The organism is Peribacillus asahii, from assembly GCF_004006295.1.
Lineage (GTDB): Bacteria > Bacillota > Bacilli > Bacillales > DSM-1321 > Peribacillus > Peribacillus asahii_A.
This window is the reverse complement of the sequence record NZ_CP026095.1, coordinates 4,170,515-4,285,857: the sequence shown is the minus strand read 5'-3', so window position 1 is coordinate 4,285,857 and position 115,343 is coordinate 4,170,515. Positions and strand designations below refer to the sequence as shown.

General features: G+C 38.1%; 119 protein-coding genes, 2 pseudogenes and 4 riboswitches (2 of these 125 running past the window's edge). Of the genes and pseudogenes, 86 read left to right on the top strand and 35 right to left on the bottom strand.

All coding sequences use genetic code 11. From position 1 onward, the window contains the following. The 4 genes from BAOM_RS21155 to BAOM_RS21140 form a co-directional block, all read left to right on the top strand. A protein-coding gene (locus tag BAOM_RS21155; protein WP_127761979.1) for an ABC transporter ATP-binding protein crosses the window boundary here: on the top strand, positions 1-50 show its 3' end. It extends 736 nt beyond the left edge of the window; only the last 50 of its 786 coding nucleotides appear in the window; its start codon lies beyond the left edge, outside the window; it ends in the stop codon at positions 48-50. A 224-nt stretch (positions 51-274) separates the two neighbouring features. Further along, on the top strand, positions 275-1,300 hold the full coding sequence (locus BAOM_RS21150; protein ID WP_127761978.1) for a Delta(5) desaturase DesA: 1,026 nt from the start codon (positions 275-277) through the stop codon (positions 1,298-1,300). 78 nt (positions 1,301-1,378) lie between these two features. After that, a complete protein-coding gene (locus tag BAOM_RS21145; protein ID WP_127761977.1) occupies positions 1,379-2,518 on the top strand; it encodes a sensor histidine kinase in 1,140 nt (379 codons plus the stop codon). Next, on the top strand, positions 2,515-3,114 hold the full coding sequence (locus BAOM_RS21140; protein ID WP_127761976.1) for a response regulator transcription factor: 600 nt from the start codon (positions 2,515-2,517) through the stop codon (positions 3,112-3,114). Before BAOM_RS21145 ends, BAOM_RS21140 begins: the two co-directional genes overlap by 4 nt. Positions 3,115-3,243: 129 nt before the next feature. Here BAOM_RS21140 and BAOM_RS21135 read toward each other — a convergent pair whose 3' ends face one another. Genes BAOM_RS21135 through BAOM_RS21125 form a run of 3 tightly spaced genes read right to left on the bottom strand, consistent with a single transcriptional unit; the run spans position 3,244 to position 7,014 of the window. Beyond that, a complete protein-coding gene (locus tag BAOM_RS21135) occupies positions 3,244-4,416 on the bottom strand; it encodes a Ger(x)C family spore germination protein (RefSeq protein ID WP_127761975.1) in 1,173 nt (390 codons plus the stop codon). Then, positions 4,413-5,915: a spore germination protein gene (locus BAOM_RS21130; protein WP_127761974.1), complete on the bottom strand. Its 1,503-nt coding sequence runs from the start codon at positions 5,913-5,915 to the stop codon at positions 4,413-4,415. Before BAOM_RS21130 ends, BAOM_RS21135 begins: the two co-directional genes overlap by 4 nt. Then, a complete protein-coding gene (locus tag BAOM_RS21125; protein WP_257467473.1) occupies positions 5,905-7,014 on the bottom strand; it encodes an endospore germination permease in 1,110 nt (369 codons plus the stop codon). The genes BAOM_RS21130 and BAOM_RS21125 overlap by 11 nt, the downstream gene beginning before the upstream one ends. A 137-nt stretch (positions 7,015-7,151) precedes the next feature. Here BAOM_RS21125 and msrA point away from each other — a divergent pair, with 137 nt between their 5' ends. The 9 genes from msrA to BAOM_RS21080 all read left to right on the top strand — a co-directional run bounded on the left by msrA (position 7,152) and on the right by BAOM_RS21080 (position 14,655). Beyond that, positions 7,152-7,667 carry a peptide-methionine (S)-S-oxide reductase MsrA gene (msrA, locus tag BAOM_RS21120; protein ID WP_127761973.1) on the top strand — a complete coding sequence of 172 codons (516 nt, stop codon included), beginning with the start codon at positions 7,152-7,154 and terminating at the stop codon, positions 7,665-7,667. A gap of 113 nt (positions 7,668-7,780) precedes the next feature. Then, positions 7,781-8,476 (top strand): response regulator transcription factor, encoded by a 696-nt coding sequence (locus BAOM_RS21115; protein ID WP_127761972.1) that lies wholly within the window; start codon positions 7,781-7,783, stop codon positions 8,474-8,476. Further along, the gene (locus tag BAOM_RS21110; RefSeq protein WP_127761971.1) at positions 8,473-9,801 is read left to right on the top strand and encodes a sensor histidine kinase; all 1,329 of its coding nucleotides are present in this window, start codon (positions 8,473-8,475) and stop codon (positions 9,799-9,801) included. The genes BAOM_RS21115 and BAOM_RS21110 overlap by 4 nt, the downstream gene beginning before the upstream one ends. 66 nt (positions 9,802-9,867) lie before the next feature. Beyond that, on the top strand, positions 9,868-10,377 hold the full coding sequence (locus BAOM_RS21105; RefSeq protein WP_127761970.1) for a PepSY domain-containing protein: 510 nt from the start codon (positions 9,868-9,870) through the stop codon (positions 10,375-10,377). Between the two features lie 95 nt (positions 10,378-10,472). Beyond that, positions 10,473-11,840: a right-handed parallel beta-helix repeat-containing protein gene (locus tag BAOM_RS21100; RefSeq protein ID WP_127761969.1), complete on the top strand. Its 1,368-nt coding sequence runs from the start codon at positions 10,473-10,475 to the stop codon at positions 11,838-11,840. After that, entirely contained in the window at positions 11,837-12,391 is a 555-nt protein-coding gene (locus tag BAOM_RS21095; protein WP_127761968.1) for a nitrous oxide reductase accessory protein NosL, read from the top strand. Before BAOM_RS21100 ends, BAOM_RS21095 begins: the two co-directional genes overlap by 4 nt. Before the next feature lie 143 nt (positions 12,392-12,534). Further along, complete coding sequence (locus tag BAOM_RS21090) at positions 12,535-13,347, top strand: ABC transporter permease subunit (RefSeq protein WP_127761967.1); 813 nt, start codon at positions 12,535-12,537, stop codon at positions 13,345-13,347. Beyond that, the gene (locus tag BAOM_RS21085; protein WP_127761966.1) at positions 13,344-14,039 is read left to right on the top strand and encodes an ABC transporter ATP-binding protein; all 696 of its coding nucleotides are present in this window, start codon (positions 13,344-13,346) and stop codon (positions 14,037-14,039) included. The genes BAOM_RS21090 and BAOM_RS21085 overlap by 4 nt, the downstream gene beginning before the upstream one ends. A 13-nt stretch (positions 14,040-14,052) precedes the next feature. Next, positions 14,053-14,655 carry an SAM-dependent methyltransferase gene (locus BAOM_RS21080; RefSeq protein ID WP_127761965.1) on the top strand — a complete coding sequence of 201 codons (603 nt, stop codon included), beginning with the start codon at positions 14,053-14,055 and terminating at the stop codon, positions 14,653-14,655. A gap of 92 nt (positions 14,656-14,747) precedes the next feature. On the opposite strand, the gene shc is transcribed toward BAOM_RS21080, so the two are convergent. Both shc and BAOM_RS21070 read right to left on the bottom strand, forming a co-directional pair. Next, positions 14,748-16,628: a squalene--hopene cyclase gene (gene shc / locus BAOM_RS21075; protein ID WP_306821280.1), complete on the bottom strand. Its 1,881-nt coding sequence runs from the start codon at positions 16,626-16,628 to the stop codon at positions 14,748-14,750. Between the two features lie 69 nt (positions 16,629-16,697). Beyond that, positions 16,698-16,970 carry a DUF1450 domain-containing protein gene (locus BAOM_RS21070; RefSeq protein WP_127761964.1) on the bottom strand — a complete coding sequence of 91 codons (273 nt, stop codon included), beginning with the start codon at positions 16,968-16,970 and terminating at the stop codon, positions 16,698-16,700. A gap of 497 nt (positions 16,971-17,467) precedes the next feature. Between BAOM_RS21070 and BAOM_RS21065 the strand changes: the two genes are divergently transcribed. The 6 genes and pseudogenes from BAOM_RS21065 (at position 17,468) to BAOM_RS21045 (ending at position 24,763) form a co-directional block, all read left to right on the top strand. Further along, entirely contained in the window at positions 17,468-18,421 is a 954-nt protein-coding gene (locus BAOM_RS21065; protein ID WP_127761963.1) for an ABC transporter permease, read from the top strand. Next, a complete protein-coding gene (locus BAOM_RS21060; protein WP_127761962.1) occupies positions 18,411-19,367 on the top strand; it encodes an iron chelate uptake ABC transporter family permease subunit in 957 nt (318 codons plus the stop codon). The genes BAOM_RS21065 and BAOM_RS21060 overlap by 11 nt, the downstream gene beginning before the upstream one ends. Then, on the top strand, positions 19,364-20,131 hold the full coding sequence (locus tag BAOM_RS21055) for an iron ABC transporter ATP-binding protein (RefSeq protein WP_127761961.1): 768 nt from the start codon (positions 19,364-19,366) through the stop codon (positions 20,129-20,131). The genes BAOM_RS21060 and BAOM_RS21055 overlap by 4 nt, the downstream gene beginning before the upstream one ends. 707 nt (positions 20,132-20,838) lie before the next feature. Beyond that, a complete protein-coding gene (locus BAOM_RS21050; RefSeq protein WP_127761960.1) occupies positions 20,839-21,861 on the top strand; it encodes a siderophore ABC transporter substrate-binding protein in 1,023 nt (340 codons plus the stop codon). Between the two features lie 108 nt (positions 21,862-21,969). After that, a pseudogene (locus BAOM_RS25630) lies at positions 21,970-22,092 on the top strand (ABC transporter); the annotation flags it as partial. A gap of 697 nt (positions 22,093-22,789) precedes the next feature. Further along, the gene (locus BAOM_RS21045; RefSeq protein ID WP_127761959.1) at positions 22,790-24,763 is read left to right on the top strand and encodes a lipoteichoic acid synthase; all 1,974 of its coding nucleotides are present in this window, start codon (positions 22,790-22,792) and stop codon (positions 24,761-24,763) included. Between the two features lie 59 nt (positions 24,764-24,822). Here BAOM_RS21045 and BAOM_RS21040 read toward each other — a convergent pair whose 3' ends face one another. Further along, positions 24,823-25,440, bottom strand: a complete 618-nt coding sequence (locus BAOM_RS21040) for an RraA family protein (RefSeq protein ID WP_127761958.1) — start codon at positions 25,438-25,440, stop codon at positions 24,823-24,825. Positions 25,441-25,568: 128 nt separating this feature from the next. Beyond that, positions 25,569-25,670, top strand: a riboswitch (guanidine-I (ykkC/yxkD leader). Positions 25,671-25,724: 54 nt separating this feature from the next. Here BAOM_RS21040 and sugE point away from each other — a divergent pair. Together sugE and BAOM_RS21030 are read left to right on the top strand one after the other, a co-directional pair. Continuing rightward, positions 25,725-26,045 (top strand): quaternary ammonium compound efflux SMR transporter SugE, encoded by a 321-nt coding sequence (gene sugE, locus BAOM_RS21035; protein WP_127761957.1) that lies wholly within the window; start codon positions 25,725-25,727, stop codon positions 26,043-26,045. 82 nt (positions 26,046-26,127) lie between these two features. Next, on the top strand, positions 26,128-27,807 hold the full coding sequence (locus BAOM_RS21030; protein WP_127761956.1) for a glycoside hydrolase family 13 protein: 1,680 nt from the start codon (positions 26,128-26,130) through the stop codon (positions 27,805-27,807). A gap of 53 nt (positions 27,808-27,860) precedes the next feature. Here the strand turns inward: BAOM_RS21030 and BAOM_RS21025 are convergent, their stop codons facing one another. Beyond that, a complete protein-coding gene (locus BAOM_RS21025; protein ID WP_127761955.1) occupies positions 27,861-29,312 on the bottom strand; it encodes an amino acid permease in 1,452 nt (483 codons plus the stop codon). 177 nt (positions 29,313-29,489) lie between these two features. Beyond that, a riboswitch (Lysine riboswitch) is annotated at positions 29,490-29,673 on the bottom strand. A 383-nt stretch (positions 29,674-30,056) separates the two neighbouring features. Here BAOM_RS21025 and BAOM_RS21020 point away from each other — a divergent pair. From BAOM_RS21020 to rodA, 5 genes are all read left to right on the top strand, one after another. Further along, entirely contained in the window at positions 30,057-30,977 is a 921-nt protein-coding gene (locus BAOM_RS21020) for a metal ABC transporter solute-binding protein, Zn/Mn family (RefSeq protein WP_180319800.1), read from the top strand. Positions 30,978-30,989: 12 nt separating this feature from the next. Continuing rightward, positions 30,990-31,742 (top strand): metal ABC transporter ATP-binding protein, encoded by a 753-nt coding sequence (locus BAOM_RS21015; RefSeq protein ID WP_127761953.1) that lies wholly within the window; start codon positions 30,990-30,992, stop codon positions 31,740-31,742. 10 nt (positions 31,743-31,752) lie between these two features. Further along, positions 31,753-32,682 carry a metal ABC transporter permease gene (locus BAOM_RS21010; protein ID WP_127761952.1) on the top strand — a complete coding sequence of 310 codons (930 nt, stop codon included), beginning with the start codon at positions 31,753-31,755 and terminating at the stop codon, positions 32,680-32,682. Further along, on the top strand, positions 32,675-33,553 hold the full coding sequence (locus BAOM_RS21005) for a metal ABC transporter permease (RefSeq protein WP_127761951.1): 879 nt from the start codon (positions 32,675-32,677) through the stop codon (positions 33,551-33,553). The genes BAOM_RS21010 and BAOM_RS21005 overlap by 8 nt, the downstream gene beginning before the upstream one ends. Before the next feature lie 369 nt (positions 33,554-33,922). After that, complete coding sequence (rodA, locus tag BAOM_RS21000; protein ID WP_127761950.1) at positions 33,923-35,083, top strand: rod shape-determining protein RodA; 1,161 nt, start codon at positions 33,923-33,925, stop codon at positions 35,081-35,083. Positions 35,084-35,238: 155 nt separating this feature from the next. Here the strand turns inward: rodA and BAOM_RS20995 are convergent, their stop codons facing one another. Next, positions 35,239-35,373, bottom strand: a complete 135-nt coding sequence (locus tag BAOM_RS20995; RefSeq protein WP_252283586.1) for a YuzL family protein — start codon at positions 35,371-35,373, stop codon at positions 35,239-35,241. A 214-nt stretch (positions 35,374-35,587) separates the two neighbouring features. Between BAOM_RS20995 and BAOM_RS20990 the strand changes: the two genes are divergently transcribed. The 21 genes from BAOM_RS20990 (at position 35,588) to BAOM_RS20890 (ending at position 58,478) form a co-directional block, all read left to right on the top strand. Beyond that, on the top strand, positions 35,588-37,972 hold the full coding sequence (locus tag BAOM_RS20990) for a 3-hydroxyacyl-CoA dehydrogenase/enoyl-CoA hydratase family protein (RefSeq protein ID WP_127761948.1): 2,385 nt from the start codon (positions 35,588-35,590) through the stop codon (positions 37,970-37,972). Between the two features lie 57 nt (positions 37,973-38,029). After that, the gene (locus BAOM_RS20985; RefSeq protein WP_127761947.1) at positions 38,030-39,208 is read left to right on the top strand and encodes an acetyl-CoA C-acetyltransferase; all 1,179 of its coding nucleotides are present in this window, start codon (positions 38,030-38,032) and stop codon (positions 39,206-39,208) included. Between the two features lie 47 nt (positions 39,209-39,255). Further along, the gene (locus BAOM_RS20980) at positions 39,256-41,040 is read left to right on the top strand and encodes an acyl-CoA dehydrogenase family protein (protein WP_127761946.1); all 1,785 of its coding nucleotides are present in this window, start codon (positions 39,256-39,258) and stop codon (positions 41,038-41,040) included. A 121-nt stretch (positions 41,041-41,161) separates the two neighbouring features. Next, positions 41,162-41,518, top strand: coding sequence for an arsenate reductase family protein (locus BAOM_RS20975; RefSeq protein WP_127761945.1), 357 nt, complete (start codon positions 41,162-41,164; stop codon positions 41,516-41,518). Between the two features lie 98 nt (positions 41,519-41,616). Beyond that, the gene (gene gcvH, locus BAOM_RS20970) at positions 41,617-42,000 is read left to right on the top strand and encodes a glycine cleavage system protein GcvH (RefSeq protein ID WP_127761944.1); all 384 of its coding nucleotides are present in this window, start codon (positions 41,617-41,619) and stop codon (positions 41,998-42,000) included. 137 nt (positions 42,001-42,137) lie between these two features. Next, positions 42,138-42,512, top strand: a complete 375-nt coding sequence (locus BAOM_RS20965) for a toprim domain-containing protein (RefSeq protein WP_180319799.1) — start codon at positions 42,138-42,140, stop codon at positions 42,510-42,512. 3 nt (positions 42,513-42,515) lie between these two features. Then, positions 42,516-42,830: a thioredoxin family protein gene (locus BAOM_RS20960; protein ID WP_127761942.1), complete on the top strand. Its 315-nt coding sequence runs from the start codon at positions 42,516-42,518 to the stop codon at positions 42,828-42,830. An 83-nt stretch (positions 42,831-42,913) separates the two neighbouring features. After that, a riboswitch (SAM riboswitch) is annotated at positions 42,914-43,016 on the top strand. Between the two features lie 99 nt (positions 43,017-43,115). Further along, positions 43,116-44,420: an O-acetylhomoserine aminocarboxypropyltransferase/cysteine synthase family protein gene (locus tag BAOM_RS20955; protein WP_127761941.1), complete on the top strand. Its 1,305-nt coding sequence runs from the start codon at positions 43,116-43,118 to the stop codon at positions 44,418-44,420. A gap of 125 nt (positions 44,421-44,545) precedes the next feature. After that, a riboswitch (SAM riboswitch) is annotated at positions 44,546-44,658 on the top strand. A gap of 208 nt (positions 44,659-44,866) precedes the next feature. Next, positions 44,867-45,901, top strand: coding sequence for a methionine ABC transporter ATP-binding protein (locus tag BAOM_RS20950; RefSeq protein ID WP_127761940.1), 1,035 nt, complete (start codon positions 44,867-44,869; stop codon positions 45,899-45,901). Continuing rightward, positions 45,894-46,562 carry a methionine ABC transporter permease gene (locus tag BAOM_RS20945; RefSeq protein WP_127761939.1) on the top strand — a complete coding sequence of 223 codons (669 nt, stop codon included), beginning with the start codon at positions 45,894-45,896 and terminating at the stop codon, positions 46,560-46,562. The genes BAOM_RS20950 and BAOM_RS20945 overlap by 8 nt, the downstream gene beginning before the upstream one ends. A 15-nt stretch (positions 46,563-46,577) precedes the next feature. Next, positions 46,578-47,426: a MetQ/NlpA family ABC transporter substrate-binding protein gene (locus tag BAOM_RS20940; RefSeq protein WP_127761938.1), complete on the top strand. Its 849-nt coding sequence runs from the start codon at positions 46,578-46,580 to the stop codon at positions 47,424-47,426. 541 nt (positions 47,427-47,967) lie between these two features. Continuing rightward, complete coding sequence (gene sufC, locus BAOM_RS20935) at positions 47,968-48,753, top strand: Fe-S cluster assembly ATPase SufC (RefSeq protein WP_119118479.1); 786 nt, start codon at positions 47,968-47,970, stop codon at positions 48,751-48,753. 15 nt (positions 48,754-48,768) lie between these two features. Then, positions 48,769-50,076: a Fe-S cluster assembly protein SufD gene (gene sufD / locus BAOM_RS20930; protein WP_127761937.1), complete on the top strand. Its 1,308-nt coding sequence runs from the start codon at positions 48,769-48,771 to the stop codon at positions 50,074-50,076. Next, a complete protein-coding gene (locus BAOM_RS20925; RefSeq protein WP_127761936.1) occupies positions 50,076-51,305 on the top strand; it encodes a cysteine desulfurase in 1,230 nt (409 codons plus the stop codon). The genes sufD and BAOM_RS20925 overlap by 1 nt, the downstream gene beginning before the upstream one ends. Then, entirely contained in the window at positions 51,295-51,726 is a 432-nt protein-coding gene (sufU, locus tag BAOM_RS20920) for a Fe-S cluster assembly sulfur transfer protein SufU (RefSeq protein WP_127761935.1), read from the top strand. The genes BAOM_RS20925 and sufU overlap by 11 nt, the downstream gene beginning before the upstream one ends. A gap of 53 nt (positions 51,727-51,779) precedes the next feature. Continuing rightward, the gene (gene sufB, locus BAOM_RS20915; RefSeq protein WP_127761934.1) at positions 51,780-53,177 is read left to right on the top strand and encodes a Fe-S cluster assembly protein SufB; all 1,398 of its coding nucleotides are present in this window, start codon (positions 51,780-51,782) and stop codon (positions 53,175-53,177) included. 541 nt (positions 53,178-53,718) lie between these two features. Continuing rightward, positions 53,719-54,564: a DUF72 domain-containing protein gene (locus BAOM_RS20910; protein WP_127761933.1), complete on the top strand. Its 846-nt coding sequence runs from the start codon at positions 53,719-53,721 to the stop codon at positions 54,562-54,564. A 71-nt stretch (positions 54,565-54,635) separates the two neighbouring features. Further along, positions 54,636-55,466 (top strand): sulfite exporter TauE/SafE family protein, encoded by an 831-nt coding sequence (locus BAOM_RS20905; protein ID WP_127761932.1) that lies wholly within the window; start codon positions 54,636-54,638, stop codon positions 55,464-55,466. A gap of 9 nt (positions 55,467-55,475) precedes the next feature. Beyond that, the gene (locus tag BAOM_RS20900; RefSeq protein ID WP_306821279.1) at positions 55,476-56,864 is read left to right on the top strand and encodes a bifunctional metallophosphatase/5'-nucleotidase; all 1,389 of its coding nucleotides are present in this window, start codon (positions 55,476-55,478) and stop codon (positions 56,862-56,864) included. Positions 56,865-56,935: 71 nt separating this feature from the next. After that, positions 56,936-57,229: a YunC family protein gene (locus BAOM_RS20895; protein ID WP_373995349.1), complete on the top strand. Its 294-nt coding sequence runs from the start codon at positions 56,936-56,938 to the stop codon at positions 57,227-57,229. A 175-nt stretch (positions 57,230-57,404) separates the two neighbouring features. After that, the gene (locus BAOM_RS20890) at positions 57,405-58,478 is read left to right on the top strand and encodes an HD-GYP domain-containing protein (protein ID WP_127761930.1); all 1,074 of its coding nucleotides are present in this window, start codon (positions 57,405-57,407) and stop codon (positions 58,476-58,478) included. A gap of 73 nt (positions 58,479-58,551) precedes the next feature. Here the strand turns inward: BAOM_RS20890 and yunB are convergent, their stop codons facing one another. The 3 genes from yunB to BAOM_RS20875 all read right to left on the bottom strand — a co-directional run bounded on the left by yunB (position 58,552) and on the right by BAOM_RS20875 (position 61,310). Then, positions 58,552-59,304: a sporulation protein YunB gene (yunB, locus tag BAOM_RS20885; RefSeq protein WP_164853302.1), complete on the bottom strand. Its 753-nt coding sequence runs from the start codon at positions 59,302-59,304 to the stop codon at positions 58,552-58,554. Between the two features lie 234 nt (positions 59,305-59,538). After that, positions 59,539-60,531: a M23 family metallopeptidase gene (locus BAOM_RS20880; protein WP_373995311.1), complete on the bottom strand. Its 993-nt coding sequence runs from the start codon at positions 60,529-60,531 to the stop codon at positions 59,539-59,541. A gap of 125 nt (positions 60,532-60,656) precedes the next feature. Beyond that, on the bottom strand, positions 60,657-61,310 hold the full coding sequence (locus BAOM_RS20875) for a YhcN/YlaJ family sporulation lipoprotein (RefSeq protein WP_164853301.1): 654 nt from the start codon (positions 61,308-61,310) through the stop codon (positions 60,657-60,659). A 114-nt stretch (positions 61,311-61,424) separates the two neighbouring features. Between BAOM_RS20875 and BAOM_RS20870 the strand changes: the two genes are divergently transcribed. Further along, positions 61,425-61,700, top strand: coding sequence for a YutD family protein (locus BAOM_RS20870; protein ID WP_119117223.1), 276 nt, complete (start codon positions 61,425-61,427; stop codon positions 61,698-61,700). Between the two features lie 116 nt (positions 61,701-61,816). On the opposite strand, the gene BAOM_RS20865 is transcribed toward BAOM_RS20870, so the two are convergent. Together BAOM_RS20865 and BAOM_RS20860 are read right to left on the bottom strand one after the other, a co-directional pair. Next, positions 61,817-62,107, bottom strand: a complete 291-nt coding sequence (locus BAOM_RS20865) for a cytosolic protein (protein WP_127761927.1) — start codon at positions 62,105-62,107, stop codon at positions 61,817-61,819. A 68-nt stretch (positions 62,108-62,175) separates the two neighbouring features. After that, on the bottom strand, positions 62,176-62,442 hold the full coding sequence (locus BAOM_RS20860; RefSeq protein WP_119117225.1) for a DUF3055 domain-containing protein: 267 nt from the start codon (positions 62,440-62,442) through the stop codon (positions 62,176-62,178). A gap of 336 nt (positions 62,443-62,778) precedes the next feature. Here BAOM_RS20860 and BAOM_RS20855 point away from each other — a divergent pair, with 336 nt between their 5' ends. From BAOM_RS20855 to BAOM_RS20845, 3 genes are all read left to right on the top strand, one after another. Then, positions 62,779-63,972, top strand: coding sequence for an EAL domain-containing protein (locus tag BAOM_RS20855; protein WP_252282676.1), 1,194 nt, complete (start codon positions 62,779-62,781; stop codon positions 63,970-63,972). 21 nt (positions 63,973-63,993) lie between these two features. Beyond that, positions 63,994-64,431 carry a DUF86 domain-containing protein gene (locus BAOM_RS20850; RefSeq protein ID WP_119117227.1) on the top strand — a complete coding sequence of 146 codons (438 nt, stop codon included), beginning with the start codon at positions 63,994-63,996 and terminating at the stop codon, positions 64,429-64,431. 174 nt (positions 64,432-64,605) lie between these two features. Continuing rightward, positions 64,606-65,373 carry a TIGR01457 family HAD-type hydrolase gene (locus tag BAOM_RS20845; RefSeq protein WP_127761925.1) on the top strand — a complete coding sequence of 256 codons (768 nt, stop codon included), beginning with the start codon at positions 64,606-64,608 and terminating at the stop codon, positions 65,371-65,373. 118 nt (positions 65,374-65,491) lie between these two features. Here BAOM_RS20845 and BAOM_RS20840 read toward each other — a convergent pair whose 3' ends face one another. Beyond that, positions 65,492-65,989, bottom strand: a complete 498-nt coding sequence (locus BAOM_RS20840) for a phosphatidylglycerophosphatase A family protein (protein WP_127761924.1) — start codon at positions 65,987-65,989, stop codon at positions 65,492-65,494. Between the two features lie 190 nt (positions 65,990-66,179). On the opposite strand from BAOM_RS20840, the gene yutH reads away from it, so the two are divergent. The 5 genes from yutH to thrB all read left to right on the top strand — a co-directional run bounded on the left by yutH (position 66,180) and on the right by thrB (position 71,937). After that, positions 66,180-67,181 carry a spore coat putative kinase YutH gene (yutH, locus tag BAOM_RS20835; RefSeq protein WP_127761923.1) on the top strand — a complete coding sequence of 334 codons (1,002 nt, stop codon included), beginning with the start codon at positions 66,180-66,182 and terminating at the stop codon, positions 67,179-67,181. Positions 67,182-67,512: 331 nt separating this feature from the next. Beyond that, complete coding sequence (locus BAOM_RS25250; RefSeq protein ID WP_252282675.1) at positions 67,513-68,418, top strand: L,D-transpeptidase family protein; 906 nt, start codon at positions 67,513-67,515, stop codon at positions 68,416-68,418. Between the two features lie 227 nt (positions 68,419-68,645). After that, entirely contained in the window at positions 68,646-69,944 is a 1,299-nt protein-coding gene (locus BAOM_RS20825) for a homoserine dehydrogenase (RefSeq protein WP_127761922.1), read from the top strand. Continuing rightward, positions 69,941-71,002 carry a threonine synthase gene (gene thrC, locus BAOM_RS20820; RefSeq protein WP_127761921.1) on the top strand — a complete coding sequence of 354 codons (1,062 nt, stop codon included), beginning with the start codon at positions 69,941-69,943 and terminating at the stop codon, positions 71,000-71,002. The genes BAOM_RS20825 and thrC overlap by 4 nt, the downstream gene beginning before the upstream one ends. Next, entirely contained in the window at positions 70,999-71,937 is a 939-nt protein-coding gene (gene thrB / locus BAOM_RS20815; protein WP_257467472.1) for a homoserine kinase, read from the top strand. The genes thrC and thrB overlap by 4 nt, the downstream gene beginning before the upstream one ends. Before the next feature lie 135 nt (positions 71,938-72,072). Here thrB and BAOM_RS20810 read toward each other — a convergent pair whose 3' ends face one another. Then, a complete protein-coding gene (locus BAOM_RS20810; protein WP_252282673.1) occupies positions 72,073-72,315 on the bottom strand; it encodes a NifU family protein in 243 nt (80 codons plus the stop codon). A 136-nt stretch (positions 72,316-72,451) separates the two neighbouring features. Between BAOM_RS20810 and BAOM_RS20805 the strand changes: the two genes are divergently transcribed. Further along, positions 72,452-72,784 (top strand): YuzD family protein, encoded by a 333-nt coding sequence (locus BAOM_RS20805; protein ID WP_127761920.1) that lies wholly within the window; start codon positions 72,452-72,454, stop codon positions 72,782-72,784. Between the two features lie 60 nt (positions 72,785-72,844). Here BAOM_RS20805 and BAOM_RS20800 read toward each other — a convergent pair whose 3' ends face one another. Further along, the gene (locus BAOM_RS20800; protein ID WP_127761919.1) at positions 72,845-73,912 is read right to left on the bottom strand and encodes an NAD(P)/FAD-dependent oxidoreductase; all 1,068 of its coding nucleotides are present in this window, start codon (positions 73,910-73,912) and stop codon (positions 72,845-72,847) included. Between the two features lie 311 nt (positions 73,913-74,223). On the opposite strand from BAOM_RS20800, the gene BAOM_RS20795 reads away from it, so the two are divergent. Then, positions 74,224-74,460 carry a YuzB family protein gene (locus tag BAOM_RS20795; protein WP_127761918.1) on the top strand — a complete coding sequence of 79 codons (237 nt, stop codon included), beginning with the start codon at positions 74,224-74,226 and terminating at the stop codon, positions 74,458-74,460. A gap of 50 nt (positions 74,461-74,510) precedes the next feature. Here BAOM_RS20795 and BAOM_RS20790 read toward each other — a convergent pair whose 3' ends face one another. After that, positions 74,511-75,200 (bottom strand): DUF2225 domain-containing protein, encoded by a 690-nt coding sequence (locus BAOM_RS20790; protein ID WP_127761917.1) that lies wholly within the window; start codon positions 75,198-75,200, stop codon positions 74,511-74,513. 208 nt (positions 75,201-75,408) lie between these two features. On the opposite strand from BAOM_RS20790, the gene BAOM_RS20785 reads away from it, so the two are divergent. The 3 genes from BAOM_RS20785 to BAOM_RS20775 all read left to right on the top strand — a co-directional run bounded on the left by BAOM_RS20785 (position 75,409) and on the right by BAOM_RS20775 (position 76,806). Next, the gene (locus BAOM_RS20785) at positions 75,409-75,771 is read left to right on the top strand and encodes a HesB/IscA family protein (RefSeq protein WP_127761916.1); all 363 of its coding nucleotides are present in this window, start codon (positions 75,409-75,411) and stop codon (positions 75,769-75,771) included. 166 nt (positions 75,772-75,937) lie between these two features. Beyond that, entirely contained in the window at positions 75,938-76,366 is a 429-nt protein-coding gene (locus BAOM_RS20780; RefSeq protein ID WP_127761915.1) for a site-specific integrase, read from the top strand. A 194-nt stretch (positions 76,367-76,560) separates the two neighbouring features. Further along, entirely contained in the window at positions 76,561-76,806 is a 246-nt protein-coding gene (locus tag BAOM_RS20775) for a hypothetical protein (RefSeq protein WP_127761914.1), read from the top strand. Between the two features lie 838 nt (positions 76,807-77,644). Here BAOM_RS20775 and BAOM_RS25400 read toward each other — a convergent pair. After that, positions 77,645-78,073, bottom strand: a complete 429-nt coding sequence (locus BAOM_RS25400; protein ID WP_306821312.1) for a CBO0543 family protein — start codon at positions 78,071-78,073, stop codon at positions 77,645-77,647. Between the two features lie 509 nt (positions 78,074-78,582). Here BAOM_RS25400 and BAOM_RS25245 point away from each other — a divergent pair. Beyond that, a complete protein-coding gene (locus BAOM_RS25245) occupies positions 78,583-79,050 on the top strand; it encodes a hypothetical protein (RefSeq protein ID WP_127761913.1) in 468 nt (155 codons plus the stop codon). A gap of 422 nt (positions 79,051-79,472) precedes the next feature. Here BAOM_RS25245 and BAOM_RS20760 read toward each other — a convergent pair whose 3' ends face one another. Genes BAOM_RS20760 through BAOM_RS20750 form a run of 3 tightly spaced genes read right to left on the bottom strand, consistent with a single transcriptional unit; the run spans position 79,473 to position 83,446 of the window. After that, entirely contained in the window at positions 79,473-80,567 is a 1,095-nt protein-coding gene (locus tag BAOM_RS20760) for a GerAB/ArcD/ProY family transporter (RefSeq protein WP_127761912.1), read from the bottom strand. A 28-nt stretch (positions 80,568-80,595) separates the two neighbouring features. Next, entirely contained in the window at positions 80,596-81,819 is a 1,224-nt protein-coding gene (locus BAOM_RS20755; RefSeq protein WP_127761911.1) for a Ger(x)C family spore germination protein, read from the bottom strand. After that, on the bottom strand, positions 81,809-83,446 hold the full coding sequence (locus BAOM_RS20750) for a spore germination protein (protein ID WP_127761910.1): 1,638 nt from the start codon (positions 83,444-83,446) through the stop codon (positions 81,809-81,811). Before BAOM_RS20750 ends, BAOM_RS20755 begins: the two co-directional genes overlap by 11 nt. Before the next feature lie 148 nt (positions 83,447-83,594). Here BAOM_RS20750 and BAOM_RS20745 point away from each other — a divergent pair, with 148 nt between their 5' ends. Further along, a complete protein-coding gene (locus BAOM_RS20745; protein WP_127761909.1) occupies positions 83,595-83,840 on the top strand; it encodes a YczF family membrane protein in 246 nt (81 codons plus the stop codon). Positions 83,841-84,023: 183 nt separating this feature from the next. On the opposite strand, the gene BAOM_RS20740 is transcribed toward BAOM_RS20745, so the two are convergent. Continuing rightward, positions 84,024-85,016 carry an NAD(P)/FAD-dependent oxidoreductase gene (locus BAOM_RS20740; RefSeq protein ID WP_127761908.1) on the bottom strand — a complete coding sequence of 331 codons (993 nt, stop codon included), beginning with the start codon at positions 85,014-85,016 and terminating at the stop codon, positions 84,024-84,026. Positions 85,017-85,439: 423 nt separating this feature from the next. Between BAOM_RS20740 and BAOM_RS20735 the strand changes: the two genes are divergently transcribed. The 3 genes from BAOM_RS20735 to BAOM_RS20725 all read left to right on the top strand — a co-directional run bounded on the left by BAOM_RS20735 (position 85,440) and on the right by BAOM_RS20725 (position 87,411). Further along, complete coding sequence (locus BAOM_RS20735; RefSeq protein WP_127761907.1) at positions 85,440-85,922, top strand: NUDIX domain-containing protein; 483 nt, start codon at positions 85,440-85,442, stop codon at positions 85,920-85,922. Positions 85,923-85,955: 33 nt separating this feature from the next. Then, on the top strand, positions 85,956-86,273 hold the full coding sequence (locus BAOM_RS20730; protein WP_127761906.1) for a YuiB family protein: 318 nt from the start codon (positions 85,956-85,958) through the stop codon (positions 86,271-86,273). 514 nt (positions 86,274-86,787) lie between these two features. Next, on the top strand, positions 86,788-87,411 hold the full coding sequence (locus BAOM_RS20725; RefSeq protein ID WP_286676282.1) for a 3D domain-containing protein: 624 nt from the start codon (positions 86,788-86,790) through the stop codon (positions 87,409-87,411). 126 nt (positions 87,412-87,537) lie between these two features. On the opposite strand, the gene BAOM_RS20720 is transcribed toward BAOM_RS20725, so the two are convergent. Next, positions 87,538-88,335, bottom strand: a complete 798-nt coding sequence (locus BAOM_RS20720) for a cobalamin-binding protein (RefSeq protein ID WP_127761904.1) — start codon at positions 88,333-88,335, stop codon at positions 87,538-87,540. 10 nt (positions 88,336-88,345) lie between these two features. Continuing rightward, complete coding sequence (locus tag BAOM_RS20715) at positions 88,346-88,828, bottom strand: divergent PAP2 family protein (RefSeq protein WP_127761903.1); 483 nt, start codon at positions 88,826-88,828, stop codon at positions 88,346-88,348. Positions 88,829-89,061: 233 nt separating this feature from the next. Between BAOM_RS20715 and BAOM_RS20710 the strand changes: the two genes are divergently transcribed. Beyond that, positions 89,062-90,567 (top strand): leucyl aminopeptidase, encoded by a 1,506-nt coding sequence (locus BAOM_RS20710; protein WP_127761902.1) that lies wholly within the window; start codon positions 89,062-89,064, stop codon positions 90,565-90,567. Between the two features lie 109 nt (positions 90,568-90,676). On the opposite strand, the gene BAOM_RS20705 is transcribed toward BAOM_RS20710, so the two are convergent. After that, positions 90,677-91,066, bottom strand: a complete 390-nt coding sequence (locus tag BAOM_RS20705; RefSeq protein ID WP_127761901.1) for a YuzC family spore coat inner layer protein — start codon at positions 91,064-91,066, stop codon at positions 90,677-90,679. A gap of 220 nt (positions 91,067-91,286) precedes the next feature. Here BAOM_RS20705 and BAOM_RS20700 point away from each other — a divergent pair, with 220 nt between their 5' ends. From BAOM_RS20700 to BAOM_RS20675, 6 genes are all read left to right on the top strand, one after another. Next, a complete protein-coding gene (locus BAOM_RS20700; RefSeq protein ID WP_127761900.1) occupies positions 91,287-92,036 on the top strand; it encodes a GTP cyclohydrolase II in 750 nt (249 codons plus the stop codon). 15 nt (positions 92,037-92,051) lie between these two features. Next, positions 92,052-93,161 (top strand): bifunctional diaminohydroxyphosphoribosylaminopyrimidine deaminase/5-amino-6-(5-phosphoribosylamino)uracil reductase RibD, encoded by a 1,110-nt coding sequence (gene ribD, locus BAOM_RS20695; protein WP_127761899.1) that lies wholly within the window; start codon positions 92,052-92,054, stop codon positions 93,159-93,161. Further along, positions 93,158-94,240, top strand: coding sequence for an FAD-dependent monooxygenase (locus tag BAOM_RS20690; RefSeq protein ID WP_127761898.1), 1,083 nt, complete (start codon positions 93,158-93,160; stop codon positions 94,238-94,240). Before ribD ends, BAOM_RS20690 begins: the two co-directional genes overlap by 4 nt. A gap of 10 nt (positions 94,241-94,250) precedes the next feature. Further along, complete coding sequence (locus BAOM_RS20685; protein WP_127761897.1) at positions 94,251-94,814, top strand: 5' nucleotidase, NT5C type; 564 nt, start codon at positions 94,251-94,253, stop codon at positions 94,812-94,814. 124 nt (positions 94,815-94,938) lie between these two features. Further along, complete coding sequence (locus BAOM_RS20680) at positions 94,939-95,325, top strand: hotdog fold thioesterase (RefSeq protein ID WP_127761896.1); 387 nt, start codon at positions 94,939-94,941, stop codon at positions 95,323-95,325. Between the two features lie 98 nt (positions 95,326-95,423). Beyond that, a complete protein-coding gene (locus tag BAOM_RS20675) occupies positions 95,424-95,981 on the top strand; it encodes a DUF5366 family protein (RefSeq protein WP_127761895.1) in 558 nt (185 codons plus the stop codon). Between the two features lie 40 nt (positions 95,982-96,021). On the opposite strand, the gene BAOM_RS20670 is transcribed toward BAOM_RS20675, so the two are convergent. Then, positions 96,022-97,887: a transglycosylase domain-containing protein gene (locus tag BAOM_RS20670; RefSeq protein ID WP_127761894.1), complete on the bottom strand. Its 1,866-nt coding sequence runs from the start codon at positions 97,885-97,887 to the stop codon at positions 96,022-96,024. 200 nt (positions 97,888-98,087) lie between these two features. Between BAOM_RS20670 and kapD the strand changes: the two genes are divergently transcribed. Next, positions 98,088-98,711 carry a 3'-5' exonuclease KapD gene (kapD, locus tag BAOM_RS20665; protein ID WP_127761893.1) on the top strand — a complete coding sequence of 208 codons (624 nt, stop codon included), beginning with the start codon at positions 98,088-98,090 and terminating at the stop codon, positions 98,709-98,711. Between the two features lie 40 nt (positions 98,712-98,751). On the opposite strand, the gene BAOM_RS20660 is transcribed toward kapD, so the two are convergent. Further along, entirely contained in the window at positions 98,752-99,138 is a 387-nt protein-coding gene (locus tag BAOM_RS20660; RefSeq protein WP_127761892.1) for a kinase-associated lipoprotein KapB, read from the bottom strand. Positions 99,139-99,327: 189 nt separating this feature from the next. On the opposite strand from BAOM_RS20660, the gene BAOM_RS20655 reads away from it, so the two are divergent. The 4 genes and pseudogenes from BAOM_RS20655 to BAOM_RS25395 all read left to right on the top strand — a co-directional run. After that, positions 99,328-99,918, top strand: coding sequence for a peptidylprolyl isomerase (locus BAOM_RS20655; protein WP_127761891.1), 591 nt, complete (start codon positions 99,328-99,330; stop codon positions 99,916-99,918). Between the two features lie 154 nt (positions 99,919-100,072). Then, entirely contained in the window at positions 100,073-100,288 is a 216-nt protein-coding gene (locus tag BAOM_RS20650; protein WP_127761890.1) for a hypothetical protein, read from the top strand. Positions 100,289-100,452: 164 nt separating this feature from the next. Next, entirely contained in the window at positions 100,453-101,190 is a 738-nt protein-coding gene (locus BAOM_RS20645) for a yteA family sporulation protein (protein ID WP_127761889.1), read from the top strand. A 76-nt stretch (positions 101,191-101,266) separates the two neighbouring features. After that, positions 101,267-101,338, top strand: a pseudogene (locus BAOM_RS25395) (VWA domain-containing protein); the annotation flags it as partial. A gap of 67 nt (positions 101,339-101,405) precedes the next feature. Here the strand turns inward: BAOM_RS25395 and BAOM_RS20635 are convergent. Then, positions 101,406-102,578 carry a MalY/PatB family protein gene (locus BAOM_RS20635; RefSeq protein ID WP_127761888.1) on the bottom strand — a complete coding sequence of 391 codons (1,173 nt, stop codon included), beginning with the start codon at positions 102,576-102,578 and terminating at the stop codon, positions 101,406-101,408. A gap of 162 nt (positions 102,579-102,740) precedes the next feature. Between BAOM_RS20635 and BAOM_RS20630 the strand changes: the two genes are divergently transcribed. After that, positions 102,741-103,001, top strand: a complete 261-nt coding sequence (locus tag BAOM_RS20630) for a DUF1871 family protein (RefSeq protein ID WP_127761887.1) — start codon at positions 102,741-102,743, stop codon at positions 102,999-103,001. Positions 103,002-103,026: 25 nt separating this feature from the next. On the opposite strand, the gene BAOM_RS20625 is transcribed toward BAOM_RS20630, so the two are convergent. Then, complete coding sequence (locus tag BAOM_RS20625) at positions 103,027-103,854, bottom strand: alpha/beta fold hydrolase (protein WP_127761886.1); 828 nt, start codon at positions 103,852-103,854, stop codon at positions 103,027-103,029. A gap of 263 nt (positions 103,855-104,117) precedes the next feature. Here BAOM_RS20625 and BAOM_RS20620 point away from each other — a divergent pair, with 263 nt between their 5' ends. Both BAOM_RS20620 and BAOM_RS20615 read left to right on the top strand, forming a co-directional pair. Continuing rightward, the gene (locus BAOM_RS20620) at positions 104,118-104,618 is read left to right on the top strand and encodes an Lrp/AsnC family transcriptional regulator (protein ID WP_127761885.1); all 501 of its coding nucleotides are present in this window, start codon (positions 104,118-104,120) and stop codon (positions 104,616-104,618) included. Continuing rightward, positions 104,615-105,781: an aminotransferase gene (locus BAOM_RS20615; RefSeq protein WP_127761884.1), complete on the top strand. Its 1,167-nt coding sequence runs from the start codon at positions 104,615-104,617 to the stop codon at positions 105,779-105,781. Before BAOM_RS20620 ends, BAOM_RS20615 begins: the two co-directional genes overlap by 4 nt. Before the next feature lie 174 nt (positions 105,782-105,955). On the opposite strand, the gene BAOM_RS20610 is transcribed toward BAOM_RS20615, so the two are convergent. The 3 genes from BAOM_RS20610 to BAOM_RS20605 all read right to left on the bottom strand — a co-directional run bounded on the left by BAOM_RS20610 (position 105,956) and on the right by BAOM_RS20605 (position 107,918). Next, positions 105,956-106,183 carry a hypothetical protein gene (locus BAOM_RS20610; protein ID WP_257467467.1) on the bottom strand — a complete coding sequence of 76 codons (228 nt, stop codon included), beginning with the start codon at positions 106,181-106,183 and terminating at the stop codon, positions 105,956-105,958. Continuing rightward, positions 106,180-106,302, bottom strand: a complete 123-nt coding sequence (locus tag BAOM_RS25240) for a helix-turn-helix domain-containing protein (protein WP_257467466.1) — start codon at positions 106,300-106,302, stop codon at positions 106,180-106,182. Before BAOM_RS25240 ends, BAOM_RS20610 begins: the two co-directional genes overlap by 4 nt. A 269-nt stretch (positions 106,303-106,571) precedes the next feature. Next, on the bottom strand, positions 106,572-107,918 hold the full coding sequence (locus BAOM_RS20605) for a sodium-dependent transporter (RefSeq protein WP_127761883.1): 1,347 nt from the start codon (positions 107,916-107,918) through the stop codon (positions 106,572-106,574). 172 nt (positions 107,919-108,090) lie between these two features. Between BAOM_RS20605 and yugI the strand changes: the two genes are divergently transcribed. Then, positions 108,091-108,498: a S1 domain-containing post-transcriptional regulator GSP13 gene (gene yugI, locus BAOM_RS20600; RefSeq protein WP_127761882.1), complete on the top strand. Its 408-nt coding sequence runs from the start codon at positions 108,091-108,093 to the stop codon at positions 108,496-108,498. A gap of 221 nt (positions 108,499-108,719) precedes the next feature. Next, positions 108,720-109,925 (top strand): ornithine--oxo-acid transaminase, encoded by a 1,206-nt coding sequence (locus BAOM_RS20595; protein ID WP_127761881.1) that lies wholly within the window; start codon positions 108,720-108,722, stop codon positions 109,923-109,925. Between the two features lie 98 nt (positions 109,926-110,023). Here BAOM_RS20595 and BAOM_RS20590 read toward each other — a convergent pair whose 3' ends face one another. After that, on the bottom strand, positions 110,024-110,257 hold the full coding sequence (locus BAOM_RS20590; protein ID WP_127761880.1) for a DUF378 domain-containing protein: 234 nt from the start codon (positions 110,255-110,257) through the stop codon (positions 110,024-110,026). Positions 110,258-110,401: 144 nt separating this feature from the next. Here BAOM_RS20590 and BAOM_RS20585 point away from each other — a divergent pair, with 144 nt between their 5' ends. From BAOM_RS20585 to BAOM_RS20575, 3 genes are all read left to right on the top strand, one after another. After that, the gene (locus BAOM_RS20585) at positions 110,402-111,565 is read left to right on the top strand and encodes an iron-containing alcohol dehydrogenase (protein ID WP_127761879.1); all 1,164 of its coding nucleotides are present in this window, start codon (positions 110,402-110,404) and stop codon (positions 111,563-111,565) included. Positions 111,566-111,683: 118 nt separating this feature from the next. Next, positions 111,684-113,030, top strand: a complete 1,347-nt coding sequence (locus BAOM_RS20580) for a glucose-6-phosphate isomerase (protein WP_127761878.1) — start codon at positions 111,684-111,686, stop codon at positions 113,028-113,030. A gap of 105 nt (positions 113,031-113,135) precedes the next feature. Beyond that, a complete protein-coding gene (locus BAOM_RS20575) occupies positions 113,136-113,537 on the top strand; it encodes a YugN-like family protein (protein WP_127761877.1) in 402 nt (133 codons plus the stop codon). A 3-nt stretch (positions 113,538-113,540) separates the two neighbouring features. Here BAOM_RS20575 and BAOM_RS20570 read toward each other — a convergent pair whose 3' ends face one another. Together BAOM_RS20570 and BAOM_RS20565 are read right to left on the bottom strand one after the other, a co-directional pair. Beyond that, positions 113,541-114,533, bottom strand: coding sequence for a potassium channel family protein (locus tag BAOM_RS20570; protein WP_127761876.1), 993 nt, complete (start codon positions 114,531-114,533; stop codon positions 113,541-113,543). A 106-nt stretch (positions 114,534-114,639) separates the two neighbouring features. Further along, positions 114,640-115,343: the 3' portion of a glycosyl hydrolase family 18 protein gene (locus BAOM_RS20565; RefSeq protein WP_127761875.1), read on the bottom strand. 583 nt of this gene lie beyond the right edge of the window; the window shows 704 of its 1,287 coding nt (coding positions 584-1,287); its start codon lies off the right edge, out of view — the gene reads right to left on this strand; it ends in the stop codon at positions 114,640-114,642.

The window sequence follows — 115,343 nt, the reverse complement described above, 5'->3', positions numbered from 1 at the left end:
ATCCTTATTCCAATTTACTATTTCAAACGCTAGAAGATAACGAAAGATAAACGATTTGTTTCTATAAGAAATAGCGATAATAGCAACTGTCAAAAATCAATATATTGTTGTTATGTTATATTCAACATATAGAATTTGAATAAGTAGAGGATATGACATTTGTCATATTCTCTACCTGACGTTTATGACTATAACGATATTGTGTTCTTTTTTATTATAGAAGAGAAGTAAATTGTTCAAGATAAAAGAGAAGTGAACTGTTCAGGAGGCAGAAATGAGTAAACAAAATCAAGTCAATCTAAGAAAACAAATCGCTCCTTTTGAAAAGTCTAATGTAAAAACGAGTGTAAAGCAGTTAGTTAATACGATTCCACCGTTTATTTTGTTATGGGTTGCTGCGTATTATAGTTTGGAAATTTCTTATTGGTTAAGTTTAGCTCTTTCGATTATTGCGTCAGGGTTTGTGGTCCGAATTTTTATTATTTTTCATGATTGCTGCCATCAGTCTTTTTTCAAAAGTCGAAAAGCTAATGATATTTTAGGGACAATTACAGGTATTATTACGCTATTTCCATATGAAAAGTGGAAGCGCGACCATTCAATTCATCATGCGACAAGCAGTAATTTAAATAAGCGAGGGACAGGCGATATTTGGATTATGACGGTGGAGGAGTATGTAAATGCTTCGTTTTGGGTTCGGCTTCAGTATCGTTTATATCGAAATCCGCTTGTGATGTTTGGATTAGGGCCAGCGTATTTATTCTTAGTATCAAATCGTTTTAATCGAAAAGGAGCACGTAAGAAAGAAAGAGTCAATACGTATGTAACGAATGTTTCTGTTATTGTACTGTATACATTGTTATGTTTAGCAATTGGCTGGCAAGCGTTTCTTATGATTCAACTTCCAATCATGTTTGTGTCAGGGTTGCTTGGAATTTGGCTGTTCTACGTACAGCATCAGTTTGAGGATTCTTATTTTGAAGAGGAAGAAAACTGGAATTATGTGAAGGCTGCGATTGATGGAAGCTCATATTATAAGCTTCCAAAGCTATTGCAATGGGTGACAGGAAATATTGGTTTTCACCACGTACATCACCTCAGCCCGAAGGTTCCGAATTATCATCTTGAGAAAGCTCATGATTCTACACCACCTTTACAACAAGCTACAACGATTACAATTCGTTCTAGTTTAAAAGCTCTTCGATTCCGCTTATGGGATGAGTCAAGCAAAACGTTTGTAGGCTTCCATGAAGCGAAGATTTTGGTAGAAAAATCTCAACCAAGCTTTCAAGAAAAATAAAAAGCTAAAAAACCATTCTTGCTATGAATGGTTTTTTAGTCTTTGATTAGATTACAATGTACAGGAAAGGAGGCTGTTATGAAAAAAAATTGGTATCATATTTTCCCGAAGAATACGGGGCTGAGCCCTTATGTTTGGATTATTTTTTGTATTCTACCGTTTTATTTTATTTTTAAATCGTCCTCTAAGTTAGAAATTGCAGCTGGGATTGGGATGATTCTTTTATTTTTTGTCGCTTATGGATTATCCTTTGCTGCGAAGGGGTGGAGTGTCTATTTATGGACGTCCATTCAAATTATCACTTCAATTGCGATGACGAGTCTCTTTGGTTATATTTATTTTGCTTTATTTCTCGCTTTTTTTATTGGAAATATTCAAAATAAGATTGGTTTTTATACACTATATACCATCCATATCATCACTACGATATTGGGGGTAAATTTAGGGTTTCTCTATCAAAATAAAATTTTTCTTACGCAGTTCCCGTTCATTGTCATTTGTGTGATTGGTGTAGTTTTGATACCATTTAACACATACAATCGAAAGAAAAGGGAGCAGTTGGAAGAACAGTTAGAGGATGCAAATAAACGAATTTCGGAGCTTGTTAAAATAGAAGAGCGGCAGCGAATTGCTCGCGATCTGCATGATACGTTAGGGCAAAAGCTTTCTTTAATCGGTTTAAAAAGTGATTTGGCAGGCAAATTACTGACTCGTAGTCCAGAGGCAGCTAAAAATGAAATTAAAGATATTCAGCAGACAGCGCGCACGGCTCTAAAAGAAGTACGCGATTTAGTGTCTGAAATGCGCGGTACGCGTCTTGTCGAAGAAATGCTTCGAATTCGCCAAATCTTGAATGCGGCACAAATCAAGCTGGAGCTAGTAGGTTCTTCACAGCTTAAAGATACACCATTGTTAGTGGAAAATGTGTTAAGTATGTGCTTAAAAGAGGCAGTTAACAATATCGTTAAACATAGTCATGCTTCTTCTTGTAAGCTAGTGATTAAGCAGTTGCCGACGGAGTGGTATATAGAAATAGAAGATAACGGAGTCGGTTTTCAGCATAAAGGAGACTTTTTTAAAGGAAATGGACTTCAAGGGATGAAGGAACGATTAGAATTTGTTAATGGGAGTTTAGACATTCCAGCATCAAATGGAACGAAACTCGTTATTAGAGTGCCGAATGTGATTAAACAAGCGGAACGGGGGAAATCAATATGATTCGAATAGTCATTGCTGAAGATCAACGGATGCTGCTGGGAGCGCTGGGCTCTCTTTTAGATTTGGAAGAAGATATGGAAGTAGTCGGGAAAGCGAGCAATGGTGAAGAGGCGCTTGAGTTAGTGAATCGTTTGAAGCCGGATGTTTGCATTATGGATATCGAAATGCCAGTCAAAAGCGGGTTAGATGTGGCTGAGGAAATTCAAAATCAAGCTTGCAAAGTTATTATTTTAACGACGTTTGCGCGTACTGGTTATTTTGAACGAGCGCGAAAAGCCGGTGTGAGCGGATATTTATTAAAGGATAGTCCAAGTGAGGAACTGGCGAATTCAATTCGAATTATTATGGATGGTCGTCGGATTTATGCTCCTGAGCTTGTTGATATGGCGTTTCAAGAAGAAAATCCGTTAACTGAGCGAGAAAAACAAGTACTTGGTTTAATTGCTGATGGAAAAAATACGAAAGAAATTGCGAAAGAGCTTTATTTAACAACAGGAACCGTTCGTAATTATATTTCTATTATTCTTGATAAATTAGACGTAAGTAATCGAATTGAAGCCATCGTCCGTTTTAAAGAAAAGGGCTGGTTTAAATAAGATCGATAGAGAGGCAAGTTCGTTTTGGGGCGAACTTGCTTTTTTGCTTAGAGCAGGCTAGGCAGTTTTTTCGTAAGAAAAGGAGACAACCTAAGTTGGGGTTAGTGAGAAACTAGGTTGTCAGAGAGCTTATTTAATAGTAGAACGCTTTCGATTCTTTTCTCCATGAATTAAATGTACTTGGACATCCAGCTGCTGGATTGAATCCTCGGTCAATGGAACTTTCCCGTTTTGCTCTGCATTTTTCCAAGCTTGAACATTTTTTCTGTATAACATTTCTGATAAGCGGTATATATCTATATTGTTTTCAACTCCTTGTAAGTAGGTTCCCTTCACTTGCTGTTTAATTGTCTGTTCAGTAACTTGAATTATGTTTTTTAAACTCTTATCTTTAGGGTTCTCTCGTAATATGGCCTCCGCTTTAATAGAAATGGTAAATTGGATGTTGTTTTTTTTAACAATAGGTTTTATTTTAACTTTTACCTTATTAATAAGTAAACTAACATCTGAAAATTCTTTAGTAGTGAGAGTTAACTCCTCACGCTTTATATCTTTAGTCATCCACCTAAGGCCGTATATGTTTTGATTCTCTATTATTTTTTGCAGTTTCTTCTTTTTAATGGATGCAATGCCTTTTGTTTGAATGACCCGATGACTCTTTTTTTCTGTTTTCCATACATCTTCCTTTGTTAAATTGATATAAGGTATATTGGCTTCGTAAGGTGGTTCATTTAGTAAAATGAATAATTCACGCATATCAATTGGCTTAACAAACGAACTTTGTTTGTAGGTAGCAAGCGGATCGCTTACTCGAGATAGAGCTGTTGACATTTCCATAATGGGAACCGCTGTTAATACATCCATTAGTGGTTCATTTGTTGCATACATCCAAAGGCGGTATCGTGTTTCTCGATATCTGTCTAATAAATCGGTGGTTGCTTGAATCCCTTCCGCTTTTATTGCTTCCTCCGTGAATATAACAAAACCAAGGTGTCCCCAAAAAACCCTGCGCTGAGATGACTTATATAACTTAAACACTGCGTCATTGACTGTTTTTCCAGATGCGCGGCCGACCTCAATCTTTGTTCCAGAAGCACCGCCGGCTACTTCTGATTTAGCTAAAAGGCGAGGATTAATAATTTGTAAATAAACTGTATATTGTTGATCTTTATAATCAATGCCTAGTCCATGAACGTATACCATGCGCTCTGGTTCACTTGTATCCCAGCATCCTGCTAATGGAAGAGTCATAGCGAGAAAAAGAGCTAAATATATCCATTTTCTTTTTCCAGTTTGCCTCATGGCTCGCCCTCCTGAGTAGGGTCATGAGGCTTAAGGGTGGCGGGGCGTGTATCCTTTTTCTGAGCTGGTAAGCGGAAGATAGCTTTTAGAACATTCTTCATATTTAGCTGTGTCGCAAGTGATAAGTATGGTACTCCAAATGTGCGGATGTTAGCTACATATGTACCAACTAAAAAGATAGAGACGAAAAAGCCGACAAAGCCAAAAAGAGAAACAAGGAAAATGACGAAAAAGCGCATCAATGAAACAGTCCCTACAAGGGATTGATTGACTAAAGTAAATGTGGCAACGGTAGAACCGGCAATGACGACGAGCATAGCTGGACTCGTTAAGCCAGCTCTAATCGCCGCGTCGCCAATAATCAGCCCGCCGACCACACTTAATGTTTGTCCAACAGCCAAAGGGAGCCTCATGCCAGCCTCTCTAAATAATTCAAACAAAAGTAACATTAAGATCGCTTCCATAGCGGTAGGGAATGGGACCCCTCTTCGTGATTCAATGACTGTTGCTAATAATGTTAAGGGCAGTTGATTTTGATGAAAAGCCGTTAATGCGACCCAAAAGCCAGGCAAAAAAGCGGCAACGGAAATACCGACTATTCTAAGCAGCCTTTCAAAAGAGTTGTATAAATAATTATATTCTTTATCTTCAGCGCTTTTTAATAAATAAAATAGATTAACTGGTGTGATATAGGCATAGGAAATGCCATCAATTAATAGAACGAAGCGGCCGTTTAATAAGGACTCGACAGCAAAATCAGGTCTGCCTGTATAAGCATGACGAGGAAGGACCGAATAGGGACTATCATTGATTAGTTCTTCCAACTGTGTACCGCTTAACAGACCATCTATATAAATAGACTGAAGTTTTTGGCGAATTTGTTGGAGAAAATCTTGATCAGCAATATCCTCCATATATAAAAGTGATACTTTTGTTTTGGAACGTTTACCAATTTCAAAAGCTTCTCCGACAAGCGTTGTCGTACGCAACCTCTTCCGAATCAAGGCATAGTTCACTGTAATATTTTCAATAAAGTTATCACGTGGTCCCTTGACGCTCACTTCTGTTGCCGTTTCCTCCGGCTGGCGTTCAGGCCGATCGGCAATATCTACTGACATGATAAGGTTTTGCTCTTGTACAATGAAGAGCAGCTTGCCTTCAAAAATAGCGTCGGTAGCTTGTTCTTCCTCTTTTACTAGTTGAAGAGATGGAAGGGAAAGTTGCTGAAGGGAATCTAATGTAATCTCTCCCTTTAAGTGAGCGAAAAAATCTTCAAATCGCTTAGGAACAACCTGATATAACATGTCTGTATTCACCAAGCCCGTACAATAGACGAGGGTGATGGTGTGCTGATTATATTGTAACGATGAAAATTGAATATCAATACATTTAGTAAACAGCTTTCTTAAAGCTTCTTCATTTAGTGTTGTGCCTGTATTTTTCTTTTGAGGCCCTTCTTTTTCAGGAGGAATTAATTTTTTAGATGTTTTAAATTTCATAAATGGACCCCCGTTTTTTCCTTGAAGAAATCATCACCAGTACACTTATTAATAGAGAAAAACTAAAAAAGAACAAAAATGTCCCAGGTAAAATAATATTGGCTGTCAGGTAAGAAAATCTAAAGTCACTAATAGGAACCAATACTATTCCCGCAATAATAAGAGAGAAACCGAATAAATATTTATTTTTAAGCTTGTCTGCTTTAGCTGGCAGTATTTCTTTCATTAACAGAAGTAATAGAGCGAGGCGAATAAAGGCCCCAGCCAACCATTGGTAAATCGATAAAAAATCTACATGCTCTACAAAATTACCTAACGATACTAATCCCCATTCTTCGTAGGGGGGGAATCGTTGTATAGAGGCTTCTGTTGGTCCGAATTCTATAATCGCCCCAATGAGGGGACCTATTGTTAGAATCGTTAAGATAAGAACGATGCTGACAAAATGACGCCAATTGAGCGGGTTTTGCACTTTATGCTGTAATAAAAGAAAAAGGAAAATTTCTGCTATACCAGCTGCTTGATAGATGATGCCACTTAGCACAGGTTGATAGCCGTGTTCTAAAAGTGGAAGAAGCAGCATGAAATTTTTATACTGGATATTAGCGAAAGAGACAAAAAAGCCAAGTAACGTAATAAAAAATAATAGAAAAATATTAAGAATATTTAATGTGCGTAAACTAGTAATAGCAAGCTGCCAGCATGTAAAGATGAACAGAAAGGTTATTAAAAATACGGGTGTTTCTGGTAAGAATAAAATACTAACCCATGTAATTGTTTCTCTTAAAGTAAAGCCTGCCATCACTATAAGATAACTAATAAAAATAAAGGTTAAAATATTAGTTGCTTTTTTGCCAATAGATTCTTTAAGCCAGTCAAATAAAGGCTGTCTATTCGTTTTTTTATGAATGTACATTAATAATGGTATCCACAGCATCATGAGCAGCATCGTAATGATAACCGTTATCCAAGCATCCCGTCCTACTTCTCTAATCAAAGGAGAGATGGCAAACACATGATTATTTAAACCAATGGTTGTCGTAGCAATAAGGATTAATTGAAATGGAGTAATCGAATCCGTTTTATGAATAGAAACCACCTACTATAAATTCTTATTTAGTATCTTTTGTTATAATTTCCTTTTTATACATAGTGCTTATGGAGAGAGTGAATGCCGCTATTTAGTGCAATGTATGGTATATTTTTTTCATAATGGAGAGAGAGGAACTGATTTACATGCAAAAAGCAACATTTGCAGGCGGATGTTTTTGGTGTATGGTTTCGCCTTTTGAGGAACTGCCGGGAATTGAAGGAATTATTTCTGGTTATACAGGAGGACACGTTGAAAATCCGACGTATGAAGAGGTGAAAACTGGTACGACAGGTCATTATGAAGCGGTTGAAATTACATATGATCCAAAGCTGTTTTCTTATGAACGATTATTAAACTTATTTTGGCCGCAAATTGACCCGACCGATGCAGGAGGACAGTTCCAAGATAGAGGAAGCCAGTATCGGACAGCGATTTTTTATCATAACGAAGAACAGAAGCAATTAGCAGAGGCATCGAAGGAGAAGATTGCAACTAGTGGGACTTTTAAGAAACCGATTGTGACTGAAATCTTACGAGCGCAGACGTTTTATCCTGCTGAAGAATATCATCAAGATTTTCATAAGAAGAATCCAGCTCACTATAAAGATGATCGAAAAAGGTCAGGGCGCGATGCATTTATCGAAAAGCATTGGAAATAATGACGGAATTATGTTGGGTGTGAGTATTCACAGCCAACTTTTTTCTCTCTGTACTATTCTCATAATATTTTAATGTTGGTTCGCTACACTAATAACAGAAAGGTGGGAATAGAATGGGGAAGCGAATCTTAATTATTGAAGATGAACAAAGCATTGCTCGTGTTCTGACGCTTGAATTGCGTCATGAAGGATACGAAACAGATACCGCTTATACAGGAAAAACGGGATTAGCAAAAGCAGAACAGGAACAATGGGACTTAATTTTACTAGATGTTATGCTTCCAGAACTGAATGGGATTGAAGTTCTCCGTCGTTTTCGAAAAAACAATACACATACGCCCGTTATTCTCGTAACAGCTCGGGATGCCGTGCCGGATAAAGTAAGCGGCTTAGACCATGGTGCAAATGATTATGTGACGAAACCGTTTGAAATAGAAGAATTGCTGGCTCGAATACGGGTGTGCTTACGCCAATCCCATCACACAAATGTAGAAGAAGATAAGAACCTTTTAATGGTTGAAAATCTTCGTCTGCAGCTTGGAACGAGAGAGGTCAGAAGGGATAATCAGAACATTGAGCTAACGTCTAGAGAGTTCGATTTACTTGTCTATTTGATGCAAAATAAAAATCAAGTGCTGTCACGTGAACAGATTTTAACACATGTTTGGGGCTATGATTTTACAGGTGATACAAATGTAGTTGACGTATATATCCGTTATATTCGGAAAAAAGTAGACGATCCTTTTGAGTGTCCGTTAATTCATACGCATCGAGGAGTGGGGTATAGCATAAAGGAGCACCGTCGATGAAAATCAGAACGAAAATTCAATGGTATTCGATATTATTTTTGACAGTCATGCTATTGATGTTAAGTGCTTTAGTAGCAATCGCATTCTTTTGGCTTTCCCTGCAAAGAGAGCAGGAATTTTTAGAAGAGCAAGCTCAACTGATTGAAGACAACGTTGGCTTAACAAGCCGTTTTGCTGATATAGAACCAATGATTCCGGATGACGGGATGGTGCGCATCTATCATGGGAAAGAGAATGCGGTTTCTCCATTTACGGAGGAAGAGGAATTGCTTGCTTTAGAGACAAAATATGTATCAGAGGATGACTTTGAACTAAGTAAAGTTGATGGTGAGTACGTTTTAACGTATCGTTTGCCTGTAAGAAATAAAGGGCAGCAACAGGGCGTTATTGAAGTTTCACAGCCAATTGAATCAGTAATCGATCATTTAGTAATGCTCACAGTTGTGCTCTTAGCTATGTCTTTATTCGTTATTTTTATCTCTATTTTTGCTAGTAAACGGTTAGCGACACTTATCTTAAAGCCTGTTTCCATTATGAGTCGTACGATGGTTGAGATTGAACAGAGCGGTCAATTTAAGAAAATTCCTTTGCCGGATAAAGCGAAGGATGAGCTTGAACAAATGGGAGCCGCTTTTAATAGAATGATGGCTCGTCTAGAGCAAAATTATTATCAACAGCAGCAATTTCTCTCTGATGCTTCTCATGAATTGAAAACACCGATTACGGTGATTGAAAGTTATGCTTCTCTTTTGAAGAGATGGGGAAAGGAAGAGGCGGATATTCAAGAAGAGGCAGTAGAGGCCATTCATCATGAAGCCTTAAGAATGAAGGAACTAACGCAAAATTTATTACAAGTGGCTTCTAAAAACAATCTTTCTATTGAAAAGGTGGAAATCGTTTCATTATGCAGGCAGGTAGCACGGAATTTTAGTCAAACGTCGAATCGCATCGTGCAAGTGATAGCGAAGCCAGAAGAGGTTACTTATGAAACAGATGCTAATCGATTCGAACAAGTACTAATCATTTTAGTTGATAATGCATTGAAATACAGTGAAACGGAGGTTACGGTTTCGATTGAGGTTTCTGAGGAAGCCTTAATGATTCGTGTTCAAGATCAAGGCGTTGGAATTCCTAAACAAGATATACCACATGTTTTCGAGCGGTTCTATCGAGTTGATCCTTCAAGAACAAGAAGTACGGGCGGGAGCGGCCTTGGTTTATCGATTGCTAAATCAATTGTGGATTCACTAGGAGGAAGAATTGCCATTGAAAGTGAAGTAGGAGTTGGAACAACTGTGAATATCTCGTTTCTCATCAAATTTTAATCTAGCTCTTATTTTGTTTTCATTTTACTATCCTATGATGAAGTTACTAACAGATAGGAGGGTTTTATGATGAAAACATTTTTTACAAAGAAAATGATGATAATAGCAATGGTAACGGGAGTGTTAGTCCTCGGAGGGGTCTCCGCGATTACAGCTTATGCTCTAAATGCAGGGACAGTTTCAAAAGAGGAAGCAGTTAAAAGTGTTTCTGAACAAGTGAATGGCGAAGTGATAAAGGTGGAGCGAGACTTGGATGACACGTTAACATATGAGATGACAATGAAAACAGAAAATGGCTATGAAGATGTTGAAGTGAATGCTTCTAATGGTGAAATGATTGAGCGAGAGTACGACGATGATAATGATGATAGCCACCCGGCAGCTAAGATTAGTCTTGAAGAAGCAGAAAAGATTGCTTTGAAGGAAGTAGCGAATGGGACGATTACAGATGTTGAGTTGGATATGGAAAATGGTTTGCTTGTATATGAAATTGAAGTAGAGAAAAAGTGGTTGGAGTATGACTTAGTGATTGATGCAAACACAGGAGATGTGCTGCATGTAGGGAAGGAAGATTAAGGAGAAGAGTTTACCTGCCTGTTATATGGGCAGGTAAACTCTTTTTCGTGTTTAAAAAATAAAGATTTTCACGATACTGTAAGGAAGAATGCCAAATGGTTTGGATTTATTCATCTATTCTTCAAACTTTTTTCACAATTATAGAATTTAATAATAAAGAGAAGTTTTTAAGAGAGCGAGGTGAGGGCTTTATGAGCCAGTTGAAGTATATGCTATTAATTCTCGTTCTAGTTTTGCTTTTGCCGAGGGAAACCGATGCAGCAACATTACAATCTAAAATTGAACGCGCAGCACCTGGTGAAACGATTGAGATATCGGAAGGGATATATGAGGAAAATCTCGTAATTACAAAACCGATTACATTGAAAGGTCAAGGGGAGGTGTTGATTCGTTCGTGTGAAGAACAGCCGGCTATTATGATTAAAGGACAACGTGTTTCACTCGAACAAATCCAAGTAGAATATTGTGGTGAAGAAGAGGAAGCAACAGCTATTTCAATCTCAGGCTCTAAGCATCAGATAACTAATTTTGAAATTGAAACAAAACGTTACGGTATTAGACTTGATGGAGCGAGCGAAGTAAATATACAAAACGGCCTCATTATTGGTCAAAGAAAAGGAAATGGTATTGATTTATGGGAATCTAGTCATAATACGATTCAAAATATGAAGATTGCCAAGGTGCAAGATGGAATTTACTTAGAGCAAAGTCACAAAAATACACTGCGTCAAAATCATATTCAAGGCTCTCGATATGGGATGCATTTAATGTTTGCCGATGATAATGTGCTCGAAAAAAACATCGCTCAGTATAATATGACGGGAACGATGTTAATGCGGGTTAAACATGTGCAAGTGGTAGGCAATGATTTCTCTTATAATCGTAATAATGTTAATGCACAAGGGCTGTTAATTTATTTTGTAGAAAATAGCCGCATTGCTGAAAATTCACTTACTGGAAACCGAGTCGGTATTTATATGGAAACATCTGAAGAAAATGTGATGGCAAACAACAAAGTCATGGATAATTTTATTGGAGTTCAGTTTACTAAGGCGAATAATAATCAATTAACTCAAAATACGTTTGTTGGAAATGTAAATGAAGCGCAAGCAATTGAGAGTTCGAATAATAAAATTCATCATAATTATTGGGACGCTTCAGCTAAGCTCGACTTGAAGGGCAAAGGGGAAAGTATATTCCCGTTTGTGGCAGATCCTTATTTTTTAACATTAACAGCGGATGTGCCTGAATTTCAATTATTCTTTCAGTCACCTGGCGTGCTGCTGCTGCAGAAAATGTTAAAAAGCCCTGCTGATCAAGTATTAACGGATGAAGCGCCTTTGATGGAAACAACGATGGAAGTGGAAAGAACAGAGACATCTGCATCAGCGTTATGGATGATGAGTGTAGGAATGATGATTGTTAGTACAAGCTTATTTATAGTAGGGAGGAAAAGAGTATGAAAAAGAAGCTTTTTAGCTTTTTAGTATTAATAGGTGTGCTATCTATGTTAGCTGCATGCGGTGATAAGGAAGTTCAACCAGTAGCTATCAATGAAGAAACAGATACGTGTGCGACTTGTAATATGGCTGTAGTAGATAATCAGTATGCTACCCAAGTTATTTTAGAAAATGGAAAGTCGCTTATATTTGATGATTTAGGCTGTATGTATGAATGGATGAGTGAAAACGCAGATCAAAAAATCGATGCCGAGTTCGTACGTGATTACGATAATAAAGAGTGGGTGCCAGCGGATGATGCTGCCTATGTATATAATCAATCGGTGAAAACACCAATGGCTTATAATGTAATTTCTTTTGAACAGAAAGCGGATGCCGAGAAATTTGTAGCAAATCATGCAGGTAGTACATTAATGACAGCGGATGAGTTAGCAAAACATAGCTGGACGCAAAATCATGAAATGATGCAGAACATGGGAGAAGGACATTCCCATTCTGAAGATGGAACAGAAGAATCGGGTCATGATATGGAGCAAGAGAATACAAATCATTAATGGATTAGTGGGAAGAGGGCCGGCGCATTTTTCTGTGTCGCCCTTTTTCTATGAGGAATAGATAAAAAACATCATTTGGTTGACAGGTTTTGATATCTAGCTACAGGCACGTTGCTCTTTTCTTAAGGAGGGGGAGAATTACGATGTGGAATATTTGGCGTTCTGAATTACGGATGACGGTGCGGCAGCGTTCGTACTATTCATTTCTCATTTTATGGGTCGCTGTGTTATCTTTGCTTTTTTTACTGCAAAACAGCGCGCCATCTTTAACGGGCTATACAAATATAACAGGGACAGTTGCGAATATTGCATTGTATATTATTCCGCTGTTCATGCTCATTATCGGTTCATTTTCAATAGCGAATGAAGTGGAGAATGGACAATGGCGCTTATTAAGTACGTATCCACTGTTTACTTTGTCTTACGTAATCGGAAAAATTGGTGGTCAATTTACCGCCCAGTGGATTGTATTTACGTTTAGCTTCGGAATTAGTATGGCGATTAGTTTAGTCATCGGTGGCGGCTTTTCGATGAAATGGCTATGGGCCATTTATCTTTTTTCCGTTACCTTACTATTTTTCTTTCTTGTCATAGGAGTTTGTATCGGTTCTTTTGTAAAAACTCGTTGGCAGGCATTATCGATTTCTGTGATGCTATGGTTTTTCTTAATTATGATTTGGCCAACTGCTTTAATTGGGATACTTGGCGCAGTACCATACACGTGGATTGCTCCGTTAATGAATGGATTGTTATTCCTTAATCCTGCGGAACTCATCAGGGTCGCTTTTGTTATTAGTCTTGATGCAGGTTCTGTCTTTGGTCAAGCTTACGATCCTCTAATTAGTTATTTAGGAACGTATCTTTCTATACTGATTTATATCCTCTATTTTATCTGCTTTTTAGCGGTTTCATTTTTATTTTCGATGGGGATGCTTGAATGGAGGAAGAGACGATGACAAGATTGAAAGTGGATAGCGTTTCTAAAGTATATAAGGAAAAAACAGCTCTGCACCCGTGCTCTTTTGAAGCAGAAGCAGGTAGCTGTGTCGCTTTATGTGGCGGGAATGGAGCAGGTAAGAGCACGTTGCTCCAAATGATTGCGGCGATTAGCACACCGACTACAGGTACAACCATTATTGATGACATTAATATAAAAGATGATCGAGAAAGTTATTTGAAGAAAATTGGGTTTATGCCCGATGATTTCTATGCTCAAGAGATGATGACAGTGGAAGAGTTTTTGAACTTTTACGGGGCATTTAGAAAAGTAAAGAAAGAACGGATTAATCAAGTGGTTGAATTAATTGGATTAGCAGATAAGCGTCGTGAATTAGTAAAAAGTTTGTCTAAGGGAATGAGACAGCGGTTAATATTTGGACAATCGATTCTAGCTGAACCAGCTGTTTTATTAATGGATGAGCCGACAAATGGTTTGGATCCATATTGGGTCAATCGTTTTGTTGAAATTGTTAATGAGGTCAAGAAAAGTGGAACTACTATTGTTTTCTCAACACATATGATGGATGTGGCTGCTGAAACAGGGGACTTGATTATATTTATGAAACAAGGTGAAGTGATTGAAAAGATTGTTCATAAAGGAACAGTTGAAGAAACAACGATTCAATTAATGAAGCTTCATCGTCAATAAGGAGGGGGCGTTCATGAACCCGTGGAATACGCGTTTTGAAAATGAGAATTATGTATATGGAACAGAGCCGAATGCCTTTTTAGCGAACATGCAGCCCAAGCTTAGTTTGTCAGGTGATGCTTTAGCGATTGCAGAAGGCGAAGGTCGTAACGCTGTTTTTTTGGCGGAGCAAGGTCTGAACGTAACAGCTTGGGATTATGCTCAATCTGGTTTAATGAAAACAACTAAGTTAGCGGAATCTTGCGGTGTTTCGGTTGAAACAGCACTTGTTGATTTGAATGTAGCCGAGTGGGGAGAAAATCGCTGGGATGAGTTGGTTTGCATTTTCGGTCATTTTCCGAAAGAATTACGTCAAAAAACGTTACAAGGTGTGAAAGCTGCGGTAAAACCGGGTGGTTATTTTATAACAGAGGTGTACTCGATTCATCAAATTCCATATAAAAGTGGCGGACCGCGGGAATTAGAGCTTTTATATACACCAGAGGAATTTTTAGAAGCTTTTGTAGACTGGCGAATCGTTCACTTTTTTATGGGAGAAGTCGTTCGCAATGAAGGTGAGCTTCATAATGGTTTGTCTCATGTGATTCAGTTTGTAGGACAGAAGCCAATCAAGTAGAGAGAAGGAGCTATTTCAAAGCAGAGGCTTTGATACAGCTCTTTTTTTGTTTGAAAGTAGAACGTCCATTCATTGAATTAGACACAATAAAATTAACTATATTTATTTCGATAATGACTCAATGCAAGCAATGAAAATAAATATTCATAACTGTGATAATGCCAATAAATATAACCGGCTAACCCTTGGCCTACAGGATATGTTTTTGCCCAATTTGGTGTTTCATTTTTTTTATTAAGAAGAAAAGTGATGCCGCGTTCAATAGTAGAGGTTGGTTGATCACTAACTGCAATGAGAGCATCCACAGCCCAGGCAGTCTGTGTGACTGTACTTGTCCCCAGTGGTATATACATTCTATGAATATCACTATAACAAGATTCTCCCCAGCCGCCATCTTCATTTTGAATCTTTTTTAACCAATTGACCGCTTTTTGGATAGCATAATGCTCGCATGAATATCCGGCTGCCGCTAATCCGGTTAGGGCGGCCCACGTTCCGTAAATATAGCATACCCCCCAGCGTCCAAACCACGAACCGTTGCTTTCTTGGTGACGAATAAGCCATTTACTGGCTTGCTTGCTGACGTTGTTAGGGTTTTTGATGTTTACAAAATTGCCAAGGAATTCTAATGTCCGTCCTGTTAAATCAGCTGTGGATGGATCGGATAGAATGAAGTCAGCATTTTCTATTGGTAAATAAGTAATCCACGATTTATCTACATTTCTTTCAAAAGCGGGAAATCCACCATCGTTATTTTGCATCGATAAAGTAAAGCGAAGTCCGCGCTGCCAGCTATTTTGAGCGTTTTGTTGATGAGCGAGTGCTCGCAATGAAGCGGTTGTGTCATCCACATCTGGATTTAGTGTACTACCATGGGAAAATCCCCAGCCGCCAGGAACAGCCTGTGGATTGTGAATAACCCAGTCTCCATATTTGTCCTGCTGTTGGGATAGTAAATAAGAGTTTGCTTTTTGAATAGTGGGATCTTGAATAGAGACACCGGATTCTTGCAGAGCGTAACTGATTAAAGCGGTATTCCAAACAGAGGCTGTCGTAAATTGAATATGTGGATGGCCATCGATGGAAGTGACCATTGCTTTCAATCCGTCGACGGCTTTTGTAATGATGGGGGCGTCTTTAGAATAACCGAGAGCAAGAAAGGCGAAAATCATAAAAAAAGTTGCGCTGAAGTAGTTATAAAATGTACCATCACTTTCAATACGGTCTGTCATATAGCGTTTGATGGATGCTTTAGCTAAGGAATGTAAAGAATGAGGTAAGCCGATTAACGAGGAGACACCTTCCTGAACTTTGGAAAATAAAGAACGATATTCACCCGTACGAAATTCTTCCCACAGCTGCTCTTCTTCTCGTTCTTCCTTCTTTATATATAAATCCTTCAAATTCGGACTACTGCTTCGTCTAATCCGAAACTTTTTATGACCAAGAAGCAAGAGGGGAATGAAATGCACTCGACTATAGACGGAAAAATCATACATGCTAATGAGACCATTCGGCGGCAATAAGATGAATTCAAGTGGGATAGGGAATACGAGAGGCCATTTGATTTGTCCGGTAATAGTCAGCATAAATTTAGTAAACAGTTTGGCCTTCTTTATCCCACCTTTCGAGAGGATAAATTGGCGAGCTTTGCGCATAGGTGGATCGTTCTTCTCATAATGTCCGCTATAAAGCAGAGCATAATAGGCCTCAATCGTAAGCGAAAGGTTACCCTCCTTCTCATCATGAAAAAGCTTCCATGCCCCATTGTCTTCTTGTTTACTTGCGATTCTTTCCACTAATGAGGCAATCAGTGTCTCATCCTTCATATCAAGAATGGTCAATAAAATGATCATATACGCATCTGGCGTGATACCCATTTCGAATGGATACTCCCACGCTCCATTAGCCGTTTGATCCGTTTTAAAACGCTGAATGAGGCGGTCGATTTCAGGTTGAACAGGTTGAATCAATTTAAGCAGCCCCCTTTTTTCTATGTTTGCTACAACATGTATATGTATCAAATGATTTGGGGTGCAGTTCTACTTTGATACTTGTTCTTTAAGAAGTAACAAAAGCTCGTCTATATGATTGGCTTCGATTACTTGACCATTTACAATGGCATAGGCGGATTTGCGGCAAGTTGAACAGTTGCTTAAGCATTCGTATTCTTTGTAGTGAATATGAGATTGTTGCAGCAATTGGCTAAAAGCAAGTGTTGTTTTTTCATTTAAATGACGATCGAGATTATTTTGACAAAATTCTATTTGTATCTTTTTTTTAGAGGGGAAAAATTTCGAGAAAAATATTTTCATATTCATCGCGCCCTTTGTTTAAAATTTAGAAACATGCTTTTATGAGATGAAGCGCTGTTTTTATAATACATAGCAATGTATAAAAATGGCTTGTCACGTACATAATTCGACAAAATAAACAAATGTGTATAAACAAATCAGTTGACAGTATAAAATTAGATGTTAAAATATTTATTGTAAAAGTTTTAATGATAATGAATATCATTCGCTTTATTACATTATTTAGGATTAATGAAAATTCTAATGGAAGTTACTACTTGTTTCAACCAGGTTTTTAAAAAATAGGAGGAATGCTTAGGTAGTTAACTTTAAAATGTTTTTTGCTCATTCTAAGTTAAATATAAAAATATTCATTTACTTATCTATCTTTATTTTAGTAGCGATTGCATTTTGGGGTTGATTTTAGAATTTTCTTTAATATATAGTTGAATTCTTACTTGGAGTGATAATCATTTTCAATTGTCGCACCGAGAATAAACACATTATGAGGATTACAAATGAGAATATGGATGTTAATAGTTGCAGCTGTAGTCCTGTCATTTGTATCGCTATTTATCGGGGCGATTGATATTAAGCCGAGTGACTTGCTCGACTGGAATTCGGATAAGACACAAATTTTCTTAGCAAGTCGAGTGCCTCGTTTAATGGCGATTATATTGGCAGGAGCAGGAATGAGTATTGCTGGTTTAATTATGCAGTCTTTAAGTCGAAATAAATTTGTCTCTCCAACGACTGCTGGTACGTTAGATGCAGCAAAACTAGGAATTTTAATTTCAATGCTGTTCTTTACCAATGTAACCTATACGCAGCAAGTTATTTTTAGCTTTGCCTTTGCTTTAGTAGGAACATTAGTTTTTATGCAAATTTTGGATCGTATTAAATTTAAAGATGTCATTTTCGTTCCACTAATTGGGATTATGTACGGGAACATTTTGTCATCGGTTACGACATTTTTTGCATATGAAGCAGACCTTCTCCAAAATATTTCATCTTGGTTAATGGGAAGCTTCACATTAATTATCGCAGGACGCTATGAACTGTTATACATAAGTATTCCAGCGGTTATTTTAGCGTATCTTTATGCGAATAAATTTACAGTCGCAGGTATGGGGGAAGACTTCGCTAAAAACTTAGGCTTAAGTTATAAGTTTGTATTAAATATAGGTCTTATCCTAGTTGCCATTATTGCTACAACTGTCGTACTAACTGTCGGCGTTATTCCGTTTTTAGGTTTAATTGTTCCTAATATTGTATCTCTTTATTTAGGTGATAATTTACGCAAAACTATTCCACATACAGCAGTATTAGGCGTTGTCTTCCTGTTAGTATGTGATATTATTGGGCGTATTATTGTTCACCCTTATGAGATTCCGGTTAACGTAACTGTGGCAGTAATCGGTAGTGTGATCTTCTTAATTATGTTATTTAGGGGGAGAGCATATGCGAAGTAATAGTACGAAGTTGATTTTTTTGGCGGTATTAGCGATTATTTGTATTTTACTTTACGGATTTTATGATATAAAAGGCGGCTTTGATTACGCCTTCCCAAAACGTATGATGCGTGTTACAGCAATGATTGTAACAGGTGTTGCGATTGCGTATTCGACAGTCGTGTTCCAGACAATTACCCATAACCGCATTTTAACACCTTCTGTTATGGGCCTTGATTCGATGTACGAAGTAGTACAAACCTTAATTTACTTCTTTGCAGGGTCACTGTCGATTTGGGTATTAAATAAATATTTAAATTTCGGTGCAGCGATTATCGCAATGGTATTATTTGCACTCATTTTATATCGTTTCTTATTCCGGGCCGATAAGCATCCTATTTATTTACTTCTTTTAATTGGGATGATTTTAGGAACGCTTTTAGGAAGTCTTGTGACATTTTTACAAGTACTGATTGATCCAGTGGAATATTTAAGTCTGCAAAATCGTCTATTTGCGAGCTTTACAAACGTAAAGGCTGACTTATTATATATTGCAATCGGTATTTTATTCATTGCGTTTATTTACGGTTATCGCATTATGGGGAAGCTGGATGTTATGTCACTTGGTCGTGAAAATGCGATTAACCTTGGTATTAACTATGACCGTATGGTAATGAATATTTTAATTTTATCTTCGGTTTTAATTGCGACATCAACAGCACTAGTTGGTCCGATTACGTTCTTTGGCTTAATCGTAGCGAATCTTTCCTATCAATATTTAGCTACATATAGGCATTCTGTTTTAATTTTAGGTGCAAGTTTAATTAGTATTATTGCATTAGTTGGTGGTCAGTTCCTCATTGAACATATTTTTGAATTACGTACGACGTTAAGTGTGATTATTAACTTTATCGGTGGTATTTACTTCATTTATTTATTATTAAAGGAAAGTAGGTCAGCAGGATGATTGAACTCAAGGGACTAACGAAGCGATTTGGTAAAAAGCCTGTTGTAGAAGACGTATCTGTAACCATCGAGCCGGGGACGATTACATCGTTTATCGGACCGAACGGTGCCGGTAAATCTACACTTCTTTCTATGGTGAGCCGGTTATTAGATGCAGATACTGGGGAAGTATTACTTGATAAAAATAATATTAAAAAATGGAAGTCCTCTGATTTTGCGAAGCGCGTTTCGATTTTGAAGCAAGCAAACTACATTAATGTCCGATTAACGGTACGTGAGCTGGTTGCATTTGGCCGCTATCCGTATTCGAATGGACGTCTTACAGCAGAAGATGAAAAATTTGTTGATCAAGCGATTGAATATATGAACTTAACAGAGATGCAAGATAAGTTTTTAGATGAATTATCAGGCGGTCAAAGACAACGTGCGTTTATTGCGATGGTTATTGCGCAAGATACGGACTATGTATTACTTGATGAGCCTTTAAATAACTTAGATATGAAGCATTCTGTTCAAATCATGAAGATTTTACGTAAGCTTGTAGATGAGCTTGGTAAAACAGTTGTCATTGTATTACACGATATTAACTTCGCGTCTGTTTACTCAGATCGTATTGTCGCGTTGAAAAACGGTAAGCTTGTGAAAAACGGGCCGACGCATGAGATTATTAATTCGGATGCACTACGTGAAATTTACGATATGGATATCCCGATTCAAGAGCAAAATGGATGTCGTATTTGTGTATACTTCAATTCACATACCTGATCACTCCCATGGCTAAAGCCGCTGGGGTTCTTTCTCACAAATATCCCACTTACCACCTTCCATAAGAAGAGGCAGAGGCGAGACTTGGGTGAGCAACATTTGAGAGAAAAACAGTCTTTCAAGAGGGCAAGATCGGTGCCAACTACGCCGTTCAACCGGCGATACTTGTCTAGGATTACGATACCGCACTCTTTCTATGAAGAGTGTTGGTCGGCAGAACGTTGAACATTTTACGTGACAGACGTTTTTCCTGTCACAACTACTTATGTTCAGTTTTCAAAGAACATCCTATCTACTAAATTATACCATTCCAAATACGTGGTGTACAGAACGTATTTTCGATATTTTATCTACACATCGCATTTGAGCGAACATTCATCCCATCTCTAAAGGGGATGCGAGCGCACCTTAATGGGCTTTCTTTTCGCAGAAATCTGTAAGGTAACCGAATGGTCGTAAAGAGCAGCCTAGAGGAGATGTACAAGCGTAACTTTTATTTTCTCTAGGTGTTTTTTTAAAAGTGACACAACTGTAGCTTTAAACTATGGATTATTGATATATTATTCGTTCTGAAAAATTTAAAATAATTATTCAGAAAGAGTATTGACGATAACAATTAATAATTCTGTAATGAAAACGATTATCGATGATAATAATTATCATTAATAATAAAGAAATATAAACTACATAAAAGGGGAGTAATACACATGAAAAAATGGAAATTAGCTAGTACAATGTTAGCGATGTCTTTAATGCTTACTGCTTGTGGTTCTAATGAAGAAACTAAAACAGAAGAACCAAAGGAAACTACAACAGCTAAAGATCAGGCTACAGAGGGACAAGGTGCGGTTTATCCAATGACTGTATCTCCAACAACTGCTTCAGCCGAAACTGAGGAAGCAGGTACAATCGACTTTGAAGATGTAACATTTGAAACTATGCCGAAAAAAATCGCAGTGTTTGATTATGGATTCTTAGACACATTAGATGCACTTGGTGTTGAAGGAGTTGTAGGTCTTCCTAAAGACTCAACTTTACCATCTCACCTTGAAGACTACTCTGCTGATAAGTATACAAGTATCGGTACTTTAAAGGAGCCATTACTTGAAGATATCGCTGAAATTGATCCGGATGTAATTTTTATTTCTGGTCGTCAAGCTCCATATTATGAAGAATTAAAGGAAATCGCTCCTGTAGTATTCGTTGGTACTTCTCAAGATGACTATTGGAACACATTTTTAGCTTCTGTAGATACTGCAGCTAAAATGTTCGGTAAGGAAGCGGAAGCTAAAGAATATCTTGCTAAATACGATTCAGCTTTAGAAGAAATTAAAGCTTTAGCTGGTAACTATGAAACATCATTAGTTACTATGTATGATCAAGGTAAATTATCTGGCTTCGCAGAAAACTCTCGTTTCGGTTATATGTATGACATATATGGCTTTAAACCAGTGACAGATAATATCGAGGCTTCTTCTCACGGTTCTAACTTCGGCTTCGAAGCAATTTTAGAATTTGATCCGCAAGTGTTATTCGTAATCGACCGTACAGCAGCTACAGGTGAAAAGTCTAACATCAAAGCTGATATGGAAAATGAAATCATCAAGAAAACAGAAGCTTACAAAAACAATAGAATCGTTTACTTAGATGGTCCACTTTGGTACTTAAGCGGCGGCGGCTTACAATCAGAGCTTGCAAAAATTGAAGAAGTTTTAGCTGAATTAAAATAGGTCAATAATTTATGTATGGGGCTTTCCAACAAGTTAGTGAAAACTGACTCTTTGGAAAGCTCTGTTTTGTTGTTTCATGGCTAGCTTTCTCAATAAAAAGATACAGCAGAACATGCAGGTGGATTAAAAGAGCCTGACTTTGAAGCAATTAACGAATTAGCACCAGAATGGATTTTAATCTCTGGGCGTTACACAGAAGTATATGAAGAATTAAACAAAATTGCTCCAACTGATAAAAAAAGGTCTGATTGTTTTAACATCTGGCGTCGGTTTAGTGTCTCTTGATAAAATGATCAGTGATATTGAAGCGGCTGAGACGTATTTGAGGAAGGCCGCCTAATTTTGTTTATTTGACGAGGATAGGTGGCTTTTTCGTTTATATAGGAAGAAAAAGATAAGCGACTTTACTTTTGATTCTCCAGCGCTTGTATTTTCGCTTTAATCGGTGAATAATAACTTATAATAAAGGTCTACATTGAAATAACGCTTAGTTCATTCATGTATGTGCATAGCTGTTTATTCAATAACGTTTATTAGAATAGTCATTATAAATAAGGGATATTTTCTTCCAAAATATTGAACTTTATAGCATTTTTTTTATAAGTCGTTTATAATGAGTACAGCCTAGCTGCGTTTAGTTTACAGTATTATTTATTGGCAAGTTCACGAATGATTTTATATAGTATAAGAGTGAATGTGAGGATGCAAAGAGCAATATCAAAATTAGGTGATGATTTGTAAAGTTCATTCATAAGATAGTGAGGTGCCAGAATACAAGTTGTCTCAGAATGTAGCAACAATGGGTTTTATAGGTGATTGATTAATGAACTTATAAGTGTTAGTATTAACTTTATTGTTTTTCCGAAGTTTATAAAGAAGTTGTAACAGTAGGTATATACGTTACCACTAGATTAGTAGAGGTGAAACCATGAATAACTTTTTTAAAAAAGGCCAGCAGTTCTTGATTGATCATACTCTTGGCTTTTTCTTAATTGCAGTCGTCATGTTTTGGATTAAAACATACATTGGGTATCAAGTAGAATTTAGTTTAGGCATTGAGAATGGATTACAAAGCTTTTTATTATTTATTAATCCATTAAGTTCAGCCGTTCTATTCTTTGCTTTAGCATTATTAGCAAAAGAGAAAAAGATGATTAAATGGATTGTTCGTTTAAATGTAATTTTCTCCTTATGGTTATTCTTTAATATTGTGTATTATCGTTCATTTACGGACTTTATTACGTTACCAACATTAACACAAGTACAAAATGCAGGAAACCTAGGATCGAGCGTATTAGCGCTTTTTAAACCATATGATGTATTGTACTTTGTAGATACCATTATTCTCTTTGTCCTATATAAATGGAAAGGGAAAAAATTCGTAGTTGTTAAACCAAAGCGTCGGACAGTTGCAATAGTGTTTCTAACAGGGATTGCTATTTTTACTGTAAATCTAGCATTAGCAGAGAAAGATCGTCCGCAGTTATTATCAAGAACGTTTGACCGTAACTATATTGTGAAATATTTAGGTCTGTATAATTACACAATATATGATGCTGTTCAAAATACAAAAACATATGCTCAACGTGCAACAGCTAGCAGTAATGATTTAACGGAAGTGGTCAACTATACAAAGGCAACAAAAGCTGAACCGAACCCGAAATACTTTGGTGCAGCTGAAGGGAAGAATGTCATTTATCTTCACTTAGAGTCGATGCAACAATTCTTAATTGACTATAAATTAAATGGGGAAGAAGTTACACCATTTTTAAATTCATTAGCAAAGAGTAAGGATTTCATGTATTTCGATAACTTCTTCCATCAAGTGGGACAAGGGAAAACAGCCGATGCAGAATTTATGCTAGAAAACTCGTTGTTTGGATTGCCTCAAGGAGCAGCTTTTACAAATCGGGCACAAAATACGTACCAAGCAGCTCCAGCTATTTTAAAACAAGAGGGGTATACATCAGCTGTATTCCATGGAAACTATAAATCATTCTGGAACCGTGATAAGATGTACAAATCACTTGGTTTTGATAAGTTCTTTGATGCGGAATATTATGATATGAAAGGCGAAGATGTTGCAAGTTATGGATTGATGGATAAACCGTTTTTCAAGGAATCTATTCCTAACTTAGAAGCACTTCCACAGCCTTTCTATGCGAAGTTTATTACGGTATCTCATCACTTCCCTTATACAATCGACCAAGAGTTAACAACAATTGGTAAGCATACGACGGGTGATGCATCTGTAGATAATTACTTCCAAACTGCTCGATATGCGGATGAAGCCTTAAAGGAATTCTTCACATATTTGAAGGAATCAGGATTATATGATAACTCTGTAATTGTGATGTACGGTGATCACTATGGTATTTCTGAGAATCATATGCGAGCAATGTCAGAGGTTCTTGGAAAAGAAGTGGGCGAATTTGAAGATGGACAATTGCAACGTGTGCCATTATTGATTCATGCACCAGGTGTTGAAGGTGGAGTGAAACATCAATATGGTGGTCAAATCGACCTTAGACCGACATTGCTTCATTTATTAGGTGTAGATACGAGTGAATATGTACAATTCGGTACAGACTTATTATCTAAGGACCATAATGAAATTGTTCCATTCCGGGATGGTGATTTTGTAACGCCGGATTTCTCATCATTTAAAGGAGTATATTATGATACGAAAACAGGCGAAACCGTTGAACCAACGGAAGAGATGACTAAAGCGAAAGAGTTTGTTGAAATGAAATTGAATCTGTCTGATAAAGTTGTCAATGGCGACTTGCTTCGTTTCTATGAACCAGAAGGCTTTGTACCTGTTGATCCAAACGACTATGATTACACATATAAAGAAGAAGAGCAAACAAGTACACCTTCTTCTAATAAAGAATCCAAGTAAAGTAAAAGGAGCCTAGAATCAATTTCTAGGCTCCTTTATTTTTGTATGGAGGTTTTACTTTATTTAGCAAGCATTTGTGCAATATATTTTTTAATTTCCTCTGGCTTTCCGGCAATCGTATCTTCACGAACTTGATCTTTTGCAACCTTTTCTTTTGCCTTCTTTAGAACTTCTTCAGCATTTTTTTGTGCCACGACAACAACACCGTCCGCATCGCCGACAATAATATCTCCCGGATAAACAGCGACGCCGCCGCATGAAATTGGCACATTAATATCGCCGACTCCTGCTTTACCGCTGGAAGCGACTGTTGTACCTCTTGAGAAAACAGGGAAATCTAGCTCTTTAATGGCTACGATATCTCGAATTACTCCGTCAACAACTAATGCACGGATGCCCATCGTTTTCATTAAACCAACAACAAAGTCTCCAGCAATAGCACGATATGTATCTCCTTTACTATCAACAACAAGTACATCACCAGGTTGTGCGGCTCCAATCGCTTTTAAGACAGCGCGATTATCATTAATCGGCAGTTGAACGGTCAATGCTCGTCCAGCAAAGCGATAATGCTCCTGTAAAGGTTTGATAGCAGAATTTAGGTTGTTTAATCCATCGAGTACATCTGAAATCGCCGTTGTGGGGATATTTTGAAACTCCGTAATGATATTTTCCATACACTGATTCCTCCTATTAAACTGTTATATAACAATTATACTATTTTAATGAATAAATAGAAAATATTTCTTTGTAAAAAAATTCATGTGTTTGCCCCCGTATATATTGTGTGTTATAGTAAGGGCAATATTAAAGTTTCTAGGGTTCCGCGATTGTGAAGGTCGGACTGGTCCGAGAGAAACGCGCAAGATTCAGCTTGCGTACACGGAGGGATAAAAGCCCGGGAGGTATTGAAAAATATACTTTCCGGGCTTTTTGCTGTGAAAAAGAGGAGGAGAAAAAAATGGCGTGGCTTTATTTAATCATTGCAGGAGTATTCGAAGTGATATGGGCAACAAGCTTAAAATATACGGAAGGATTTACGAAAATCATTCCATCTGTTATTACTGTTGTTGGGATGATTATTAGTTTCTATTTTTTATCAGCAGCAATTAAAACATTACCGCTTGGGACGGCTTATGCGATTTGGACAGGAATTGGCGCTGTCGGAGCGGTTACTATAGGGATTATCTTTTTTCAGGAACCGAAAGACTTCCTGCGTCTCTTCTTTGTGGGCTGTATTGTAATAGGGATTATTGGTTTAAAGGTTACTTCTTCTCAGTAGGCAAGTTTTTTTAGGTATTGCTCTGACTGAGCATATTTAACAGTTTTTCTTTTTATAATAGGGATAGAAGGGAGTGGCTGAAATGGAGAGAAGATGGTGGAAAGAGGCGGTTGTCTATCAAATTTATCCACGAAGCTTTATGGACAGCAATGGCGATGGAATTGGTGATTTACAAGGCATTATGATGAAGCTCGATTATTTGCAAACGCTTGGTGTCGATGTCATTTGGCTATCTCCAATTTATCAATCTCCTAATGATGATAACGGGTATGATATTAGTGATTATCGCTCGGTTATGAGCGAATTTGGAACAATGGCTGATTTTGAACGGTTGTTAAAGGCGCTTCATGAGCGTGGAATGAAGTTGGTGATGGATCTCGTTGTCAATCATACGTCAGATGAGCATGAGTGGTTTGTTGAATCAAGGTCGTCTAAAGACAATCCGAGGCGAGAGTATTATATATGGCGCCAAGGCAGGAATGGACAACCTCCTACGAACTGGGAATCTGTATTTAAAGGGTCTGTCTGGGAATATGATGCCAATACAGATGAATATTATTTACATTTATTTAGTAAAAAGCAGCCGGATTTGAATTGGGAAAACGAAGCGGTACGAAAAGAAATTTATGAAATGATGAAGTGGTGGCTGGATAAGGGAGTCGATGGATTCCGAATGGATGTTATTAACTTGATTTCCAAGGACCCTGCTTTTCCAGATGGATATGTGTATCCAGGAAAACAGTATGGAGACGGTAGTCCTTATATTATGAATCGCCCTTGGTCTCATGAGTTTTTGCAAGAAATGAATCGGGAAGTATTGGCGCATTACGATATTATGACAGTTGGTGAGGCACCTGGAGTTAATCCAGATCAAGCGAAATTGTATACAGGGCAAAAGCGGAATGAATTACAAATGGTATTTCAATTTGAACATGTCGATTTAGGAGGAGGACCAGAAGGGAAATGGAGCAATGGTCCGTGGAAGCTGACTGATTTGAAACATATTTTAACGAAATGGCAAAAGGGGTTAGAGGAGGATGGCTGGAACAGTTTGTATTGGAATAATCATGATCAGCCACGAGCCGTTTCTCGATTTGGTGATGATGGCATGTATCGAGAAGTTAGTGCCAAAATGTTAGCTACTTGTCTTCATATGATGCAGGGCACTCCCTATATTTATCAAGGGGAGGAACTTGGGATGACCAATGTGGCCTTTCATCAGTTAGATGAATATCGAGATATTGAAACAATCAATGCTTATCACGAGCTCGTATACAGCCGAGGATGGTCACATGATCAGATGATGGCTGCTATTCATGCTCGCGGGCGTGATAATGCGAGAACACCGATGCAGTGGAATCACTCTAAGCATGCAGGTTTTACCTCGGGTACTCCATGGATTGCAGTAAATCCTAATTATTTACAAGTTAATGCCGAAGAATCTATTAATAATCCAGCCTCCATTTTTTATTATTATCGAACATTAATTGGATTGCGAAAGAAATATAGCATTATTGTCTATGGTCGTTATGATTTGCTTTTTCCAGAAGACGAACGTATTTTTGCGTATACGAGAACGTTAGGAGAACAAAAGCTGCTTGTACTTTGTAATTTCACAGCTAATGCGGCTGACTTTTTCTTACCGAAAGAATTTATTCACAAATCAGCTAAGCTATTAATTAGTAATTATAATCAGAGGAATGAGGATGAAATAAACGAGGCTCCACTACGCCCTTATGAATGCCGTGTGTATTATCTATAGTAGAACCTATAAAGAAAGAACCCGATATACAATATCAGGTTCTTTCTTTAATATTATTCAGCTTTAAAGTCGCATTCCTCAAGAGGAATTAATTTTGTTTTATGTTTAATTTTATACCCAATCCATACAATGAAGAATAGGACTAAGCCAATGTACGAGACAAGCATAGAATTCCAGTCAATTCCGTCCGTTGAGAACGCTTGATATCCTTGTCCAATAATGATGATGATACAAAGAACCAATGCTAATATTGGGCCGAACGGGAATCCTTTTGCACGATATGGTAAATCATCTAAACTATGTCCTTGAGCAATGTAAGCCTTACGGAATCGATAATGAGCAATAGCAATTCCGACCCATGTTACAAAACCAGCCATACCCGAAGCATTTAATAGCCAAATATAAACGACGCCATCTCCAAATAAAGAAGCGGAGAAAGCAAGTGTACCGACTAATGCTGTGACAATAAGGGCATTCACAGGAACGCCGCGTTTGTCTAATTTACCAAGGAATTTAGGTGCCTTTCCATCGCGGGCTAAATCCCAAAGCATACGCGTAGATGCGTACATACCAGAGTTTCCAGCGGACAATACAGATGTTAGAATGACTGCATTCATAACAGAAGCAGCGAAAGCAAGACCGGCTCTTTCAAATACAAGTGTAAATGGACTAACCGCAACGTCATCACTTAACAGACGGGCATCTGTAAATGGAATAATCATACCAATAACTAGAATGGCTAAAATATAGAATAAAATAATGCGCCAGAATACGGATTTAATAGCTTTAGGAATATTTTTCTCAGGGGCTTCACTTTCTCCTGCTGTTACGCCAAGCAGTTCAGTTCCTTGGAAAGAGAATCCGGCAACCATGAATACACCAAGGATTGCGAAAAATCCACCGTTAAATGGACCACCATCTGCCACGAAGTTAGAGAACCCGATTGGATCGTTTCCTCCCATAATGCCAAAAATAATAAGGATTCCGGTAACAATAAAGATTACAACCGTTACAACTTTAATCATGGCAAACCAAAATTCCGCTTCCCCAAAGCCTTTAACGGATAAGTAGTTGAATAAAAACATAATCACTAGTGCCAATCCGCTCCATAGAAGAGACGGGCTGTCCGGGAACCAGAACTTCATAATAAGAACAACGGCCGCTAGTTCTGCAGCAATTGTAATGGCCCAGTTATACCAGTAATTCCAGCCAATGGCAAAGCCAAAGGATGGATCAACGAACTTAGATGCGTATACGCGGAATGAACCTGCAACTGGCATGAAGGCGGCCATTTCGGCTAGACTTGTCATTAAGTAGTACACCATAAGCCCAATAGCTGCATATGCAACAAGTGCTCCGCCAGGTCCAGCTTGATGAATAGCTCCTCCACTAGCTAGGAATAAACCAGTCCCAATTGTTCCACCTAAAGAAATCATCATTAAATGACGAGCTTTTAGATTCCGTTTTAATTGGGAAGGGGGTGTTGATAAGTTTGAATTTTTCATACATGTAACACTCCTTTTAAATTAGAAGGAAAGGACATTAGAAAAACACGAATTATCGCTCCTAATGGCGAAAGTCGATGTCTTTTTTATATTTAAGAGAAGTTAAACTTTCTTAAAGTATAAAAAAAACAGCCATCGAAAGATCGACGGCTGTTTTCTATAAACCCGTGTAATCCTTCCGAAGATAGCTCCCCACGTTGTTTCAGCAACGTGACAGTAATGTGCCTATTCGGTCACACCACCAGCAAGATGACCCCAAGAAAATCGTCTTGCTTCGGCAACTTATCCTTTTAAACGAAGTCATTGATATTCTTGTATCTCACTCGTTCTACTTTTATAAGCCGCAGCCTCTACCCCATCGGTTAATGAGGAAATATGCATTTTTTTATTATAGTAGAATTATAATCTAGTGATTTAAATAGTGCAATGATAACTTATTGGAAATGGCTTATAGTTACGATTTCAGTTTTCTGAATATTCAATATAAATAGCTGTTTTGTGAATATTTTCAACTGATTTCTCAAAGCATTCTATTATTATTCTGGAATATAAATCATTTAGGTAATTCAATAAAAAAGTAAAAAAGGGTTGCACTTTTGCATATAAATTATGTATATTATAAAATAAGTTTACCTAAGGAAACTTTTTAGTGCTTGACCATCAAAAGTGGTTCAATCTGTATTTTTTTATTCTTATTTTTGCATTAAGGAAACATTTATAACTACACGAAAAAGGGGGATGTTTATGAAATTCATATGGAAGTCAATGGCGAGTGTTATGTTTGTTTTTCTTTTATTAGTCGGGTGTTCAACGGAGACGGATAATCAAACGGAGGGCAAGCTTGTAGTAGTGGCGACAACGGGAATGATTGGAGATTTAGCTCAAAATATTGGCGGAGAGCATGTCGAGGTGACAAGTTTGATGGGGTCAGGAGTCGATCCGCATTTATACAAAGCAACTCAAGGAGATGTCAAGACACTTGATGGGGCAGATATGATTCTATATAACGGTCTTCATCTTGAAGGGAAAATGGAAGAGATTTTTGAGCAAATGGGCGAGCAAAAAACGACGATTGCGGTTTCTAAAGATATTGCTAAGGAAGAACTGCATGAAGTAAAGGCTGGGCAATATGATCCGCATATTTGGTTTGATGTTACGCTGTGGATGCAAGCTGCCGATACGGTCAATGAAGCATTAATAAAGGAAGATCCAGCCAATAAAGAAAGTTACCAAAAAAATTATGAAGCATATATTGAGAAATTAAAAGAACTACATGAATATGTTCAATCTGAAATCAATACGATTCCAGAATCACAACGTGTACTTGTTACAGCGCATGATGCATTTGGCTATTTCGGTGCAGCGTATGGATTAGAAGTGAAAGGGCTGCAAGGAATGAATACCGTATCCGAATACGGTTCTAAAGATGTCACAGATTTACGTGATTACTTAGTAGAAAAACAAATTAAAGCGATCTTCGTAGAAACGAGTGTTCCTAAAAAAGCAATCGAAGCCGTTATTCAAGGGGCTGAAAAGCAAGGGCATACTGTGAAAATTGGAGGAGAATTATTCTCAGATGCAATGGGAGAAAAAGGAACAGAAAAAGGAACGTATCTTGGAATGGTGCGTCACAATACCGATACGATTGTAAATGCGTTGAAATAAGGAGGGGTTTGGATGCCTAATGTATTAAAGGTAGAAGATTTTACAATTGCTTATCATAAAAAGCCAGTTATTGAATCTGTTTCTTTTGAAGTACCAGAAGGTAAGTTAATTGGGATTATCGGGCCAAATGGGGCAGGGAAATCCACTTTAATTAAAGGAATTTTAGAACTTGTTCCGCGCATTTCCGGGAAAGTAACGATTCAGGGAAAATCATATAGAGCGATGCGAAAAAACGTAGGCTATGTGCCGCAGCGTGAATCTGTTGATTGGGATTTTCCGACGAATGCTTTAGATGTTGTGATGATGGGGCGTTACGGCCACTTAGGATGGCTAAAGCGCCCTGGCAAGGCGGAAAAGCAAAAGGCGTTAGAGTGCTTAGACAAAGTAGGGATGGTTGATTATGCAAATCGACAAATTAGTCAGCTATCAGGCGGGCAACAGCAACGAATTTTTTTAGCAAGAGCTTTGGCGCAGGAAGCCGATTTATATTTTATGGATGAACCATTTGTTGGTGTGGATGCAGCAACAGAGAAAGCGATTATTCAATTGCTTATGGAGCTAAAGCAGAGTGGCAAAACGGTGCTTGTCGTTCATCATGATCTTTCAACAGTAAAAGAGTATTTTGACTGGACGATTCTACTGAATAAACAGCTTATTCAAATAGGACCGACAGAAGAGGTGTTTACTCCGGAGCATTTACAAAAAACGTACGGCGGTAAACTTGCGATTTTATCTGATTCACAATCAGGATTGTTAATAAATTGAGGTGGAATCAATGAGTATATTAGAGGTCCTTCGTGACCCGAACACACAGTGGATTTTACTTGGAACGCTTTTGCTCGGTTTAAGTAGTGGTGTTATTGGAAGCTTTGCTTATCTTAGAAAACAGTCTTTACTTGGAGATACACTTGCTCATGCAGCGCTTCCGGGTATTTGTATCGCTTTTATTTTAACCGGGGTTAAATCGATTTCTTTCTTTCTTTTTGGAGCAGCTATTGCTGGGATGATTGCGGTATTCTTCATTAGTGTATTAACAAAATATAGTCGAATTAAGCAAGATTCGGCGCTTGGGATTGTATTATCTTCTTTCTTTGGATTAGGTATTGTTTTATTAACACAAATTCAACAAAGTTCTTACGGAAATCAGAGTGGATTGGATAAATTTTTGTTTGGACAGACGGCCTCTATGGTCATGACCGATGTGTATGTGATGATGGGGGTGTCGCTTGTTTTAATCTTAGTTTGTACGCTGTTTTTTAAAGAATTTAAACTTTTATCTTTTGATCCAGGTTTTGCAAAGGGAATCGGTTTACCTGTCTTGTTATTGGATTATATCATTATGCTATTAATTGTTGGAGCGGTTGTGACTGGAATTCAAGCGGTTGGCGTTGTATTGATGGCAGCTTTACTCATCACACCAGCTGTTTCAGCTAGGTATTGGACAGAGCGATTACATGTAATGGTGATATTATCTGGTGTGTTTGGTATGGTAAGTGGAATAAGTGGTACGCTGCTCAGCGCAACTGTGAACAATTTACCCACCGGTCCACTGATTGTTCTTTCGGCAACGGGGTGGTTTGTACTTTCCTTATTATTTGCTCCGAATCGCGGCGTGGTAGCGAAGCTTTGGCGAAGGGGAGATACGAAACGGAAATATGAATTAATGCGTAAACTGCAAAAACAAGGAGTGCATCGCTATGAATGATTTTTGGATTATCCTTGTTGGAGCACTTGTTGCTTGTTCTTGTAGTGTTGTCGGTTGTTTTTTAGTGGTCAGAAAAATCGCGATGGTGGGGGATGCGATTAGTCATTCCGTATTGCCTGGAATTGTGTTAGCGTTTCTGTGGAGTGGATCAAGAGAATCTATTTTCATGTTAATGGGAGCTGCGCTACTTGGGCTATTAACTGTTTTTTTGATTCAACTATTTCAAAACTCAGGTGTTCAGGGGGATGCAGCGATTGGTGTTGTATTCACATCGCTTTTTGCTATCGGTGTTTTATTAGTTAGTTTGTATACGCAGCAAATTGATTTTGACTTAGAACATGTTTTGTATGGGGAGATTGCGTATACGCCGTGGCATATGATGACGATTGCAGGTCAGGATATGGGCCCGAGGGCCATATGGATGGTTGGAAGCAGTTTCCTCATTAATATAGTTCTCATCTTTGTATTCTTTAAGCAGTTTAAAATTTGTTCATTCGATGCAGCGCTGGCAGCAGCAATGGGAATTCCCGTGATGTTTTTTCATTACTTATTAATGAGCCTTGTTTCCGTAACAACGGTCGCAGCTTTTGATAGTGTCGGTGCGATTCTTGTCGTGGGTATGCTTATTATTCCGGCTGCCACAGCGTATTTATTAACAGATCAATTACATCGAATGATTATAATCAGCATGGTTGTGGGCATTTTAAGCTCGGTAGTCGGCTATTACGTAGCGACTGCTTTAGATGCTTCGATTTCTGGATGTATGGTATGTGCTGCGGCGCTATTTTTTACTTTAGCGTTTCTATTCTCACCGAGCCATGGGCTGATTAGCCGGGTTTGGCGTCGTAAAGTTTCATTTAAGAGCATCTAAATGATGTACGGGTATTCACTTAGGTCATTTTTAGCTCACAGTTTTGAAGTTTAGCGTAAGCTGATTAGTTCTTTCTGGACATAAGCTGCTTCTGTTTAAGGGGCGAGGCATTATGTTTTTTAAGAAGAATTAAGGAGCTTGCGCTTTTCTTAATGTCTAGCTCGCTGTGAAAAAGATGAAAGCCCTTGAAAGGCAAAGGGCTCCTTCCGGGTCTTTCCCTATTTTCTTCACGAGCTGGTCGAGCCGATTCCGCTTTTCTTATAACTTCTCCTTCGATATAGTTGTGATTTTGACTGTATAAAGTATAATGAGTAAGTGTGTTATTTTACTTTATATCTACAGTAAGATCCTTGCTAGGGGAGAGTTAGTATGCAGGAACAAAATAATTTTTCGTCGCGTATAGATTTTGGGTTAGTTACCATTTTATTGTTACTGTGTATTACAAGCTGTGTAGCCATTTATAGTGCACAATCAACAGGACAATATTCAAGTAACTTTTTACTGAAACAAATTATTTCTTATATGGTTGGAGTCGGGATTGTTTTGGGAGTCATTACATTAGACTCTGATCAATTAAAGAAAATATCTTGGTATGCATACGGCTTTGGGCTGTTTGTACTCCTAATGCTCATCATTATGCCAGAAAGCATTGTCCCTCGAATTAATGGAGCAAGAAGTTGGTTTAAATTCCCAGGGTTTGGTACGATTCAGCCTTCGGAGTTTATGAAGGTATTCCTCATTTTGGCGCTTGCAAATGTCATTCACACACATCATTTGAAAAATTCGTTGAAAACAATTGAAACGGATTTATGGCTGCTCGGTAAATTAATTTTAGTTACTATGGCGCCGTTACTCCTCATTATGCAACAGCCGGATTTAGGAACCTCTCTTGTACTATGTGCTATTTTGGCAGGGATGATTTTTATTTCAGGAATATCGTGGAAAATATTGCTGCCGATTGTTTCAACAGCGGTTTTGCTTATTTCTACCATTTTTTATTTTATTTTATGGCAGCCTGATTTAATTAAGAAATATTTAGGTGTTAAAGAGTATCAGTTTGGACGTATCTATTCTTGGTTGGATCCGTATAACTATTCAAGTGCTGAAGGGTTTCATTTAATTAAATCGTTACTTGCAATTGGTTCAGGTCAAACATTTGGAAAAGGACTTGGCTCACGCGAGGTATATTTACCTGAAAGTCAAACCGATTTTATTTTCAGCGTTATTGGTGAAGAATATGGTTTTATCGGTTCTAGTATTGTGATTAGCTTATTTTTCCTATTGGTGTATCATATTACGAAAACAGGGATGGAAACGAAAAATAATTTCTACACGTATATTTGTGTCGGTGTAATTAGTATGCTGACGTTCCACGTGTTCCAAAATATTGGGATGACAATCGGAGTTATGCCGATTACAGGGATTCCGCTGCCTTTTATTAGCTATGGAGGTAGTTCGTTGATGGGAAATATGATGGCGATGGGCTTAATCTTCAGTATTCGTTATCATCATAAGAAATATATGTTCTAAAAAAGTCGACTTTTGTCGACTTTTTTAATTTAGGTTCTATTAAATAATATTGTTGGTAAAACGGTAGGAGCCAAAACTCAACATCTTCTTATAACAAACCTTTAGTTTAGATAAAGACTTGTAATGAGTCTTGAAACTACATGATTCACGCTATCCTATTTTTTAAATTGGTTATTTTGACTGTTTACTTTATTTTTTCCATGACGATTTTCTCCGCCAGGTCCAGCATCGCCTTTGACGCTGGCTGCACTAACAGCAGCTTTCGATGGTTGATGTTTCTGCTTCATAATTGTTGTCACCTCCAGTAATCACTCCTTTTATGTTTTCTAATTGGTGTGAAAATAATCAAAAAATAACTTGAAAAATTTACTGTTTAATCATTGAAAATTTTACATAAATATCCTATTATTAAAAGTAACAAAAGATTTTCACTTTTTTTTGCTTTTTTTTGCTTGAAAAATGAATGAGTATTCATTCAATACACTGCGTAAGGGGGATATGAGCTTGGTGCGACAAATACGAAAGGCTGCTGTTTTAGGATCAGGAGTTATGGGATCAGGGATTGCGGCACATCTCGCTAACATCGGCATTCCGACTTTATTATTAGACATGGTTCCTCGGGAACTCACAGAGGATGAGAAGAAAAAAGGGCTAACGCTTGAGGATAAATCCGTTCGAAATCGTATCAGTCAAACGGCGCTTTCAAAGCTATTAAAGCAAAAGCCAGCACCGTTAACATCCAAAAAAAATCTAGCATTCATTGAAGCAGGAAATTTTGAGGATGATTTAGAACGGTTAAAAGATGTTGATTGGGTCATTGAGGTCGTTGTAGAGAATTTGGCAGTGAAAAAGAGCATATTTGAAAAAGTGGATCAGTTTCGGAAACCGGGCAGTATCGTTTCTTCAAATACATCGGGAATTTCTATTGAAGCGATGGCAGAGGAACGTTCAGAAGATTTCCAAAAGCATTTCCTTGGCACGCATTTTTTTAACCCTCCGCGTTATTTGAAGTTATTGGAAATTATACCAACGAAAGCAACCGATTCCACGGTATTTGCTTTTATGAGGGAATTTGGTGAAAATGTGCTTGGTAAAGGTGTTGTTGAAGCAAGGGATACACCGAACTTTATTGCAAATCGTATTGGCACATATGGCTTACTCGTGACTGTTCGTGAAATGCTAAAAGGCGGTTACAGCGTAGGAGAAGTGGATTCTATCACAGGTCCGCTTATCGGCCGACCGAAGAGTGCGACATTCCGCACGCTTGATGTCGTTGGGCTGGATACATTTGCACATGTTGCCAAAAATGTTTATGACCAAGTAAAGGGCGATGAGCAAGAAGTCTTTCGTACACCGGATTTTATGCAGAAAATGCTTGAAAAAGGCTGGATAGGCAGCAAATCAGGGCAAGGATTTTTTCTGAAAAAAGGTAAGGAAATTTTGGAGCTAAATCCTGAAACACTACAGTATGAAGAAAGAAAAAAATTACAAGCACCATCCATTGAGATAGCAAAGCAAACAAAAGGGTTTGCTAATAAAATGAAAGCGCTTGTATACAGCGAAGATCGTGCAGGTCAACTGCTATGGAATATAGTCATGCCAACGCTTGTTTATTCTGCTCAACTACTTGGTGAAATTGCTGAAACAATTGTAGATTTAGATCAGGCGATGAAATGGGGATTTGGCTGGTCAGCTGGGCCGTTTGAAATATGGGATGCGATTGGGATAGCGCAGTCTGTAGCTCGTTTAGAACAAGAAGGAATCGCTGTACCGCAATGGCTAAAAGATTTTGTAGCTGCCGGACATGAAACTTTTTATAAAGAAGAGAACGGTATTGTTTCTTATTACGACAACGGTAGCTATAAACAAGTTATTGAAAATCCAAGGGTCATTCATTTACAGACTATTAAAAAGCAAAAAGGGGTTATTAAGAAAAATAGTGGAGCAAGTTTAATGGATATTGGTGATGGTGTTATTCTACTTGAATTTACTTCACCGAACAATGCGATTGGTCTAGACATTGTACAAATGATTAATGTCGCCGTAGATGAAGCGGAAGCTAATTATAAAGGGTTAGTCATTGGAAACCAAGGTAAAAACTTCTGCGTTGGAGCCAATATCGCGATGATGTTAATGGAAGCCCAAGATGACAATATTTTTGAATTAGATTTCGTCATTAGGCAATTCCAAAATGCGATGCTCAAAATTAAATATAGTGCTGTTCCAGTAGTAGCTGCACCATTCAATATGACACTTGGGGGGGGAGCGGAAGTATCATTACCAGCCGCTCGGATTCAAGCCACAACGGAAACGTATATTGGTCTTGTTGAGGCAGGCGTCGGTTTAATTCCTGGCGGTGGTGGAACGAAAGAGCTGTATATGAAAGCATTAAAAGGGCTTCCAAAAGGAGTATCTGTAGATATTCAACAAGTTGCTAATAAAGTGTTTGAAACAGTGGCGATGGCGAATGTTTCTACGTCTGCAGCAGAAGCTCGTGAAACGAACTTCTTGAACTTTGCCGATGGCATTAGTGTCAATCCGGATCATCAATTATATGATGCTAAACAAGTTGTCCTTTCCCTGTATGAACAAGGGTATACACCGCCTGTTCGTGAAAAAGTTCCGGTAGTTGGTGAAAGCGGCTATGCAACGCTATTGCTTGGTGCAGAAGCGATGAGACTGTCCGGCTATTTGTCTGAACATGACATGGTGATTGCTAAAGAACTTGCTTATGTATTATCGGGAGGAAAACTTCCATTTGGAACGGAAGTCGATGAGCAATATTTATTAAACTTAGAAAGAGAAGCATTTTTACGATTAATCTCTATGCCGAAATCTCAGCAAAGAATGCAGCATATGCTTATTAAAGGGAAGCCGTTACGTAACTAATAGAACGATAAGAATAGTTTGATAGAGCAGCATTTTAATATGGATAGGGGGATCTGCATGAGAGAAGCGGTTATAGTAGCTGGAGCGCGGACTCCGGTAGGAAAAGCGAAGAAAGGTTCTCTTGCGACTGTACGACCGGATGATTTAGGGGCTCTTGTTGTGAAAGAAACATTAAAACGTGCTGGAAATTATGAAGGCAATATTGATGACTTAATTATGGGCTGTGCGATGCCTGAAGCAGAGCAAGGTTTAAATATGGCTAGAAATATTGGAGCATTGGCAGGTTTGCCGCATACGGTTCCAGCCATCACGATTAATCGTTATTGTTCAAGCGGTTTGCAAAGCATTGCTTATGGAGCGGAACGAATTATGCTGGGGCAAAGCGATACCATTCTTGCAGGCGGAGCGGAGTCGATGAGTATGGTTCCGATGACTGGCCATGTTATGCGTCCTAACGCAAGGCTAGCGGAAACGGCTCCACAATATTATATGGGGATGGGACATACCGCGGAGGAAGTAGCGAAGAAGTATGGTATTTCCCGCAAAGATCAAGATGAATTTGCAGTACGAAGTCATCAAAAAGCGGCTAAAGCGATTGCAGCAGGTAAATTTGTTGATGAAATTGTGCCCGTAGATGTAACGGTTCGTTCGGTAGGTCCGGATTTAAAACTAAAAGAAACGTCATTTCGCTTTAAGGAAGATGAAGGAGTGCGAGCAAATACAACGGCTGAAGTACTAGGAAAGCTGCGCCCAGCCTTTTCAGTGACAGGAACTGTAACCGCTGGGAACGCGTCACAAACAAGTGATGGTGCTGCAGCAGTGATGGTCATGGATCGTGAGAAATCTACCTCCCTAGGTTTAAAGCCGATTGGTAAGTTCCGTTCCTTTGCCGTTGCAGGTGTTCCGCCTGAAGTGATGGGAATCGGACCAATCGCAGCCATTCCTAAAGCGTTAAAATTAGCAGGCCTTGAATTATCAGATATCGGTTTGTTTGAGATAAATGAAGCATTTGCTTCCCAATCAATTCAAATTATTCGTGAGCTTGGATTAAATGAAGAGATTGTAAATGTGAATGGCGGAGCGATTGCCCTAGGACATCCGCTTGGCTGCTCAGGAGCGAAGTTGACTTTATCGTTGCTTCATGAAATGAAACGACGCAATGAACAATTTGGAATTGTAACGATGTGTATTGGCGGCGGTATGGGCGCTGCTGGTGTGTTTGAATTACTAGCTTAATCAAGTGGAAGCCGTAAATGATGGATCACTAAATAGGGGGTAATCGGATGTCTAATCAAATAGAAAAGTTAATTAAAGGCGGCGGGTTTTTAGTTGAAGAAATTTCTTGTGAGCGTGTATTTACACCGGAAGACTTTACCGATGAACAATTAATGATTGCAAAAACAACGGAAGACTTTTTAGTCAATGAAGTGCTCCCACAAGTAGAACACTTAGAGAATCATGAATTCGAACGCTCTGTAAAACTATTAAAGCAAGCAGGTGAGCTTGGATTACTAGGGGCTGATGTTCCGGAAGAGTACGGTGGATTAGGGCTTGATAAAATCAGCTCGGCTTTAATCGCTGAGAAGCTAGCACCAGCGGGTGGTTTTGGTATTTCTCATGGTGCACATGTTGGTATTGGTTCTTTACCAATTGTTTTATTCGGGAATGAAGAGCAAAAACAAAAATATCTTCCACTGCTTGCTACAGGTGAGAAGCTGGCTGCTTATGCTTTAACAGAGCCAAGTTCAGGATCGGATGCACTTGGAGCAAAAACGACGGCAAAGTTGAATGCGGAAGGTACCCACTATATTTTGAATGGCGAGAAGCAATGGATTACCAATGCGGGCTTTGCTGATGTATTCGTTGTCTATGCTAAAATTGATGGTGAGAAATTTACGGCTTTCATTGTAGAACGTAATTATCCGGGCGTATCCACGGGTGTGGAAGAAAAGAAAATGGGGATTAAAAGCTCGTCTACTCGTACATTAATTTTAGAAGATGCACAAGTTCCGGTGGAAAATCTACTTGGCGAAATTGGCAGAGGACACGTCATTGCCTTTAATATTTTGAATATTGGCCGTTATAAATTAGGGGTAGGCGTGGTAGGCGGAGCGAAGTCAGCCTTTGAAACGACAGTTGCGTATACAAATCAACGTCAGCAATTTAAGACTCGTCTTTCTTCTTTTAATTTAACGAAAGAAAAGCTTTCAACAATGGCTTCTAAAATCTATGCAGCTGAAAGCTCTGTATATCGTACAGTTGGATTGTTTGAACAGCGAATGGGGCAGCTTACAGATGAACAAATAAAGGATGGTAAAGCTGTAGCAGATTCTATTGCAGAATATGCAATTGAATGCTCGATGAATAAATTCTTTGCATCGGAAGTATTAGATTATGTGGTGGATGAAGGGGTTCAACTACATGGCGGTTATGGATTTATGCAAGAATATCCAATCGAAAGGGCGTATCGTGATTCGCGCATTAACCGTATTTTTGAAGGAACAAACGAAATTAATCGCTTGATTGTACCTGGTACATTTTTGAAAAAGGCGTTAAAAGGCGAGTTGCCGCTTCTTCAAAAAGCACAAAGCTTGCAAGAAGAGCTTATGATGCTCATGCCAGAAGAAATTGGTGATGAACCATTAGCGCAAGAAAAAGCCTTGGTGCGAAATGCAAAGAAAATGGGTATTTTAGCAGCAGGATTAGCGGCTCAAAAATTCGGTACAAAGCTTGAGCAAGAGCAAGAGCTGCTCGTCAATATTGCGGACATTGCCTCGCTTGCTTATGCAGCAGAGTCTGTCATTCTTCGTACAGAAAAAGCCATTGCTAAAACAGGGATAGAAAAGAGTCAACAAAAGTTGCTGTACACACAAATCTTTGTGCAAGAAGCCTTTAATCAAATCGAACAGCATGCAAAAGAAACACTAATTGCAGTCGAAACAGGAGACACACTGCGAATTTTCCTTGCTTCTCTTCGTAAATTGACTCGTCACACCCCAACGAATGTTATTGCGAAGAAACGCGAGGCTTCCGTTAAACTAATCGAAGCAGAGAAATATGTGGTGTAAACGCTCTTAAGTGAATAGAAGAAGAGAATATCATGACAGGTATTCTCTTTTTTACTGTACAGAGGTAAAAGGTTTGTAAACAGAGGAAAAAACAGTTATTCTATCTCTAGGAGGTGAAATAATGAGCTTAACATTTTATTGGTACCCAAAATGCGGCACGTGTCGCAATGCGAAAAAATGGCTCGATAGTCATCAACTTCAACATGAAACAATCCACATTGTCGAAAATCCTCCTTCTAGAGCTACAATTGAAACACTTTATAAGAAAAGTGGCCTTGAGTTAAAGAAATTTTTTAACACAAGCGGGCAAAAATATCGTGAGTTAGGTTTAAAGGATCGTCTAAAGGATGCTACTGAAACAGAGCTGCTTGATATTTTAGCGACAGATGGGATGTTATTGAAGCGACCAATTGTAACAGATGGCGATAAAGTAACAGTCGGATTTAAAGAAGATCAATTTGAACAAACATGGAAATAAGAATTTTTATTGGAAAATCTTTATTATAAACAATCATATTGTATAATCTATCTTATAATAGAAAAGATTAACTAATACATAGTATGGAGGGAATTAAAATGACAACACCAAAAGAATTGCGTTACTCTGAAGAACATGAGTGGGTAAAAGTAGAAGGCGGCAACGCTCGCATTGGTATTACACACTTTGCTCAATCTGAATTAGGGGATATCGTATTTGTAGAGCTTCCTGAAGTTGGAACTGAATTAAAAGCAGACGAGCCATTTGGTAGTGTAGAATCTGTAAAAACGGTTTCTGAATTATATGCACCAGTTAGCGGAAAAGTAGTTGAAGTAAACGAGGAACTTAGCGACAGTCCAGAGTATGTAAACGAATCACCATATGAAAAAGCATGGATGATTGTAATAGAACCATCTGATAGCAGCGAAATCGAACAATTGATGACAGCTGAACAATATGAGGAAATGACAAACGAAGGTTAATTACAAGGAGAGGAGGCTTATATTGGCCTGCTCTCTTTTTTAAAAGAAGGTTTTGTTAAATATATAGTGTGAACACTATTTGTTTCAGAGAGATATTTCGTACACTTTTAGCTCATCTATTATAACTCGTGGGGAGGATGATTACCGTGGAATGGAGAGAATCCGATAAAGTAATCATTGTCGAAGGAAGTTCTGATAAGAAAAGAGTTCAGCTTGTATTAAATGAAGAAGTTGAAGTTGTTTGTACAAATGGAACGATTTCACAAGTCAAGCTTGACGAGTTCGTAGAAGAATTTGAAGACCGCGATGTATATATTTTCTTTGATGCAGATCAATCAGGAGAAAAGCTTCGAAAACAATTTAAGCGAGAATTACCAGAGGCAAGGCATATGTATATTAATAAAATGTATAAGGAAGTGGCGAGTGCGCCTTTATATCATCTTGCTTCTGTTTTACTCGCTGCTAATATAGATGTAAAAGTACAATTTTTAGAACAAAGGGTGAATGAATAGTATATGCAAGATTGGACAGAAACGGATGTACAAGCAGCTGCTAGGCAAGGTGACACTTTTTGTGTATATGCATATACGCCGATGTGTGGAACATGTCAGGTTGCTTCTAAAATGCTCACTGTTGCATTAGAGCTTGTTCCGCAATTAACGATTGGAAAGATGAATATGAATTTTTTTCCTAGTATTGCGAAGCATTGTGAAATAGAGAGCGTACCATGTTTATTACTATATAAAGAGGGGAAACTGATTCAGAAGATTTATGCCTTTCAATCTGTTCCTTATTTATATACGACTCTTAAAGAATTTTTGGATAATTAAAAATAGTCTATCAATATCTATTGACGGACGATTATTAAAAGTGGTAAATTGACTGTAGTGAATTTTACACGACAATCGAATAATACTTATCGAGAGAGGTGGAGGGACTGGCCCGACGAAGCCCGGCAACCGGTATAATCTACACGGTGCTAATTCCAGCAGAGTATTGGCTCTGAAAGATAAGGAGAGTATATAACCTCTTCTTAGGAAGGGGTTTTTGTTTTTTGGTAGCTCCTTCGTAGAAACATAAAGAGCCGTAGTAAAAGAAGAAGGGGAGAATAAAAAATGGCAGATAAAAATTATCGTTTTGAAACATTAAGTATTCATGGGGGATTGCAAGTTGATGAAACAGGAGCACGTTCATTGCCAGTTTATCAAAGCAATGCTTACTTATTCAAAGATACAGAGCATGCCGCTAATTTATTTGGATTAAAAGAAACAGGCTATATTTATACAAGACTTCATAATCCAACAGTTAGTGTGTTTGAAGAACGAGTGGCCCTTTTAGAAGGCGGAATAGGTGCTTTGGCTACCTCAAGTGGAATGGCTGCTATTACATTAGCGATTTTGAATATTGCTGGTGCAGGCGATGAAATTATCTCTTCTTCCACTATTTATGGCGGAACATACAATTTATTTGCTAATACACTTCCTAAATACGGAATCAAAGTGAAGTTTGTTGAGCCAAATGATTTAGAGAAATTTAAAGAATCGATTACACCTAGAACAAAGGCGATTTATGGAGAAACAATTGGAAATCCAAGCCTAAATGTATTAGATATTGAAGCACTTGCTGACATTGCACATGAAGCAGGGATTCCACTAATTGTTGATAATACATTTGCGACTCCGTACTTATGCCGACCAATTGAATTTGGAGCAGATATTGTTGTGCATTCTGCAACAAAATGGTTACTAGGAAATGGAACAACGATGGGTGGAATTATTGTAGATGGAGGTAAGTTTGATTGGAATTCACCGAACTTCCCTGGATTTACGGAGCCAGATCCAAGTTATGATCATTTAGTATTTGCCGAGGCACTTGGACAGGCTGCATTTATTGTGAAAGCTCGTGTTCAATTGCTTCGTGATATTGGTGCAACGTTAAGTGCACAAAGTGCCTTTCAATTTACATTAGGACTTGAAACATTACATGTACGAATGAAAGAGCATCTTGCTAATACAAAAGTGATTATTGACTATTTAGAACAACATCCGGCCGTTGAGTGGATTTCATATCCAGGTAAGGAAGACCATTCGGATAAAGCATTAGCTGATAAATATTTGCCTAAAGGGGCAGGTTCGATTATTACATTTGGTATTAAAGGTGGCCGAGAAGCTGGAGCGGCATTAATTAATTCCGTTCAACTATGGTCACATGTTGCGAATGTTGGAGATGCGAAGAGCTTAATTATCCATCCAGCTAGTACAACACATCAACAATTGAGTGATGCTGACTTACTGAAAGCAGGCGTAAGCGCAGACTTAGTTCGTTTATCTGTCGGCATTGAAAATGTAGAAGATTTAATTGATGATTTGAATCAAGCAATTGAAAAAGCGATAGCTGCGGCAGCGAAAGAAGTTGAATAAAACAGAATAGTCGGAAATTATCGACTTTTCTAAGACAATTGCACTCCCTATATATCTGTGATAAAATCACAAACATAATTATATATGAACTTAATCTATGTACGATTTAATTATATAGGATGTTACTCTTATCAAGAGCGGTGGAGGGATTGTGCCCGATGAAGCCCGGCAACCGGCAAAGCACTCGCTTTGAAAAGGTGCCAATTCACACAAAGTGTTACGCTTTGAAAGATGAGAGGAAGGATTAGTTTTTCCTGCCTCTCTGCTCATGTAGAGAGGTTTTTCTATTAAGGGTATATAAATCACTACATAGGAGAGTTTACTATCTTAATAGGTTTTATCTATTTTAGCGGGATGAACAGTCTCTATATTGTCGGGAGTGACAACTCGTTAAAGCAACTACCTTCAATGATATAGTTCGTTGATTGGATATAGAGGTGAGTGCAGTGATTTCTTTGTCAAAAGTCAACAAGTATTTCCGCTCAGGGACTGCGAAAAATGAGACCATTAAAGCGGTTAATAATGTGAATTTAACGATAAACAAAAGTGAAATTTTCGGTATAATTGGCTATAGCGGGGCTGGGAAAAGTACCCTGATCCGAATGTTAAATGGCCTAGAAACTCCTACAGAAGGTTCGGTTGTTGTAGCTGGTAAGGAAATTTCTAAAATTAAAGGTGCTGAGCTTCGCAAAGCACGCCAAGAGATTAGTATGATTTTCCAGCATTTTAATTTATTATGGTCAAGAACAGTTCAAGAAAATATTGCCTTTCCGCTTGAAATTGCGGGTGTTCCAGCTAAAAAACGAGCAGAACGTGTAAATGAACTGATTAAGCTTGTTGGGTTAGAGGGTCGTGAAAAAGCTTATCCTTCTCAACTAAGCGGTGGACAAAAGCAACGAGTCGGCATTGCGCGAGCGCTTGCAAATAATCCGAAAGTGTTGTTATGTGATGAGGCGACTTCAGCTTTAGATCCTCAGACGACGGACTCCATTTTAGATTTACTTGTCGATATTAATCAGCGTTTAGGGTTAACGATTGTACTGATTACACATGAAATGCACGTCATTCGTAAAATTTGCCATCGTGTCGCTGTAATGGAAAGTGGACAAGTTGTTGAGCAAGGCCCAGTCCTTGAAGTATTTAAAAACCCAACGGCTCCGATTACAAAGCGTTTTGTTCAGCAAGTAACAGAGCCAGAGGAAACAAAAGAAACTATCGAGAATTTGCTAGAACGTTTCCCAAAAGGAAAAGTCATTCAACTTACTTTCGTTGGGGAAGATGTAGAAAGTCCGCTTATTACAAAGTTAGTTCGTAATTTTGAATTAGATATTAATATTGTCCAAGGGAAAATTTCACAAACACGAAATGGCTCTTATGGAACACTATTTATTCATATTGATGGAAGTCATGAAGAAATTCTTCGCGCTATTCAATTTATAGAAGAGCAGCAAGTAGGCGTGGAGGTGATGACGCATGCTTGAAGAATTATTGCCGAATATAAATTGGGAAACGATGATTGAAGCAACAAATGAAACGTTATATATGACGGCGATTTCTGTTGCAGCCACTTTCTTTTTAGGGATTATACTTGGACTAGTTTTGTTCCTAACAGGGAAGGATAATTTATGGGAAAACCGATTCATCAATTGGATCATCAGTGCTTTTGTTAATATTTTTCGGTCTATCCCGTTCTTAATTTTAATTGTGTTATTGATTCCATTTACGAAAGCGATTGTCGGAACGATGATTGGAGAAAATGCAGCATTACCTGCACTTATCATTGGTGCTGCACCGTTTTATGCACGAATGGTTGAAATTGGTCTTCGTGAAATTGATAAAGGGGTTATTGAAGCGGCAAGATCGATGGGAGCCAAAACGAGTACAATTATATGGAAAGTATTACTTCCAGAATCTATGCCAGCCCTTATTTCCGGAATTACTGTTACATCAATTGCTTTAGTCGGTTATACGGCAATGGCTGGAGTAATTGGGGCTGGAGGACTTGGAAATTTAGCTTATTTAGAAGGGTTCCAACGTAGTCAAAATGACGTAACACTAGTAGCAACAATCATTATTTTAATAATTGTCTTCATTATTCAAATGATTGGAGACTTTATTACATCAAAATTAGATAAAAGATAAGAGGGGATGAAAAGAATGAAAAAGTTTTTAGGGTTTGCTCTAATTTTAGTTTTATCAATCGCCCTAGCTGCTTGCGGCAATGACAACAAAGATAATCAAGACGAAAAAGCCGCAGATAATGCAGAAGGAAACACAACGCTAAAAGTTGGCGCATCTAATACGCCGCATGCTGTTATTCTTGAAGAAGCAAAGCCGCTTCTTAAAGAAAAAGGTATTGATTTAGAAATCGTTCCATTCCAAGATTATGTATTGCCGAACAAAACATTAGCAGAGGGAGAATTGGATGCTAACTATTTCCAACACATTCCTTACTTAGAATCACAAATTGCTAAGAATGGTTATGATTTTGTGAATGCGGGCGGTATTCATATTGAACCAATCGCGATTTATTCTAAAAAATACAAAAGCTTATCTGAACTTCCAAAAGGTGCAACACTTATTATGAGCAGCTCAGTAGCTGACCATGGTCGTGCGCTTTCTTTACTTGAAGAAAACGGTTTAATCACTTTAAAGGAAGGTATTGATAAAACAAAAGCAACAGTTGAAGATATTGTAGAGAACAAACGTGATATTAAATTTGAAGCGAAATACGAAGCTGCTCTTCTTCCGGAAATTTATGCAAATGGAGAAGGCGACGCTGTATTAATCAATTCTAACTACGCTATTGATGCTGGTTTAAATCCTGTTGAGGATTCAATTGCTATTGAAGGTTCAAAATCACCGTATGTAAACGTTATTGCAGTAAATAAGAAAGATGAAAACAACGAAGCGATTAAAACATTAGTAGAAGTGTTACGCTCAAAAGAAATTCAAGATTTCATCACGAAAGAATTTAAGGGTGCGGTTGTACCTGTAAGTGAATAAGTGATGAAGGAAGGCGACTTGTTAATTAGGCAAGTCGTCTTTTTCAAGTGTTTCTAGGGTGGATAAAAGTCAAAAAGTACTATTTTACTCTGATTAAATGAAAAAGGTCTTTCAACGATAAGTCTTGAAGGGTAAAATGATAAGTGTTGGGTTTACATACATATGGGAATACTATTTAACAGGCTTTGTTTTTGCTCAACGTGTGATTTCAAATGAAGTCATCCAACAATCAACAGCGTGTTACACGGAGACTTCAATGTTAACTATTAATGTGTAATGTGATAACGGATGTTTTCTCGTATAATAATATGTCGTAAACAAAAGATAGTAGAGGTCGATGTTTGATTTTATGTTTACATATTTGTTGATGGAATAATGGAATAAGTAATAAAGTAAGGTGTGACATAAATCACGTATAATGGTTGCTTCTTAATTAAATTTGTTATAAAATTGTAATGAGAATAAAATGAGAATACATGTTAAGAAAATAAAACACATTATTTTCTAAATAAAATAGGAATTAGTTCACGGAGGTATAATTATGTCAGGTTCTACTTTAACGATTAAAGATCTTCATGTATCAATTGAAGGTAAAGAAATTTTAAAAGGGGTTAACCTTGAAGTAAAAGGCGGAGAAATCCATGCAATCATGGGACCGAATGGTACAGGTAAATCTACGCTTTCTTCAGCGATTATGGGTCACCCTAAATATGAAGTAACAAGTGGAAGCATTACTCTTGATGGTGAAGACGTATTAGAAATGGAAGTAGATGAGCGTGCTAAAGCTGGTCTTTTCCTTGCTATGCAATATCCAAGTGAAATTAGCGGAGTGACAAATGCTGATTTCTTACGTTCAGCTATTAATGCACGTCGTGAAGAAGGCGATGAAATTTCTTTAATGAAGTTCATTCGTAAAATGGATGAAAAAATGGAATTTTTAGAAATGAATGAAGATATGGCACAACGTTATTTAAACGAAGGATTCTCAGGTGGAGAAAAGAAACGTAATGAAATTCTTCAATTGATGATGATTGAACCAAAAATTGCAATCTTGGATGAAATCGACTCTGGTCTTGATATTGACGCCCTTAAAGTTGTATCAAAAGGAATTAATGAAATGCGCGGCGAAGATTTCGGTTGCCTTATGATTACGCACTATCAACGTTTATTAAACTACATTACTCCTGATTACGTTCACGTAATGATGCAAGGTCGAGTTGTGAAATCTGGCGGTCCAGAATTAGCTGCACGTTTAGAAGCAGAAGGATATGACTGGATTAAACAAGAATTAGGTATTGAAGACGAAACTGTCGGCGAAGAAGCATAAGTAGGAGGATTTGTCATGACTACAGAAACGAAATTACCGTTTGAAAAAGAGGATATTAACTCTCTTTCAACTCAAAATAATGAACCAGCTTGGCTAACTGAGCTTCGTGTTCAAGCGTTTTCTGACTTAGAAAACCTACCGATGCCAAAGCCAGACAAAACAAAGATTGATAAGTGGAACTTTACCGCTTTCCGTAAACATTCAATCGAGAGTGAAGTTTTTACATCAGTAGATGAGCTTCCAGAACAAGTGAAATCGATTGTGGCTATTGAAGAAAAGCGTAACTTATATATTCAACGTAATAATACGCCGGCTTATACAAGTCTTTCAGCTGAGTTGAAAGAACAAGGTGTTATTTTTACAGATATTCTAACAGCGGCTCGCGATCATGCAGAGCTTGTGCAGAAATATTTTATGAAAGATGGCGTGAAAGTGAATGAGCATCGCTTAACAGCTCTTCACGCAGCATTGTTAAACGGAGGAGCTTTCGTATACGTTCCAAAAAACGTAGAAGTGAAAGAACCAATTCAATCGATTTTCTTAGTCGATGATGCGGATGCAACGCTTTTCAACCATGTATTAATCGTGGCAGAAGATAACAGCTCTGTAACGTATGTAGAAAACTATTTCTCAACTGTAGAAACGACAAATGGTATCGCAAACATCGTAACAGAAGTCATTGCCAATGCAAATGCGAAAGTAACATATGGTGCAGTGGATACGTTAAATAAAGGGTATACAACATATGTAAACCGTCGTGGTGTAGCTGGGCGAGATGCACGTATCGAGTGGGCACTTGGCTTAATGAATGATGGAGATACAATTTCAGATAATACAACGTATCTAATGGGCGATGGCTCTTCAGGTGATACGAAAACGGTTGTTGTTGGTCGTGGAGAACAAAAACAAAACTTCACTACGCAAGTGATTCATTACGGTTTACGTTCCGATGGACAAATTCTAAAGCACGGGGTTATGAAAGATAGTGCTTCTAGTATTTTCAACGGAATCGGAAAAATTGAGCATGGTGCAACAAAAGCAAATGCTGAACAAGAATCACGCGTGCTTATGTTAAGTGAAAAAGCTCGTGGAGACGCGAATCCAATTCTTCTTATTGATGAAGACGATGTTACAGCAGGACACGCAGCATCTGTAGGTCGCGTAGATCCATTGCAACTTTATTATTTAATGAGTCGTGGTATTTCCAAACAAGAAGCAGAACGTTTAGTTATTCACGGATTCTTGGCCCCTGTTGTTAATGAACTTCCAATCGAAGGTGTGAAAAAGCAACTTGTTGAGGTCATTGAAAGGAAAGTTAAGTAATGAACCCATACGAAATTCGTAAGCTTTTCCCTATATTAAATCAAGAAGTGAACGGTCAGCCATTAGTATATTTAGATAGTGCTGCGACATCGCAAAAACCGGCTGTAGTTATCGAAGCGATTGAACAATATTATCGCGGGTACAATTCGAATGTACATCGCGGAGTGCATACACTTGGAACAAAAGCTACGGATGCGTATGAAGGTGCTCGTGAAAAAGTACGTAAATTCATTAATGCTTCCTCTATTGAAGAGATTATCTTCACTAGAGGAACAACCACTTCTTTAAATACGGTAGCAAGAAGCTATGGTCTGGCTAATGTACAAGAAGGGGATGAAATCGTCATCTCGTATATGGAGCACCATAGTAATATCATTCCTTGGCAGCAAGTGGCGAAACAAACGGGTGCTGTGTTGAAATATATTCCACTTCAAGAAGATGGTACGATTTCACTTGAGGATGTACGAGCAACGGTAACGAATGCAACAAAAATCGTATCTGTTATGCATGTGTCAAACGTTCTTGGCACGATTAATCCCGTTAAAGAAATTGCGGCGATTGCTCATGAGCACGGGGCGATTATGGTTGTGGATGGGGCACAAAGCACACCGCATTTAAAAGTGGATGTGCAGGACCTTGATTGTGATTTCTTCGCTTTCTCTGGTCATAAAATGGCTGCGCCAACTGGTATTGGAGCGCTTTACGGTAAAAAAGAATTATTAGAAAACATGGAGCCGGTTGAATTTGGCGGCGAAATGATTGATTTTGTAGGTTTATATGAATCAACATGGAAAGAGCTTCCGTGGAAGTTCGAGGGTGGTACTCCGATTATTGCTGGAGCGATTGGCTTAGGAGCGGCTATTGATTTCCTAGAGGAAATTGGTTTAGACAATATTGAACGTCATGAGCATCATTTAGCTGCATATGCAATGGAAAAAATGTCGACGATTGAAGGTATGACAATCTACGGTCCGAAAGATTCGGCAAAACGTGCAGGTGTTATTACATTCAACTTGGAGGATGTACATCCGCATGATGTAGCTACAGTTCTAGATGCAGATGGGATTGCCGTACGTGCAGGTCATCATTGTGCTCAACCATTAATGAAATGGTTAGATGTTTCAGCGACAGCGCGAGCAAGTTTCTACCTATATAACACGGAAGAAGACATTGATAAGTTAGTTTCATCACTTATCAAAACAAAGGAGTATTTTAGTAATGTCTTTTAATAACTTAGATACACTTTACCGACAAGTCATTATGGATCATTATAAAAAACCGCGTAATAAAGGTATTCTTGAAGACGGCAGCCTGACAATTGATATGAATAACCCAACTTGTGGAGACCGAATTCGTTTAACGATGAAGGTTGAAGAAGATAAAGTGGTTGACGTGAAGTTTGAAGGAGAAGGATGCTCCATTTCGATGAGTTCAGCATCCATGATGACAGAAGCAATTAAAGGAAAAGATATTAAAACGGCAATGAAGTTGTCACATATTTTTTCTGAAATGATTCAAGGCAAAGAATACGATGAAGAAGATTTGGACCTTGGAGATATTGAAGCACTTCAAGGTGTATCGAAATTTCCAGCACGTATTAAGTGTGCGACATTAGCTTGGAAAGCGATGGAAAAAGGACTTCAGGAATAAACAATCAAAATGCTGATTCACATTCAGCATTTTGAAAAGGAGGAATACGAGCTATGGCAAAGAAAATGCCTGAGATCGGTGATTATAAATATGGCTTTGCGGATAGAGATGTCTCGATTTTCCGTTCAAAGCGTGGCTTAACAAAAGAAATCGTGGAAGAAATTTCACGCATGAAGGAAGAGCCGCAATGGATGCTCGACTTCCGTTTAAAATCATTAGAACACTTCTATAATATGCCAATGCCTCAATGGGGTGGGGATTTAGGAAGTTTAAACTTCGATGAGATTACGTATTATGTAAAACCATCTGAGAAATCAGAGAAATCATGGGATGAAGTACCGGATGAAATTAAACAAACGTTTGATAAACTAGGAATCCCTGAAGCGGAGCAAAAATATTTAGCAGGTGTGTCTGCTCAATATGAATCAGAAGTTGTGTATCACAATATGAAAGAAGATTTGGAAGACTTAGGAATCGTCTTCAAAGATACAGACTCTGCTTTAAAAGAGAATGAAGACATTTTCCGTGAGCACTGGGCGAAAGTCATTCCACCGACAGACAATAAATTCGCAGCATTAAACTCTGCTGTATGGTCTGGTGGTTCATTCATCTATGTTCCAAAAGGTGTAAAAGTAGATACGCCATTACAAGCGTATTTCCGTATTAACTCTGAAAACATGGGACAATTCGAGCGTACGTTAATTATTGTTGATGAAGATGCACATGTTCATTATGTAGAAGGATGTACAGCTCCTGTTTATACAACGAACTCTCTTCATAGTGCGGTTGTTGAAATCATCATTAAACGTGGTGCATATTGCCGTTATACAACGATTCAAAACTGGGCGAACAACGTCTTTAACTTAGTTACAAAACGTGCAGTATGTGAAGAAAATGCAACAATGGAATGGATTGATGGTAACATCGGTTCTAAATTAACGATGAAATATCCAGCTGTTATCTTAAAAGGTGAAGGCGCACGTGGGATGACACTATCTATTGCCATTGCTGGTAAAGGACAACACCAAGATGCTGGTGCAAAAATGATTCACCTTGCACCAAATACATCTTCTACAATTGTATCTAAATCAATTGCCAAACAAGGTGGAAAAGTAACGTATCGTGGAGTCGTACAATTTGGACGTAAAGCGGACGGAGCGCGTGCTAATATCGAGTGTGATACATTGATTATGGATAATCAGTCTACTTCTGATACGATTCCATACAATGAAATCCTTAACGACAACATTTCGTTAGAGCATGAAGCGAAAGTGTCTAAAGTGTCGGAAGAGCAATTGTTCTATTTAATGAGCCGTGGAATTTCTGAGCAGGAAGCAACAGAAATGATTGTTATGGGCTTCATTGAGCCATTTACAAAAGAACTTCCAATGGAATATGCCGTAGAAATGAACCGTTTAATTAAGTTCGAAATGGAAGGTTCTATCGGTTAATGATTATCGTTAAAAAAAGCTGCCTATTTTATAGGTAGCTTTTTTTATTGATAAGTAGCCGAAAGTTGTTGATAAATGGACGGTTCTGATTGATAAAGTGAAACTTCCATCAGTGGGGGTTTTTCTTTATCCCCCACTGATGGTTAGTCACGTTCTACGGTCACTAAGATCTCCGCTTCGCTTCAATCAAGTGACCGTACGAACCTGATTGGTGAAAGCTTACCTTTGAAAACCGCAAAGGTAAGTTTCACTATATCTCACCAATCGGACCTTTACTACAAAAGTGAGGCGACTGTTCAGCCCCGACAGCTTATGACCTCGAGGGGCTAGGAGCCGCAACTAAATGAGGGCAGTTTCCCCCACCTATCTTCTTTGACTCCTCATAAGCTTGAGGTGGGGGTCTTACTGCCCGTTAAGAGTGGGATAAAACAAAAAACTCGTTGTAAACATTCATACAGGGACAGATTCGTCTTTAGCTTAACTTTTTGGTCCTTTGAGATATATGTTAAAATAAAGAAAACTGCGGAATAGGTTGGTTAGGATGATTTATATCGGAGTAACAGGTTGGGGAGATCATCATTCTTTGTATCGTTATAGCGTGTCCCAACGTGATAAGTTAAAAGAGTATGGTGCACACTTTCCGATTGTGGAAGTGGACGCGTCTTTTTATGCTGTTCAACCGAAGCGAAATAGTGAAAAGTGGGTGAGTGAGACACCTGCTAATTTTCAATTTATCGTAAAAGCATATCAGGGAATGACAGGACATCAGCGCGGAGAAATTCCGTTTTCAAATAAGAAAGAGATGTTTGCGGCTTTCCGTGATTCACTCGAACCTTTCCAGAAGGCTGGTAAACTGGCAATGGTACTTTTTCAGTTCCCGCCTTGGTTTGATTGTACACGTCAGCATGTCAATTATCTTCGTTTTTGTAAAGCGGAGATGGGCGAAGTTCCAGTTGCGCTGGAATTTCGGCATCAAAGCTGGTATTCCGCTGTCTTTAGAGAGCAAACCTTGCAATTTATTAAAAGTGAAAAATGGATTCATACTGTATGTGATGAACCACAAGCTGGGGCAGGGTCGATACCGATTGTACTTGAAGCGACAGCTGTTAAAAAAACATTAATTCGTTTTCATGGCCGCAATGTACATGGTTGGCAGCACCCATCGGCACATAATTGGCGTGAAGTTCGCTATCTTTATCGCTATACTGAAAAAGAGCTTGTAGAATGGGTGGACCGTCTGCGTTTGCTAGAGAAGCAAACGCAAGATATATATGTGCTTTTGAATAATAATTCTGGTGGTGACGCGGCTGATAATGCAAAGCAATTTATCGATTTACTAGGGATTGAATACGAAGGGCTTGCTTCTAAGCAACTTGATTTATTTTAAATAATAGGATAATAAACAGGCTGTGTTAAAATCTATCATTTTATTTAACGGAGTCAAGAGGACGGATATAAATGGAAATAATTGTGTTGATCATCGTTGGATTTTTATCTGGAACAATTGGAGCGCTCGTTGGTCTTGGTGGAGGAATTATTACCGTTCCAGCTCTACTTTTTTTAGGGAGTTCTACTTCACTGCTTGACTCCATTACGCCTCAGGTTGCAGTTGGTGTTTCGACAATCATTATGATTTTTACCGGTTTATCATCAACATTAGCTTATATGAAGCATCAAACTGTCGATTATAAGGCAGGGGTTATTTTCTTTGTCGGCAGTGGGCCAGGTGGTATAATTGGAGCTCATGTTAATAAAATTCTTGATATACATTCTTTTTCGTTATACTTTGGTTTGTTTATGATTTTAATTGCGACAATTCTACTTGTTAAAGACCGTTTAAAGCCGCTTACATTTAAACCAGGGAAAGGCAAGGTTATTAAGACATATCGCAATAAGGATGGAATGCAAACTACATATGGCTATCATCCACTTGTTGCGATATTAATTTCCTTTGTCGTAGGTTTTAGCTCAGGATTATTTGGCATTGGTGGTGGAACAATCATTGTACCTACCATGATTCTCTTATTTTTCTTTCCTCCACATGTGGCGGTTGCGACATCCATGTTTATGGTGTTCTTATCATCGATTACGAATTCGATTACACATATTTCACTTGGAAATGTGAATTGGTTATATGCTTTAGCGCTTATTCCAGGCGCTTGGTTTGGTGCAAAGTTCGGTGCTTTTATCAATACTCGTTTAAAAAGTCGCTCGATTGAACATGTTTTGAAAATTGTATTAATTCTATTTGGATTCCGTCTCGTATATCAAGGAATTACAGGACAATAAGGGAGGCAAATGATGTCTGAAATCATTCATTTATATCATACTAATGATTTTCATAGTCATTTTGAAAACTGGCCTAGAATCGTAGAATTTCTTAAAGAAAGACGTTTGCTTCATCAAGAGACAGGTGAAGAAGCGCTTATTCTCGATATTGGGGACCATGTAGATCGTTGGCACCCCTATTCAGAGGGGACATTGGGCAAGGGGAATATTACGTTGCTCAATGAGGCTGGCTATCAATATGTAACAATTGGAAATAATGAGGGAATTACATTGCCGCATGACGCACTAGATTGCTTATATGAACAGGCGGAATTTGAAGTACTTGTCGCGAATCTATATGAGGAACAGGATAGAAGGCCTAAGTGGGTGCTGCCTTATTCGATTCATACAACGAAGCAAGGAACAAGAATTGCTTTGATTGGTTTAACTGCGTTTTTTCAAAAATTTTATTCTGCACTTGGTTGGGAGGTAAAAGAGCCATTTGTTGAATTACAAACGCAGCTTCAGCAAATTAGAGGAGAAGCAGATATTATCGTTGTGCTTTCTCATCTAGGTCTTAATGATGATGAGAAGATGGCAGAGGATTTTCCCGAAATTGATATTATTCTAGGTGCGCACACCCATCATGTACTTCATCAAGGTAAATTAGTAAATGATGTTCTTCTTTGCGGCGCAGGTAAGTTTGGTTTTTTTATTGGGCAAGTGGAGATTGATTTTGATGAGCATAGAGGAATTACAAAGAAAAGTGCCTATTTGTATGACACAAATGAGCTGCCAGAACTCGTTGGAGAAAGAGAATGGATTGAAGCTATGTATCATGCTGGTGGAGAAGCACTTCAAGAAGTAGTAACGAATTTGCCAGAACCGTTACATAATGATTGGTTTCAAAGAGAGAGGTTATCAGAAATTCTATGTTCATCATTAAGAGAGTGGGCCGAGGCAGATTGTGCTTTTTTAAATGCTGGCTTATTACTAGAAGGGTTGCCGAGCGGAGTCGTAAAAAAAGGCGACATTCATCGAATTTGCCCCCATCCGATTAACCCGTGTGTCATTGAAATACAAGGGAATGAGCTAAAAGAAATTTTATTGCAATCTAGAAATGAAGAATGGCCTCATCTTCAAGTAAGAGGATTTGGATTTAGAGGCAAGGTGATGGGAACTATGCTGTATGATCAAATCGAATTTGTGCAAACGACCAATGGGGTAGTTAAACAAATTAATATAAACGGAAACAAGCTGCAGCCGCACGACATGTATAAATTAGTTTTACCTGACATGTTTACGTTTGGTTACTTCTTTCCACAAATTCAACGTTTGAAGAATAAAGAATATTTAATGCCTGAATTTTTAAGGGATATTTTAATTTGGAAGTTGAAAAAAATGTATCCTGATTATTAAAGGATATTTCACGGTTTCGTCCTCTTTTTCATAATGTAAATAGGAGAAAGGGGCGAAATCAATTGATTAGTATGAATCCTATTAAGTTGAAAGAGTATACTTTTCTAGCGATTTCAGTTGAATTGCCAAAGACAACGTTACTTGTTGTGACTTCTGATAAAGGCTATATTATGTGTGGTGCTCTAGATGTGGCCCTTTTAAATGATAAATTAAAGGATCGAAGGATCGTAGCAGGCAGGGCAACGGGTGTTAAGACGATTGATCAGTTGTTAGAAGCGCCGTTAGAGTCCGTAACATATGAAGCAGAAGTTTTGGGCATTCACCGAGGAATGATTGGGAAAGATGCATTATTGAAAATGGTCTAATGCTGAATATAAGCGAATTTTCTATTTATACTAGAAAATTCGCTTTTTTAATGTACAATAAATATGGCTTTTCCGAAGAGGGGCATTGAAAAACTCCCTTTTTAACCGATAATAGTTATATATTGTACAAAGTATGCTTGTGAGAAATACATGCTAATGAGAACGGAGTACGGCCATGAGACTATTAGTTACAGAATCATTGAATCCAGGAGTTATCCTTGGGAAAACGATTTTTAATGAGCAAGGAAATATTCTATTAGGTGAAGGAATCACCTTAACAGAGAAAATGATCAATCGATTAGTGGCTCTTAATATACGATTTGTTTATATTGTAGATGAACAAACAGCAGACATTATACCAAGCGAGCCTATTTCAAATCAATTAAGGATGGATACGTTTAAAGCGATTGAATCTGTTTTTACTCAATTACAAAGCGATAATAAGCTTAAAACGAAAATTGTTGTCGAAAAAGCGGCTGCACGATTTACAGAGCTTGTCCGCAATATCACAGCCGAATTGAAAAATAATCAAGAGTTATTTACGTTACTAGGGGATCTTTTTACATATGATAATGAAATTTTTAGTCATTCATTAAATGTCACTTTATATTCATTAGCGTTAGGAATTGAATTAAAATTAGATGAAAAACAACTAGAATTGCTCGGCATAGGAGCTATTTTTCATGATATTGGAAAAATGATAGTGCCTGAGGATATTTTGCGGAAGCCTGGAAAGCTGACAGAAAGTGAATTTGAACAGGTGAAGAATCATTCAGAATATGGATTTATGTTACTGAAAGATATTCATACGATTTCCTTGCATGTTGCTCATTGTGCATATCAGCATCATGAGCGAATTGATGGCTTAGGCTATCCACGTGGGATTAAAGGGAATGAAATACATCAATTAGCGAAAATCATTTCGGTTGCCGATGTTTTCGATGCCGTTACGTCCCACCGTGTGTACCGAAAAGCGATGCTTCCAAGTGAGGGGTTAGAAGTTCTATATGCCGGTGCAGGGAGTCAGTTTGAAGTGGGAATTGTTGAAGCATTTCGTCGAGCAGTAGCCATTTATCCAAATGGACTGACTGTGCAATTGAATGATGGAAGAAAAGGGGTGATTTCTGGTCAAAATATTAGGCTGGGAGATCGTCCAATCGTTCGTATTTTAGAAGAATTCAATCAGACGTACGAATTAAATTTGAAAGATTACCCTCAATTAATGATTGTGCAGTGTGCGAATGCTTAGTAAAAGCTCCCTCGTGTCATCTAAGGAGTGAGAGGGAGTCTTTTGAATTCATACGTATGGAAAGAAAAAACGCTTAATCCTTCTCCTCCTCGGGCTTCATGATAGCGGGGGCAACTGTGCTTGAACCGTTACTGTAATAGCTTGGTACATCTCCGTCAATTAATATCCCGCCAGCATTGATTTTATGTTCGACAATCATATCATCGGCTAAAGATGGAATAACAATTTGCATGTTGACTTTAAAATTAACCGTCAATTCAAGAAAGACTGTATTAATGCCTGCATGGGTTAAATGTGTATTGAAGTCTGATTCGACGTGACCGATAGCCGCCATTTTAACGGGGATTTTTGGACCGTAATTGGCGAGAAGAGCATTGCCTGTAATAACGCCTAAAGGAATATAATACACCACTTCTTTGAGTTGTTCATCGTCTATCGATGAGGCTGTCGTAAATGGATTGGACTCGATAATCCCAAGCTTTTTTTGGATGTCATTCCTAATGTCTGCTTGCAAGCGAATCGATGCTTCCGGATTAATCGTATAGGAAGGAGGATTATTGTCTCCTGTATCATTCTTCATAATAACTTCATTTAAGTTTGTTTTTTCCATATTTTCATCTATAGATTCGTGAATAGCTTTTGTGGCAATTCTGTCCACTTCATTTTTAGCGATACTCATAATAACAGGTTCAACCGTTTTATTAACAAAGGAAAGAGATAAAATACTTGTGAAAATAAAAAGAATAAACGAGATAAAGAATACGTGACGTGTTTTTAGAGGTCCTTTTTTACGAAATAGTTTGGATTTTCGTCTTGCTCGAAACATGTTAAGAGCCTCCTTTAATAAAGGCTGTACGGAAAGGCATGCAAAATTATGGCTTCGTAGAAATAAGCCAAAAGTAACCAGTCTCCTATAAAGTGAAACTTCCATTAGTGGGGGGGCTTACTGCCTGTTAAGTATGGGATAAATAAAGCTTTATTCAAAAGATATGCATTAAGCTTAGCGGATTATGTTAAAAAGCGGTGAGAAATCTATCTTCTCACCGCTGAATGTTTATTCCTATTTTTTCTTTATTCTGTCATTACGTTCCCAAATTTTCAAGTATGGATAAGGATCAAAACTCCATTCAGTGATGCCATTATCTTTATAGAGACCAAAATGTAAATGAGGAGGGAACTTCCCAGAGGTTCCAGGAGGTCCGTAACCGGTACTTCCAACACTTCCAATTATTTGGGCGGGTTTAACGACTTGTCCTACTTTTAGATCGTTAGCAAAGCCGTTGAGATGAGCAAAATAATGATAATTATTATTTAAATCTCGAATACCTATTCGCCATCCCCCATATTTATTCCACCCTTTCATTTCAATGATGCCATAACAGGTTGAACGAACGGGAACCCCGTAAGAGGCAAAAACGTCCGTCCCTTCATGAATACGTCTCCCGCCCCAACCGCGAGCAGAGCCCCAGGTACTTCTGTACGTATAATGACTTCCAATAGGGAGAGGAAACGCTTTTTCCTGTAAATGTAACGTCCCCAATGTTTTATAAATTCGGGCATTTCCGATAATAATACTTACTGTTTTATCTCTTTTGTAATAATTCCATAATCCAATGCGTATATTTTCTTCATCCGTCCCATAGTTAAGTAAATAGTTTGCAAAGGTATATAAACGGTCAACATCGCTGTTGATGTCAGCACGTCCATCTCCATCTCCATCTAAGCCAATGCCGCCAAATAAGCTAATTGACAGCGGCTTAACATCAGCAAGGTTTGGATTTAATGCTCCTACCCATTTCGAAGGTTCAATATAGATGCCAATGACTCCTTTCGCTTTTTCACGGTCTTTACGGGTTAAGCGTAAATTATGTTCATACTGATCTGCTGCGGCGAGATAATACCAAGGGATCTGTAGGATAGTCTCCATATTTTGATACAATTCTAATCTCTTGGTAAATAAATCAGCCTCGGATGGTGATGAAGTAGCAGCGAAGACTGATCCGCTGCTGCATATTATGGAAATCATTATCAGAGAAAGGATGGCTCTTTTCACAATGTCAGTCTCCTTTCAATGTATGCTGTCATTAGTGTTCATCATTGGAGGGGAAATCATGAAAGATAAATTGTGGTAATCCTGCAAAAAGAGGGATTGGTCATCAAGTCCCAATCCCTACAATTTTACATATTCCTTGTGTTTTCATGGATGTTTTTGTTATTATGTCGTTCAGTAACATTTTCTCCATTTTCATTTTCTTCATCGCTTATTTTAGAGCCTTGTGGAGATTTAAGCATTTCTTGGATGGTTTTATTAAGCGAGAACTCCATGCCTTCATGATCTGATTCTAAATTTGCATAATTTTCGATATATGGAGCTAATGCAATATTGTCACTCACATACACATGATAATAGCGAGGAACAGCAGACATAGCGGTTCGCTTTACTTGATCGGCTGTTTCTTGGCGATTATTTGAATCGGTTTCATACACGACAAGTACTTCCTCATCTGTAACAAGTGTTGATACATCACGTACATCAGGGAGTTGAATACTTAAATTAGAAATGACATCGGCTAACTGTTCGCGGTCAATGGATGAAATTTGATTATCAATGTTTTGGCCCTCTACGGTTGTTTTATTAACTCGAGTAAAGCCGAAATCATCGCGGTCTCTAGCAGTATTTTGATAATCTTCATCATAGTAGTGAGCAGGGGTTCGGACTGTAAGTGGTTCTGCTGTATTTGTGTCCATGCTTGTATCGTTGTCTCCATTTGTTGAACAACCACTTATGATAAACAGTGAACTAAGTCCAATGGATAAAATTACTTTTCTCAAAGCTGACACCTCCTTATCGATTAGGTTGAGCATCTTTCTGTAAATTTCGCTTAGTAATTGATGGGGAATCAGTTATAATTTAAGGATAACTATGTATTTTGAGAGGTGAAGAACATGATTACGATCAATAATATAGCCTACGAAGTAATCGATGAGCGAAGAGATGGCTATAATGAAGAGGCATTTAAAGCCCGTTATAGTGAAATCTTAACGAAGTATGATTATATCGTTGGCGACTGGGGATATGGACAGTTAAGGCTTCGTGGCTTTTTTGATGATCAAAATCATAAAGCCACCTTTGATACGAAAATAAGTACAGTAACAGAGTACTTATATGAATACTGCAATTTTGGCTGTCCGTATTTTATCGTGAAAAAAATAAAGAAATAAGAAAAGGGGTGCCCCAAAAGGTCGTATTTTTTACGATTTGTTTGGAGCACCTTCTTTTTATGAACCTCTACTGAGTCGGTAACTAAATGATTTTAGTTAGGGTATTTATTTACACTTTATTCCCTTGTGCCGTCCGTATACGGACGTTGAGCGTTTGTATTCGGATCGTCATGAGTCGGGTGAGCACCTGGATATTGACGAGGCATATTTTCGTGCAGGCTTTTATTTTCATAGTTAAAGTTGCTGTATGAGCGTTGTTCTTCTCCCCATGGTGTGCTTTTACCTTCAACAGGTGTATCTGCACCCCGTGGTGCCCCGTAAGGTCCTTCTGGCTGGTCTTCAGGAATGATATAGTTCCGCTGTTTTTCAACATTAGAAAAATCATAATACTTTTCCTTTTTGTTCAATATAATTCCCTCCTATTAGATAGTCGTTCATCAATAGGATGTCCAATAAGAACAGGGTCATGAAGGAATTAAATGACTTCGGTTAAGAATCCACGCAGCTCTGCCGCTTCTTCTTCAGTTAGTTGAAAGGCTTGTTCAAGATACCCTTCTTCTTCTAAGTCATCGTGTCCGATAATGGCAAAACGATTGCTTTGTAAATTTAGCACTAATTTTTTGCCATAGAACCGGTCAGTCATCGTAATAGCTAAATCAAAGCGGGATTCCTCCCCCATAAAGCTCACAAATCGTGTCTTTGTATCGATTAAATCGTTGTATAAATAAAAGCGCTCTCCCACATGCATTCTCCCTTCAACATTTTATTTCTTCGTTTTATCATAACAAAATCTAAATAATAGTGAAATGTGTGCATAGAGAAGATATCTGTATCTTTTTGATGAACTTATGAAATTTTTGTGGAGGAAGGAACATCTAATGGTCGATATTTTCGACGAGATTTCTTTATTTAAGGCAAAATATGATAATATATAGGTAATATAGCCCGGGTGAAAGGGATGGGTAATATGTCGCTGAATGATAAGAAAGGTTATAAATCACTAGGAAAGTGGCTTAAACTGTTTAGTCCATTGTCTAGGCTTCGCTTCTATCCACCTCAGTTCATTGTGAGGAATCCAATGATACAAGCAGTAAATGTATCGTTTTCACAAGGATATGAAGTAGCCGTCATTGTGTTTGATATTCAAGATGTACTTCAATTCAAAGAAGAGATGGGTAAACAGCAATATGATACCTATATCAAACAGTTAAAAAAGGCATTCAAAAAAGCAATTGTAGATAGAATACCGAAAGAAGATATTCTTATTTTGCATGATTATAACAGCGATAACGTTACATTCCTTATGCGGATAGATTGTACGGAGAAAAAGTCACGTGAACTGGATGAGATTATTTATATGATTACAGCAAATGTTCAAGAACATTTGCAAGAGATAAGTCCGCAATTTAAGTCCTCGTTTATAACCGGCTATATGTTTGTTGAGAAGAGCCAGTATCCAACTGAACATGCTGTGAATAGAGCTTATAAGCAAGCGGTTATAATGACGGAAGAAAAGAAGAAAGCTGGATTTAGTGGATTAATGATGACGATAGATGACATTATTTCTAATCAACATATTCGATTGATGGTACAACCTATAGTTGAAGTAGCTACGAATCAGATGAAAGCTCATGAAGTGCTTACCCGTGGGCCAGCCGGGACAGATTTAGAAAATCCGTTAGCATTATTCTCAGCGGCCAGGCAAACAGGGAGGCTCTATGAATTAGAGCAAATCGTACTAGAAAAAACGTTTAGGCAGGTTTCAGAAAATGATTTATTGAAGCAAGTATTTATTAATCTTACACCTGTTACAATTGAGAATTTACGCTTTCCAACAGACATTAAGGCGATGTTAGACAAGTATCCAAGTATTTCAGCTGAGCAATTTGTCCTTGAAATTACGGAGCGGGAGGCCATTAATCATATAGATTATTTTATTGCCAATATTCAAAGCTTAAGACAATTAGGTTTCCAAATTGCTGTCGATGATACAGGCGCAGGTTATTCAAATTTAAATACTATTATTGAAATTATGCCGGATATTATTAAAATTGATCGCTCTGTTATTCAAAATATTGATAGTAGTACCGTAAAAGAGTCGATGTTAAAGGGACTTTTATTAATTGCGAAGGAAACAGGTTCGATTGTTGTAGCTGAAGGAATTGAGAGTAAAGGGGAAGCTATGGTATTATCAAAGAATAATGTTGATTTGGCACAAGGATATTTCTACGCAAGACCTACAGGTGTGGAGAAACTTAAAGTGTCATCTTAGAATAGAAAGGATCTGGAAAGAATGTACTTTGTAGACCGACAAAAAATTGAACAAATTTTATGTTTCCTTGAGGCCCAGTTATCGAGGTTAGAACAAAAAAAAGAATGGAATGATGAGCTGTCACAATTGGCTTTGGAAAGGATTGTTCAAACGTCTATTGATTCTGTTTTGGATGTGGGCAATGCGATGATTGATGGTTTTATTATGAGGGACCCTGGTAGTTATGAAGATATTGTGGATATTTTACTTGATGAGAAAGTAATTAGCGAGGAAATTGCGACACAATTTAAAAATGTGCTGCCACTTCGCAAAATGCTTATCCAAGATTATATTGAAGTGTCGCATGAACAGTTACAGACTGTATTTACAGCTAATCTTGCAGCGTTTACTCAATATCCGGAGTTAATTAGAACATACTTAACTAATGAATTAGGAGCTGTTTCTGCTTTTAAAAATTAGGCTATGTTGCAAGAAGGATGAAATCGTAGTTTCAGAAGCAATAAGCCGTATAAAAGGCTAAAATGAACATAGTAACTCTTTATACAAGCGACCGGTAATGGCGCTTGTATTTTTTTTAGAGATGACTATGTAATATAAAGTTGGGAGTATCACCTTATGAAGGGAGCAGTATGTATGAAATCTTATAAAGGGTATTTGATTGATTTAGATGGGACGATGTATCGTGGATCTGAGCAAATAGCTGAAGCTGCAGGATTTATCGATGAATTGCGCCAACGAAACATTCCTTATTTATTCGTCACCAATAATTCTTCGCGTACACCTGCGCAAGTGGCAGAGAAATTACGGAATTTTGGGATAGAGACAGACAATAAACAAGTATTTACTACAAGCATGGCCACAGCGAATTTTATTGCGGAAAGAAAGGCTGATGCAACGGTATATGTGATCGGTGAAGAGGGCATTCGAAACGCTTTACAGGAAAAAGGGCTAGAGCTTGTGGAAGAGAATGCAGATTTTCTCGTTATGGGGATTGATCGAGCTATCGATTACGAAAAATTAACAAAGGCTTGCTTAGTTGTGAGAAATGGTGCTGCATTCATCTCGACCAATGGGGATATTGCCATTCCAACTGAACGCGGACTGCAGCCTGGAAATGGTGCCATCACATCGGTTGTGGCGGTGTCGACGCAAGTAAAACCGATTTTCATTGGTAAGCCGGAATCGATTATTATTGAGCAGGCGTTACAGGTATTAGGTGTCTCAAAAGAAGAAGTCATTATGGTTGGAGATAATTATGATACAGATATTATGGCAGGAATCAATGCAGGGATGGATACTTTACTCGTTCATACAGGAGTGACGAAAAAAGAACACTTGCTGCAATATGAAAAACAACCAACCTTTGTTGTCGATACACTGGCTGATTGGCAGTTTGAATAGTGCAGGTAGATAAGGAGCCAAGTACAGGGAAGAAGATTGTACTGGCTCCTTGTTCTTTTTAAAAAGAACATTATTGATGCTGGGTTCATGGAGAGCCAAGGATTGGTGATAGTTTTTCTTAATCCGTCTTTTCTGCTCGATGGGCTAATCGACTAGACGCAGCAGCGGCGATAGCACCGACAATATCATCTAGAAATGTATGCACGTGTCCTGACGTTTTATCATTTAAAGATTTCAATATTCCTGGCTTCTGTTTATCTACGTATCCATAATTCGTAAACCCAATGGAGCCGTACACATTAACAATCGAGAAAGCAAGAACCTCATCTACTCCGTATAACCCTTCATCCTTTGCAATAATTGTTTGCAGCGGCTCTTCTAATAGTTTTTTTTCAGCTAGTAAATCCAGTTGAATGCCTGTTAAGATGGCATTTTGTACTTCTCGTTTAGACAGAACGCGTTCTACATTATAAATGCAATCTTCCATTTGTAAATTCTCATGATAATCTGCTTGTAAATACATAACAAGATTGGCGATATCTTCGATTTTAACTCCGCGTTTCAAGAGCCATTCTCGTGCTACTTGCTCCGTTAGTGATACTTCTGATTTAGCCATAGAATCACACTCATTTCGATTATTTTGAATGATGCTTAGCGGTTTAGAAATGTTATTCAGAAACTGTAATTTGTATCATATATATAATGTATCCCTGAGTAACAGGTTATGATACCCTACCCTTCATTTTTTAAGCATTGTACGAGTTTGGTTGGATGATTTTCAAACTTTAGTAAAGGCGGCGATTGGAATGATAGAAGAAATCATTTATCAAAATTATGGAATTTCTGTTGAGCGTGAAGAGAAGAATAGTCGCTACCCTTCCTTTCGTTCAGGTAATGTCATTTACAGCATTATTCCACTTGAAACAGTTGAACAAGATGAGCTTATGGAAAGGCAAAAAATGTCGGAGCATTTAAGAATTCAAGGAGATCAATCTGTCGCTGCTTTTATTTTGGCGAATCACGGCAGCTATATTTCTGAGGCAGACAATCAATTATTCGTGTTACTTGCTAATGAAGTAATTGAGCCAAGACGAAATCAAAAGACAGGGAGAGCATTAAGCATTTTTCACGCACAAGGACGTAGTATCGATGAGAAAATTACAAAATGTGCGCGAATTGGCCAATGGAAACAGTTATGGGAAGCTAGAATCGATCAATTAGAAAGAATTTGGAGCGATAAATTGCAAGCACATCCAAACAATGCGTTTGAGCAGTTATTTATTGAAACTTTTCCTTATTATATGGTGTTAGGAGAAAATGCGGTCCAATATTTAGTCGACACAGAAATAGACGATTACCCAGATGCGGTTGACAGCGGGACAATTTGTTATGAACGCTTTACACAAAGCACATGGAACGACGAGAGATGGATGAAAAATCCGTTTGATTGGGTATTTGATCATGCCACAAGAGATTTGGCAGAATGGGCAAGAGATTATTATCGGCGTAATATCCATACATACCAACGTGGACTTACGCAGTTCTTTCAGGACTATCAAAGCGTAGAGCATTTATCCAGCTTCTCAGCCCGTTTATTGTACGCTAGAATGCTTTTTCCGATTCATTATTACGAAACGGTTGAAGAGTACTTTACAAGCCCAACAGAGTCTAGAGCGAATGAATTAGAAGACACCCTTTCACTCATTACAAAATCTTCTCAGCAGTACGAGCATTTTTTAAAGCATTTTTATGAACTGGCTGAAATTCCAGCACAATACATGCAGTTACCGGAAGTAGGCTGGCTGTAAAGTATCCTCAATTGAGAGAAGTTAGTTGAATTCATTTTTTTAGATTCTGTTCAATAACGTTGTTGATTTTGACTCATTTTTGCTGAGGGTTCATCATCTGCTCTAGATCAGCGTTAATCGTTTCGAGAGGCAACAAGAACGGTTAGGTATCTAGAGCTTTTCTTATCGCTCATCGGCTTCTCCCTGTTTAGATAGAATCGTTTGATTAGCTGCTCCTTTGCCGCAAAAAAACCTTGTGTAAAATGATTTCTCCTTGTATTCCTATGTTATGATAGGAAGAGGAATTTTTAGAATAGTACTACAATTAAAAAAGTTGAAGGGATGTGGATAGATGAAACAATTTGTAGCTGCTGTTCTTATCTGCTTGTTTACTTTACATATGATAGTGGTTCCGACTCAAGCTGCCTCTTCCAATCAATGTATAGAACCGCAATTTTCGATAGTGTTAAAGACGAATGCTGAGCTAAAGGCGAAGGCAAGTCATACAAGTAAAACGGTTAAAACTTATCCGAAGAATAAGAAGCTTACGGTTATGAAACGCAGCTGGGACTGGTATTCTATTTGTTATAGTAAAAAAGTAGTTTACCTAGCGATAGAAGATGCGCGTGAAGTATTTAATGCTAAGGAACGAGCGGTACTTGTGCAAGCGGATGCTAAACCAGATGTAAAGCAAGTTGTTTCAGCAGTTGGCCCAAAACTTCAGTCCACGAAGGTAACCATTCAAGCGTTTGAGCAACGAAAAGGAGAATGGCGCAGGGCATTAACCGAAATGAAGGGCATAGTAGGAAAAAAAGGCTTTACTACGAATAAAAAAGAAGGCGATGGTAAATCACCAATTGGAATGTATTCATTTGGAACAGCATTTGGCAACGAAGTAAAGCCATCGGGAATGAAGCTAACTTATAAAAAAACAACGAAGTATGATTATTGGGTTGATGATGTCACATCCAGGGATTATAACAAATGGATTACATATAAAGGCGTCCCGACTAAGAAGTGGAAGTCTTTTGAAAGAATGAATCACTCGTTATATAAATACGGGGTTGTTATTAATTACAATGTTAACCCTATTGTGAAAGGAAAAGGGAGTGCAATCTTTCTTCATATTTGGCGAGGGGAAAATGGAGTTACAGCAGGCTGTGTAGCAACATCAGAGAAAAATGTTTTACGCTTATTAAATTGGCTAAATCCAAGTAAGCACCCTCATATTATTATGGATACAATAGAAACCTTATAAGAGATTAAGAAGTCATAGGCAAAAGGAAACGATTCTTTTATGCATATTCTTCTATTGTTCGAAAAAAAGATATATTTTTTTGAAGCTTACTCTAACAAGGGATTGAAACAAATTGTATGCAAATCTGTATTTTCTAACTATTGATAATTATGAATAAAAATCATATAATGTCTACTATAAAAATACAAATGTTTTCTTCAGATAAACAGTGGTTAGGGGGAACCGAAATGAAAGCTATCTCAATCGGTTTATTAGGATTAGGTACGGTAGGTTCAGGAGTTGTCCAAATTATTGAAAGTCATCAAGACAAATTAATGCATCAAATTGGATGCTCTATTCAAATAAAGAAAATTTTAGTGAATGATTTGACGAAAGAGCGTGCGGTTCATATCGATCGTAATATGCTAACAGATAACCCAGAAGATGTTATTTATAACCCAGAAATTGATGTAGTCATCGAAGTAATGGGTGGTATTGAAGAAACGCGTGAATACTTATTACAAGCATTAAAAAATAAAAAACAAGTTATTACGGCAAATAAAGATTTAATGGCTTTATATGGTCCTGAATTATTAGCGGTTGCGACTGAAAATGGCTGCGATTTATTTTATGAGGCAAGTGTAGCTGGTGGAATTCCAATTCTACGTGGACTTGTGGATGGATTATCCTCAGATCGCATTACAAAAATGATGGGGATTGTGAACGGTACTACAAACTTTATTTTAACGAAAATGAGTAAAGACGGCAGCGCCTATGAAGATGTATTAAAAGAAGCTCAAGAGCTTGGTTTTGCTGAGTCTGATCCGACAGCGGATGTAGAAGGGTTAGATGCAGCACGTAAAATGGCAATTCTAGCAACGCTAGGTTTTTCGATGAACGTCGGTTTAGAAGATGTATCTGTTGAAGGAATCACAAAGATTTCTGAGGAAGATTTAGCATATAGCAAAAAGCTTGGCTATACAATGAAGTTGATTGGTGTTGCATCAAGATCAGACAATAAAGTCGAAGTGAGTGTCCAACCTTCACTATTACCTGAAGCGCATCCGCTAGCTTCTGTTAATAATGAATATAATGCAGTATATGTATACGGAGAAGCAGTAGGAGAGACAATGTTCTATGGCCCAGGAGCAGGTAGCTTGCCAACCGCAACAGCTGTTGTCTCGGACTTAGTCGTTGCTTTGAAGAATATGAGACTCGGTGTTAATGGTCGCAGTGCTATTGCGCCTCAATATCCAAAGGCATTAAAAGGACCAGAGGAAATTCAAGCTAAATTCTTTATTCGCTTGCATGTAAAAGATGAAGTAGGTGTGCTTGCAAGGATTACAAATCTATTTGCTGAGTATGGTGTTGGATTTGATAAAATTCTTCAGCTGCCAATTGATGATAAAGGTGCGTCTGAAATTGTGTTAGTTACACATACGGCTTCTATGGCAGCATTTGAACAAATTCAGCAAAAGTTAAATGACTATGAGATGGTTAAAGAAATTAAAAGTACGTACCGTGTTGAAGGAGAGAATACGAAATGAGCTGGCAAGGTTTAATCAAGGAATATAAAGAGTTTTTACCTGTAACGGAAAATACCCCTGCATTATCGTTATTAGAAGGAAATACACCATTAATTAAATGCAACAATTTATCTGAACAGTTCGGGGTTGAACTATATGTAAAATATGAAGGATTAAACCCGACAGGATCATTTAAGGACCGTGGAATGGTATTTGCTGTGGCGAAAGCGATTGAAGAAGGTGCAGATACAATTATTTGTGCATCTACAGGGAATACATCAGCAGCCGCAGCCGCTTATGCAGCTCGCGCTAATATTCGCTGTATCGTCGTGATTCCGGAAGGAAAAATTGCAATGGGGAAACTAGCTCAAGCGGTTATGTACGGTGCAGAAATTGTATCGATTGAAGGAAACTTCGATCAGGCACTTCAAATTGTTCGTAACATTAGTGAGACATCTCCAATTGCGCTTGTAAACTCTGTAAACCCTTATCGTATTGAAGGACAAAAAACAGCAGCATTTGAAATTTGTGATGTGTTAGGGGCAGCACCAGATATTTTAGCTCTTCCAGTTGGAAATGCAGGAAATATTACTGCGTATTGGAAAGGGTTTAAAGAATACAATGATCATAAGCAAACAGGTCTTCCAGAAATGAGAGGATTTGAAGCGGCGGGGGCAGCTGCGATTGTTCACGACCGTGTGTTTGAAAATCCTGAAACAGTAGCGACAGCGATTCGTATCGGAAATCCAGCAAGCTGGAAATTTGCTGTTGAAGCGGCGAAAGAATCTAACGGAAAAATTGATGAAGTAACAGATGAAGAAATTTTAGAAGCATATGTATTGCTAGCAAGAAGTGAAGGGGTATTTGCTGAACCTGCTTCTTGTGCAAGTATCGCAGGAATCATTAAACAACTAAAAAGCGGTGAAATTAAAAAAGGCAGTAAAATCGTTGCTGTGTTGACAGGAAACGGTTTAAAAGATCCGAATGTAGCGGTGGATACAAGCACAATTACACCAACATTACTGCCAATGGATGAAAAAGTCATCTTAGAACATCTTGAAGGTGTGAAACAAGTATGAGTCAAGAGTCCGAAATGTTTTTAATCCGTGTACCAGCAAGTACAGCAAATCTGGGTCCAGGCTTTGATTCCATAGGGCTTGCTCTAGGATTGTATTTGGAGATACATGGATCTTTATCAGATAGATGGGAAGTTGTTCCACTAACGGAGGAAATGGCTGCTTTTCCGAAAGATGAAAGCAATTATATTGTTCAAATCGCAAAGAAAACAGCAGCCTTCTATGGAAAAGAGTTAGCGCCATGTCGTCTGTTTGTTTCAAGCGAAATCCCACTGGCACGTGGATTAGGAAGCAGTGCATCGGCGATTGTCGCTGGTATTGAATTAGCCAATTTAGTCGCAGAATTACACTTAACGGATGATGAAAAAGGCCGACATGCTTCACTTTTTGAAGGCCATCCGGATAATGGCGGAGCTTCTGTTTATGGCGGGCTTGTTGTCGGCCTGCATACGGAGGAGCAAACCGATATTGTATCGTTTCCAATCAAAGGTGTCAAAGTGATTGTAGCGATTCCAAATTTTGAACTTCTAACAGAAGATTCAAGAAGCGTGTTACCAAAGACATTAGCCTATAAGGAAGCGATTGAAGGAAGTGCAGCTGCCAATATGCTGCTTGCAGCAATTGTTTCGGATAATTGGAAACTTGTTGGTCAAATGATGCAGAGAGATCGTTTTCATCAACCATACCGCGCTCCAATAGTGCCACATTTGGCTCAAATTGAGGAAATAGCTGCTCAAAATGGAGCTTATGGTACAGCGTTAAGCGGTGCAGGTCCAACCGTCCTTTGTCTGGTTCCTGAAGCGCAAGCGGAGCAAGTGCAAGAAAAATTATCCAATAAATTCCCGGATTTCGTTATTAAGGAACTTCTGATTGATAACAAAGGAAGCCAAACAATGATTTTATCAGAAGCAGATAAGGAAGAGTTAAGTTTTCTATAAGAAGAAACGAGCAGGGGGATATGTTCATCCTGCTCGTTTCTTTGTTTAAGATAGAGCTAATAAAAAAGCTGATTTTCTTCAAGTGTATGTATATCCATACAACATGAAGAAAATCAGCATTAGCTTTTATAACAATTAGAATACTTGTTCAACTTCAATAACACCAGGAACTTCTTCAAGAAGTGCACGTTCAATTCCTGCTTTTAATGTAATCGTTGAACTTGGGCAGCTACCGCAAGCTCCAAGCAAACGTAATTTAACAATTCCATCTTCTACATCGACAAGTTCACAGTCACCGCCATCGCGAAGAAGAAACGGACGAAGTTTATCAAGTACTTCTTGAACTTGACTTTCCATTGTTTGTTCAGTCATTGCCATCGACTCCTTTCCTAATCATATTATAATGCGAAGGTTATAAAAAATCCAATTAGAACTTAGCGGAAAAATAATCTATCTTTATATAAAAAAAAGAGATACAATACTAATAATTCCAATCAGAAAAATGGAGGTTTATATGGAACAGAGATCTATCGACATTCAAGTATACGGTGCTGAACAAATTTGTGCGAGTTGTGTAAACTTACCATCTTCAAAAGATACCTGTGAGTGGCTTGAATCAGCGTTGCAAAGAAAATTTCCTAATCAGCCATTTTCCATTACTTACATTGATATTCATCATCCGCCAGCTTCTACGAAAGAAAAGGAGTTTTCGTTAAAGATCATCGAAGAAGATTTGTTCTACCCACTTGTATTAATTGAAGATGAAATTGTAGCAGAAGGAAATGTGCGTTTGAAAACGGTCGTCGATAAAATGATTCAATGCGGGTATAAGCAAGAAACTGTCTAATCTTTATAAAAAAAGTTTTGAAGCATCCTGCTTCAAAACTTTTCAATCTATATTTAAGTATTAATTGTTATGGTATTTATAAGCCCACAGGATACCAGATTTAATTAATCGAGCAAATCTTCCTGTAATGGCACGATTACCAACTAAGCCGAATCCTTGTTTTTTCCCTAATGAACCAAGAGTTCCTTTTAATTTCATAGGAGGGAAGCTTTCTGGAAGTGGTTCATTTGCCCATTTTTTTACAAGAACTTGAACGATTTGTTCTGCTTGTGCTTCCGCTAATTGAGCACTTGGAGCAAATGGCAAGCTTGCACAGTCTCCTACAACGAATAAACTGTCGTTATTTGGTAAGAAGTGTTGTGGCGTTAATACGGCTCTGCCTTGTCCATCTTTTTCGATATCCATATCTCTAATAATTTTGCTAGGTTGGATACCAGCTGTCCAAACGATAACATCACTATGAACAGCTTCTTCACCATTGTATAAAGTGTTTGGCTCAACTTTTGTAATATTAGAATGGTGAACAACTTCAATATTATTTTTAGCAAACCAAGATTCTACAAATACGCTTAAATGTTCTGGAAAAGCGGATAAAATATGCGGTCCACGGTCAAATAATCTGATTTTTAAGTCGGGACGGCTTTCGATTAATTCACTTGCTAATTCAACCCCGCTAAGTCCTCCACCAATGATGGAAACTGTTGCGCCGGCTCCTAAATTATTCAGTGCTTGATAGGTTTGACGAGATTTATCGATGGTTTGAATACTGAATGTGTGCAGATCTGCACCTGGAATACCGTGGTATTTATCTTCGCAGCCAAGCCCGATGACTAAATCATCATAATCTACAGGCTCTTGATTTTCTAAGATGACTTGTTTTTTGTCCATATCAATGGATAATACTTCACCATATACATTTTGTAAGCGTGGATGCTCAGGAAATGCAACACGAATATGGTGATCGGAAATTGTTCCTGCCGCTAGCGCATAATATTCTGTTTTAATACAGTGATATGGATTGCGGTCAATAAGTGTAATGCGAACATTTTCAGGCAGCTGATTAGGCAGCAATCTTTGAAGCATGCGCATTCCACCATACCCGCCACCGAGTATGACTAAATTCTTCATGTAAAAATCCCCTTTGTTTAATCTGCAAAAATTGTTATTTCATTCACTTGTAAAAGTAGGTATACTACTATAAAAATCCCTAAAATATTGTGCTAAAAAATAAAAATTATTTTTAAAGATAGTTTTAATCCCCACAAAAGTATAACGAAAATGTGTAAAAATCACAACTGTATTATGAAAATCAACTGTTTTTATCGTTAAATATTGACGATATATAGAAAAAATATAGGGTATTTTTTGAACAATATTTAAAACATGTTTAAAGTGAAACATATATGAATATTTAGCTCCAATAAATGAGGTGAGACTGGATGAAACCAATTATCGAATTTTGTGTTAGCAATTTAGCGAGCGGTGCATATAAAGCAATGGAACAATTGGAAAAAGACCCCAATTTGGACGTTGTTGAATATGACTGTTTAAGTTATTGCGGGATTTGTTCAAGCGATCTTTTTGCTCTTGTTAATGGTGAAGTCGTTACTGCAAGCTCTACAGAAGAGCTTGTGGCCAATATATATCAATATTTAGATGAACATCCAATGTTTTAAATCAATTAAACACTGCAAACCCTTTTCAGTTTGCAGTGTTTATATAAGCATTAGTGTGCGGGCAATTCCCCTTTAATGTCTGCCCAGCGATCGCGTGCCATTTGAATGATGGACGTTTCAACAGCTGATTTTCGCTTTTCAAGAACCATGGAAAAATATTTTGTAGCAGCCTGCAGCTCTCCTATCCGTCTAGATAACTCCCCGGCTAAGTATAAAATACGTACTTCAGACACTTGAGTCCCATTATAGTCCCCGATAGAAAAGGATTCCTCATATTCATGACGTGCCAATCTCATAAAGCGATGTTCTTGTTCTTCATTTTGCTTCAGACGGTAAAGCCAAGCCGTTCGTAAATAAAGTCCGGCAATGGTAATATGCTTTTCTTTTTTTAAGATGGCACTATAACAAGCTAATTTATACGTTTGAATGGCATCATTAATGGTGCGTTCACCAGAAAAGGAATGAGGCACCCAATGAGAGCAAATTTTCTCTAAAATTTCTTCTTTTGTGGCAGGAGCGAAATATTTAGAGAATTCTTTTGAAAATGCAAAGCCACATTTAGGACAAACATGTATGTTATAGAATAGTCCATTGGTTGTACCTTCCGCATATTTTGGACAAAAATCCGTATCATATTCAGATACTTTAATAAAACGAGAACGAATTTTTTTCGTAGTGGCTGATTGTTTACAAAGAAGACATTCTATACTTTTGTCAAATAGCGGTGGTAATTCCCCCATGAGTATCATCCTTTCAGTAGTATATAAGTTCTAGTTATATAGATGTGTTGTTGGTTTAATTATAGCTTAATTTATGAGAAAAGGCTCATGAGAAATGAAAGGATTTACATCTTTTTCAGGCAGGAAAATTGAGCATGAGAAATTTTTTAGTATATACTAGTAGTAGTTTGAATTGACTTACTGAATTTTAGAGAGGGAGGGTTTTATTGTGAGCGATGTTGTTAATATTACGGAAGCGGCAGCTTTTCAAATAAAAGAAATGATGAAACATAATGGAGAGGAAGGCTCTTTCTTACGAGTAGCTGTAAAAGGTGGCGGTTGCAGCGGTCTATCCTATGGAATGGCATTTGAACAAGAGGCAGGCGAGAAGGATCAACAATTAGAACAGTTTGATATTAAAATTCTCGTTAGTGAAGATGATGCGCCTATTTTAAACGGAACAACAATCGATTATAAACAATCGATGATGGGCGGAGGATTTACCATCGATAATCCAAATGCCATCGCATCTTGTGGCTGCGGGTCATCATTTAGAACGGCGACAAATACGGGAACACCAGAGAATTGTTAAGGTTTTGAATAAATGTTCGGGGTTATGAATTACATTGGAATTTTGAGTGTACACAAGCCTCAAAATGTGTGTTAACAACCCTAAAAGCTTCAAATCAGGGTTGTGAATTACATGCCTTCTCGATAGTTAATGTTGTAAAACATAACTATTTGAGGAGGCTTTCTTTATGTCTTTAAACAAAAGAGTGAAACGTAAACCAGTTGGAAAAATGGCTAATCAAAAGGAATATCCAAAATTTACAATGGAACAAGCAATTGATTTAGTTGTAGCGGGAAAGAGTGCGGAGGGACTAAGAGAGAGGACGTTAAAGGATTACCGTAAGGATTGGGGTTATTTTGTTAATTGGCTTCAAAAAACATATGAGATTGAAACGGTAGACGAACTATCACCACAGATTTTTAGAGACTATATTAACTACTTGAAATATGATGCTCCCAAGTATGACGGACATAAGTATATCCAAAGTGACCAAGGTTTAGGATTATCTGATACAACGATTAATATTCGTTTAAGGGTGTATCGAGCAATGTTTAACTTTTTGGAGCGGATGATATTGAATCTGGTGTTGGGATTCGAGATATCGTTTTACAATTAATAAAACTGTGATTTTATGAATTAAAATACAGGGTTGTGGCCTTGTATTTTTTATTGCTTGGAAAAGCTCAATAAATCCTCAAACAGAATACCATACATGAGGTGGTGATTATATGGATAATGAATATCAATACTATCATGTGCCGGTTAATCCGATAAATCAGCAACATGATATATACACAGAAACATCAGCAAATGAACTTAACAGGCAACAATATCCTGGGCAACAAGGGTTTCAACAAGGGTTTAGACAAGGCTATAGACAAGGCTATAGACAAGGGTATAGAGATGGATATCGAGCAGGGCAACAAGCAGGGTATTATCCAGGACATCGGCCAATACAACAGTCGTCGTGGCCTAATGAAAGTTGGTACACCTAATGGTCAAGAGTGGTCTGGCAAGATTGTTTTACCACTAAATGGTCCGAGTATAGAGCCATAACTAATCCAGCATATAAATAAAAAGAAACTCGTCAAAAAATGATAAAAAACAGTGTCTTAGAAACGAACTGTATTGGTCGATAATCAAAGATTAATATAACCACAACTCAATTGAAAATTAGAGTCTAATAAAAACCCCTAGGGTTCACCCGGCCCAAGGGGTTTTCTATGCTAGACTAGATTAATTTTTATCGAAACTGCAAACCAGAAAGATGAGAATCCGTTCCGTCGATTCTCCGCAAGAATGGCATCAGCATCCATATTTTGTTGCTTCGAAAACAACATGAACAAACTGCCCCTTTAGCTTAAGTATATTCTTTTACAATCGATATAACTTACATTAACAACCATTAACAACATGTTAACGTATATATATCCACACATGCCCACTGACGCTCATTATTGCTCGTGGTGGCGTTTCAAGAGTCTCCCTTCCCGCTCTTTATTCAACTTTGCTTATGGATGAATGATTCTGGAGGCTCTATGTAAGCTTGTTCAGAGTTAGTTTGTTAGTGTGTTGGTTTGTTACAGAAACCACTCTCATTCACAAACTGGCACTCGGTAAATGCTCGATACGACCAGAGAATTGTTAAGGTTTTAACTTCTGTTATTGAACGAAAAGTTAGGCGATGGGGATTATGTTTTTGATCTATTGCGAAACCTATATCCACTTTATATAAAGCGCTTCTTGACGTATTTTAATGATACGCTAGGAGGCGCTTTTTTCTATGTCTGAGGGAAGAACGATTAAACAAAGAAGAGCGATTGATAGAAAACAACAACTTTTATAAATTATTTATCTAAAGTATTTCTTGTGAATTATTAACTATACGATATTTTCATTTAAGTACTTCTTTTGGAATGTCGAATATATTCCACAATAAAGCTATAAACAAAATAGAAATTAGCCAAGCTAACAAGGGTCTATTAACATGAATTCTTAGCACGGTAAACATAACAATATTGAATAAGACAGACCAGGTAATATTCCATCCATGATGGTATTCAAACAAATTTAGATATTTAGCGTTGATGAATTCGATTAGACTATAAAGAAAAACCCACAACAAAATCCAAAGTATTTGTTTAATTCTGTTTCTAGGAAAATTCCCTAAAAAAATGAGTAATGTGGAGGAATATACTAACACCATAATCATTATGTCAATAATAAGGTGACCATATAGAATATTACTACCGAAAATAGTTTCTTTATATGACCACAATTTATAATCGTGCAGTAAAGCATTCTTTAAAAGATCACCAGCTATAAAAAATAAATAAGTTGGGTAATAATTACGCCAATTTTTCCAATCACCCCATTTAATTGCAGCGGTTAGAAAAATAAATTATAAAAGAAATGCATAAGACTCCTCAAAAATATGTTTTTTAAAAAATTATTGCCTTAAACAATAAAAATTATTAATGTTCTTTACAAAGCAGATTTGGTTAGGAGTTGGAATAGACACACATATGGTACAACCAAGAGAAACGACTCCTTTATGTCGTTTTTGATTTATATTGTGTAACAGATGAAATAGGTTATTTAGCGAAGAAATAAGCTAGAAATATATTTTCCCTAGCATTTGTGTTAATAAACCTAACAGAAATTATAGAAAATTCACCTTTTGGTAAATTTATCCTCGTAATACTTAGATGTCCTTCCTGCTTCTTTAGCGGTTGTCGAATAAAGATATGACCGCTCAAATGGGCGTTTTTTTTTAATAATTTTTGGATACATTAAAAAGAGCAGAAAAAATAGGTTGAGGTGAAATCGCTTATGATGTCGAAGAGGCACTTAGTATTTAATTTATCTATCATAATCATTCCATGGTTATCGTTGTTATTTATAGGAAAGCGTAGTATAAAACGTTATTCTTTAGCGGGCGTTTTTATTATTATTTTTGAGATTATAAATCATTTGTATGGACACAAAAGAAATTGGTGGAAGTTTTACGATAAGCGATCATTATTTATTAAGGATGAGCTTCCTTTTAGTATTGGCCCTTATATGCCTCTTTCTATGTGGATACTTAAATTTTCGTACGGGAACTTTAAAAAGTTTGTGCTACTTAATGTTATTGCTGATGGACTCTTTGCTTTTCTTTTCATTGATGTTCTTAAAAAATTAAAAATCATATCTCTAAATGGGTTAAATCATTTTCAATTTTTTATATACTTACACTATAAAGCATATTTATTATATGGAGTACAGTATTTGTTTGAGAAAACAAAAAGAGTTAGTTAATTTGACAACCTAAGTAGGACCATGCAAGCACCTCCTTAAAATTGCCTATTGTTCTAAGTAGAAGCTAAATCAACTTATATGCTTATAGAAACTGGAGAAAGAAAATTACACTTGAGAAACAACGAAAACAAATTGAGTAGAAGGGCAATTCAACAATATTTGTTGTCGAAATAGATGAAATCAAAAGAAATTCTCTTATGATTTAAGCTTTTTATGACGAATATTATATGTCGAAGTTATTATAATCCCTTGTTAAACTATAAGGTGTTGTTGAACAAGGACACGAAAAAGACCCAATATGAAAAATAGGTCTTTTTTCTTTGGGTGAAAATTTCGCACAATATTTCTTTATATCCCCAAGGTTAGGTTAATGAAGGAAAAAAACATCCCCCGTCAACTTTTTAAACAAATAGGCTGAACTTTTATCGACTTTTCCGATTTTTTAAAAAAGCAATAACGAGAAGCAAAAGAGGGATCACCACTTGAAGCGGCAGATGCACAAAAAATGGGATAACTTGCAAACCCTCCTTGATATGCTCAGAGACATTGCTGGCAATTGTAATGGATAAAAATAAAATTACAATTCCAATTGGATAAACCAGTCGTGAAGATTCTTTGATGTTAAACAAGTCTGCTATGCCTATAACAGCTACATAACAATACACACTAATCTTAAAGAAACCGCAAATAATTGTAGTCAGCATAAAATACACATCCAGACGCTCCAAAAACTCTGCTACTCGAATAGTCTGGATGGTACTGAGAAGGGGAAATGGCGAGCGCGAGACGAGATCAACACCGAGAACACTAATGTTAAGCGCTGTGATAATCGCTATGTTGACGCCGCTTAAACCTATGGCGAACAAACCAGCTGCTTTTGCCTTTTTAGATTGATTCACATACGGCAGAATCATCGCAAATGCAACTACTTCTCCAAATGGGAAATACAGAGTTTGAGTAAAGGTAATTTTCATAATCGATAAAATTTCTTCTTCCAGTACTGGTTTTAAGTTAGTAAGACTGAGCAAACCAGAAGCAACAATCAGAATAAAGCCAGTAAGGGCAAATAAATACACAATTATAAAAAAAAATTCACCTGTTCTTGCTAGTACCTCAATCCCTTTACGAACTGTATAAACCATTACCAGCATCAATAATGCATTCAAAATGAACAGAGGGGTATCCGGATAAGCTACGGTTACTAGCATTTCTCCAAAGTCCCGCAGGTCTCTTGACGCAATATACATAAAATAAATTAGGAAAAAAAAAGCAAGCAGTCGTCCAAGCACTTTCCCTATAATTTTTTGTACATACTCTGTTGGCAAGTTATCAGGGTAATACTGATAAAGACCATAATAAATCCAAAATAGTATGAAGCCGCCAACCATCCCAAGCAGAACGGCCAGCCAGGCATCCTGTTTCGCCTCAACCGCAAGGGGGAGCAATAAGGTAGTACCGTGTTCAAATAATACCATGAGGACAAACAGCTGATATGCGCTGATTTTCGCTTTCTCCACTGATTTGTCACTTCCTTTTCATTAACAATTATTGATTACTCTCCATATTAGAAAAGTACGGTTTGTTTCTTAAGCCGGTGCGACGTATAAAAGCCTCGACCGTCACGTCCGCTTTTAATTTGGGAAAGTGAACATTGTTCCAATCTTGTTTCAGCTTCTTCCATGCTTTCGGATCGGAGCGATGTACCGCTTCACCGAACCCGAAAATATCCGATTGGTTTTTCTGGGCACGTTGGATGGCTTCGTTAATCTCTTTTTGAATCTCTTTTTCCAATGTCTTTTCTATGTTGAATAGTACACTTGGGGCAGTTAAATCAACAGGTACCATTACCTCGCCGATGTCTCCCTCTGCATGGACATGAATCGAAATTTTCGGTTGGCCGTTTTTCATGTTAGCAGAGACTTTTGTTTTTTGACGGATTACTTGATAAGCAATGGCCTCTTGTTCTCCTTCCCAACTAATATTTATATCTGTTCCTTTGATTTTATCTAATATCCATGTGACTCCTCTTGCCGTTTCCCCTTGAAACCAGTCGACCAGTTTCCCGTTTTTAAAAACAGCAAGACCGTCCGCTTGAATATTTTCCTCAACAGCGGATTGTTGAATATTTTCCAGCTTTTTTCCCTGTTCAGCATTTCCGGTCATACGAAATCCAGTAATTACTGGTTCTTTTCCGGGGGATACGAGGTCCTTGATCCCTTCTTGGATGCTGACCTCCATATGTTCTCCCCATCTTTGTTCCGTAAATTTTAATGTTTTAATCACTTTATTAGCCGGAATTTTATCGACCCCCGTTAACGTTTTCACAATATCTGCTGCTTTTGTATCATGGGCAATTACAATTGTTGCCGTGGTCCGGAATTCAGGGTCACGATCAAAGGCATCTAAAATCTTGATAATTCCTTCTTCTTTTGCCAGTTCTTCATTGATAACCACAAGGTTGGTATGAGAATAATACAGTTTTCGTGAGATTTTAGTTGATGCACGACGGCTCATTTCTACTATATTGTCTCCAGCAGAGGAATAGGTGGTAATAGCCGGAGCCTGCCCACCCCCGCCGCCCTGCAGGCCCCCAGCTACGTTTCCTGGATTGATAAGTTGAATGGTTCCGACATACCTTCCTTCTTCATTTTTATCAATACCAAGAGCTGAGACCAAGGCAATATCGGTTAATTCCTTTTTACTCCAGCAGCCTGAGGTCAAGGCTAGGCCTGTCAACATCAAGAATAGAAACATCCATTTACGATTCATTCCGATCACTCTTTCTGGTGTGACTATTTACCATTCCGCGATTGGCAGGAGGATGTGGTCGCTGGTCTTTTCCTTGACGAATGTTATTCTCATTGCTGGTAAATAGCGGTCTTTGCTTCAAAGCCCACCATGGCAGTCGGACGACTGTATCTCCTGTACTCTTCGGAATGAATGGTGCAAACGGTGACATGTATGGGACGCCGAACGAACGCAGGTCGCATAGATGAACGATCATCATGATGAACGCCAGAATAATTCCATAGAAACCGAATGTTGCAGCTATTACCATAAATAGGAAACGTATCAAACGGGCCGAAATCGCAATGGCAAAGGAAGGGGTTGCAAAACTGGCAATCGCTGTGATGGCGACAACAATCACCATGGCCGGTGAAACAATTCCAGCCTGTACGGCCGCTTGTCCAATCACCAGAGCTCCAACGATGGATATCGCCGAACCGATAGCCCTTGGCATTCGAACACCAGCTTCCCGTAAAATCTCAAACGTTACTTCCATTATCATGGCTTCTACAAAAGCCGGGAAAGGCACTGCTTCCCGTTGTGATGCAATCGCAATCAGCAGCTGTGTCGGAAGCATCTCCTGATGAAAGGTTGTAGCAGCAATATAAGCAGAAGGTCCTATAATAGAAATAAAGAAAATTATGACCCGTAAAAGACGTAGTGCTGTTGCGATATCGAAACGAGCATAATAATCTTCGGCGGCTTGAAAAAACTGAATAAATATAGTAGGGGCAATAAGGACAAACGGAGTTCCATCTACAAAAATTGCTATCCTTCCTTCAAGGAGATTCCCTGCGACTATATCCGGCCTTTCTGTATGGTAAAGCGTTGGAAAGGTTGTCATCGTCTGGTCTTCAATCAGTTGTTCAATATACCCCGATTCAAGAATGCCATCGATATCAATCCTTTTTAATCGTTGACGCACTTCTTCGACGATTTTCTTATTAACAATTCCGTTGATATACATTATCGCCACATCTGTTTGTGTAACCTCGCCGATTTTCATCGATTCCAGCCATAAGTCCGGGTTTTTAATGATTCGACGTACGAGGGCTGTATTCGTCTTAATTGATTCAGTAAAACCGGACTTTGAACCACGGACGGCCACCTGGGTATTCGGCTCCTCAACTGAACGTTTTTCTCCGCCTTGTGTACCGATACTCAGTGCTTCATTTGTTCCATCGACGAGAATAAGAGTTTCACCTGCCATCAAAGACAATAACAACTGCCCCCAGTCATTGACCAGTTTTATACTACCGAGAGCAACCATGTTATTGGAGATGACCTTCAAGGCATTTTCCCGAGTTAGCTTTTCTTGTAAAGCATGATTCTTCATCATCGATTCAATTAAAAAATCGTTGATGGATATAGTGTCAACAATACCTTCAACATAAACAACGGCTGTTTTAATCTCGGAATGAGGACTAATATTCAACGTCCGGATGACTACATCTGAACTATTTCCCGTTTTTTGTTTAATCATGTCAAGATTGATGGATATAGAATCATCGATGAACTCCAATAATCGATTGTTAGGCTGATCCTGGCTGCTCTCCTTATGATTCTCGCTATTTTTCTTTTTCTTTTGATGTTTAAAAAATGAAGGCATAGCAGAAGGCACCTTTCTTAACTTTTATTTCCTATTGTATTGTGTCCAGACGCTTATTTCGGTATACAACCTTTACTATTATTTTGCTTCCCGTATAACGTATACAGCGGTTTAAGATAGGAAAACATCTATTAAGGAGTGATAAAAAATGAAAATCCTTGGTATTTCTATTTTAACAATGGGAGTTTTAATGGGCTTTTCCCTGGGCATAGACCTTCTTCTAGGATTTGAGATACGTACTTCGTTGAAAAGTGCTTTTAATCCTTTTCGTGTGATGGAAGTTCCTGAATTTATTGTTATCTTTCTTCTTGTTTTCTCATTAGTGATTGAATCTGTGCGCTCTTTCTATCAAAAAAGAAACGTAAAAACGAATAATTCTGAAAAACAGCCCTAAACATAACAAACGGGAACAGGTTTGGCCTGTTCCCGTCTTATTTTATTTACTTAATTAACTATCCCCGCAAATAATATCCTCTCTTGCTTTATCATTTTTGGTTATTTGGTGTATAGTGCCGTTCGTAAAAGTACAACGCTTCGGTCCACTTTTAAATTATCTAGTCGTTTTCGTCTTTTGTGTTTAAAACATAGACGTACTATGCATTGGTTGAACTTTTGCGGTTGGGTCGATAAATTGTTTGGCGTGATTGACCGCGACTGGTGCTTCACCAAATCCGCTGGCGATTAATTTTACTTTGCCATCATAGGTGGCAATATCACCAGCTGCGTAAATTCCAGGGATATTTGTCTCCATTTTGGAATTTACGACAATATTGTTTTTTTGAATGGTAAGTCCCCATTCCTTAATAGGACCAAGTGAAGAGACAAAACCATAGTTCACAATGACTGCATCGACATCAAGAGTTTGCGTTTCTTCTCCGTTTGCATGTTTAAGAATGACGGTGTTAATTTGATTGTTTGTACCAATGAATTCAACGGGCACATAAGGAGTTTGAATGTGTACTTTTGATTTCTTTACATTTTCTACACTATGTTCATGAGCGCGGAATTTGTCCCGTCTATGGATAAGGGTAACTTGTTTAGCAATTGGTTCAAGCATAAGCGCCCAATCGACTGCCGAATCTCCACCTCCAAATACTGCTACTTTTTTATTAGCGAAATCATTTAAATTATCAATAAAGTAGTGAAGGCTCTTACCTTCATATTGCTCCGCGTGTTCTATCTCAATTCGACGAGGTTGAAAGGCGCCGTTGCCAGCTGTAATAATAATGGCTTTTGAGTAATGGACTTCTTGATCGGTCGTTAATTTAAAGTGTCCTTCTTCAAGCTTTTCAACTTTTTGGACCGATTGTTCTAAGACGATTGTTTGTTCGAACTTGGACATTTGTTCTTTTAAGTTGTTAATCAGTTCTTGTGCGCGAATTTTGGGAAAGCCTGCGATATCATAAATGTATTTTTCGGGGTAAAGCGCAGATAATTGACCGCCTAATTGAGGTAAACTTTCAATGATTTTTACAGATGCTTGTCTCATACCGCCGTAGAAAGCCGTAAACAGTCCTACTGGTCCGCCGCCAATAATTGTAATATCATATACTTTTTCGTTTACTTTCACGCGTATCCCTCCGTCTTAGCTATTTGTGTATTCCAGAAAATATATTACTTATTTTACCATATAATGTTTTGGATTATAGGATAAATTTGGTTATTTATAAAGATTGAAATTATATGGCATCAAGTAAAACTTTTATCAGTATGGTTTTCCTTCATCCCTTACTTATCTTATTATTTCCTTAGAATGTTAAGATAGAGGTCTTATTGTCCGTTAAGTAAGGGATAAAATGGTTGATTTAAAGATGTTCAGCTAAAATAAATTAACAGAGTCTATAACAGGACTAAGTATTTAATTTGTGACAGGAAGAGGAAAAATATACATTAAAGTGACACTTCATCATTGCAGAGTCATTTTCTTTTTGAAGTTGCAACTTGAATATTTCCCATTTCTGTTTAAAATATACATAAAGGCAGGGGTTGTACAATGCAGGAGAGATGTCGAAATGTATGGTTGGCTGTATCGGGAATTGTCATATCAGATCAGGGAGAATGGTTGGTTGTAAAGAAACGATATGGTGGGTTAAAAGGTGTCTGGTCGCTTCCGGCAGGTTTTGTAAAGGAAAATGAGACAGTAGATGAAGCAGTCATTCGAGAGGTATTAGAGGAAACAGGTATTGCTACTGAGATTGAAGGCATCGTTGGCCTGAGAAGCGGTGTGCTTAAAGGAGAAATTAGTGACAATATGCTGCTGTTTCGCTTAAAGCCATTAAATATGGATGTACAGGCTCAGCTTGAGGAATTATATGAAGCAAAATTTGTTCAGCCACAAGAATTACTCAAAGAAGGAAAACAATCGATTTTATTGGAGGAGCTATTTTCGTATAATCTAGAAGCCCTGCAACAAGTACGTACAGGATTGAACCCTGGCGATCATTTTGGTTATACGTCATATAAATTATTTGTTTAACGATATTTAGAGGCTTCATAAAGGAGGGCAAGTATGCCATTACCTGTGTTATTAATTTCGATTGTCTTATTTTTTGTTCTGTTCTTTGGCATTGGCTTTTTACTGAATATGTTGTTCCGCTCTTCGTGGGTTATGGTCATTTTATTTCCAATCGTTGCGATTCTTATCGTGAATCAGTCTAAGATGATTGAATATGTGAGACAGCCTATTGAATCCTTGAAGCAACTAGGGTTGAATTTTGCTGCGTTACATATGGCAGATATTATTATTTTATCAAGCGGGCTATTAGGCGGGGTATGTGCAGGTATTACAATTAAGCTATTAAGAAAAAAAGGGTATCAAATGTTTTAATAGACGAGGCTGTCAATCACTGACGGTCTTTTTTTATTGGTTGTAATTTATCCCACACTTAACGGGCAGTAAGACCCCCACCTCAAGCTTATGAGGAGTCAAAGAAGATAGGTGGGGGAAACTGCCCTTATTTAGTTGCGGCTCCTAGCCCCTCGAGGTCATAAGATGTAATGCTTGTCGGGGCTGAACAGTCGCCTCACTTTTGTAGTAAAGGTCCGATTGGTGAGATATAGTGAAACTTACCTTTGCGGTTTTCAAAGGTAAGCTTTCACCAATCAGGTTCGTACGGTCACTTGATTGAAGCGAAGCGGAGATCTTAGTGACCGTAGAACGTGACTAACCATCAGTGGGGGATGAAGGAAAACCCCCACTGATGGAAGTTTCACTTTATGGCATATAATACAGAGTCCTATCATTAGCCACTCTTAAAAAGATAAGATAAATCCTTCACTTTTATGAATATTTCCATCTATTCAAGGAAAGGAATAATGGAAGTGAGAGGAGAGGAATGGTAGTGAGAAAGCTGATGTATGTCGGGAAGAGAATGGCTATTATGGTTGTCTTTCTGTTAGCTATTCAAACGACAATTGAGCATGTGACAGGGGGAACGCCCCCAATACTTAAGCAAGTATTAGCTAGTGAAAATCGAAATGAAACGACAACTTCTAAACCGAAATCGATAAAGGCTGTTCAAACATTGGAGAATGAACTTGATTTTTCTCAGTATCCAAAACATCAAGTAGTTGCAACTGGTTATACAGCAGGATATGAATCAACAGGAAAAAATCCTGATAGTCCTGCTTACGGAATTACATATTCAGGTGTGAAAGTAAAGCGTGATTTATATTCAACAATCGCTGCAGATTTAACGGTTTTCCCAGTAGGAACGATTTTATTTATTCCTGAATATGGTTATGGAGTGGTCGCCGATACAGGCAGTGCTATTAAAGGGAATCGGCTCGATTTATATTATGAAACCGTTCAGGATGTATATAATGAATGGGGCAAAAAAACTGTAGAGGTTTATGTGGTTGAAGTAGGTAAAGGAACGTTGTCGGAAGCTCGATTAAATCAATTAAATGAGGCAGAGAATATGCAAGTATTTCGTGAGCAAATCCTGGGTAAAAAGCCCGAGTAAGGTATAGGCAGGGGGCTCTCCTATAGTTAATCTCCACTTATTTTCTTTGTTCTTCATCGTTTGGAGAGGGAGCTTATGTTCATGTAAGTGTGGTTAAGGTTATAAGCATTAGAAAGACCTGTGATGTTACGTCACAGGTCTTTCTTTACAGAACTTTTCAGGATGCAAAATAGCGGCAAGTTTTTCGAGTCCGTCTAACAATCGAGGAGAAGGTCGGCAGTAGAGCGGCTCTTCCATAATGAAAATACGGTCATTTTGTAGAGCGGCAAGGTCTGCCCAATTTTCTCGTTTTCGAACGATTTTTGGATTAATTCTTTTTAAAGGAACACCGACCCAAGCTAGACAAATATAATCGGGATCGCGGGATAAAACATCTTCTGAAGATACAGTAACACTTGCTAAATCGACGTCTTCAAATAGATTATAGCCTCCAGCGAGTCGACTGATTTCCGTGAGCCAGTTGATACGACCGGGAGTGAAGAGGGGATTTGGCCACCATTCCCAATAGAGCGATGGTCTTTGTTCAATTGTATCGGAAATCTCTTTATAACGTTGAATAGTAGCTCTAAATTGAGTTGCTTGTTCAGCTGCTTTTTTGGATAATCCAACAGCTTCTCCTAATGTAAGCAGGTCTTGAGCGATATCTTCAAGAGACTGCGGGTTAAAAGTCAGGTGAGGAATTCCACGTTCCTGCAAGCCTTCAATGTTCTTTTCCATTCCTGGAACACTTAGCGAAGCGAGCACTAAATCTGGTTTCAACGATTGGACAAGGTCCAGGTTAATCGATAAATCCGGGCCAACCTTTGGAAGATGTTGAATAGAATTGGGCCAATCTGAATAATCATCAATAGCAATAAGCTGATCTTCAATGCCAAGATATACACAAAGTTCTGTATTACTCGGACAAATCGAAATAATTTTCATAGAAATGCACCTACCCTTTAAATACAAAATAATAGAGAATGAAGGCAATGAACGCTCCTGTTAATGCGCCGAAAAAAACTTCAATCGGCTTGTGACCAAGCAATTCTTTTAATTGATGTTGTTTTTGCTGCTCTTCTTTTTTTTGCCAATTCTTTACTTGATCAACTAATATGTTAAAATCTGTAACAAGTTGATTGAGAACAACAGCCTGCTCTCCGGCTTGGCGCCTTACTCCTGTCGCGTCAAACATCGTAATAATCGCGAAAATGGTAGCAACAGCAAAAATGGGTGAATCCAGCCCGTTTTCAATCGCTATGGCAATTGCAAGAGCCGTTACCGCAGCAGAGTGAGAACTAGGCATGCCTCCGGTCGAAGTGAGCAAGGACCAATCCATTTTGCGGTCCGCTATGTAATGAATTGGGACTTTAATAAATTGAGCAAAGAAGATGGCCACTAAAGAAGCTATAATGGGAAAGTTCAAAAATATGTCCATCGAGATTAACCCCTTTCTCTCACACTGACTGATGTATATTACTTACTTCCATGAAAATATGTCGATTCCTGCTTAATATTTCGCTTACAGTCATTCTTTATATGAAATTTGAATAAATTTTTTTAATCACTTTGTTTTTCGTTTATACAGCTACTGGCTTAAAGTAAGCTATGTAGTATTTGGAAAATAGAAAATTCGTTATACTAATAGAAAAAGCTAGAGGAGGAACTAGTATGTTCACAGTTCATGGGACGCTTGATTTAACGAAACATGAGGAGTGCTTGTTAATTGGAATATTTGATCAACCAAATAAGTTCACTGAAGTTGGTCAGGCAGCGGACAAGAAAATGAATGGGCAGTTAACCGAGTTAGTAAAGGAAGGTGAGATTTCAGCAAAGAAAAAGTCGATTACGACGATACATACGTTAGGCATGATTGCTGCCAAGAAGCTAATCTTTGTTGGTCTTGGAAAGAAAAAAGACTTAACATTTGAAGAGCTTCGCGAAGCGTTTGGAAAAGTAAGTAAAGCTATTCAAGCTTCTCGGGCGACCTCACTTTCTGTTGCTTTAGATACGTTTACGACAGAGAAAGTGGATGAGTTAGATGCAGCGCACGCTTTTGCAGAAGCTTTTATGCTTGCGACCTATAAATTCAATGGTTATAAGCAAAAGTCGAATCAAGTAGAGAAGTCTGTCAAATCGTTTACTATATACAGTGAAGGGGATAAGGAGGAAATTGGTGCCTCTTTACATGTTGGACGAGTGTTTGGGAAAGCGACGAATTCGGCACGTACGCTTGTGAATACACCAGGAAATTTGCTAACATCAACAGACTTGGCTGATTATGCTAGACAGTTAGCTGATCGTTATAATTTTGAAGTGGAAATTCTTGAGAAGGAAGATATGCTTAAATTAGGTATGGGGGCGCTTTTAGCTGTGAATCAAGGGTCGAATGAGCCGCCAAAGATGATTGTGTTAAAGTATCAAGGAAGAGAAGATTGGAAAGATGTAATTGGGTTAGTTGGAAAGGGCATTACGTTTGATACGGGCGGTTATTCGTTAAAAACAAAAACAGGTATTGTTGGAATGAAAACAGATATGGGCGGTGCAGCAGCTGTACTAGGTGCAATGGAGATTATCGGTGAACTAGGACCTGAACAAAATGTTGTGGCTGTTATTCCATCAACAGATAATATGATTAGCGGGGAAGCGTTTAAACCGGATGATGTGATTACTTCAATGAACGGAAAAACGATTGAAGTGTTAAATACGGATGCAGAAGGACGGCTTGTGCTAGCGGATGCTGTTACGTATGCGAAGCATCATGGAGCTGAGTATTTAGTCGATGTAGCGACATTGACAGGTGGCGTGATTACGGCATTGGGGAATGATATGACAGGTGCAATGACGAATCATGAGGCGTTTTTTGAACAAGTGCTGCAAGCATCTTATGAAGCTGGAGAACCAATGTGGCGGCTGCCTATTACAGAAAAAGATAAAGAGCGCGTGCGCAATAGTAAAATTGCTGACTTGAATAATTCTCCGGGTGGAGCAGGTCACGCTATTATGGGCGGTGCATTCATTGGTGAATTTGCTGAAGAAACACCATGGGTTCATCTGGATATCGCCGGGACATCTACAACAATCAGTGTGAACGACTTAGGAACAGCAGGAGCAACAGGAGTAATGACACGTACATTGGCATTACTCGTTGAGCGATTTGAGGCAGAGAATAACTGATTGAAACCGAAGTTCTAGTCGAGCTTCGGTTTCTTTTTTGAGTGTAGAGATTCGATTTATACTTCGTTTCCATATACAATGAGAAATAAATGTTTCGGTTAATATCAACTTAAACATGCATCCATTTTAGGTTTATAATAATATGGCAGTAATCTTCACCTGTTTTGGGATAAAAATCTAAGCGGATGCCTTCTGGATTATAATTAATGTCAGGGACGGTATGAACACCTGTTTTTTGAATCATACCGGTGACGACTGATTTTTGGGATTGCTGAGCGGCATTCATAAGTCCCTCGGCAAATGGTTTAGAGCTGGCGAGCATATCAATGACTTTCTTGGCATCTTGTAGTAAAATTTGGGATAATTTAGCTGATTGTATTAATAAATCGGGATTTGCAGTCGATGAGGGGCGTAGCTGAGCGGGAGTTGTTGTTCGATATAGATGGTCATAAGTCACCGGAATTAAAGGAGCATGATGAAAACGTGGAAGTTCTTCCAATAAGTTGTTCTCCTTTCGTACCGATTTTTATTTACAATATGTATAGAAGTAAGCGATTATGCTTGTAAGGTGCTTGGATTATATCCATTTATCAGGATATATAAAGTGTTCATATAGCACATATTGCATTTGACGTGTATATTTTATAGTTATATACTTACTTACATAAAGTAAGTGAGTGAATGAATGAATTCCAAAATATAAAATAGGTGATTATACTATGAAAATAACAAAAGAAACGAAAGAACTTTTAATAGATAAGATGCAAATGATTCAAACACCTGGAAAAGCAGACTTGTGTCTAGTTGGTCCAGTTCGATTGCCGGTTCAACAGCAAGATTTAGAAGTTACTTTTCAGTGGTATACATGGCATTCATTAGAGGGCGGTGTTAACACAAAAGAAGCTGTTCTTGATTCGCTTGCAACTGCGAACTTAGCCTTTGGCCAGCAGTCATCAGTTCTTGTATATGGTGACTTTGCCAATTCGGATGATGCTTTGATTCGAATGCACAGCATTTGTCATACAGGTGATATTTTTGGCAGTCAGCGTTGTGATTGTGGCTATCAGCTTCATCAATCGATGAAAATGATTGCAGAGCATGGCTGTGGAGCTATTTTTTACTTAGCCGACCATGAAGGACGAGGAATTGGTTTGTTTTCTAAATCATTTGCTTACCTTTTACAACAAGAAGGATACGATACGGTTGAAGCGAATCATGCACTTGGATTTGAAGATGATACGCGCTCGTATGAAGATGCAATTCGCGTGTTAGAGACGTTAAGAGAAAAGCCTGTTACACTTATTACAAATAATCCGAAAAAGCTTGCTGCTTTGCAAGAGCACGGATTAACCGCTAATCATCATATCCCACTATGGGGCGGATTAACAGAATACAATCGTTTCTATTTAGATACGAAGGTTCAGAAATCAGGGCATATGCGTCAGGAGAACTCTACTTTGATAGGATAAGGAGTGCGGAATTAGATGAATACAGATCAGTATTATATGCAGCTGGCACTAGATTTAGCCAAAAGTGCGAGAGGGAAAACCCATCCAAATCCGCTTGTTGGAGCGATTATTGTGAAAGATGGTGTTATTGCCGGGACAGGTATCCATCGAAAAGCAGGTGAGCCGCATGCGGAGGTTCATGCGTTTCGAATGGCAGGGGATTATGCGAAAGGTGCAACTTTGTATGTCACATTAGAGCCTTGCTCACATTATGGTAAAACACCTCCTTGTGCGAATCTTGTAAAAGAATCGGGTGTGAGCCGTGTTGTAGTCGCTATGCAAGATCCGAATCCAGAAGTGGCTGGACGAGGGATTGAATTGTTACGAAATGCCGGAATTGAAGTCGAAGTCGGTGTGTTAGAGCAAGAAGCAAAACGTTTGAATGAAGTGTTTATCCACAATATGCTTAAAAACCGTCCATTTGTTATTTCTAAATTTGCAATGACATTAGATGGGAAGTTAGCGACACATACGGGGCATTCTAAATGGATTACAGGTGAACAATCCCGCTATGCCGTTCATCAGCTTCGTAATGAAGTAGACGGCATCTTAGTTGGAGTGGGTACGGTGTTAGCTGATAATCCATCTTTGACGACTCGTCTTCCTGAAGGCGGTAGCAAGAATCCGGTGCGTGTTATTTTAGACAGTGAATTGCGTACACCGCTTGATGCTGTTGTAGTTCATACACATGAAGCGAAGACTATCATTGTAACAACGGACAAAGCTGATCGAACAAAGCTTGAGGCACTGCAGGCAAAAGGTGTGGAGTTTATTTTCGTTGCTAAAACAGAATCGGGACTGGATTTAGAAGCTATGCTTGCTGAGCTCTATAAAAAAGGCATTACGGAACTTTTAGTCGAAGGTGGCGGAGAAGTGAATGCTTCATTTTTAAGAGCTGGTTTGATTGATAAATATTTTATTTATATTGCTCCCAAGTTACTTGGAGGTCGAAATTCGTTAACGCCATTTACCGGACTTGATGTAGATAGTATGGATGAGGCATGGAATGTAACTTTTGATAAAGTTGATACATTCGGTGAGGACCTGCGTATTACCGCTTATCCGAATCAAGGTGAGGATAGATGATGTATCACAGTGATGTATGTATTGTCGGTGCTGGTCCAGGTGGCGCTTTACTTGCATATTTATTAGCGAAGAAAAATGTTTCTGTTATTTTGATTGAACGTTATGCAGGGATGGGGAAGGCGTTTCGTGGCGAGCATTTAAATGAAGAGGGCGAAGCGATTTTAAAGAAACATGGTTTATTCTCGGCCGTTGAGGAATTAGGATTATTACGCATGAAGCAATTGGAATATTGGCAGGCTGGTCAATTGGTGAAAAAAATCCTTCCAGACTCAAAAGTTGGCCATTTAGGTATTCATGTGCCTCAAGCTCATTTATTAAAAGTATTAGTAAAAGAATCACAGAAATATGATTCCTTCACTTTATTGATGAATACAAAGGTAACTGAGTTATTAGAAGATGAAACAGGACGTTATAATGGCGTTAAAGCGATAAAAGACGGCAAAGAGATTGTTGTAAGAAGTAAACTTGTTATTGGAGCGGATGGACGATATTCAACAGTACGGAAAAAAGCCGATATTGATGTAACGGTTCGAAAGCATGGCTATGATTTGCTTTGGGCGAGAATCCCAGCACCAATCGGTTGGGAGCCTGCTATTAAAATGGCGCTTATTAACGGAAAGCAGCTATCTTTATTTACACAAGCTTTAGGATTTATCCAAATTGGCTGGAATATTGAACAAGGCTCTTATCCACAGTTGCGGAAGCAGCCGTTTCAACCATTCATTGACCAACTTGTGCAAGCCTTCCCGGTGCTAAAAGATTCTGTTTTGCAGAATATTCGCTCATGGGAAGACTTTGTTTTATTAGATGTATATAGCAGTTCCTCTGAAATGTGGGGGAAACATGGTGTTGCTTTGATTGGGGATGCTGCACATACGATGACTCCGACTGGTGCTTTTGGTTTAAATAGTGCTATGAAGGATGCAGATGTATTAGCAGAATTAATCAATAAAGACTATATTGCGGAGCTGGATTTACTTAATTGTGCTACAATCCGGAAAGAAGAAGTAGCAAAATTACAAGCGATACAAATTGAGAAGGAAGAGTCTTTTGCTTCGCAATTTGTGGTGTTAGCTTAGGGGGATTAGTGTGAAATTTGGCTTTGATATTGATGATACGCTTATTGATTTACGAGGATATGCGTTTCAATTATATAATCAGAAATTGAATCAAAATGTAAGTTTAGATGTGTTACAAACAATTAACACATTGGAGATTCACAAAGCGTTTGGTTTGACTGGAGAAGAGGGCGGCAAGCTGTGGAATAGTCTAGCGGATGAAATTTATTATTCAGGGTGTCCAATTTTTGAAGGGGCACTAGATATGTTACAAGAGCTCGACCGTGAGGGGCATGAGATTTTTTATATTACAGCAAGAAAGAAAGAACATAGTGAACGCACGAAACAGTGGTTAATTAAACATGGCTTTCCTTTTCGAGAGGACCATTTTTATTGTGGAATGAAGGATCAGGAAAAGATAGAAATCATTCTGGACTTACAATTAGATTACTATTTTGATGATAAGCCAGCAGTGCTAGAAACATTATTAGAGATTCCAACAAAGGTTTATGCAAAAGACAATCCATACAATCAAAAGGTAAAAGTTCCGAGATTGAAAGATTGGTCGGAATTAAAGGCTATTTTAGCGCAATAAGAAAACTGATGCTGATGTTTGTGAACTGCAGCATCAGTTTTTTTGTATTTTCTTTTTTAATATTTTGTAAGTTTATGGGATTATATGTACAATTAAGAAATAAAAAGAAAATGAGGTGTAGAAAATGGAAAGAAATGTAGAAGGAACTTTAATGAATTCATTAGGGATTGAAATTAAAGAGTTAAGTGAGGGGAAAGTAATTGCGACAATGCCAGTGGATGAAAGAACAAGGCAGCCGTTTGGATTATTGCACGGAGGTGCATCTGTCGCCCTTGCAGAAACGGTAGCGAGCGTTGGGGGTTTTTATCTGGTGGATCAAACAAAGGAAGCAGTAGTCGGTCTAGAAATCAATGCTAATCATATAAGAGGAAAACGTTCAGGGCAGGTCATTGCGGAAGGAACCATTCTTCACCGCGGCCGCAAAACAATGGTTTGGGACGTAAAGATTCGCGATGAACAAGACAAACTCATTTGTGTTTCTCGATGTACATTGGCAGTTGTGTCACAGTGACTTTTTAAATTGTGGATTAATCGTGGATAAAAATGTGGATAAATGAAAATCAGTGTGTTTGGTGAAGGGAGGCACACTGTTTTTTTGGAGGATTGGGCATGAAGAATACATATTTTTTCGGTTATTTTCCGTTTATTACGGTTGTATTATTTAGTTTATCGTTTGGGCTTTATTGTGAAATAAAGTTGTTAGATTTATTTGATAGTTTAGGGCTTTATCAAGGAATGTTGGAATTTTTTTCGGAAACAGGTATTAAAATAGCTTTATTAGTTGTAATGTTTCTTGTTTTCTTCATGCTGTTTTCGGCATTAAAGCTACTTTTGGATACGATGGTTGAAATGTCTTTGCTGCTTTTTTCGAAGGATTCGGATGGAACGGGCTTAAAGAGTATTCGAATGGGGACGATTATTTATGTAGTTGGTGCTACAGTGTCTTTAGTAAGTACTCAGTCAATTATGGGGCTGCTCGTCATTTTTCTCTTAACAAATGTCGCCGCTTTCATTTATTTTGTGTATAAAATTTCAACAAACTTAAGTTTGTTAGGATTAATTGGTTTAATCTTCTTTCATATTTTCATATGGTCAATCTTTTTATTGGTTGTCGCATACTCTGTATTAAAACTTTATAACAGCATAATTAATAGTTTACCTATTTAAAAAAATCCAAATAAAGATAGCCTGTCCGAAATCGGACAGGCTATCTTGCTTCTGCTTGTTGGCTAATATTACGCCAAATACGAACATGTGGTGAGGAGTAGTAAATCGATTCAATACTAGAAGGTTTATCTCGACCAACCCAAACACCTGTCGTATAGCTGTCTGTTAAACCAACAAACCATATATCTTTTACACCGTTTGTTGTTCCTGTTTTGCCGCCGATATAACCGGTTGGAAAATAAGCTGCTTTTGCCGTACCTCTAACGGTTACTTCATGTAATAGTTCACGCATTTTTGCGACGGTTGATGGGCTCCAGACTTGCTTTTGTTTGTCTTTCCATTTATAAAGAGTTTTACCTTCGCGGTCTGTTACTTTAACAATAGCCCGAGCAGGCTGATAGCTGCCGTCATAAAAGGATGTAAAGGCGCGAGTTAGTTCGAGTGGGCTCATTCCATAGGTGAAGCCACCAACAGCAGCTGTTAAGAGATGATCTCGTTCGCTCACTTGTTCAAATTGAAATGCATCTAGATATTCGAAACTTGTCTCAATGCCTGTTGCATCAAGGAGACGAACAGCTGGTGTATTATAAGAACGAGCAAATGCTGTTTTTAAAGGAACCATGCCATAGGTTGCTCCTCCATAGTTTTGTGGACAATAGCCGTTTTTACAATAATTAGCCCCGCTTACTTGGGAGTATACAGAGGCCCCCGTTTTTTCGATATACGGTGCATAAACGAGCAATGGTTTAATAGCAGAGCCTGGTTGACGGTAGCTTTGATAAGCGCGATTGAAAGAATTTTTTTTATAATTCTTTCCCCCAATCAAAGAGACAAGCTCCTGCGTATTATGTTGTATAACGACGGCAGCTCCTTCAATATCACCGTAAGCGATTCCGTTATTTAGCGCTTGCTTGGCAGTTGTTTGCAAGTGTGGATCAAGAGCTGTATGGATAGTTACTCCAGAGTTTAATAGTTTTGTAACTTTAGTTTGTAGTTGTTTTTCTGCTTGTTTACGTACAGTTTGGTCCTTGCTCGCAAGCCTTGCTGTCAATCCTTCTCTAGCAGCTACTAATTGCTTTAGTTCATGGTGCACATACGTCACATAGTCTGGATAGTTATCCACTTTTGTACGAACGTTTAAGGTGATTTTTTCTTGAACAAGCTTTTTGTACTGTTTCTCAGATAAAAACTCTGCTTCAACCATTTGTCGTAAAATGCGCTCTTGTCGATTTTTCGTCGCTTTAAAATGCTTGAGCGGATTATAGCGCTCGGGGTTATTCGGGATCGCTGCTAAAAAGGCTAATTGGGCCTTTGATAGCTTCTTAGCAGATGTATTGAAATAAAATTGAGAAGCGGCTTCAATGCCATATGTGCCGTTGTTAAAGTAAATTGCATTGATGTACAAGTCTAGAATCTCTTCTTTCGAAAACAATCGTTCCATTTGATAGGCGTAGAGCAGCTCAGTGATTTTTCGGTCGTATGTTCTTTCATGTGTCAAATACACATTTCGAGCGAGCTGCTGGGTAATTGTACTTGCGCCTTGTTCGATGGAGGTGCTCTGACTATTTACAAGAACTGCACGGCTAATCGCTACAGCATCAATGCCTTCATGATGATAAAATTGTCGATCTTCTATAGTGACAAATAAATCCTTTAAAAACGTTGGAATTTCTTCGTCACTTAGATTTACCCGATTTTTCGCTAACGATATTTCACTAATAATCTTGCCTTGGTTGTCTGTCATATAACTTGTTTCTTCTAACTGAATCGTATCGATAGAAATATTGTCATCGAGTACTTTTTGAACGCTTTCAGCCTTGTTCCACTCTTGAGAGGCTAAAAAGATTAATCCTGTTACAAGAGGGATAAGGGAAAAGATAAAGAGAGAGCCAAGAAACTTGCGCATAGTCCAACTTCCTAACTAATATAGTTTTAATATGGTATTTTGGTGGAAATTACCGTGTATAGCTAAAGTATACATGAAAAATGGGAAAAAATGTTGAAAAATTTTACAGGAAATTATTCGCGAATTGTAGGAATTAACTGAAAAGTTTTAAATTGTTCTGCTATAATATTTGGTAAAATCATGATAAAGGGGGGAGAAGTATGGAGAAACAGCACTATGTCTTTATTGACTTTGAATTTACGATGCCAGAAGGGAGAGGGAATCCGGTTGGATTTTATCCGGAAATCATTGAAGTTGGTTTTGTATCCGTTGTAAATGATTCCGTCAAAGAGCAGTTTTCTTCATTTGTTGCTCCAAGTAAGTTTAAAACATTAACGAATCGGTGCAAGAAATTTTTGAGTGTTCATCAAAGTCAAGTTGAAAGCGGCATGCCTTTTACGGAGCTAGTCGATTTGTTCAAGAAAATGGAAGCGGATTATCCAATGACGACAGTCGTTACGTGGGGAAATATGGATATGAAAGTGTTGAAACAAAATTGCCAAAAGGCAGGAGTAGAGTTTCCATTTAAGGGAAAACAAGTTGACTTATGTATGGATTACAAACGGTTCTTCGGTGATCAAAACCAAACTGGTTTGTGGAAAGCTGTACAGGCTTACGGAAAAGAAGGGACAGGCAAACATCATCGTGCGCTTGATGATGCTTTAACGACGTATAATATTTTTAAATTGATTGAAAAGGATAAAAGTTATATGAAGAAACATGAGCCAACAACGATTGGTGACCGTATTGATCTATCTAAAGTATTAAATCATTTAGCGTTATAAAAAGCCAAATCAACGATTATTGATTTGGCTTTTTATCACGTTATTTAAAATAATCTGCTTCTAACTCTTCAAGTTGCCGTAGGCTAAGTTTGTTAAAGTCTGTCTCCTCTTTAGTGAGAGCTTCCTTCATCGTTGTTACAGCTTCTCGTAATGAGGCTTGGTAATCTGGAATTTCCCCTTCATATGGCTTGACCATGTTTTTAGGGACATTCGTTTGTTCTCGATAAGCAAGAGCACGACGTTGATGGAACATGGTCACTTCTGTTTGTCTTGGATTGTGCAGATCCCCTTGCATCGGATGTTTTAAAACAGCTAAAATGCGGACTAGATAGGCACTTTCGCGATCTTCAGTGACCTCTCCGATATATTTTCCTGTTTTATTAATGGCTGTTACAATTTCTCCAATTTTTACTTCAACTACTGGCATACGCTTTCCACCTTTCTGTTTCTACTCCTTTTATCATACTTGAATTAGAGCATTTTTAACATCAGATTGAATGGGACGTTTCGCACTTCTTTTCAGATGCTTTTTTTAGAAAAATCGTGTAAAGTGTACAAATGAAGGTTAAAATGGATAATATTTTTTAATACTATTATTGAAAGTAGGGAATAAGGGATGACGAATTTTCCACAATTAACAACAGAAGTGCAAGCAAATGAAAAAGCAGTGTTGATGCAAACAACACTTGGGGATATCAAAATTAAATTGTTCCCGGAAGTAGCTCCAAAAGCAGTTGAAAACTTCTTAACGCATGCTGAGAACGGCTACTATGAAGGGATTATTTTCCACCGTGTTATTAAAGATTTTATGATTCAAGGTGGGGATCCAACTGGTACTGGTATGGGTGGAGAAAGTATTTGGGGTGCTCCTTTTGAAGATGAATTCGCTATGAATGCATTCAATATTCGCGGTGCGCTTTCTATGGCAAATGCAGGCCCTGGTACAAACGGAAGCCAATTCTTTATTGTACAAGCTCCGCATGTAGATGTACGTATGGGAGAGCAAATGAAGCAAGCTGGGTACCCAGAAGAAATGATTAAAGCATACATGGAACAAGGCGGTACACCATGGTTAGACCACAAACATACTGTTTTTGGACAAGTTATTGAAGGCATGGATGTCGTAGATGCTATCACAAATGTGGAAACAACATATGGTGACAAACCGGCAGAAGATGTTGTGATTAAAAAAATTACAATTTTATAAGTTGAAAAAAGGGCTGCGTCAAAGCTTATGCTTTGGCGCAGCCCTTTTTGGTGGAAATTAAAAATCTCGCCAATTCATCATTCGTGCAAAATGGTGGAATTTTATGGGTGTTGTTATAATGAATATATCTCGGGACGTAGAAAGGATGAACAAGATGAAGCACGTAGTAATTGGTTTGTTTCTTTACTTTCCAGATGATAAATCAGAGTATATCCCAGCCGCGATTTCTTGTGCGATCTTTTTGTTAGCTGCAATTTTTACAATGCGATTCATTATTCGTTATTCCAAAAAAGAAGAGCTGAAAACAAAGCAACTTGAAGAGCGTATTGCACAGCAACAAAACAAAGCAAAGAACGATACTTTTTCATAGGCTATGTTCATGAATGTTGGTGATAATATGATTTTTAGCTCATTCATGTGAAACCGCGGTTTCACACGCCTTTCTCCTAAACAGCGGAAGAAACTACCTTAGTTGAAAAAAGTATGGTTACAAATACTAAAAGGAAACTGACTCAGAAAGGGTGTTTTTTTAGTATGCAACCGAATCAACTCAACGAGTTCAAACACCAATTGGAGCAAATGAAGCAAGAAGTAGAACCGTCATTGCGTCAAGAATTTGATTTATTAAGAAGTCATGGTCATGATGCGGTAGGAGAGCTATCAAGTTATGATAATCATCCAGCAGATGATGCGACAGAGCTTTATGAGCGAGAGAAGGATATGGCGTTATATGAGCATGCAAGGCAGGAATTAGATGAAATTAATCATGCTTTAAAGGCGATAGACAGTGGGAGTTATGGGACATGTGAGGTTTGTGGAAAAGCCATTCCGACAGAGCGTTTACAAGCCATTCCGACTACGACGTTTTGCGTGGAACATAGTCCTTCACAGCAGACATCGCATAATCGGCCGATTGAGGAAGAGGTGTTAATGCCGCCTTTTGGGCAGTTTGATTTTGATAATCGTAAAGAATCTGTCGCCTACGATGCAGAGGATACATGGCAGGAAGTAGCTAGCTACGGAACATCAGAGAGCCCATCAGATTTTATTCGTCCACCAGCCGATTATGAAGATACGTATGTGGAATCAGACGAAAATATTGGCTATGTGGAAGACTATGAGAACTTCGCTGCGGTTGATATAACAGGGAAAAATATTATGATTTATCCGAATACGCAGCATGAGCAATTAGAGGAAGAGTTGGACGAGGCTGGAATGATGACACCATTTGGAGATTTGCCGCGATATGAGAAAGATCCATATGTAGAGTAATAGGAAGTAATTCACAAAAAGGACTCCTTATGTTGATAGGAGTCCTTTTTGTGGTTTTGTAAAGGTTGATGAACAATTATATGACCAATTATTAGATGAGTTTCCGAATTGGCTGAAAGAAGCAAAAGAGAAACATATTTTACGTTAAAAAAGCCTAAACAATCTGCCTTCTTCTAAAAATAGAGAAACAGGTTGTTTAGGTTTTTAGGTTGTCTTTAGTTAGTAAAGGCCAGCTTTAACCGATTTAATCCGTCTAATAAAATGGAGCGCGGGCATCCGACATTCATACGTACGAATTCTTCGCCGCCAGGTCCATATTTCTTTCCTGGTTCGAGGGCAAGTTTTCCTTTTTGGAGAAGAGCATCTTGAATTTGTTGATCAGGTAATCCTAAACCTCGACAATCAATCCAAAGTAGATAAGAGGCTTCAGGATGCATACAAGAAAGCGTTGGAATTTCATTTGCGATGAATGATTCGGCTATTTGTATATTCGCTTCTATGTAGGCTAGCAGCTCATCTAACCATTGTCCACCTTTGTGGTAAGCGGCATCCATTGCTGTTAAGGCGAAGGTGTTCAAACCATGAAATCCTTGCGCTTCCTGTACACGCTTAAATGCTAGCTGTAACTTTTTATTGTTTGTAATCATGTAGGAAGCTTGCAGACCAGCTAAATTAAACGTTTTGCTTGGCGCCATAAATGTAATGGTGTTGTCTGCAACGGTTGGATTTAGTGAAGCGGTAGGCACATGCTGGTAGGATGAATGAGTCAGATCAGCATGAATTTCGTCGCTCACAATGGTCACATTATATTGAAGACAAAGTTCACTCATTTTTTGTAGTTCAGCTTTTGTCCAAACGCGGCCTCCTGGATTATGTGGACTACATAATAGAAAAAGCTTTACACCGTTTTTTATTTTTTCTTCGAAGTCTGTAAAATCAATCATATAGCGGTTATCTACTAGCTGTAGTTCATTTAGGACAACTTCTCGTCCATTTCGTTTAACCATATCAAAAAAAGGCATGTAAACCGGTGATTGAATGAGAATGCGCTCGTTCGGTTTAGTTAATGCTTGAATCGCTGTACCAATGGAGCTTACGACACCTGGACTGAACGTGATTTGATCTTTGGTAATCCCCCAGCTATGTCTTGTTTGCAGCCAATCAGTAATATGGCCGTATACGGAGGGAGGAGCAATCGTATAGCCAAACACAGGGTGCTTGATTCTCTCGATTAATGCTTCTTGAACGAATGGAGGTGCAGGAAAATCCATGTCCGCTACCCACATTGGGAGTAAGTCCTCTATGCCATATATGGTTTGGAGGGCATCCCATTTTAAGGATGAAGTATTTTTTCTGTTTAATGATTCATCAAAAATAGAGGAGTTCAAAACATCCACCGCCTTTAATTTTTTTAACAGAGCCTGATTTCTAAATATAAGGATAGGCTATATCCTATTATTAATCAAAACGTAATATCGTCATGTAACAGAGCTAAAAATAAAATTGTATGGTACTATGTTAGCAAAGAAAATGGAGCAGGTGATAATAAAATGGATAGGCAACAAATGACTTTGTCCCTTGTCCGTGTTCTGCAGGAATGGGACCCGTTTGAAGTAGGTAGTGAAAACTATGAACCGGAAATAGCAGATGCTGTTCTTGCTGTTTCAGATATTGAAGATGTTCAAAGCTTAGCCAGAAGGTTAAAAGAAATTTATGAATTTTCATTTGATGAACCTCTTGATTTTCAAGCGTGCTTAGCTGTTGCTGAGAAGCTGATTATGATTCGAACTAATACAAGCTGTACTTTATAGAAAAAAGCTGATTCTGTTGGTAGAATCAGCTTTTTTCTATAAAGAAGTTTTTAATATAAGAGGCGACTTCTGTTGGTTTTTCTTCTGGTAAGAGATGGCCTGTATCATCTAGGATGACAAGATTAGCATTGGGTAAATCTGAGGCTAGCCGTTTTCCGGTCTTAAGTGGAACTACTTTATCCTCACGTCCCCAGATGAGCAAGCATGGTGCATGGATTTTTTGTAAATCTTCTTTTAATAAATCTACCCTCTTATCGCGTACCATTCGGCCTAAGGCACGAAAAATTTGTCTCCCCTCTGTAAATGGTTGCAGATACCCTTGTCGCATCGTATCATCAATAAGATCTTGATTGTACACGACTTTTTTGAGGTTTTTTTCAAGTCCAGATTTAGCAAGGTAATGCCGAACACCTAGTGAAAAAAACGGTAAGTAACTGAGCGCCTTCATTTTACGCGGAAAGCTAGGCAAGTAGCCGGAACTGCATAAAAGGACGATTCGCTGCACGAGGTCAGGGCGAATGCTTGCGAGCTGCAACGCAATTTGTCCCCCCATTGAATGACCAATGAGGCAAATAGATTGCAGCCCTTTTGCTTCTATCAATTCAATGATTGAGCGTGCGATGTTTTCAAACGAATATGTATAACGATATGTTTTCCCGCTTTGTCCAAATGGAGGTAAATCGACGGTAATGATATTAAAGTCGGGTGTTAAATAAGGAATTAGCTTACGATAGCTAAAGCTCGATGATAAGAAACCGTGCAGTAATATAATCGTTTGATGGGGTGATTCACTTCTGTATTGTTCAAAATAAATATCTATATTTCCGACTGTCTCTATTCCTTTTATTGTCATATAAACCCCTCCTTGCTAGTACTTTCAAAATTCCCCTGTTACAGAACAGAATCTATACAAATAGGCGGAAAAAAGAATATTTTATATAACAGATTTGATACGAACTTTGGTATAATATGAACAGTTTATCCTGACAGAACATCCTTGTGTTAAATTTCTTTTTATTGTCGTATATTACACCTTATAGGTCTAATATGAGGAAAGAACCTAAAAGGTATTCTGCCAGCTTAACCATCACTTTGAATGCCAAAGGAGGGTTTCCAATGCACTTGAATGATCAAGAATTGGAACTACTACGAATTATTGAGACGAATAGCCGAATCGAAACAGCAGACTTGGCTAAAATGACCGATTTATCGGAAGAAGATATTCAAGCTACATTACAAAAACTTGAAGATATGCGTATCATCGTTCGCTATGCAACACTTATTAACTGGGCGAAAGTAGATGAATATCATGGCGTTACGGCGATGATCGATGTAAAGGTAACACCTAAGCGTGGAGTCGGCTTTGATGAAGTGGCCCAAAGAATATATCGGTTTAAGGAAGTAGAATCTGTTTATTTAATGTCAGGTGCCTACGATTTATCAGTTATTATTGAAGGCCGTTCTATGAACGAAGTTGCGCAATTTGTTTCTGATAAATTATCGACGTTAGATTCGGTTATTTCAACGACTACTCATTTTATTTTGAAAAAATATAAACATGATGGTACGATTTTTGAGTCAACTGAAAAAGATAAAAGAATTGTGGTGTCACCGTGATTAAAACAAGTTATATTTCTAAAACTGTTCAAGAGCTTAAACCATCAGGTATTCGAAAATTCTTTGATTTAGCGGCTAATATGGAAGGTGTTATTTCTTTAGGTGTAGGGGAGCCGGATTTTGTTACATCTTGGTCAGTAAGGGAAGCTGCGATTAATTCGTTAGAAATTGGCCATACATCCTACACGGCAAATGCCGGTATGTTGGAGTTGAGAGAAGAAATCGCTCATTATATGAAATCACGCTTTCATGTTTCTTATGACCCAGAGGAAGAAATTATTGTAACAGTTGGAGCGAGTCAAGGAATTGATATTGCCCTGCGAACGATTTTAAACCCTGGAGAAGAAATCATTGTAGTTGAGCCGTGCTTTGTGGCTTATGCACCAATCGTTACAATGGCAGGCGGAGTGCCTGTAACTGTTCAAGCTTTACCGGAGAATGATTTCAAAATTAAGGCTGAACAAATTGAAGAACTCATTACACCAAAAACAAAGGCTCTCTTTATTTGTTCACCGAATAACCCAACTGGTACACAACTGGGGAAATCGGACCTTGAAGCAATTGCTGAAGTTGTAATGAAACATGATTTATTAGTCATTTCGGATGAAATTTATGCAGAGCTTGTCTATGATGAGGGATACACGTCTTTTGCAGCTATCGATGGCATGCTAGAGAGGACAATTTTATTAAATGGATTTTCTAAAGCTTTTGCAATGACAGGCTGGCGTTTAGGATTTGTATGTGCGCCTAAAGAAATTAGCCAAGCGATGTTGAAAGTTCATCAGTATGCTATTATGTGTGCACCAACAATGGCACAATATGCAGCGTTAGAAGCTTTACAACATGGGATGTCTGATGTAGAAGATATGAGAAGCAGTTATCGTAGACGACGAAACTATATTGTAAAATCGTTTAATGAAATTGGTCTAGACTGTCATAAGCCAGGTGGAGCTTTCTATGCCTTCCCATCTATTAAAAAAACCGGTCTATCTTCTCAAGAATTTGCAGAGCGGCTTTTATTGGAAGAGAAAGTTGCGGTTGTTCCTGGAGATGTGTTTGGAGAAAGCGGTGAAGGACATATTCGTTGTTCGTATGCGTCTTCAATGGAACAACTTCAAGAAGCGATTAAGCGAATTTCTAGATTCATGGAGAGATTTAATTAAGCTGGTAAGGATAATCGCTTTCCCAATCTAATATAGCAAAAAAAAGGGTCGAATTTTAAAAAAATTCGACCCTTTTCCATAGGGGGATATCGAAAGAAAGAGCTATTCTAGATGAGTAATCATAGAAAGTTATTCCTTATTGTTTCCAATATATGCTGATGTTATACATCTTATTTAATTTTTAAAAACATTTAGCATTTTTAATACATCAGCCTCGCTAGCCTCTTTAAAAGAACGTAAAAGAAATAATGCTTTTTCCATTCCAATTTCCTCAATTAGCATTGCAATTTCATTATCTAAAGTCGTTTTTTTATTGCTATGATATTCTTTTTCTAAAATTTCCGAGGCGGGTAGATCAAGCACAGTACATAGTCTTAACATCGTTTCTGTATCCGGAATCAATTCACCTGACTCATATAATTCGATTTTTTTGTACCTACTCGCATTTTGATGGCTAATTCCTGTTGAGATAAATTTTTCTGTTCTCTATATAGTCGAATGTTTCGAGCGATATCGGACATAGTGCACCTCTCCCTTTTTCAGGAAATAGTTATTTATATAGAGTGTAACATGTTTCTTGCTGTCATTGTGTTACATAATGGTGTCTATTAAATGAAATTTGGCTCATTTCACAGTATGCGGAAATGAGCCAAATTTTAATAACATTCTATAACAGAGACATTCATACAAAAAATTTGCACCATCAAAATAGGCGGTTTTATCTACAATCTTTTATCATTGTTTTATACTGCCTATTTTTAGGGTAGCCTTTTACTAACATCAAAATCTGTTAAATGAACCCAATGGAGCTTAACAGAACGATTGCAATTGCAATCGGGGCGATGTAACGAATTAAAAAATACCACACTTTAAAGATTTTCTTTCCATATGAAGAACCAGATAGGAATTCTTCTTCAACGTGTAGTCTTTTTAGTTGGAAGCCGACAAATAGAGAAATAAATAGGGCTCCTACTGGTAAGGCAATATTGCTGACAAGGAAGTCAGCTATATCAAAAATGGATTTATTAAATAAGGTAATATGGCTTAAAACACCAAAGGAAAGCGCACTTGGAATTCCAATAATGAATACAAGAATACCAGCAACCCATGATGATTTTTTTCGGTTTGCTTCATCTCCTTTCACCATAGCAGCTACAACAATTTCTAAAATAGAAAAAGCAGAAGTGAGTGTGGCAAAGAGGATTAAGATGAAGAAGATAAACATGAATACCGATCCAAAGGCAATTTCATTAAAAACAGCTGGTAAGACAACGAAAACAAGCCCAGGACCACTTGCAGGATCAAACCCAAGCGCGAAAACCGCTGGGAAAATAACCAGCCCCGCCAGTAAAGCGATAAAAATATTCAACCCTACCACGGATAAAGCTGATTTGGTTAAGTCTTCGTTTTTATTTAAATAGGAGGCATATGTCACCATAACTGAAATCCCAATACTTAAGGCGAAAAAAGCTTGTCCTAGTGCGAGGAGAACCGTTTGCTCAGATAAAACAGATGTGTCAGGCTTTAAGAAGAATTTGACTCCTTCCATGGCCCCATCTAATGTTAAGGAGCGGACTAATAATACCAGAAATAAAATGAATAGGGCTGGCATCATATATTTGCTTGCTTTTTCAATCCCTTGTTGAATCCCGCCTTGGACAACCCAAATGGTAATCAGCATAAAGATCAATTGTGCGATAACGGTTTCATAAGGGTTACTAATAATCGTGTTAAATAAATCTCCGTATTGCTGTTGTGTTAAATTTGAAAGTGAATTAGTTACACTACGGATAAGATAAGAAAGAATCCATCCGCCAACAACGCTGTAAAATGACAGCAGGATAATCGAAGCAATTACGCCACAATAACCGATTAAGGTCCATGGAGTTCCTGGTGCTAGTTCTTTATAAGCTCGTACTGCATCTTTTTGTGTTCGTCTTCCGATAATAAATTCAGTAATTAAAATCGGTGCACCAATAATGAGGGTGAATAAGATAAACATCAGAAAAAAGATTCCGCCGCCATTGGTTCCAACCATATAAGGAAATTTCCATATAACACCAATCCCGATAGCTGATCCAGCTGCAGCGAGAATAAAGCCGAGCTTAGATGTCCATTGCTCTTGTGATTTGTTCATTTCTGTAAAAAACTCCTTTGAAAATATAAAGTAAGAGTCTATATTATAGCAAATAATAAGGATAAATATAAGTTTGAGCTATCATTGATTTTTGATTATTTTACAATTATATGATATAGTTTTATATTGCGTGAAATAGATGAAAAAATATATCGTAAATAGGAGTGTTACCATGACACAAAAATTCGAAATCGGTGCAGTTGTTACAGGAAAAGTTACAGGAATTCAAGCATACGGTGCGTTTGTTGCACTTGATGAATCAACTCAAGGATTAGTTCACATTTCTGAAGTTACTCACGGGTTTGTTAAGGACATTAACGAACACTTAAAAGTAGGCGATGAAGTACAAGTGAAAGTTCTTTCAATTGATGAAAAAGCTGGAAAAATTGGTTTATCAATCCGTGCTACAGAGGAAGCTCCAGAGCGTCCAGCAGCACCAGCTAGAAAAGCAGCAGCACCTAAGAAGCGTCAAGCAGCTGTAACTAGCTATACAGAGTCTACTGAAGGATTCAATACATTAAAAGACAAGCTTCAAGAGTGGATTGAACAATCTCAACGCGAAGATTTAATTAAAAAATAATGTGTTTAAATCGGCTGATGATGAATCAGCCGATTTTTTTATAGGTCATGGTACATCATCTTATTCATTAAACGTTTTTTGCTTCCTGTAGTTCTAAATCCTGAAACAATGAGAAATTTCTTCAGAAGGCTCCAAAAGTAAATTATTCCACAATATGCCGTCTTTTAATCATGAAACAGTAATATTGTTTAATAAGCTACATTTAAAAGGAGGCTTGTAGGATGTCTCTTCATGACGATTCAGCGCAGTTGATTTCAAAAACGAATCAATATGGTGCCAATAATTACCATCCCTTACCAATTGTGATTTCTGAGGCTGAAGGAGTGTGGGTGAAAGACCCTGAGGGGAATCGTTATCTAGATATGTTAAGTGCCTATTCAGCTGCTAATCAAGGGCATCGCCATCCGAAGATTATTGCAGCGTTAAAAAACCAAGCGGATAAAGTTACTTTAACATCGCGCGCCTTCCATCATGATCAGCTTGGACCTTGGTATGAGAAGGTAGCTAAGCTCACCCATAAAGAAATGATATTACCGATGAATACAGGTGCCGAAGCAGTGGAAACGGCTATGAAGGCAGCGCGACGATGGGCATACGATGTCAAAGGAGTGGAGCCTAATCAAGCTGAAATTATTGCTTGTATGGGTAATTTTCATGGTCGAACCCTAGCAGCTATTTCGCTTTCTTCTGAAGAGGAATACAAACGAGGATTTGGCCCGATGCTTCCGGGAATTAAACTTATTCCATATGGAGATATATTAGCATTAAAAACCGCCATCACACCACATACAGCGGCTTTTTTATTTGAACCAATTCAAGGAGAAGCAGGGATTCGTATTCCACAACCGGGATTTTTAAAAGAGGCCTATGCTTATTGCAAGCAGGAACAAGTTTTATTCATTGCGGATGAAATTCAATCTGGTTTAGGAAGAACGGGGAAGATGTTTGCTTGTGATTGGGAGGATGTTACTCCAGATATGTATATATTAGGGAAAGCACTTGGAGGGGGAATACTCCCAATTTCATGTGTTGCCGCTAATAAATCGATTCTGGGGGTATTTACTCCTGGTTCGCATGGGTCTACGTTTGGAGGAAATCCGCTTGCATGTGCTGTTTCTATAGCGGCACTCGATGTGTTAGTGGACGAACAATTGGCTCAACGCTCGCTGGAACTTGGGCAATACTTTTTAAACCAGTTAAAGAAAATAAAAAATTCAGTTGTGAAAGAAGTACGAGGTCGAGGACTTTTTATTGGCATCGAATTAAACAAACCAGCTCGTCCTTATTGTGAAAAATTAAAAGAAGAAGGAATTCTTTGTAAAGAAACGCATGATACAGTCATTCGCTTTGCGCCTCCGCTTATTGTGACAAAGGAAGAACTGGATTGGGCGTTCGAGAAAATTAAAAACGTGTTGAAGTTACTCTAGCCGAGTTTTCATACAAAAGAGGCTGTATAATCAGCCTCTTTTGTATGAAAAATTTTTTTGTATAGAACGGATTATCCGTTAGTTCTCTTCATTTTTTTTTAGCGGGTTGGACGTGTTTCAGGATCTCTTGCAACTTCAGTACTTGGCTTAAAGAGAAGACCAAGATTTATTAAACCAGCAATCCCTACTATTCCGTAGATAATTCGTGCTAATGCCGAACCTTGTCCACCGAATATAGACGCTACTAAATCAAATTGGAAAAATCCAATTAGTCCCCAATTGATGGCTCCGATAATAGTAAAAACAAGTGCTAATCGCTGAATACCACTCATAGTGTATCCTCCTTTTATTTTAAAAATCATTTCTATACTATTTTGCTTGTTCTTTTACGATATATGTACGACTTAAAATTTTTTATGCGGATTTTTTGTATTTAATTGGAATTTTAGTCATAATGGTGAAAAGGGGTGGGGAATATGAAAAATTTTACTTTTAAAAATCCAACAAAAATTATTTTTGGTAAAGGTCAATTGAATACTTTACCGAAAGAAGTCTCCTTTTTTGGCCGGAAGGTGTTACTTGTGTATGGAGGAGGGAGCATTAAGAGGAACGGTGTATATGAAGAGGTTCTATCTCAGTTAACTCAAATCGATGCGGAAGTGTTTGAGTTGAGCGGAGTGGAGCCAAATCCGCGGATATCAACGGTTCGAAAAGGTGTTGAGCTCTGTAAAAAGGAGGGCATCGAGTTTATTTTAGCTGTTGGCGGAGGAAGTGTGATTGATTGTACAAAAGCGATTGCGGCAGGGGCTAAATATGAAGGAGACCCTTGGGATATTGTTACTAGAAAAACAATGGTCCAAGGTGCTTTGCCATTTGGAACCGTGTTAACATTAGCGGCAACTGGTTCTGAAATGAATTCTGGTTCCGTTATTACAAATTGGGAAACAAAGGAGAAGGTAGGCTGGGGCAGTCCGCATACATATCCACAGTTTTCTATTCTAGACCCTGTTTATACATTTACAGTTCCGAAAGATCAAACGGTTTATGGGATTGTAGATATTATGAGCCATGTGTTTGAGCAATATTTTCATCCGGCAACTTATGCCCCGATACAAGATCGTTTTTGTGAGTCTCTCCTGTTGACGGTTATAGAATCAGCTCCTAAATTATTAGAAAAGTTAGATGATTATGATCACCGTGCGACCATTCTGTATGCAGGTACACTTGCTTTAAATGGTTCGCTTGGAGTCGGCTATCGCGGTGATTGGGCGACTCATAATATTGAGCATGCTGTTTCGGCTGTTTATGATATCCCGCATGGTGGTGGGTTAGCCATTCTATTCCCGCATTGGATGAGACATGTATTACCTGATAATGTAGCACGCTTTAAGCAATTCGCTATCCAAGTTTTTGGAGTGAATCCAGAAGGTAAAACAGATGAAGAAACGGCACTGGAAGGAGTTGCATCGTTGTCTGCATTTTGGCGTAGTTTAGGTGCTCCGACTCGCTTAGCTGACTATGGAATCGATGATGCTCAATTAGAGACGATGGCTGATAAAGCGATGGTCTATGGTGAATTTGGTCAATTTAAAGTATTGAATCGTGAGGATGTTCTGTCTATTTTACGTGCTTCTTTATAAGGTAGGTTGTTAGTGATTACGGTGTTTTTCTTACGAAGATATTATAGAAGAATTCGTTATATACGAAACTGCTTTTTAGTAAAGAGGTATGGATATAGAGAAGAGGAGGAATAGGAGCATGGCCTATGTACGTTTCGATTATTCAAAAGCGTTGGCTTTTTTTGGACAACATGAAATGACATATTTACAGGATGCTGTAAAACTGGTACATCATTCTCTGCACGAAATGACAGGACAAGGCAATGCATTTCTTGGTTGGCTCGATTTACCTACCGATTATGATCAAGAAGAGTTTTCACGAATTAAAAAGGCAGCTGCTGATATACAACGTCATTCAGATATTTTACTTGTCATTGGAATTGGCGGCTCGTATTTAGGTGCTCGTGCTGCGATTGAAATGTTGCAGCATAGCTTCTATAACTCATTGTCTTCGGGGAAAAGAAAAACACCGCAAATTGTATTTGTCGGCCATAATATTAGTTCTACATATATGCAAGATTTAATGGATGTATTAGCAGATAAAGACTTTTCTATTAATGTCATTTCCAAATCAGGAACGACAACAGAGCCTGCGCTTGCTTTTCGTATTTTCCGTAAGTTATTAGAGCAGAAATATGGAAAGAAAGAAGCGAAACAACGTATTTTTGTGACTACGGATCCCGTAAAGGGAGCTTTGAAAAAAGTCGCTACGGAAGAAGGATTGGAAACGTTTATGATTCCAAATGATATCGGAGGGAGATATTCCGTGTTAACGGCAGTCGGTTTATTACCTATTGCTGTTTGTGGAATCAATATTGATAACGTTATGCAAGGAGCGAAAACAGCTCATAGCGAGCTGAGTTCTTCTGAGCTTGATCAAAATCAGGCCTATCAATATGCAGTTGTGCGAAATATTTTATATCATAAAGGAAAAACAGTTGAAATGCTCGTTAGTTATGAACCAGGTTTACAGTACTTTGCTGAATGGTGGAAGCAGTTATTTGGTGAGAGCGATGGCAAGGATGGAAAAGGAATCTTTCCAGCAGCGGCTAATTTTTCAACTGATCTTCATTCTTTAGGACAATACATTCAAGAAGGACGTCGTCAATTATTTGAAACAGTCATTAAGGTAGAACGAGCGAGGCATGAACTTACTATCGAAGCGCTTGAATCTAATTTAGATGGCTTGAACTATTTAGCTGGTAAAACAATTGATTATGTAAATAATAAAGCATTTGAAGGAACATTGCTTGCTCATACAGACGGAGGAGTTCCCAATGTAGTACTGACGATTCCAGCGATGGATGCCTATACGTTTGGTTATCTCGTCTACTTTTTTGAAAAAGCATGTGCAATGGGAGGATATCTTTTAGGCGTTAATCCATTTAATCAGCCAGGTGTGGAAGCGTATAAGTTGAATATGTTTGCTCTTCTAGGTAAACCAGGTTATGAAGCTAAAAAAGAGGAATTAGAGCTGCGCTTATAATGATTTGGAGAGTGTCTTCCGTTGAAGGCGCTCATTTTCTTTGAGAGCATGTTTTAAAGGCATTTGGCTACACTAAGAAAAAAATAGATAGAAGGAGTTTTAGTCATGATTGAAGTTTCATCCGAATTGGAAGGGAAAACATTTAGTTTATGGGATTTAGAACAAAAGCTGAAACCTCTTGGTTATGTAATTGGTGGGAATTGGGATTACGACCACGGTTCTTTTGATTATTTAATTAATAATAAAGATGGTTATCAATTTCTGCGTCTTCCATTCCAAGCTGTTGATGGAACGCTTGATCGTGATGGAACAAAAGTCAAGCTATTGCGTCCTTATTTGTTAGCGCATCAATATGAAGGAGATTTGGATAATGACGGGGATATTGGTAATTTCTCCGCCTCCTTTAACCAATTTGCCGCTCCAGAAGATTCAGACGCAGATTTCCCAGAGAAGTATATTTCCTATGGGAAATCCCTTGTCCAAGATGTAGAAAAGGCATTGTTATAACGCTTAATAACTTTCTGCCATGATTAATAAAGAATCATTTGCTTGTAAGGGGGTGTGAGCAGGGGGTTTGAATCGTTTTTTGCCTCCTCTCATAATGCCAATTAAAAGAATATCCTGCTCTAACAAAAGATTGCTTAATTGCTGAAACGTTAGATGTGTCCATTCATGCTGCATAGCCAGTTCAGCAATATGAATGCCAAACCATTCTCCTTGAATTTCTACGGCTTGTCCTGATAGCAGGAAATGTAATATATATTCACTAGCGAACTTATTAGTTTCCACTAATCCATCTGCTCCAGCTCTTCTTGCATTCTCTTTCTGTTCTTGGGTTAAAATTTCTACTAGACAATATACATTTGGATTCAAACCTTTTACGGCAAGTAAGGTTAAAATAGAAAACATATCGGTCTGCATTTCGTTTTGCTTAAAATCAGTCGTAATAAGGACCAGAGAGGCTTCTCTTATATTTGCTTTTAATAACACATCATCTACAGTTGCTCTTCCCTGTACAAAATGGATATTTGTTCGTGGAAGGGGATGTTCTCGTAATGTATTGTCAATTAATACAATGGCTTGTTCATGTCTCCTCTCATGAATTTCCTCAATAATTGTTTTTGAACGTTCATTCCATCCGACAATAATATAGTGGTTACTTCCATTAAAAGTTTTTGTGCCGTTTAAAAATTGTTCTTCTTTTGAAATGGCTACTTTAGCAATGGATGCAAAATAGGAGGTAAGAATGCCTACACCAGTTAAAATGAGTATAGTGCCAATTATTCTGCCGACTAAAGTTTTTGGTGCATAGTCTCCATAGCCAACTGTTGCTATTGTTACAATTACCCACCAAATTCCATCGGTTATTTTAGGGAAAGTGTCTGGTTCAATTAAATGAATGAGTGTCCCAAATAGAAACAAAAATACGAAAACAATAGATAACAATTTCAATAAATAGGGGATACGTGAAAATTTACGGCTAACAATATTCGTATGAGACATTTTAGAAAATCCACCTTTCGAGCCTTTCTATAGTATGGGCAAAAAAGGAAAAGTTCATAAGGTATAAAACGAATAAAGCCCCCCATTAGGAGGGAAGGCGAGTGGATTAACTACGCTTTCTAACATTAAAATTATCACTAATGAGCAGCCAATTTTGAGGGAAGGAAAGTCCTAATTTCCAATAGCTCATTCCCCGTAAGTTTAATTCTTTCAATAAATCGAATTTTGCTTGAATCGAACGAGCATCTTCAAACCAGACTTCATGTTTTTTTTCCGCTTGATCTTTGTAATGAAAAAAAGGAGCTTGTGCTTTTTCATCGTATTCAATCACCGCTTGATTTGCAGCCGCAATTTGAATAGCTCGTTGAGGACTAATCGCTTTGGCTGTCGACCCTTGTACGAATGGAAGTGTCCAATCGTAACCATATGGGTTGTGCCCCATTACAATTTTTTTTGAAGGCATTTCAGATACGGCATATTCCAATACTTGGCGAACAGGGCCAATCGGTGATACAGCCATTGCAGGACCTCTGCTGTAGCCCCATTCATAGGGCATAATTACCACCATATCAACAATTTCACCATGTGCTTTATAATCATGACTTTCATACCAACGCCCCTTTTGCTCCCTGTTTGTCTTTGGAGCTAAGGAGGTTGAAAGGAGCCAGCCTTCTTTGTGGAAGCGTTCTTTCGCTTTTCGTAAAAATTGATTATATGTTTCTCGATCAGTGGAACGCAGATATTCAAAGTCAAAATGAATATGTTTAAAGTTGTATTTTTGTGCAGTCGTTGTAATGTTATTCAACAGTT

What these genes read in the sequence shown, in the direction of transcription:
- msrA (WP_127761973.1), top strand. Translation starts at nt 7,152, where the DNA reads ATGCAAAAAGCAACATTTGCAGGCGGATGTTTTTGGTGTATGGTTTCG.
- BAOM_RS21070 (WP_127761964.1), bottom strand. Translation starts at nt 16,970, where the DNA reads ATGAAAATATTTTTCTCGAAATTTTTCCCCTCTAAAAAAAAGATACAA.
- BAOM_RS20660 (WP_127761892.1), bottom strand. Translation starts at nt 99,138, where the DNA reads ATGCCAGTAGTTGAAGTAAAAATTGGAGAAATTGTAACAGCCATTAAT.
- BAOM_RS20580 (WP_127761878.1), top strand. Translation starts at nt 111,684, where the DNA reads ATGGCCTATGTACGTTTCGATTATTCAAAAGCGTTGGCTTTTTTTGGA.
- BAOM_RS20910 (WP_127761933.1), top strand. Translation starts at nt 53,719, where the DNA reads ATGATTTATATCGGAGTAACAGGTTGGGGAGATCATCATTCTTTGTAT.
- BAOM_RS25250 (WP_252282675.1), top strand. Translation starts at nt 67,513, where the DNA reads ATGAAACAATTTGTAGCTGCTGTTCTTATCTGCTTGTTTACTTTACAT.
- BAOM_RS20980 (WP_127761946.1), top strand. Translation starts at nt 39,256, where the DNA reads ATGTCTAATCAAATAGAAAAGTTAATTAAAGGCGGCGGGTTTTTAGTT.
- BAOM_RS25245 (WP_127761913.1), top strand. Translation starts at nt 78,583, where the DNA reads ATGATGTCGAAGAGGCACTTAGTATTTAATTTATCTATCATAATCATT.
- BAOM_RS20890 (WP_127761930.1), top strand. Translation starts at nt 57,405, where the DNA reads ATGAGACTATTAGTTACAGAATCATTGAATCCAGGAGTTATCCTTGGG.
- BAOM_RS21140 (WP_127761976.1), top strand. Translation starts at nt 2,515, where the DNA reads ATGATTCGAATAGTCATTGCTGAAGATCAACGGATGCTGCTGGGAGCG.
- BAOM_RS21040 (WP_127761958.1), bottom strand. Translation starts at nt 25,440, where the DNA reads ATGGAAAATATCATTACGGAGTTTCAAAATATCCCCACAACGGCGATT.
- BAOM_RS20845 (WP_127761925.1), top strand. Translation starts at nt 64,606, where the DNA reads ATGAAATCTTATAAAGGGTATTTGATTGATTTAGATGGGACGATGTAT.
- BAOM_RS21015 (WP_127761953.1), top strand. Translation starts at nt 30,990, where the DNA reads ATGCCTAATGTATTAAAGGTAGAAGATTTTACAATTGCTTATCATAAA.
- sufC (WP_119118479.1), top strand. Translation starts at nt 47,968, where the DNA reads ATGTCAGGTTCTACTTTAACGATTAAAGATCTTCATGTATCAATTGAA.
- BAOM_RS21085 (WP_127761966.1), top strand. Translation starts at nt 13,344, where the DNA reads ATGACAAGATTGAAAGTGGATAGCGTTTCTAAAGTATATAAGGAAAAA.
- BAOM_RS21090 (WP_127761967.1), top strand. Translation starts at nt 12,535, where the DNA reads ATGTGGAATATTTGGCGTTCTGAATTACGGATGACGGTGCGGCAGCGT.
- yutH (WP_127761923.1), top strand. Translation starts at nt 66,180, where the DNA reads ATGATAGAAGAAATCATTTATCAAAATTATGGAATTTCTGTTGAGCGT.
- sugE (WP_127761957.1), top strand. Translation starts at nt 25,725, where the DNA reads ATGGCGTGGCTTTATTTAATCATTGCAGGAGTATTCGAAGTGATATGG.
- BAOM_RS20745 (WP_127761909.1), top strand. Translation starts at nt 83,595, where the DNA reads ATGAAAATCCTTGGTATTTCTATTTTAACAATGGGAGTTTTAATGGGC.
- BAOM_RS20655 (WP_127761891.1), top strand. Translation starts at nt 99,328, where the DNA reads ATGACGAATTTTCCACAATTAACAACAGAAGTGCAAGCAAATGAAAAA.
- BAOM_RS20620 (WP_127761885.1), top strand. Translation starts at nt 104,118, where the DNA reads ATGCACTTGAATGATCAAGAATTGGAACTACTACGAATTATTGAGACG.
- BAOM_RS20895 (WP_373995349.1), top strand. Translation starts at nt 56,936, where the DNA reads ATGAATCCTATTAAGTTGAAAGAGTATACTTTTCTAGCGATTTCAGTT.
- BAOM_RS20680 (WP_127761896.1), top strand. Translation starts at nt 94,939, where the DNA reads ATGGAAAGAAATGTAGAAGGAACTTTAATGAATTCATTAGGGATTGAA.
- BAOM_RS20810 (WP_252282673.1), bottom strand. Translation starts at nt 72,315, where the DNA reads ATGGCAATGACTGAACAAACAATGGAAAGTCAAGTTCAAGAAGTACTT.
- BAOM_RS21065 (WP_127761963.1), top strand. Translation starts at nt 17,468, where the DNA reads ATGAGAATATGGATGTTAATAGTTGCAGCTGTAGTCCTGTCATTTGTA.
- BAOM_RS21010 (WP_127761952.1), top strand. Translation starts at nt 31,753, where the DNA reads ATGAGTATATTAGAGGTCCTTCGTGACCCGAACACACAGTGGATTTTA.
- BAOM_RS21115 (WP_127761972.1), top strand. Translation starts at nt 7,781, where the DNA reads ATGGGGAAGCGAATCTTAATTATTGAAGATGAACAAAGCATTGCTCGT.
- BAOM_RS21025 (WP_127761955.1), bottom strand. Translation starts at nt 29,312, where the DNA reads ATGAAAAATTCAAACTTATCAACACCCCCTTCCCAATTAAAACGGAAT.
- BAOM_RS20905 (WP_127761932.1), top strand. Translation starts at nt 54,636, where the DNA reads ATGGAAATAATTGTGTTGATCATCGTTGGATTTTTATCTGGAACAATT.
- BAOM_RS20675 (WP_127761895.1), top strand. Translation starts at nt 95,424, where the DNA reads ATGAAGAATACATATTTTTTCGGTTATTTTCCGTTTATTACGGTTGTA.
- BAOM_RS21150 (WP_127761978.1), top strand. Translation starts at nt 275, where the DNA reads ATGAGTAAACAAAATCAAGTCAATCTAAGAAAACAAATCGCTCCTTTT.
- BAOM_RS21030 (WP_127761956.1), top strand. Translation starts at nt 26,128, where the DNA reads ATGGAGAGAAGATGGTGGAAAGAGGCGGTTGTCTATCAAATTTATCCA.
- BAOM_RS20850 (WP_119117227.1), top strand. Translation starts at nt 63,994, where the DNA reads ATGTACTTTGTAGACCGACAAAAAATTGAACAAATTTTATGTTTCCTT.
- BAOM_RS21130 (WP_127761974.1), bottom strand. Translation starts at nt 5,915, where the DNA reads ATGAAATTTAAAACATCTAAAAAATTAATTCCTCCTGAAAAAGAAGGG.
- BAOM_RS20750 (WP_127761910.1), bottom strand. Translation starts at nt 83,446, where the DNA reads ATGCCTTCATTTTTTAAACATCAAAAGAAAAAGAAAAATAGCGAGAAT.
- BAOM_RS21055 (WP_127761961.1), top strand. Translation starts at nt 19,364, where the DNA reads ATGATTGAACTCAAGGGACTAACGAAGCGATTTGGTAAAAAGCCTGTT.
- BAOM_RS21105 (WP_127761970.1), top strand. Translation starts at nt 9,868, where the DNA reads ATGATGAAAACATTTTTTACAAAGAAAATGATGATAATAGCAATGGTA.
- BAOM_RS25240 (WP_257467466.1), bottom strand. Translation starts at nt 106,302, where the DNA reads ATGTCCGATATCGCTCGAAACATTCGACTATATAGAGAACAGAAAAAT.
- BAOM_RS20870 (WP_119117223.1), top strand. Translation starts at nt 61,425, where the DNA reads ATGATTACGATCAATAATATAGCCTACGAAGTAATCGATGAGCGAAGA.
- BAOM_RS20975 (WP_127761945.1), top strand. Translation starts at nt 41,162, where the DNA reads ATGAGCTTAACATTTTATTGGTACCCAAAATGCGGCACGTGTCGCAAT.
- BAOM_RS20720 (WP_127761904.1), bottom strand. Translation starts at nt 88,335, where the DNA reads ATGAAAATTATTTCGATTTGTCCGAGTAATACAGAACTTTGTGTATAT.
- BAOM_RS20650 (WP_127761890.1), top strand. Translation starts at nt 100,073, where the DNA reads ATGAAGCACGTAGTAATTGGTTTGTTTCTTTACTTTCCAGATGATAAA.
- BAOM_RS20690 (WP_127761898.1), top strand. Translation starts at nt 93,158, where the DNA reads ATGATGTATCACAGTGATGTATGTATTGTCGGTGCTGGTCCAGGTGGC.
- BAOM_RS20670 (WP_127761894.1), bottom strand. Translation starts at nt 97,887, where the DNA reads ATGCGCAAGTTTCTTGGCTCTCTCTTTATCTTTTCCCTTATCCCTCTT.
- BAOM_RS20715 (WP_127761903.1), bottom strand. Translation starts at nt 88,828, where the DNA reads ATGGACATATTTTTGAACTTTCCCATTATAGCTTCTTTAGTGGCCATC.
- BAOM_RS20955 (WP_127761941.1), top strand. Translation starts at nt 43,116, where the DNA reads ATGGCAGATAAAAATTATCGTTTTGAAACATTAAGTATTCATGGGGGA.
- BAOM_RS20575 (WP_127761877.1), top strand. Translation starts at nt 113,136, where the DNA reads ATGATTGAAGTTTCATCCGAATTGGAAGGGAAAACATTTAGTTTATGG.
- BAOM_RS20945 (WP_127761939.1), top strand. Translation starts at nt 45,894, where the DNA reads ATGCTTGAAGAATTATTGCCGAATATAAATTGGGAAACGATGATTGAA.
- BAOM_RS20985 (WP_127761947.1), top strand. Translation starts at nt 38,030, where the DNA reads ATGAGAGAAGCGGTTATAGTAGCTGGAGCGCGGACTCCGGTAGGAAAA.
- BAOM_RS20625 (WP_127761886.1), bottom strand. Translation starts at nt 103,854, where the DNA reads ATGACAATAAAAGGAATAGAGACAGTCGGAAATATAGATATTTATTTT.
- gcvH (WP_127761944.1), top strand. Translation starts at nt 41,617, where the DNA reads ATGACAACACCAAAAGAATTGCGTTACTCTGAAGAACATGAGTGGGTA.
- sufU (WP_127761935.1), top strand. Translation starts at nt 51,295, where the DNA reads ATGTCTTTTAATAACTTAGATACACTTTACCGACAAGTCATTATGGAT.
- BAOM_RS20710 (WP_127761902.1), top strand. Translation starts at nt 89,062, where the DNA reads ATGTTCACAGTTCATGGGACGCTTGATTTAACGAAACATGAGGAGTGC.
- BAOM_RS20585 (WP_127761879.1), top strand. Translation starts at nt 110,402, where the DNA reads ATGAAAAATTTTACTTTTAAAAATCCAACAAAAATTATTTTTGGTAAA.
- BAOM_RS20960 (WP_127761942.1), top strand. Translation starts at nt 42,516, where the DNA reads ATGCAAGATTGGACAGAAACGGATGTACAAGCAGCTGCTAGGCAAGGT.
- BAOM_RS20780 (WP_127761915.1), top strand. Translation starts at nt 75,938, where the DNA reads ATGTCTTTAAACAAAAGAGTGAAACGTAAACCAGTTGGAAAAATGGCT.
- BAOM_RS20700 (WP_127761900.1), top strand. Translation starts at nt 91,287, where the DNA reads ATGAAAATAACAAAAGAAACGAAAGAACTTTTAATAGATAAGATGCAA.
- BAOM_RS20825 (WP_127761922.1), top strand. Translation starts at nt 68,646, where the DNA reads ATGAAAGCTATCTCAATCGGTTTATTAGGATTAGGTACGGTAGGTTCA.
- BAOM_RS21005 (WP_127761951.1), top strand. Translation starts at nt 32,675, where the DNA reads ATGAATGATTTTTGGATTATCCTTGTTGGAGCACTTGTTGCTTGTTCT.
- BAOM_RS20940 (WP_127761938.1), top strand. Translation starts at nt 46,578, where the DNA reads ATGAAAAAGTTTTTAGGGTTTGCTCTAATTTTAGTTTTATCAATCGCC.
- BAOM_RS21060 (WP_127761962.1), top strand. Translation starts at nt 18,411, where the DNA reads ATGCGAAGTAATAGTACGAAGTTGATTTTTTTGGCGGTATTAGCGATT.
- BAOM_RS21080 (WP_127761965.1), top strand. Translation starts at nt 14,053, where the DNA reads ATGAACCCGTGGAATACGCGTTTTGAAAATGAGAATTATGTATATGGA.
- thrB (WP_257467472.1), top strand. Translation starts at nt 70,999, where the DNA reads ATGAGTCAAGAGTCCGAAATGTTTTTAATCCGTGTACCAGCAAGTACA.
- BAOM_RS20590 (WP_127761880.1), bottom strand. Translation starts at nt 110,257, where the DNA reads ATGAGTGGTATTCAGCGATTAGCACTTGTTTTTACTATTATCGGAGCC.
- kapD (WP_127761893.1), top strand. Translation starts at nt 98,088, where the DNA reads ATGGAGAAACAGCACTATGTCTTTATTGACTTTGAATTTACGATGCCA.
- BAOM_RS21020 (WP_180319800.1), top strand. Translation starts at nt 30,057, where the DNA reads ATGAAATTCATATGGAAGTCAATGGCGAGTGTTATGTTTGTTTTTCTT.
- BAOM_RS20965 (WP_180319799.1), top strand. Translation starts at nt 42,138, where the DNA reads ATGATTACCGTGGAATGGAGAGAATCCGATAAAGTAATCATTGTCGAA.
- ribD (WP_127761899.1), top strand. Translation starts at nt 92,052, where the DNA reads ATGAATACAGATCAGTATTATATGCAGCTGGCACTAGATTTAGCCAAA.
- thrC (WP_127761921.1), top strand. Translation starts at nt 69,941, where the DNA reads ATGAGCTGGCAAGGTTTAATCAAGGAATATAAAGAGTTTTTACCTGTA.
- yugI (WP_127761882.1), top strand. Translation starts at nt 108,091, where the DNA reads ATGACACAAAAATTCGAAATCGGTGCAGTTGTTACAGGAAAAGTTACA.
- BAOM_RS20645 (WP_127761889.1), top strand. Translation starts at nt 100,453, where the DNA reads ATGCAACCGAATCAACTCAACGAGTTCAAACACCAATTGGAGCAAATG.
- BAOM_RS20855 (WP_252282676.1), top strand. Translation starts at nt 62,779, where the DNA reads ATGATACAAGCAGTAAATGTATCGTTTTCACAAGGATATGAAGTAGCC.
- sufD (WP_127761937.1), top strand. Translation starts at nt 48,769, where the DNA reads ATGACTACAGAAACGAAATTACCGTTTGAAAAAGAGGATATTAACTCT.
- BAOM_RS20840 (WP_127761924.1), bottom strand. Translation starts at nt 65,989, where the DNA reads ATGGCTAAATCAGAAGTATCACTAACGGAGCAAGTAGCACGAGAATGG.
- BAOM_RS20595 (WP_127761881.1), top strand. Translation starts at nt 108,720, where the DNA reads ATGTCTCTTCATGACGATTCAGCGCAGTTGATTTCAAAAACGAATCAA.
- rodA (WP_127761950.1), top strand. Translation starts at nt 33,923, where the DNA reads ATGCAGGAACAAAATAATTTTTCGTCGCGTATAGATTTTGGGTTAGTT.
- BAOM_RS20800 (WP_127761919.1), bottom strand. Translation starts at nt 73,912, where the DNA reads ATGAAGAATTTAGTCATACTCGGTGGCGGGTATGGTGGAATGCGCATG.
- BAOM_RS20605 (WP_127761883.1), bottom strand. Translation starts at nt 107,918, where the DNA reads ATGAACAAATCACAAGAGCAATGGACATCTAAGCTCGGCTTTATTCTC.
- BAOM_RS20730 (WP_127761906.1), top strand. Translation starts at nt 85,956, where the DNA reads ATGCCATTACCTGTGTTATTAATTTCGATTGTCTTATTTTTTGTTCTG.
- BAOM_RS20805 (WP_127761920.1), top strand. Translation starts at nt 72,452, where the DNA reads ATGGAACAGAGATCTATCGACATTCAAGTATACGGTGCTGAACAAATT.
- BAOM_RS20795 (WP_127761918.1), top strand. Translation starts at nt 74,224, where the DNA reads ATGAAACCAATTATCGAATTTTGTGTTAGCAATTTAGCGAGCGGTGCA.
- BAOM_RS20775 (WP_127761914.1), top strand. Translation starts at nt 76,561, where the DNA reads ATGAACTTAACAGGCAACAATATCCTGGGCAACAAGGGTTTCAACAAG.
- BAOM_RS21095 (WP_127761968.1), top strand. Translation starts at nt 11,837, where the DNA reads ATGAAAAAGAAGCTTTTTAGCTTTTTAGTATTAATAGGTGTGCTATCT.
- BAOM_RS21110 (WP_127761971.1), top strand. Translation starts at nt 8,473, where the DNA reads ATGAAAATCAGAACGAAAATTCAATGGTATTCGATATTATTTTTGACA.
- BAOM_RS20630 (WP_127761887.1), top strand. Translation starts at nt 102,741, where the DNA reads ATGGATAGGCAACAAATGACTTTGTCCCTTGTCCGTGTTCTGCAGGAA.
- BAOM_RS21135 (WP_127761975.1), bottom strand. Translation starts at nt 4,416, where the DNA reads ATGAGGCAAACTGGAAAAAGAAAATGGATATATTTAGCTCTTTTTCTC.
- BAOM_RS20735 (WP_127761907.1), top strand. Translation starts at nt 85,440, where the DNA reads ATGCAGGAGAGATGTCGAAATGTATGGTTGGCTGTATCGGGAATTGTC.
- sufB (WP_127761934.1), top strand. Translation starts at nt 51,780, where the DNA reads ATGGCAAAGAAAATGCCTGAGATCGGTGATTATAAATATGGCTTTGCG.
- BAOM_RS21100 (WP_127761969.1), top strand. Translation starts at nt 10,473, where the DNA reads ATGGTTTGGATTTATTCATCTATTCTTCAAACTTTTTTCACAATTATA.
- BAOM_RS20790 (WP_127761917.1), bottom strand. Translation starts at nt 75,200, where the DNA reads ATGGGGGAATTACCACCGCTATTTGACAAAAGTATAGAATGTCTTCTT.
- yunB (WP_164853302.1), bottom strand. Translation starts at nt 59,304, where the DNA reads ATGTTTCGAGCAAGACGAAAATCCAAACTATTTCGTAAAAAAGGACCT.
- BAOM_RS20755 (WP_127761911.1), bottom strand. Translation starts at nt 81,819, where the DNA reads ATGAATCGTAAATGGATGTTTCTATTCTTGATGTTGACAGGCCTAGCC.
- BAOM_RS21145 (WP_127761977.1), top strand. Translation starts at nt 1,379, where the DNA reads ATGAAAAAAAATTGGTATCATATTTTCCCGAAGAATACGGGGCTGAGC.
- BAOM_RS20570 (WP_127761876.1), bottom strand. Translation starts at nt 114,533, where the DNA reads ATGTCTCATACGAATATTGTTAGCCGTAAATTTTCACGTATCCCCTAT.
- BAOM_RS20900 (WP_306821279.1), top strand. Translation starts at nt 55,476, where the DNA reads ATGATGTCTGAAATCATTCATTTATATCATACTAATGATTTTCATAGT.
- BAOM_RS20925 (WP_127761936.1), top strand. Translation starts at nt 50,076, where the DNA reads ATGAACCCATACGAAATTCGTAAGCTTTTCCCTATATTAAATCAAGAA.
- BAOM_RS21045 (WP_127761959.1), top strand. Translation starts at nt 22,790, where the DNA reads ATGAATAACTTTTTTAAAAAAGGCCAGCAGTTCTTGATTGATCATACT.
- BAOM_RS21050 (WP_127761960.1), top strand. Translation starts at nt 20,839, where the DNA reads ATGAAAAAATGGAAATTAGCTAGTACAATGTTAGCGATGTCTTTAATG.